A 115,343-nucleotide genomic window follows, 5' to 3' on the forward strand; every position below is an offset into this window, starting at 1 on the left:
GTCTTAATCTCGTCCTGTCCCTTAATGAGGTGCGTATTATAGACGCTTTAATTTGGAAGTCAAGAATTAATTTAAAAGATTTTAAAATAATTGGTTAGGCTTCGGTTCTTAGAATAATAAATCATTCCTTAACCTGCCTTCCCTTTCGACTGGGTGGCATTATACGCGCTTTGAGATGGGGGTCAAGGGGGATTAGATATTGTTTTTAATAATATTTGGCATGAAAACCAATATCTCATTCTAATCAATAAGTTAGCCATTAAAATAATTTTATTCTACGCCAAATAATACGCTATCAATGAATAATGCGCTTTTATACATATTATTTTTTCCTACAACCTCTCTCAGAGCACTTTATAACTTACCCATTTTTTCAAAAAATGCTCTATAAGCAGCAACCTTTTTGTCTAATGCCAACGGATAAGCGCGCGAAGTAGAAGGTAACCTATATAAGGTTAAGTCATTTGTTGAAGTCGCTGCTAGACTAGAATCATTGCCTTGCCATATATAAGGGTAAGCCATACTTTGATTGGTCTTTGGGTGTTTAGACTTAGGTAATGAGCTGCCTAATAAATCAATTAAAACTTCTGTGGCCTTCCCACCTGTTGTGAACAGCGCTTGCATTTTGGGAACTTGTGGCAAAATGTCATCTAAATTAACAGGCGTGACGACGGTTAAATTTTTATCAGAAGCATTACCTGTCTCTCGAATTGCTTGCTTGACCGTTGGGCATAACGCAATACCACGCTCAAATAAAAAATTGCGAATACGCTCAGGATCAAAGCGCTTTTCGTCCCCGACTCTAAAATAGTTTACGTCGTCAAAGAACACGCCTCCATAGATGCGCCACATGTCATTATAGAAATTGGGATAATGAAAGCGCATTGCCCATTTATCAGAGGTCGGTGGAAACGTTCCCATCATCATGACGGTAGCATTAGTTGGTAATACAGGCTTAAAAGGGTGGGTTTCTATTGGCATTGCTACTGTTTTTGTCGATACTGAGCTGGCATTTGCTTGATTGGGGTTGTTAGATGGTTGTTTGGTCATAAGATTCTTCATCGGAAAAGTGGTTTTTTTGGTATCATAACAGGCCTAAACACGACTTCACTTGCCATAGCGCTATATAGCCGAATAGGTTTGGCTTAAAACTGGTTATTTAAGCCTCAATCTTACTATTTCTATGCTTGGTATAGCGTTAAGTGCGGTAAGTGTTTGTATCTTTTATACTAATAGCGATCGCAGTATCTGCGTGAGCATCAGCCCAAAACCAAGAGAGTATTTATGAGTGACTTAAAAATTACTGTAATTGATCATCCGTTAGTCCGTCATAAACTCAGCCTAATGCGTGAAAAAGACTGTAGTACTTATAAATTTCGTACGCTAACCAAAGAGCTTGCCCGTTTGATGGCTTATGAAGCAAGTCGCGATTTTGAGATTGAAACCTTTCCTATGCAAGGTTGGTGCGGTGAGATAGAAGGTGAGCAAATCACTGGCAAAACTGCCACAATCGTTCCTATATTACGTGCTGGTATTGGCATGTTGGATGGAGTGCTTGACTTAATCCCTACTGCAAAAATATCTGTCGTAGGTTTGCAGCGCGATGAAGAAACCTTGCAACCAGTACCGTTTTTTGAAAAATTCGTCAGCCACATGGATAAACGCCCAGCACTTATCGTTGATCCCATGCTTGCCACTGGCGGTTCGATGGTTGCCACTATTGATATGCTAAAAAGAAATGGCTGTAAAAGTATCAAAGCACTGGTGTTGGTTGCGGCGCCTGAAGGTGTGCGCTTAGTGAATGAAGCACATCCTGACGTGACCATTTATACGGCTGCATTAGATAGTCATTTGGATGAACACGGTTATATTATTCCAGGTCTTGGTGATGCAGGCGATAAAATCTTTGGTAAGCAATTATTTAACAAATAATTCAAAGAAAGTAGTCGCTACAAGAATCATGACCAAAGCTTACGACATCAATGATAAGGATATGAAATGAACGTATTGATTACAGGCGCAAGTGCTGGTTTTGGTAAAGCGCTGGCGGAACGTTTGGTTGCCAAAGGACATCGCGTGGTTGGTTGTGCCAGACGACTTGATAAGCTAAACACAATGGCTGAAACGTTAGGCGATTTATTTTTACCCGTCGTCATGGATGTCAATGATACTGCCTCCATTCCAAAAATTATTGCAGATTTGCCCGATGGCTTTGAGCAAATAGATGTCTTGGTCAATAATGCTGGCCTAGCACTTGGTACAGACCCTGCACAAACTGCCAATCTTGATGATTGGATGAGAATGGTCGATACCAATGTTAAAGGATTAATGGCTCTAACCCATGCTGTGTTGCCAGCGATGGTTGCACGCGATAGCGGTTATATTATTAATGTCGGCTCCATCGCTGGTAGCTGGCCTTACTTTGGTGGGAATGTTTACGGCGCGACCAAAGCCTTCGTCAAACAGTTTAGCCTCAATTTGCGCGCTGACCTACTTGGTACGCAAGTGCGAGTGACCAATCTTGAACCAGGTAATGTCGCGGGTACAGAGTTTTCAAACGTCCGTTATCATGGCGATGATGAGAAAGCGGCCAAGGTCTATGACGGTTTTAAAACCATGACAGGCGAAGATGTTGGCGATATCTTACTGTGGCTTATTGAGTCGCCGGCGCATATCAATGTTAACCGTTTAGAAGTCATGCCAGTTGCACAAACATACAATGGTTTAACGATTGCCAAGCAAGACTCTTAGCCTATAAAGTTTTATGTATAAACCATCAACGTAATTCATAATAACGTAGCACTACGGCGGTGTCATTTGGCATCGCCGTATTAGTTGGCGTCTCACTATTTAAAATCTGCTCATTTACCAACCGCAAATCGTTAAAGTCCAAAATAAGTACTTCATTACGAGTACGCTCGCTGGTACGCTTATTATGACGTATCGGAAACCCAATCACTTGCTTACCAACGACTTTTATCTGATTCACAATCAAGGCTTGACTGTTTTCTCGTCCTAGTCTTAGCGCCTCCTGCCTAAGTTTTTGAGCACTTAAGACGGCAGTAGCAGGGTTAACCGTGGTGGTAAATAACTTATCAAGTCGCGCGCTTTTGGGCATAGTACCTGCGACAAATAAAACTTGCTCTAACGGTAGGTACTGAGCATGACGCAGCAGCTCAGCGCGAAACAGCGCTGGCATATCCATATTAAAGCTGTCTTCAGTTTGTCGATAAAATGCTGAAAAACTACGCTGGATATATCGTCCAAATACAGTGGCGTTGATCCAATCTTGATACGTATCGTTTGCCAGTAGTCGTTTGGTGAAGTCTTTGGGTTCTAACGCCAGATCACCCATTAAAAGCGCCATTAATAAACCATGCGAATCTGCAAAAGTCAGCTGGCCCCAAGCTTGAGGATAAAGGCTACTATCAAGACTTGTTAATGTCGCTCTACTCATGAATTCTTATTTCCCTTTTTTGTTGAATTATTACATTGGCGACGTGGCTCTGATAGATATTTTTATACTTATATCATTGTTAAATTGGCTTTTTTTACTATAACACGCCTCAATAATATTAAAATGTTTTGTGCTTAGCATTTTCATATTAAAATTATTTGATAACCCCCTAAAAATAATAAAATCAAAACGAGATGATGCTGCCCATGATCAAAGACTGGTTAAAACTACCAACACCATACCAATTACAGACTTTAAGCATCATCAAGACTGACGGTACAATCATTCCTGTCTCTGTGATTGGCAAAGGCAGGCCTGTAATCTTGCTACACGCGTATGGCATGGATGCACGTGAGTTTTTGCCTTTTATACTGCCACTTATTGGCGAATATCGGTTTTATCTCCCGCACTTTAGAGGTTTTGGGGAAGCGAAATCGTCCAATTTGACGCAATTTGATTTTGTGCGCCAGTATGCTGACGATATCAACGCTGTGATTGAGCAAATCTGCCATGACCTTAAAATAGAATCTTTACCGGTTGCTGCTATTTCAATGGGCGCGCAAGTGATGTGGGCTTATTTTGAGCGTTTTGATATGTCACGGGTTAGCCGTTATATGAATATCGACCAAAGCCCTGCGATTCATAATCAGTCTGATTGGCAAGGTGGCCTATTTGGAGCACGGCAGCAAGAAGTCTTTGATATATTTCATGAAGTAGTGAATATAACACTGCCTTATGCCAATGTTGATAGCTTCACTCACTTGCCATTTACGATTAAACGTCGAGTCACAGATGTTGAACGATTGTTTTCCTTATTATCGGTAAATCGTTCACGCTCAAAAGCTATCGTACAATTCTTGACTTATCAAAATGATCATAAGTTGGTGTTCTATAATCATAGTACCTGGCAACATAAAATGCGCTGCTTGCAAACATATTTAAAACTGGAGTACGATTTTCGAGCTGTCATAGAAAAAGTCACTATTCCAGTCGTGAACTTAATCGGTGGTCGCTCAAATCTCTATGATCCTAAGTGGCAGCAGGAAGTAACTCGTATGCTACCTAATGCGACTGACATCGTATTGCCACGTGCAGGCCATGCGGTACCGATGGATGAGCCAATTGGGTTTTATAAAGTGTTAAAGAGATTTTTGGGAAATGAGCTATAGATGATATGATGGTAAAAAGCTGGATCAAAAACTCAGCCTACGACAGCGACCCTTAAGTTTCTATTCAGGCTTTCTATTTCAAACTAATCAGCTAACGCTTTAATCAGTTCAAATCTAGGCACTTCTTTGCCGTCACGCGTGACTGTCTCACTAAACATCGACAGCGGTCGTACCCAAACCCCATATTCGCCATACAGACAGCGATAAACGACTAGCATTTCCTCGGTCTCAGAATGCTGCGCGGTATGCAAGACTTGGTAGAGATTGCCTTTATAATGACGGTAGATGCCTTGTGGAATAGATTGGTTCATAAGTAATTCCTAGCCTTCCTTATAAATGTATGAGCTAAATGCTGTCTCGTTATGTTCAAATAATAGAAATAGATAAGGCCGACAATCAATGTCGACCTTATTTATGCTCTTGATATTAAAAGCCCTATTATCCTACCGTTACTTTTGCATAGGCCTTTTTGCCCGCTTGAATAACGACGCTTTGACCTGACGTTAAGCTAAAGCTGCTATCAACCACTTCGCCATCTACTTTGACCGCGCCACGTTTGACCATGTCTTTGGCTGCTGAGTTGTTTTTAGCAAGTGCTGCTTGGTTCAAGATTTGGGTGATAAATAGCGCGTCCGTACCTTCTAGATCTAATGTTACCTCTGGCAGATCAACTGGTAATTCACCATCAGCCAACACGTTGCCTGCAGATTTATGCGCATTAGCTGCCGCATCAGCATCGTGGAAACGCTCGATTAATTCTTCGGCAAGGATACGCTTGATTTCTTGTGGATTGCGACCGTTTTCCATCTCTGTCATCAACACTTCGACTTCTTCCATCGGCTTAAAGCTTAAAAACTCAAAGTAGCGACGAATTAAGGTGTCGGGCATGGATAGCAGTTTTTGGTACATGGTGCCTGGCGCGTCATAGATACCGACATAGTTGCCAAGTGACTTTGACATTTTATTGACGCCATCTAGTCCTTCTAAGATTGGCACGGTAATACAAACTTGCGGCTCTTGGCCATAACGACCTTGCAAAGTGCGACCCATCAAGATATTAAAGGTTTGGTCGGTACCGCCCAGCTCGACGTCGGCTTTTAGCGCGATAGAGTCGTAGCCTTGCACCAACGGGTATAAAAACTCATGAATGGCAATCGGGGTTTGTGCGGCATAGCGCTTGGCAAAGTCATCACGCTCAAGCATCCGTGACACAGTAAGCTGGCTACCCAACTGAATCATATCGCCCGCTGACATATCATTAAACCATTCGGAGTTAAAAACAATCTTAGTTTTTTCTTTATCCAAAATTTTAAAAACTTGCTCGGCATAGGTCTGTGCGTTGATCTTGATTTGCTCGTCACTGAGTGGTGGACGCGTGCTATTTTTGCCAGAAGGGTCGCCAATCTTGGCCGTATAATCACCGATAAGAAAATAAATCTCATGACCCAAGTCTTGGAAGTGCTTAAGCTTATTGATCAGTACCGTATGTCCCAAATGCAGGTCAGGCGCGGTAGGATCAAAGCCTGCTTTGATACGCAGCGGACGGCCTAATTTTAGCTTGGCAACCAAATCCTCTTCAGATAAGATTTCTTGCGTGCCGCGCTGGATCAAGGCCAGTTGTTCTTCGATGGTTGAGGATTGCTCAGTCATGTCAGTCATGATGTTCTCTTTATAGTCTTTTTGAGGAGAGATGCCTTTACAGGTTTAGAACCTGATAGGCGTATAAAAATGATAGAATTTGGCAGATATACTAGCGTTTTTTAAGGTAAATTGCCATGACCAACCCTGCCCAGCCTACGAATGAGCTTGAAAACACCGAATTTTTGGTTGACTCACCTGATTCAGTAAATAATGACGACGATACAAACTATGCTTCACTAACTGAAGCACTAGAGCAAACGGTGTTTGAAAGCTTTGATGATGGTCTATATATCGGCGTAATGTCAGGCACTAGCTTGGACGGTATGGATGCGGTACTTTGTCAGTTTGATCATGAAGATAGCACCCAACAACCGATGCAGCTATTAGCCACTTATAGCCAAGATTTCCCGCCGCGCCTGCGTGAGGTGCTCTTGGCCTTGTGTCAGCCAAATGGTGTTCAAGAATTAACGCCAACCGCTGACGAGACAAACCATCAGCTAAACAGCGAATTAGACTGGTTTGGCTGGGCGAGTAAAGCTTATGGCGAGTTTACGAGCGAAGTGGTCAATAATTTATTACAGCAGTCAAATACCGATAGTGAGTCGATACTGGCGATTGGCTGTCATGGGCAGACGGTACGTCATCGTCCGCAAATGAGCTTTAGCTTACAACTACTCGATGCTAATGTCATCGCTGAGCAAACGGGCATTAGCGTCGTCAGTGACTTTCGTCGCCGTGATATGGCGGTTGGCGGACAAGGGGCGCCTTTGGTTCCTGCTTTTCATAAGGCTTTATTTTCCGCACCTAATAACACGCGGGTGTTATTAAATTTGGGCGGTATTGCTAATATAACCGTCTTGCCAGCTGTTGATAGTCCTGTTGTTGGTTATGATACAGGCCCTGCTAACTTATTACTTGATGCATGGACCGCGCTACATACCGACAATGACTATGACGCAGGCGGTGCATGGGCGCAGTCTGGCCAAGTCATTGAGCCGCTACTTAATCAATTATTAGAGCATCCGTTTTTTGTGAAACCTTATCCTAAAAGCACAGGACGTGAGGACTTCAACCTAGAATGGCTACAAAGCGAGCTACAAAAATTTGATCAGATTTCTGCCTCTACTCGCTACTCAGCAGCAGATGTACAAGCGACATTGACAGAGCTTACTGCCATTAGTGCCAGTGCACAAATCAATGTGTTTATTAATGCAAAAGTTAATAGCTCGGTGTATGTCTGCGGCGGCGGCGCATTAAATGATTACTTAATGGAGCGCTTGCAAGCGCATCTACCCCATTGCACAGTAGAGACTACGGCAAGTCTAGGACTTGATCCAACTTGGGTAGAGTCTGTGGCCTTTGCTTGGCTGGCACGCCAAACTTTGATGGGTGAAACAGGTAACTTGCCAGCCGTAACAGGTGCAAGTAAAAGCGTGGTATTAGGACAAGTATGTTTTGCTTAATCAGTAAATAGATTATTAGATTTATAGAGTATTTATACACGTAATGACTAGTAATATAGCAGCATCACGCTAACTTTTATTTTATCTTACTCTAGCGTCATCATTCTATGAATTATTAAGTTTACAGACGTGCACTTATGTGCTTTATAATGGTTGCTAAAATAGTAAGATAACGCTATAAATAACATTGAGTAATGCCAAGATAGCTACAATAAAATAAATAGTCCCATTCCTTTAGGATTGCAAGTACAGGATATATCACATGAGCCAAAACAGCAGTACATCGACACCGCAACATACCAACGCTGAATCAAAACTGCGTCGTAAGCCTCCTCATCATGAGCGTCCTGATGAGATGCGTGTCGTCGTTACTGGTATGGGCGCTGTTACCCCTCTAGGTGTGGATGTTGAGAGTACATGGACACGATTACTCAATGGGGAAAGTGGTATTACCACAATTTCGCATTTTGATGCGACTGATTACCGTGCTCAAATCGCAGGCGTGATTAAAGATTTTGATACTAAGCAATATATGAGTGTCAAAGACTCGCGTCGCTACGATGCATTTATGCACTATGGTGTCGCTGCTACTGCAATGGCATTAAAAGAAGCAGGCTTTATTGAGGAAATTGGTCCAGAAGATACGCCAGTACAAAACGTCGATCAAGAGCGTTTTGGCGTCGTCCTAGGTTCAGGTATTGGCGGTATCCAAACGATCGAAGACAGCTGCGCTATGCTAACTGAAAAAGGCGCTAAAAAAGTATCGCCATTTATCGTGCCGGGCTCCATTGCTAATATGGCTGCTGGTCTGGTAGCTATCAAACACAAACTCAAAGGCCCCAATCTAGCTACTGCGACCGCATGTACGACGGGGACACATGCTATCGGATTGGCTGCACGCCTAATCGCTTATGGTGATGCTGATGTTATGATCGCAGGTGGTAGTGAGAGAGGTTCGAGCCCACTAGGTATGGCAGGTTTTGCAGCCATGCATGCGCTCTCTACTCGTAATGATGAGCCAACCAAAGCATCCCGCCCATTTGATAAAGACCGTGATGGCTTTGTGCTGGGCGATGGTGCAGGCGTGTTGGTACTTGAAAGCCTTGCCCATGCTAAAGAGCGCGGTGCAACCATACTTGCTGAAGTCGTCGGCTTTGGTATGAGTGACGATGCCAGCCATATTACTGCGCCCCCTGAAGACGGTAGCGGGGCAGCACGAGCGATGAAAAACGCGCTCAATGATGCTGGTATCGAGCCTTCCGCAGTTGGCTATGTCAATGCTCATGGTACCAGTACGCCTGCTGGCGATGTCGCTGAATCGATCGCGATTGAAACCGTCTTTGCCCCTGTCAAAGACAGCATCTTGGTCAGCTCAACCAAATCAATGACTGGACACTTACTGGGCGCGGCTGGTGGTATCGAAGCTATCTTTACCATATTGGCTTTGCAAAATCAGCACGTACCGCCAACGATTAATCTAGATAATGTCGAGGATAACTGTAATCTAGATTATGTAGCCAATCAATCACGTAAAGTTGAGAACCTCAACTATGCTGTCTCTAATAGCTTTGGCTTTGGTGGTACCAACGGCTCAGTCATTTTTGCACGTTGGTCATAATTAACGTAGTCGTTACAGTTATTGGGTCTTAGATGCATCCTATATGAGCCGTAAGAGCGAATAATATTATCAATGTAACGCTGGTAGCAGTTTTGCTACGTTTGTCCCCTTGCAGCCCCTTATCATAGTTGCGTATGATAAGGGGTAATTTTTAGGAAATTTATGGAAGAGTCTATGTCAAGCTATTCGTTTTCGCATCAATTTTATCAGCGTTGGACTCGTGCGCCAGAGCAGATACGTGCTGCCATCGTTCAAGAGTTAACGGATATCACGACTCTGCTGCAAACAGACACTCCCTATGAGAGCTTTACGTTTAGTTTGCCAGACTTAGATGCACACCTCGATGAGCTATATAGCGCGCACAAAGCTGAGCAAGCGGCTGCAAAAGAGCTTGCTGATAAGCAGGCCGAACAACGTGCCGCTGCTGAACAACAACGCTTGGCAGAAGAAAAAAAGCTTGAAGAAGAAAAAGCACATGCTGCAAAAATTGAACAAGAAGAAGCCTTACGTCAAAAAGAAAAACAACAAGCAGAACAAGCTCAAAAAAACGCAGATGAACAAAGCCGTGCTGAGCAAGAGAAGAGCGATATTGAAAGCGCTACGAACGACAAGCAAACATTGGCTGAAGCAGACGGTCCTAGCATTGATGAGAAAAACAACGTCAATGGTCACTCTCATACGATTAATCAGACTGAAAACACTATCGTCAAACCTCAAAAAGGCGCAGCAATTGACTTGTCTTTTAAAAATCCAGAATTAAGCGCTGCCCATGAAAGCTTAATTCAAGAGCTTGAGATGCATGTAGACGACTATCTGAGTGAGCAAATGATGCAAATATCTGAGGATCTAAAGTCGTGGTTACGAGCTGAGGTGAGTCAGCAACTCGCTGGAATCACAGACAAAAACCAAGCTGTCGAAGACATTGTTCAAGAAAATATGACCAAAAAACATTAGTCTGTTTAGCTAATTTATCGAACACTTTTAGATATCCGTTAAAGAGCTCCATTAAAAAAGCCTCGTAAATATTTTTACGAGGCTTTTTGTATTTCGATTAAGCATTTAGCAATTTTTATTTTAAATAGCTTGTGTACGCTCAGTCAGCCAATCAAGCGCTGTGCCATCAACGCGATCTTTTAGCTCAGCATAGACTTGGCTATGATAGTCGTTGAGCCAATCAATCTCTACTTGATCGAGCAATGATTTATCGATCAAACGGGTATCAATTGGGCAATAAGTGATGGTTTCAAAGTTTAAAAATTTACCAAACTCGGTCTCAGTAGGGCTCGCTACCGGCATATTGACCACCAAGTTTTCGATACGAATACCCCACTTACCTTCGCGGTACAAGCCTGGCTCATTACTTGAGATCATCCCCTCTTTCATCGCGCGCTCTTTTGGTGTACTGGCACTATAAGCAATGACTTGCGGACCTTCATGGACATTTAAGAAGTAACCAACGCCATGACCAGTACCATGACCATAGTCCATTTGTGCCTGCCACAATGGCGCACGGCAAATCGCGTCGATCAGTGGCGAGGCAATACCATCAGGGAGGCTGGCACGTGCTAGCGCAATATGAGCTTTGAGTACCGTGGTAAAGTCACGTTTGTGCTCATTGGTGACTGTGCCAATACCGACCACACGAGTGATATCAGTGGTGCCGTTTTGGTACTGCGCACCTGAGTCAATCAGTAGTAAGCCGCCCTCGCCCTCAGCGACATCAAGGTAGCTAAACTTCTCTGGCGTTGCGCGATAATGCGGCAATGCGCCGTTTTCATTAAACCCTGCAATCGTTGGAAAGCTTGGTGAGACATAATGTGGCTGCTGACTACGTACCTCAATCAGCATACTATCAACATCCAGCTCACTCAAACGCTCACCGTCTGCTAAACGCTGCTCAAATGCAGCAAAGAACTCACTCAATGCCGCCCCATCTTGACGCATGGCCTCACGTACATGCTCGATATCAGTGTCAGACTTAACAGATTTGAGCAGGGTACTAGGCGCCATTTGCTCAATAAAGCCCACGTCATCTGCCATTTTTGATAGCGTACCCACAGCAACTTTACTTGGATCTAACAGTAACAAGTCTTCTGGCGTCAGATCGCTTAGCGCATCTTGTATGGCATCATAATCAGCAAGGGTGATACCGCTATCTTGTAGATCTTTTGCAATATCAGAGCTGACTTTATTATTATCAACGAACAGCGTTGCCTTATCTTTACTGATGAGCATGTGTGATAAAAATACAGGATTATAATCGACATCAGCGCCGCGCAGATTGGTGAGCCAAGCAATATCATCTAAGCTTGATAGCAGATGGTGCGTCGCGCCTGCCTCAGCCATACCTTCACGTACCGCAGCAAGTTTTGAGCTAGCAGACTGTGCGACAAACTGCGCATCATGCTGATACAACTTAGCTGATGGGAGCGCTGGTCGATCTGACCATATGTCTGTCAATACATCACGCTCGGTAATTAAGGTGATGTCGTTAGCATCAAATGCGTTTAGTAGCTTATCTTGCTCAGCGATAGACAGTACATTACCATCGACGGCCACGCTATCACCCTCCGCCAAGTGCTCAGCTAACCAGTCAATATGGTTTGGCTGACCAGGAGCAAGCTTTTCTAAGCTGATACCTGTATCTTTTAGCTGATCGGCTGCGTGTACCCAATAGCGACTATCAGTCCACAGACCTGCAAAATCAGCCGTAACGACCAGCGTGCCGACTGAGCCTGTAAACCCTGATAACCACAAACGCGCTTGCCAATACTCTGGTAAATACTCAGATAAATGCGGATCAGCTGACGGCACAATAATCGCGGTAATATCTTGTTCGACTAGAGTTTTACGTAAGTTATCGATACGATCATGAATGGCTTGTTTATTCATTAAAGGTTTCCTTATTAATATTGATTATGGAGCGTTGATATTGTGAAGCGACTATGCATAGTCGTCTTATTCGAGTGGATAAATTTTTGAGTATTGATTAACGTTTAGTATTTGAATATGCATCAGCCACATTCGAAATACTGCGTATTAAAATGTCGTAAGTAACCAGACGACACATAAATGAAGCCAACTATTATTTTTAGAAAATAGTATTACAGCAGAGCATCTTAGATGTCTGGGCACAAAGTAGGCTTTCAATAGCGCAAGATAAATAACTTAACAAGTGAAATAATAAAACGTGCTACCAGTAATGGTAACACGTCTAAAGACTTGTCTTTTATTGTCGTGATAGCCCGCTTAAAAGTATTGTCAAAGTGCTATTTAATGGACTGCCTTATCAGCATGCTCGCTCTTTTTGAGCATACTATTGATAGGCTTTGCTAATACCAATAGGACGGCAGCAGTCACTACCAAAAAGACTGTCATTGTGGTAAATAACGTTGGCAAACCTTCAATCTTATCGGCTGAGACATTTCCACCGAAAAATGCCGCGACTAAGTTACCCATCGCTAAAGACGCAAAGAAAAGCCCCATCATCTGTCCTTGCATGCCCTTTGGCGCAAGTTTCGTCATTGACGATAGACCTACAGGACTAAGCGCCAACTCGCCAAGTGTCAATAGCAGCAAACTACCGACCAGCCATAAAGGTGATGCTAGGCCCGTATCATTGGACAAAATATTTTTTGAGGCGATAATCATCAAACCAAAGCCTGCGGCAGCAAGTAACATCCCAAGTGCAAACTTCACCATACTACTTGGTTCAAGACCTCGATTACCAAGCTTGACCCAAATAATACTAACTATGGGCGCTAAGAGAAGAATAAATAAAGGGTTTAACGACTGGAACCAAATGCTTGGAATCTCAAAACCTAAAACGTTTAGATCAGTATAGCGATCAGCAAATAGATTAAATGACGTCGGCTGCTGCTCAAAGCTTGACCAAAACAGTGTCGAGCCAATAATTAAAATAAAGCAAATCAGCAAACGCAATTTATCGGTTTTATCTAGCCTTGGTGAAATAAACATAACCACAAAATATAGTATCACCACACTTGCAATGATATAGGTCATATACTCTGCTACCATTTGTGGCTCGAATGGCATCATACCAGTCGCGACCAACAAAACGATTGCAACCAATACAGCCACAAAGCCTGCGACCCAGCGACCGATGTTGTTAAAACGGTCATTTGAGCGCTCCCACTCAGCAGTAATGCCCTTTGCGCGTGCATAGTGTATCAACGTTTTTTGGGCAGAAAAGCGGTAGATGAGTAGTGAGGCTAACATACCAAGTCCACCAACCCCAAAGCCGACATGCCACATGCCTTGCTCTTTAAACACCCCAACGATAAGTGCAGCTAGTAATGCGCCGATGTTGATACCCATATAAAATAAAGTAAAGCCACTATCGCGGCGCACATCACCCTTAGAATATAATGCCCCAACCATCACTGAAATACAGGTTTTAAATAATCCCGACCCCAACACAATACATATGAGACCGACAAAAAACAATGTCATACCAAACATAGCAGAGAGCGCAATACATAGATGGCCAAGCGCGATAATAATACTACCCCACCATAATGCACGCTCTTGTCCAAGCCAGTTGTCGGCTAGCCAGCCGCCAGGTACCGCTGCCAAGTACAAAGAACCTGCAAAGATACCATAGATAGCAGAAGCGGTGACCTCATCAAAACCAAAGCCACCGCTTCCTACTGTCGCTACCATAAACAATACTAATAGCGGACGAATACTGTAATAAGAAAATCGCTCCCACATTTCAGTAAAGAATAAAGGGCGCAGTGGTTTTGGGTGACCCATAAACCCATTGTCTAGTGCTTCTAGCTCAGCAGCACTAACTTCTGATTTTGTTTCCGTGCTCATAAGTTGTCTATTCCTTTGCTGCACTATGATAAAGATAGACCAAGCCCGACATTTCTAAGACGGACGGTCGCAAATGCGCGTTATTGTTTCATTAGATTATAAATATGTAAAGTAAAAGAGTGTTCATGAATTGAACAGTCATTCACAAAGTCCTAATACAAAAAAGCACCAAGCTATTATTAATAGCTCGGTGCTCTTTATAAACGCTACTACTTAACTATTCATCATAAAATGCTAATGATATGATTTAATTCTCTCATCAAACAATCTCATTAGATTATTGAGCAGCAGTCGTATCTTCAGCCGTACCAGCATCCAAATCACCATCAGCTTGCTCTGCGGTAAGTTCGGTATCTTCAACTGCAGCTTGACTCACTGTGCCAGAAGCAGTGGCTGTACCAGCTTCAGCGCTAACCACTGCCCCACTTGTGTCTTCAGTAGGCGTGACGGTAGCGTCAGCGGCAGTTTCGGTCGCACTCTCGCCCGCACCTACTGTCGCAGTTTCATCGGTATCAGTATCTGCTGACGCGGCTTCTGCGGTATCAGTTGCCGCTGTATCTTCAGCAGCGATCGCTTCTGCTTCATCAGCTGCCGCCGAGGCTTCAGTCGTCTCAGCTGTGATGTGCTCACCTGCTGGACGCAAGAATGCTGAGACACCAATAATTAAGACAATACCCAAAAACAAGGCAATGCCGCCCAAAGCATACATAAACTCTTTTTTTGGATTGTTGTTGACGATATCTTCTGACATACCTTATCCACCTTGCACAAAATATTTGAAATTTTAGCCTATTATATCGCAATTTGTACCAATGTGTTAAAACCCTTAACTATTTGAAGGAATTATTATTTAGTACCTGCTCATAAGCCATTGATGATGCCCCTTTTATCTACCAATACGAGCGCGATCGGTGGCGCGTTTGCCAAGATAGCCCAGCAATAATAATAGCGCAGTGATAAATAAAACTGGGTAATTACCAAAACGCATAAATGGTGTATTACCAACCCGCGCTTGTACATTACCTCGTAATACTGTGCGCTCAAACTGCGGTGCGCGCTCAACGATACGGCCTTTATGGTCGATGATAGCTGTCACACCCGTATTAGTAGCTCGCATAAACCAGCGGCCATTCTCTAACGCGCGCATTTGTACCATTTGTAGATGTTGCAGTGGACCTGCCGAAGTTCCAAACCAAGCATCGTTTGAGATGGTCAATAAAAAGTCAGTACTGATGGCGTTTTTACGAGTGGTATCAGGGTAAGCAACTTCGTAGCAAACCGCTGCGCCTAGATTGTGTCCGCGCACCTGTAATGGTAACTGCTCATCACTACCGCGACTATAACTCATGATGTCTTGGCTACCTGCCAAATTAGGTAATATATCTAATAAGCCCTCAAATGGAATATACTCACCAAATGGCACTAAACGCTGTTTTTTATACAAGCCTTCTGCATCAGCTCCTAGCGCAACGACACTATTATAAAATGGAGGATACTTATCCTGAGTTTCATCAAACGCCGCCTCATCCTTGTAAGGAATCCCTGTCACCCACGTAGTGTCAGTGGCTTTGGCCATTTTTACCATTTCATTGATAAAACCAACCGCTTCTGTCTGAAACATTGGAATCGATGATTCAGGCCAAAGGATAAGATCGCGCCCCCATTCTGTGCTCGTTAGTTTGGCATAAATATTGAGCGTCTCTACCTGATATTCAGTAAGCCATTTTAGATCTTGCGGTATATTGCCTTGAATCAAAGATACGGACAAATCAGGTGTACCCTTTGGCTTGGTCCACTGTGGATTGATCAACCACAATGACGTACTGATGATTAGCAATGCGATTGCAACCACCATGTAACCACCGCGGCGACGCAATAGCTCGACGATACTTGCTGCCAATAGGATGGCGACAAAAGAGATGGCAAACACTCCAGCGACTGGCGCAAGTGATGACAACCAATACTGCTCAGTAAATGCATAGCCGACGAACAACCATGGAAACCCTGTAAACAGCCACGTTTTCATCCATTCCTGTAGCACCCAAAGCGCGGCAAACGATAAAGGCTGCTTACCGACCACACGATTAAACAACAACGCTAAAAAGCCATGGAACAATCCCATTCCTAGACCCATAAGCGCAATCATAATAAGCGCAAGCCATACAGGCGTAGCCCCATAAACGTGAATGGAGGTATATAGCCAAAATGCGCCGACGCACCAAAGCCCCGTACCGTATGCTTGACCGATGATAAACGCACGTTTGCCAGTCATAGCTGGCAGTAATAAACCATATAAAATAGCAGGCGACAATAGCGCTAATGGCCAGATATCATAAGGTGCGAGCGCAAATATGAATATTGCACCTGCAAGCCAAGCAATCAAAATAGTCAACCCAAGCGATAAGCGCTTAGGCTTATTAGGGTTTAAACGCTTTTGTAAATCAACAGTAGACAGGCGCATAGCTATTATCCGAAATCTTATTATTCAAAACGTTAAATCTGAGATTACTTATTTGACAGTGGCTGTTTTTGACAGTAATTGGCTGTAAATTCTCAAAATTAAGAGTGCTTAAAATTAAATGCGCCCATGATACCAGCCTATATTCATTAATGGGTAAATTTGCGTAGCAAAAAGAACATATACTAAAAAGCAAAAAACACGACCGCAGTCGTGTTTTTATCAACCAAGCTTAATATGAATGCGCATGGCGCTTATCGAAGGTTATATCGACTATCTAATAATTGACTGTCTTAATAGACCCTCATCTAATAACTAGATTAACATCAATAAACTAATGGCTACCTATTAATAGACGCTGATCGTCAGTGGTTTTAGTCAGCTCTAGATTTTGAATAAAGCGACCTTCTGCGTTGATTACTTTGATTTTCCAATCATCTATTTGCACGCTTTCACCTTCTAGATCACCCACATAGCCAAGCGTTTGCATGACAAGGCCACCCATCGTATCGACATCGGTATCATCAAAATGACTACCTAGCTCATCATTACAGTCTTCAATTACCGTAGACGCTTGTACTCGCCAAGTATTCGGTTTTTCGGGATCGGCGATAATATTGTTAATATCACTGTCTTCATCAAAATCATCGTGTTCATCGACGATATCCCCGACGATTTCTTCTAACAGGTCCTCCATCGTGACCACACCAGCGAAGTTACCAAACTCATCAACCACAATCGCCATATGTACTTGAGTACGCTGTAATGAGCGCAATAAGGTATCAGAACGTGCGGTCTCACTAATATATAGGGGTTGACGTACCAAGTCTTTTAGACGTTTGCTGTCGATTTTTTCTTCTTGGTCGCGCACCATATGGACAAGAATAGGAATCAAATCTTTTGCGAGTAAAATACCGATAACGGCATCATCATCTTGACTGTCAAAGACAGGGTAGCGCGAATGGGTCGTATCAAGAATGATATCCATCACTTCAGCAAGGCTATTGCTTTCGTGCAAACCAATCACCTGCGGACGCGGTGTCATGATTTCGCGTACTTGCGTCGCTGGTAAGTCCAGTACGCCTTCGAGCATGTCAACTGTATCTGGCTCTAAGAACTGGCGAGAGTCTTGTACCAAACGACTCAATTCATCACGGGTTTCAGGGGCGGTCGATAGCCAGCGTTTTAAGCCGCGCATCGACCAACTACTCGGGCTTGGAGCGTCGTCAGACATGGCGATATGAGTTAACCTCTTTAGTTTAGAATAATTAATGTGTCTATAGAACGGATCATGGAGATTAAATAATAAAATAGATAAGCCTAGGTATCATTAATCAGAAGTATCGTTAATCATTAAGGATAGATAGACCAGTCTAAATTAGCTTCACTTTATCGCAAGCCAATCAGACATTCAACGACAAATTTATCCAAATTGTATTGTCAGTGTGTTATAAACTTTGCTATCGTCAACGACTTTACTTACCTAGCCCACACTTATGTCGCTTCGCTCTCTTTTTTCTCGGCTTCAATCATCACAAAAAGCTACTCTTGGTGCTTTTAAAGACAAGCGCCGCCCTGCGCGCCAGACAAACAGTTGGCGATACTATATTGTCTCTTTTTTGGTCGTTCTTAGTCTATTGCTATCAGCATTTTGGCTACTGATGTTAATTGGATATCAGCTCGGCGCATACAATCCCATAACTTGGCTTGCGTGTGCGTTAGTTATCGGTTTGCTTACATCGCTATTGCTCGTAAAAATTAAGCCAAAGCTTGCAAGTAAAGTTATTAATAATACGTTTCATCGACCCTTTTCACAAAGCACCATTATTACTTGGCTAGCAGGTCTGTATGCTGCTGTTTGGTTGCTGGGGTTTGGATGGTTTTTCTCTATTGAAGCCAAGCAAAGCCGCGACTGGATGCCTGAGGTTAGCCACAGAGTCACCTATGAGCGTGATGAGACTAACCCTGATTTGATCACTTTTACCAATGTGCGTAATTTTGATTGGCATACTAGCGAGGATGCGACTGAACGCTGGGAGACGCGTACAGTTGATATGTCTAAATTGTCCGGTGTCGATGTCACGAACTCTTATTGGATGGGACCGCTGATTGCTCATACCTTAGTCAGTTTTCGCTTCGAAGATGATAGGCCGCTTGCCTTCTCTTTTGAGATTCGTAAAGAAAATGGCGAATCATTTTCAGCGTTTGCAGGCTTTTTTAGACGTTACGAGCTCAGCCTCATCGCCTCAGAGGAGCGCGATATTATTTATACTCGTAGCAATGCGCGCGGTGAGCAAGTGTATTTATTGCCTGTTAGTCATTTGCAGCAGTCGGAAGTCAAGTCATTGTTTGAGTCGTACTTGACCGCGGCTGACGAGCTCAATGCTAAGCCTGCTTGGTATAATACGTTAACCAGTAACTGCACCAATATTATTTTTTATATGGCGCGAATTGTCAGCGGCGAACGTTTGCCATGGGATTATCGAATTTGGGTATCTGGCTGGTTACCAAACTATCTGTATGATGTCGGTATGCTCGATGCCAACCCAAAGGATAGTGGTCAGCCTTGGTCGATGGCTACCTGGTATGAGCGCGCCCATGTTAACCCAAAGGTTAGAGGTTTTGACAATCAGGCCGATTTAGACAATCAGGCCAATAGTAGTAAATTTTCAGCTCAGATTCGCCAAGGTATTCCCATACCACCGCTGGCAGATTCGCAAGCCAAAGCTGACGCAAAAGCTAAGTCTGCTGCCAAGGCTTCTAATGAATAGTGTTTTTAATAGCTAAAGATTTTGACAAACAAGGCGTCAAGACAACTAAGGCGTAACCCAGTTAACCACTCGCGTCTCCATCTCTTCATCAGAGATACCAATCTCAGAGACGCAGCGCCCTGCTACTCCGACATTGGCCGCGCGCATTTGCTGCTGCGTTACGACGGCATCTTGAGTTAATAACAGATGCCAGTCTGGTAGCGATTGACCTTTATGCAAGCGCTTGTACGCGCAGTGCGCTGGCAGCCACATCATATTGGGCAAATTCTCAATCGTCAATTGAATACAATCAGGCACGTATTCTTGGCGCGTATCATAATGTCTGCAGTAGCCTGTCGCGCAGTCCATCAGCTGGCAGGTCACATCCGTATACTCGACCAGCTCTTCCTCATCATCGTCCATATACTTAACTAAACAACAACTGCCACAACCATCACACAATGCTTCCCATTCACTGTGGTTTAATTCATGCAGCTTATATCTGGTCCAAAACTGTGGACGTAGCGTTGCACTATCGGCCTCGTCGGGCTTTGTACTGGTTGTTTTATCAGATACTTTTTTTGAAAATGAACTTGATGGATCTAACAAGTTTGGCCTCATGGAGTCATAATAGGGTTTTATAAAGTCACAGTATCATTTTGATAAAGAGCGTTACAGTATTATAGCTGTTTTTGTTGGACGTGGGCGTTAAGGTAGGACGAGTCAGACGATTGAATACGCACAAACACCTCTAAATAAACTTACAATATAAAAAAGGATAATAATATGTCCATTCAAACTTATGAATTAGTCAGCACGACAGACAATGGCGTTGAGCTCATTAGCTATGTTGCAATACCAGAAGATGCTTCTGATACCAACCCAGCGCCTGGCATTATGGTTGCACCAGAGTGGTGGGGCGTGGTTGACCATCCTAAGACCATCACCGAAAATTTGGCCAAAGCTGGTTATGCTGCCGTGGCAATGGATGTCTACGGTGAAGGCAAACTGACTGCAGATGCTGCCATGGCCAATATGTGGATGGAACAAGTGCTTGCAGACCAAGACATGCTGATGGCACGCTGCCGCCTAATCCTCAATGACTTTAGTAGCCAATTGGCAGTTAATGGCGATAATCTAGGCGCGATTGGTTACTGCTTCGGTGGTAAAGTTGTCCTCGATATGGCGCGCGAGGGTATGCCGTTGAAGGCTGTTGCTAGCTTCCACGGTAACTTAGCGCCAAAGCAGCCTGCAGATAATAACTTTAGCGCAAAAGTGCTCATCGCTCACGGCGCTGATGATTCTATGGTCTCTATGGACGCAGTAGCAGACTTCAAAAAAGAGATGGACAACGCAGGCGCTGACTACACTGTCGACGTTTATGATAACGCCAAACATGGCTTTACCAATCCAAATGCAGATGAGCGCGCTGCTAAGAACGATATTGATTTGGGCTACAACGAAAACGCAGCTAAGCAAAGCTGGGAAAATATGCTTGAGCTTATGAAAGCAAATTTAGGGTAATTATTTAACAGTCTCAACTGATTACAGTGATCATAAAATTCAAAGCGAAGCATGATATTCATGCTTCGCTTTTTTTGTATAAGAAACCCTTTATTAAGCGTGTAAATTCTTACCTAACCTAGACCTTTTTTAAGACGCACCTTTTGCAATAGTGCGTTTGGACAAATTAAAATAAAACAAGCAAACGACTTTAGACGCATTCAACCCTTCATTGTGTAGTAAACTTGACCTTATCATAAAAGTAAAAATATATCGTTCTACTTTTGGCACTCCATTTAAAGAAGGTTGTTATATCAATGAGTAACGCTAGTATCCAGTGGTTCCCCGGGCACATGAACAAAGCCCGTAACGAAATCAAAGAGATTATGCCAGAGATGGATGTCGTCATCGAAGTCATCGATGCACGCATTCCATACAGTAGCGAAAACCCTATGGTCGCAGCGCTACGTGGACAAAAACCCGTCATCAAAATACTCAATAAAGCAGACCTCGCCGACCCTGACCAAACGCAAGCGTGGATTGAGTATTTAGAAAGTCATGATCAAGTAAAAGCCATCGCTTTTGATGATAACAAATCCAACAACGTACATAAAATTGTCGAGCTGTGTAAGCGGCTAATCCCCAATAAAGTCGGTACGGGACGTCAGATCAAAGTGCTGATCATGGGCATACCAAACGTTGGTAAATCGACTTTGATTAACAGTTTAGCGGGACGTAGTATCGCTAAAACAGGCGATGAACCTGCCGTGACTAAATCTCAGCAGCTGATCAAAATCGATAACGACATCATGCTTTATGATACACCTGGTATGCTCTGGCCAAAAATAGAAAACCCAAATTCAGGCTACCGCTTGGCGGCTACGGGTGGTATTAAAGATACGGCTTTTGACTTTGCTGATGTGGCAGGTTACACCGCTGAATATTTAATTGAAGCTTATCCTGAGCTGCTTAAAGAACGCTACAAAATTGAAGATCTACCACAGACTGATTGGGAGTTTTTCGAAGTTGCTGGCCGTAACCGAGGCCTGTTAAAAAAAGGTGGCATCGTTGATACCTACCGTATGTCGGAGATACTCATCAATGAGCTGCGCAGCGGCATATTGGGGCGCATTACTTTAGAGACGCCAAAAATGCGTGAAGCAGAGCTGTTATTGGTAGAAGAGATACGCGCACAGGCTGAAGCGAAAAAAGAAGCTAAGTTAGAGGAAAAGCGTTTACGTAAAAAGCGTGCGCGGAAGAATCGGAAGTAGTGCTTAAGATTATTTAACAGCGCGCTGGGTTCATCCTACAAAAATTTGAGTTTATATATGAATTACGAGCTTAAGTGGTGGTTCCATGAAAATAGATTTTCATTCATTTATTATGGACTTAGTTTGGGTTTATTTCTAATTTTAAGAAGTGTTTTTTATAATACTGCATTGTATACAACTCTGTTCTTAACCTTTATCCCACCATTTATTATGTATTTCGTCGCAAAAAATGAGTCAGATGTTGGGAAAACAGTTTTTTATACTTGGCTGCTCACTTTACTATTTTTTATAACTATTCTTGTTTTAGTAGTCAAATTTCTTTACATGATGTTTGTTATAGCGTTGATAGTTGCTCAGGACATTGCATACAAAATAGTGCATTATCTCAAGTTTAGGGAGTTATTCAAAGTTTATGAGTCACACCCTATTAGCGATTATATTTTATACTCGATTCCCTTTTTAAGTATCGTAGCAATGGCTGCATTCAATTACCCAAGTGATATTATCGAACAAATAAATATAACTTCATTAAGTGAAATTGTTATTAATAATTTTGAAATTGAAGCATTATCTGATTTAGCCAATGTTGTTCATAAGTATGGTATAGATAACCTTAAATCCTTACGAGAGAATATCCTTAAAATTTCTGGTTACGCAGCATTAATAAGCGTTTTGACGTATGGCTTCAAATTCATCAATCCTTTTGAAAACTTTAGTATGTAAGCTGCATAGAGAGCATGGTGCTTTGCTAATAACAGTACAGTATCTAATCATTAATTCTCATAGTAAATCATACAAACCCAACTCATAGAATATGTAGTGGTAAAATAGAATTAATAACCTCAAGTGATAATTAAAAAATCCTATGACTCAAACAACCGTTAACTCAGAACCCTATTTCAACTATGCATCCAAATCACTAAACACCTTTGCCCCACGCCTTCTCGATTGGTTTGCCGAAAATGGTCGCCACGATTTACCTTGGCAACAGCATCAAACCGATACGCCCAATCCTTATGTCGTTTGGTTATCGGAAGTCATGCTCCAGCAAACACAAGTGACTACTGTACTACCCTATTTTGCGCGTTTTATGGCGTCATTCCCAACGGTGCAAGATTTGGCAGCAGCGGATTGGGATACAGTCGCGGAGCATTGGGCGGGTCTAGGCTACTATGCGCGCGCGCGCAATCTGCATAAAGGTGCTAAACAGTTAGTCGACGTAATCGATGAAACTGGCGAATTGCCGCAAACCTTGGCAGGTTGGGAAGCGATATCCGGCGTTGGGCCATCGACCGCTGGGGCAATTATGGCGATGGGACTACATCGTTATGGCGTCATCTGTGATGGTAACGTTAAACGCGTGCTGACACGCTGGGCAGCGATCGATGGCGATATTACCAAATCAGCGACGACTAAAGAGCTGTGGGCATTGGCTGAGCGTTTAACGCCAAAAGAGAGTTCAGGTTTATTTGCGCAAGCTATGATGGATATGGGCGCAACCTTATGTACGCGTAGCAAACCTGCTTGCTTATTGTGTCCACTACAAGATGATTGCTTGGCACATGCACAAGGTCGTGAGACTGAGTATCCTGTTAAGGCGAAAAAACAGCCCAAACCAAGCAAGTTTAGCAATGCGCTATTAATTAAAGATGCAGGTGGTAACATCTTATGGCTACAGCGCCCCGATAACGGTATTTGGGGCGGACTGTGGAGTTTGCCTTTGCAGTTTGTAGAAAAAATTGAAGGCAAAGTGAATAGCAAGACGATTGATAAAAAACAAGTTGCGAACGATGATAAGTTATCAAACGTAGCAAATGATGTCTGTAGTAATGAAAGAGTATACGAAGCGGAATTTACCACCGCTGAGCAAATCATTAATGAATGGCTGATGAAAAATGAGCTGGTAGCAAAATCAGTTAGTAATACTTTACTGACTGACGCACCGATTAAGCATTCACTGACTCATTTTCATTGGTATTTGACACCGCATCAGCTAACAATTGATTCTACAAAAGTAGTAGCGTTAAATGCCAAGCTAAATGCTGCCGAAATAGAGTTTAAATGGCTCACAGCGCAGCAAGCTAAGGACAGCTTAGGACTACCGCGCGCAATGGGGAAAATCATAGAAGGTTAAAATTTAGGATGGTGCTGCGCTTAAGACTTTTTAAGACTTAGGCACGCGCAGACGCATCAAGCCCTCTTGTTGCACAGTAGCAACGAGTTTGCCATCTTGCCAAAACTGACCATGGTTAAGACCCATCGCATTGGATGTTGTATCGCTCCACATATCATATAACAGCCAATCATTTATATCAAAACTGCGATGAAAGTGCATTGAATGATCAATGCTAGCCGCTTGTAGGCCACTGGTCATAAAGCTGATGCCATGGGACATAAGCCCCGTTCCCACTAGATAAAAATCAGAAGAAAATGCCAATAGCGCTTGTTGAATCGCAACTGGTTGCGAGCCTAATTCACGTATGCGTAACCAGCTGGCTTGTTTGGGTTTGGTTGGCACAGGATTTATAGGGTCACGCGGTTTGACAGGCTTAATCTCCACATGACGACGACGCATAAAACGAGCTTTGAGCGCATCTGGTACTTTGCCCACATAACTCTCTTTTAGATCTTGCTCAGTCTGTAAATCTTCAGGTGGTGGATAAACAGGCATGTTTTCTTGATACTCTAAACCCTCTTCCATTGGTGCAAATGAGGCAATCATCGAAAATATGACCTGTTCAACAGGCGGCTTACCACGGACTTGTTTATACTGAATCGCCGTCACTTCGCGTGCTGACAAGCTACGGCCGTCACGTAAGCGCCTTACTTGATAAATCACTGGTTGATTGATATCACCACCGCGCAAAAAATAACCATGTAGCGAGTGACAAGGCTTATCTGTATTCAATGTATGAGCTGCGGCCATCATAGCTTGAGCAAGTACTTGCCCGCCAAATATACGCGTACCAACGTAATCATGGCTTTTGCCTTCAAACACATCTGGACTGACTTCGATAAGTGCCACTGTAGCGAGCAACTCATCAATCAGTTGTGAATAATAGGACATGGCAGTAATTTTCCTTGTTTTTGAGCGACCATTACTGGAGAGCAGTGTTAATACGTGAGCGCGTAAGGGAGCTTGTTTGTCACTTAGAAACAGTGTTTGACTGTAAAATAGAAAACATCTTAACCAATATTGTAGGCTTTGACCAGTTGCCACACGCTTACTCACTCGCATTAACTTGACTACTTAGGTTAGAGTTTATTTATATGAATATATAAATAAACTCTACGTCATTGTAATATAAATTATTGAATGAATAATGATGTAAAAAAAGAGACGCTACTCAATACCTCTTTCGACCATGCTTACGATAGTTATGGCTTCACGGTAACTAGTACACGAATAGAATCCGGTACTAGTGATAAATTTGCTAGCGCTTGCTCACCTTGCGCTTGTAACTGCTCTAGACGCTCAACTTCTTCAGGACGCACATTAGGGTTAATAGTTTGCAGGTGCTTGAGACGTTTGATCTCACGTGACCATTGCTGGTTAAAGCGTGCACTTGCTTGCTCACCAATGTCCGCTAACTGTGCTCGTGCGATCTCCTCAGCTTCATAATAACGACTCTCAATCACATCACTGCGTACTTTGACGACTTGGCGCGCGCGGGTTTTATCCAAACGGTCAATATGTGGCATAATCATCTCGCTACTGATACGCGCAGACAAGTCACTTCCTTGCTCACTGATAAAGACACGAATGTTCTGAGTAGGTAGAGTAGCTGGTAGGTTAAGTAACTTTGGCGCAATCGCTTCAACCCTAAAATGAACCTCAAGCATAATCATACCTTGAGGAATGGCATTGCTCTTGAGCATCGCTACCGTCGTATTGCCAAAGGTACTCGTGCTGGCAAGCTCGTAAATCGATTGCATCAATGGATGCTCATGGGTGACAAAATCGATGTCTTCACGCTGCAGCGCAAGCTTACGATCAAAGGTCAACGTCATACCTTCTTCATCACCCAGTGGCAACCCTTCAATATACTCACTAACTTCGGTGCTATCAAGCGGTGCAAGCACCCAAGAACCATCGCGCTGGATGCTGTAATCGACATTGGCTGATGCCAAAAAGCGCTCAATAAAGGGTGGTAGTACATTGTGTGCATCAAAATCATGCATCGCATCTGCAATACGCCCAGCGACGCGTGGACGGCATGAGTTGTACTCAAGTAGACGATCACGCCCTGCTTGCAGCTGCGCTTCTAGCGCCAAACGCATTTGTAGTGCTTCAGCAATGAGGTCTTGTAAAGCAGCACGGTTTTCAGCGCTATCAGGGCCTTCAAGTAGCGGTTTGAGCGTTTGAATATACTGTTCTTGCACGCTTTGAGCAGTCGGAGATATCTGACTGAACATATTTAGTGCGCTGTTATACCACTGATATAGACGCTCTTGCGCTGTCCCTTGTACATAAGGTACGTGCAGCGTGATTTGCTGCGTTTGTCCAATACGATCTAGGCGACCGATACGCTGCTCTAAAGTATCTGGATTAGCAGGCAGGTCCCATAGTATCAGCTGACTTGCAAATTGAAAATTACGACCTTCAGAGCCGATTTCTGAACACAACAATATCTGCGCGCCTTCTCTATCGGCGAAGAACGCTGCCGCTTGATCGCGCTCAAGTAGTGTCATCTGCTCAGTAAAGATGGCAGTCTTAATACCAGCATGTAAACGCAATACTGCCTCTAAGCTTTCTACGGTTGCACCACTACGAGCAATCAGCAATACTTTTTCGTGTTTAAGCTCACCTTTTAATATATCAATCAACCATGGCACACGTGGATCATCCTCTAGCCAGCCGCCATCGGGCTGATTTTCTTCACCCCACAGCTGCTCACGCAGCTTGCCATTGGTTTGATAGCTGTTCTGCCACGCCTCAGGTAACGGTAAAGGATATGGCTGACTGCTACGTCCATAGAACCCTTTGACACTCTCACGAGTATTACGGAACAACACCCGCCCTGTGCCATGACGATCTAATAGCTCATTAAGGGCATAAGTACGTAATTTGTCATCTTCATTAATCGTTGCCAACTCGTCGGCACTCAAATCCAACAGGGCAGTTAATGCAGCGATTTGTCCGTCATTTAACGGCTTATCGTCAATCAAAACCCTAGCTACTGCTGCAGTTTCAGCAAAGGCTTCTTGACCGGCAATAAACTCATCCAAATCATCAAAGCGATCGGAGTCGAGCAAACGCAAGCGCGCAAAATGACTTTGTACACCCAGCTGTTCAGGCGTGGCCGTTAGTAACATCACACCAGGCGTTTCTTCAGCGAAGTCAGCTACTAAGTCATATTTCTCATTGCCGCCCGTTGCTTCATCCCAGTGCAAATGATGCGCCTCATCGATGACTAACAAATCAAATCCGGCCTCTATCGCTTGATCATATAAGTCAGGATGGTCAAGCAGCAGATCCATGCCAGCGATGATACATTGCTCAGTGGCAAACACATTTTGCTCAGGATCATGCTCTTTAATCGCTGCAGTACGGACCAAATCAAACAAAGCAAAGTTTAGGTTAAAGCGGCGACGTAATTCAACCATCCATTGATATTGCAAACTATCAGGAACCAATACTAAAACGCGCTCAGCTTTACCGGTTAAAAGCTGCTGATGAATAATAAGACCCGCCTCGATAGTTTTACCAAGGCCTACCTCATCGGCAAGTAACACACGCGGTGCAATACGCTTACCGACTTCGTGGGCGATATACAGCTGATGTTCAATAATATCGACACGCGCTCCCATCAAACCCTTTAACGGATGTCCTGCCAGCGCTGATTGCATACGCAATATATCTTGACGCAGCTCATACCAGTCTCCGCGCTCAATACGACCAGCCAACAGTCTTTCGAGCGGCTTTGCTAAAGTGATATTTGCCGCAAGACGAGTTTCCATGATGCCTTTTTCGTGCTCATCGACACTATATTTGAGCACGCCCATCACTTCATCAACCGCAGTGACCGTATAGCTATTTCCTTGCTGATCACTGATACTATCACCAACCTTAAACACGACACGTGACAACGGTGCAGAGTTTTTTGCATACACTCGCGTCTCTTCGCTTTGCGGGAATAAGATATGTACACAGCGGTCGTCTACATCAATAACCACGCCCAAGCCAAGCTCGGACTCAGTGTCAGATAAATGGCGTTGACCAACGGCGAATTCGGTACTATGCAATGAGGCGGTGGAGATAGTCATAAGGCGATGTCTTTTGTACTCAGATGATAAGAAAATGGGCGACAACAACATCGTACTAATCTTAAAAAGCACAATGAAGTTGTTACGATAGTCAGCACTATCGTTTGAAGATGCATATATTAACTTAGTTACGCGACGTTTTAGCGAAACCAGTCAAGTGCACCATTATATAACGTTACCGGCTAAATGCGTGCAATAAGTTGGTTTTTCAAGAGCAGATCAATGAGGAATATAGATAATAAAATGAGTGGCGTTTTACGAAACTTATGGCGAGGATGACACCTATAGCAAGAAGTTGCCATAAATTGGTAGTATTTGTAACCATTATGGCAACTAACATCCATACGCTTACTGACGTATTTTTCAATTTTTGCTCAAAGCATGCTACATTGAGTCGGTACTGATAAAAGCAGCACATAATAACTTGTTACCCAAGATAGTATGTTTTGTTTTATGAAAAATGTCCAAACACCACCTATTCTATTCATCGTCATAAAAACACTACAAGAGACTTTATAAATTAAAAAACTTTAAAAATAAGGATTAATTATGCGAGCGGTTTTTTTAGATAAAGGAACATTTTCTGATGACGTAAACTTGCCAGCACCTGCAGGCGTGACTGACTACATCACTTATGATGACACTTCTGCAGATGCCAACCTCATTATTGAGCGCTGCCAAGATGCTGACATTATCTTTACCAATAAAGTTCAGATTACTGCTGATGTAATTGCTAAGCTCCCTAAACTTAAGCTCATTCAGCTGACTGCCACTGGTATGAACAACGTCGACCAAGAGGCTTGCAAGGCGCACAACGTTACTTTATACAATGTCGCTGGTTACGCGGTCAAAAGCGTTCCTGAACATACCTTTATGCTTATGCTAAACGCAATGCGAGCTGGCATTTATTATCACCAAAAGGTGGCTGATGGCACATGGCGAGAGAACGGTAATTTTTGCCTGCTTGATGTGTCTCTTGTAGATTTAGAAGATAAGACTCTAGGGATTATTGGTGTGGGTACTATTGGTAAGCGTGTGACCGAAATAGCTCGGGCGTTTGGTATGACGGTACTGTGGGCCGAGCATCAAGGACGCACACCGCGTAATGATGACTATACCGCCTTTGAAGAGGTACTCGGCCAATCTGATGTGATAAGTCTGCATTGTCCATTAAATGAGCAGACTAAGCACCTTATCAATCAAGACACCTTAGCCAAAATGAGCAAACAACCTTTGCTGGTAAACGTCGCTCGCGGCGGCATCGTCGATAGTCAAGCCCTAGCAGATGCTGTTCATAATGAACAAATCCTTGGCTACGCAACGGATGTCTTTGAACAAGAACCTATTACCGCAGATGACCCCCTATTGAGTATGAGCGATCATCCACGCGTGATATTTAGCCCGCATAATGCTTGGGGTAGTAAGAGCGCACAAGAGACTCTCTGGCAAATATTAAGCAAACAAGTAGCAGATTTCGTCGCCGATTATCAATAAATACCTAGCGGGTAAAGTGTAGCCAGTTGTCTTCGATTTTACGGTATTTAAGCATAATGCGGTCACTTAAGTAGTTGTTCGTCACTCGCCATGGATAGCGATCGCCCTGCTTGGGTAGCTCATCTTTTGCACGGCGTACATAGCCTGCTGATAGCGCTCCAAGTACTGTATCTGGTTGCACTTGCACCTGCTCTTTATCGGTTATAGCTTGCGGGCAGACGACATGATAATGGTGCTTTTTCATATGTTTGAGTACTCTGACCACATATTGACACGCTAGATCTATTTTTAGCGTCCATGATGCATTGGTGTAGCCAAACATCATCGCGATATTGGGCACGCCCTCCAGCATCACAGCCTTATAAGTCATGCGCGCACCAACATCGATAAGCTCACCATCGACATATAGCGCAGCTCCGCCTAGTATCTGCAGTTTAAGCCCTGTTGCAGTCACAATAATATCTGCTTCTATATGCTTGCCAGAGGTTAAGGCGATACCTGTCTTGGTAAAATGACTGATTTGATCGGTCACGACCTCTGCTCTGTTGCCATGCAGTGCAGTAAATAAGTCGCTATCAGGTACCGCACACAGACGCTCATCCCACGGATTATAAGTAGGCATAAAGTGAGCAATATCGACGCCGCTGCCTTTTAGCTCTTTTTTGACGCCATGTTTTAATACTGCTTTTAAGACGTTAGGCGCATAAGTAGCAAATTGATAGAGCCCTTGTTGCATTAGGACGTTGCGTGTACGCAGTAAGTTATAAGCCTGATGCTTTGATAAAGGTGAAAACTTACCCGATAGCCAGTCAAGCGCGTAATCATCACCAGGTACACTGGCTACATATGTTGGTGAGCGCTGTAGCATCGTCACATGACGCGCGCATTGCCCATCATCTGGTTCGACTAACGCTGGCACCAAAGTCATCGCCGTCGCACCACTACCAATCACCACAATATTTTTATCGTTATAATCCACATCTTGCCAATACTGTGGATGCACGATATCACCTTGGAATTGCTCTTCACCTTCAAAATGCGGTCGATATCCTGTATCGTAGTCATAGTAACCAGTCGCACCAACGATGAAGTTCGCTGTCACCGTATACACTTCACCGCTGGCATGGTTTTTGACCATGGCGGTCCACTGTTCAGCGTTACTTGACCAAGATAGTTGCTGCACGTCATGTTGATAGCGTATATGTTTTTCGACCCCAAACTCGCGCGCCGTATCTGCTATATAGCTTTTGATGTCATCACCTTTAGCTAACATCTTATGATCTAACCATGGACGAAAACTATAACCAAAAGTCAAAGCATCAGAGTCCGAACGAATACCAGGATAAGTAAACAAGTCCCATGTACCGCCCAAGTCTGCGCGTTTTTCTAATATAATAAATGACTTGGTAGCTTTGCCTTTATCACGATTTTTTGCCTTATTGAATAGCTTTTGTTTATTTTGCTGCAAACGGCAAGCCATACCGATTCCAGAGATACCAGCACCAATGATTAAGACCTCATAATCCACCGTCACGTCCGGTTGAGATTTTGATCGCGTCAGGGCGCGCGTCAGGCGAGCTTTTGTCATATTTTTTATAGAATCAACACCGATCATCATCTCATCCTATGTTAGCAACTGATTATCCTCAATTCATAATATATAGCTGTTACTACTCTCTACGCTACTAAATCAAGGCACTAAGCTTGGTTTGTTATTTTCAAAATGCGCCACGTTTAAAACGGTATCGCGCTTTCCCAATCCATCCAAGCGCCAAGTACAGGATGCTTTAGACGTAGCTGCTGGGCGTGCAAATTTAGACGCGGTGCAATTTGTAGTGCCAGTCCTTCTGCATAAATGGGATCACCGATAATGACGTGTCCTGCATGCACCATATGCACGCGCAATTGATGGCTACGTCCTGTCACCGGTTTTAGCGCGACACGAGTGACTGCTTGACCATTACATTGTTCATAAGCGAGCACCTCATATAAGGTCAAGGCATTTTTACTCCAGTCATGATCAACGATATGTCGCGGCTTGGTTGTCGGCTCATATCTTACCGGTACAGATATTTTTCCCGTTACCCCTATTGTCTCCCAAGTACCAAAAACCCGCGCTTGATAGGTCTTTTGCGGCAACCTATCGATGAATTGTTTACTAATATTAGTCTGAGCCGCCGCATTTTTTGCAAATATAAGCAGGCCTGAGGTATCCATATCCAATCGATGAATGAGCTTTACATCAGGATTGGCACGTTCAAGTCGAGCCAATAAACTGACCTTTAAGGTCTTACCATCAACACTTAATAGCCCTGCAGGCTTGTCTACTACCCAAATATCATCATCTTCATAAACGGTAATTTCTTGCGCAAATTTTTGAAAAAACGCCAATGGATACTGAGTTTCTTGTAAATTCATGGCAGCGATGTCATCATCGGTAAAAGGCATAAAAAATGGCTACTTATATAAATAGGTTTAAATGAGGTAAAAAGGCATAATCGATCGTCTAGGCGTTTTTACTGGCTGAATCGTAAGGACAATCTGCTACAAAGATGTAGCGTCTGTTAATTTGTGTTTCGATTTATTGTACTAATACTAGTTGTTAAGCATTTTAACCGCCGTTTGTCTGTCAAGAGGCGGCAAACATGCTAATATAATGGCACATTTTCACTTCCATTCAATACTTCTTAAGCCGTAAGTAGATAATTAATTGGATAAATATAAGTCACTTATCTTGTACAGCAATAAGATATTTATACTTATTTTATCAAACTACTTTTATCTATTCCTGGCAAAAGATGATAAAACAAGAGAGAATAATTATGTCAGACCTTATTGTTAATACCACCGATACAGATTTTGACCAAGACGTATTACAATCTGATATCCCCGTTTTAGTAGACTTTTGGGCAACGTGGTGCGGTCCTTGTAAGTCAATAGCGCCTATCTTAGAAGATTTGGCCAACGACTATCAAAGTAAAGTAAAAATCGTCAAAGTCGACGTGGACAATAACCCACAAGCAGCAAGCCGCTTTGGAATCCGTAATATCCCAACTTTATTCGTCTTTAAAGACGGCGAAAAGGTAGATTCAGTGATGGGTCTACAGCCAAAGTCTGAACTTGCTAAAGTACTTGATAAGCATTTATAAATTGCGTATCGACACTACCGATTATTTGAATAAATAATCGAAATTGGCCATTATCTGTACAAGATGATGGCTTTTTTGCATCTTTGTTAGCAAATAAGCGAATTATGCAAATTTTTTAACAAAAATAATTGACAAGCCTAACTTTAAAACCGTATAGTCTGCTGTCAAGAGAAACATAAAGTTTTTCTGATGCGTCTTAACGCTATTCTCCTCGTGTTTATCAACACAAAACACAGTTGTATACTGAACGAAATTACTAACTATAATTATTGATATGGAGCTTTCATTGCAAGCTTTTATATCCCAAACTCTTATATAGTCCTCTTTATATTCACATTTGTCATCCTGACACAGTTTTGCGCAGCTGATGATAATCTGACACATAAAAATCAATGCTATATGAAGTTCAACTCTGTGCACACATCCTATCGCTACACTATCGTTGTTTTAATCAATGTCGTGGGTTGTGCTGCTAATGGCAGTTCTCACCCGATAAATCGTTAATGACCTACCTATGAATTTAACTGAATTAAAGAAAAAATCAATCACTGAGCTATTGGCTATTGCCAAAGAAATGGGTCTTGATAATATGGCCCGTAGCCGTAAACAAGACATTATCTTTGCGATACTAAAAACGCACGCTCGTAACGGTGAAGCTATTTATGGTGATGGCGTACTTGAAGTCCTACCAGATGGTTTCGGCTTTTTGCGCTCATCAGAAGGCTCTTATTTGGCAGGCCCTGACGACATTTATGTCAGCCCAAGCCAAATCAGACGTTTTAGCCTAAAGACAGGCGACAGTATCGCTGGCACCATTCGTCCACCAAAAGATTCTGAGCGTTACTTTGCATTACTAAAAGTAGGCGAAGTCAACTTTGATACGCCAGATCGCTCACGTCATAAGCTCATTTTTGAGAATCTAACACCGCTATTTCCCACCGAACATCTTAAGCTTGAGCTTGGTAACGGTACGACCGAAGACTTGACTGGACGTATCATTGATCTGATTGCGCCGATTGGTAAAGGTCAACGCTCTATTATCGTGGCTCCACCAAAGGCAGGTAAAACCGTACTCTTACAGTCGATTGCCCAATCCATCACGCGTAACAATCCTGAATGCTATCTTATTGTTCTACTGATTGATGAGCGTCCAGAAGAAGTCACAGAAATGGTACGTACAGTACGCGGTGAAGTGGTCGCCTCAACGTTTGATGAGCCGCCGCAGCGTCATGTACAAGTCGCTGAGATGGTCATCGAAAAAGCCAAGCGTCTGGTTGAGCACAAACAAGACGTTGTCGTTCTACTAGACTCTATCACACGTCTTGCTCGTGCTTATAACACAGTTATCCCTTCATCTGGTAAAGTATTGACTGGTGGACTTGATGCCACTGCGCTTGAGCGACCAAAACGCTTTTTTGGTGCGGCACGTAATGTTGAAGAAGGTGGCAGCTTGACCATTATTGCCAGCGCCCTTATCGACACCGGTAGCAAAATGGACAGTGTCATCTTTGAAGAGTTTAAAGGTACTGGTAACCAAGAGATCACTCTTGAGCGTGATTTGGCTGAAAAACGCGTCTTTCCAGCGATCAACATCAAAAAGTCAGGTACTCGCCGTGAAGAGCGTATCCTTGATGAAGATAAACTGCGCAAAGTTTGGATACTACGTAAGTTGTTACAACCGATGGATGGTGTTCAAGCAACTGAGTTTTTACTAGATCGTCTCAAAGAAGCTAAGACAAATGATGAATTCTTTGAACAAATGAAACGTAAATCTCAAAACTAAATAAATTAGTGTTTATTTATATTGCACTTATTTTCAAATAATTTTAAACAAGATAGCGCTAAGTAAACTAGATAATTAAAACTCAATAAGCTCTGTTATCTTTAATCTTTATAACAACGTTTAAAAGTGTTAGCTTATTAATTGAATAAATACAAGAATTATCAGTAAAAGCACTACCAATGACACAGTGAAGCAACATAAATTACAGGGTGTTTGCAAAGCTTAGCCAATCTACTACGACTATACTGAGTTTATAAGTATAGTATTATCTACAGTATAAATAAGCTTTACGTAATATACTTTGTTTATTTCAATTTTGATTATTTAATAGGTGATAACATGAAATTTGCTAAATCTATCGCGATGACTGCTATTGCAAGTTCAGCTTTAATTATGACTGGTTGTAATTCAACCGGTGGATATGGCGGATATAACAGCGGTATAAGTAATACTGCTAAAGGTGCAGCTGCAGGTGCTGCAGCGGGTGCTTTAATCAGAAGTGGCGGCGACAGTAAAGACATCGCTCGCGGCGCACTTGGTGGTGCTGCAGTTGGCGGTGCTGGTGCTTATATTCTCGAAAATAGCAGATAGTAAATAAGCCATTATTGATTATAGCTATATTCATTTTATATTTTGAACGTTTTTTATTTTAAATATATTTAATTATATAGTATGAATCAAAGCAACAAAAAGCCTGCAATTGATCTTGCAGGCTTTTTATTTTCTATTGTTAATTATAAATATTCTTTATGACTTTATAGTTTATAAAGCGCCGCTAAATGTATCACATGATTGTACGTTACCACTCTCTAGACCTCGAGTGAACCATTGTACACGTTGTTGACTGGTCCCATGGGTAAAGCTATCTGGTGTCACTGCACGACCACTTGCACGCGCAAGACGATCATCACCGATTTGGCTTGCCGCGTTGATTGCTTCATCTATATCACCTGGCTCCAAAAATTGTACACGCTGTTGATTGCGCTGCGCCCAAACCCCTGCAAAGCAATCAGCTTGTAGCTCTTGTAATACAGACAACTTATTAGCCTGCGTACGAGTTACTTGACGGCTGGCTTCATTGACTTGCTGAGTTATACCGAGCAACGTTTGTACATGATGCCCAACCTCATGAGAAATGACATAAGCTTGTGCAAAATCACCAGCTCTGCCTTGATTTTCGATATCTCCTGAGCCCTGCTGATCCCTAGAGATACCGAGATTTTGACGCATTTCTGCAAAAAACGATGTATCTAAATAAATAGTCTGGTCGCCTGGGCAGTAAAAAGGACCTGTAGCAGCAGTAGCACTACCACAAGCTGAGCTTACTTGACCATTAAAAAGAATCAGTGAAGGCTCTTGGTAAGTTTGTCCACCTTCATTAAATATCTGATGCCATACCTCTTCTGTATCAGCCAATACTACTTTGACAAACTGTGTATCGCGATCATCACCTGTAGCTGGCTCAGTTGAAGTACTAGTACCACCGCCTGTTATCACTTGTCCAGTTTGCAACGCTGTCATTGGATTTACGCCAAAGACCAGCCATAAGATACCAGCTATAATGATACCGCCAATGCCCCCACCGATCATTTTTCCGCCGCCGCTGCTGGTACGAACGTTAGAACTGCCTCGCCTGCCTCGCCATTTCATAATATATCCTCTAAATTTATAATATATATTGTTGTAATCATAACTATCACTATTGTTAAGTCATAAAATATATTGCTATCAAACATAATCTTCTAAACAACTCACAACAAGCTAGTTTTAATTCATGATTTGGATGTTATTGAAGATTTTTTCCTTTAATACGATTATTTTACTATTTCATTGGCTATTATTTGAACAATTGCTTAATCAATACTTGTTATAACGATGATTCATTAAGTTTTTTGCACTTACTAAAACTCTTTACGGTTTCTTAACCTTAGTTACAAAAGCTATCTATTAGTTATAGATTATTCTGTGTTCCAATTGATTATACGGAAAACATTTTCGTAAGTTGTATTAAAAATTATATCGAAATGCCATTAACAAAGTTTCTTCACTATTTTATTGTTACTTAATTGTACATTCTCTTCTCATTTGAAAAGAAAACATATAGAATGCGTGAAAGCTGAGTAGCTGTACTTAGGACTGGTTGACTTTCGAAATACTTCGAACGTTCAACCCTTTGTTGTGGCTACTGCTCATTTTATTTTATGGAGATTATCTTATGAAACTTAAATTACTTGCTCTTGCTGGTATCATGACTGCTTCTATGGGCCTAACTGCTTGCGATAGCAGCACAGAAAACGCTGCTGAAGATTTATCTGACGCACAAGAAGAAGTGCAAGACGCACAAGAAGAGCTTAACGAAGCTGATGCTGAAGGCGAAGTTGTTCCTGCTGATGCTGAAGCTGCCGCTGCTGATGCTGAAGCTGACATCGCTGAAGCACAAGCTGCAACTGCTACTGATGAGATGGACGCTGAAGTTCCTGTAGACGGTACTAGCACTAGCATGGACGTAGCTAGCGAAACTGATACTGCTGCTGTTGATGCTGCTGATGAAGTTGTAGTTGTTGAAGAGCCAGCTCAGTAATTTTTGCTACTCATGTAATAGAATATATTAATAAAAAAAGAGAGCCTATGCTCTCTTTTTTTGTGCGTAATATTTAAATTTATTAGTAACCACTTACCATATTTAAAATTATTTTTTAAGAATATAAATATTTAACCTCTGATAAGGCCACCTAAGAGTGACCATCAACTCTTCTTAGTTATTATTCCTAAATCTAATCTTCAAACTGGTTATTACTGATCAAATAATTGCTCTTCAACTCTTTGGCGGAATTTTTGCCCAGTTTTGAACGTTACCACACGGCGAGCAGATACCGCAACCGGCTCTCCTGTTTTAGGGTTACGTCCTGGACGACTATTTTTGTCTTTAAGCTCAAAATTGCCAAAGCCTGAAAGCTTGACTTCTTTGCCTTCAATCAAACTATCTGATAACTCATCAAAAAAATTCTCAACCAAACAGCGCCCTTCTTGCCGCGTCAAGTTAAGATGATTCATCAAATGCTCGATCATGTCAGATTTAGTTAAGGTACTCACAAGTACAACTCCTATGCTATGTCGAGATATCGGGTATCATGGTTTAGCGGTATGACTACTATATAAAGATAAGTGACTTACTGATTACAGCTGTAAAATAACCGAATCTTTAAATCAAGTTTAAGCATTATAAAGTATTTTTACTCAATTTTTAATAAATCTCGAAATAAATCTCTTTATTAATAGTCACTTAGCTAAATATAGTTAACTGTCGCGTAATTGCGCCCCATGCTGTTGAACCAATGATTCAATAACTTTATCTGTGTTCGTTTTTACTACTTCGTCAGATAAAGTTTGATTATCATCTTGCCATACTAGGGCAAAGGCCAATGAGCGTTGTCCCATCGGTACTTTGTCACCTTGATAAACATCAAATAACCATAGATCTGCCAGTAGCGTACCTGCGTTGGTACGTATCGTTGACTCTAGCGTTTGTACGCTGATGTCACTGTCTACCAAGATGGCAATATCGCGGCGCACTTGCGGAAACTTACTTGGCGTGGTGATGGTGTGCTGCTCACGAGCCAAGTCTAACAATGGCGCAAGCGATAACTGCGCCACCCAAGTTGTCGGCATATCTAACTGTTTGGCAGTGCTCGGATGCAGCTGACCCAACCAACCGACATAGATGTCGTCGATATAAAGCTTTGCGCTTTGACCTGGGTGCAAGAAGGCCAGCGCACTACGCTCGTAGCACACGCGCGCACGATCGATTTGGGCTGGAAGTAGCTGCTCGATATCATGCTTAAGATCATAAAAGTCTAAAGCACGGTTTTGATAGGCTTGCTCATCCCAAACATCACCAACTGCTACCAAAGCGATACTTGGGGTCTGTACCAAGTCGCTGATGCTTTGGCCGACAAAGCTAAGCCCCGTCTCAAAAAAACGTACGCGCGGCTGCTGACGGTTTAAGTTATATTGCACGCACGGCAACAAGCTTGAGAGCAAAGTACGGCGCATCACTGCCAGATCACTAGAGATAGGATTGGCCAAAGCCAACACCTCACCCAGCGCCTCATCATCAAGTAGTGTCTCAAGTTTGGCATCACTAAAGCTAAAACTGATCGCTTCCATATAGCCATTATCGACCAGTGCAAGCTTCATCTCATGCGTCAAATCAGCCGTATCGTCATAATCCATACTGACTTGCAAATGCGGTAGGACGCTTGGAATATTATCGTAACCATAGATACGAGCGATCTCTTCGATTAAGTCCTCGAGGATGCTCATATCAAAACGATACGATGGCGGTGTACAGATCAGACTTTCCGCTTGCTGCTCTACCTCAAACCCTAACTGAGTTAGGATACGTACCATCACCGCCGGCTCAATATCGATACCGATGACCTCACGGAATTTAGCGACAGGTAATGTAATAGGCGCACGAGTGGGCAGATGATCGCTGCTTTCTGCTTTTACTATTTGCCCTGCTTGAGAGCCCGTGACACTGGTAATCAAATCAGTAGCACGCGCCAGTGCTAGCTCTGGTAATTCAAAGTCTACCCCACGCTCAAAACGTTGTGAGGCGTCGGTATGCAGGCCAAAACGGCGCGCACGCGCCGCGATGGCGAGTGGATTAAAAAACGCACTCTCTAGCACGATATTGGTCGTGCTGTCGGTCACACTACTGCGCTTACCGCCCATGATTCCGGCAAGCGCCAGCGCGCCTTCATCATCAGCAATGACCAACTCATCACCCGTTAGAGTAATGGTTTGATCATTGAGCAAAGTTAGGGTTTCTTTAGGCTGAGCCAAGCGCACCACGATATCACCCTTGATGGTATCGGCATCAAACGCATGTAGCGGCTGACCCAGCTCCATCAATACATAGTTGGTCACGTCCACCAAAAAGTTATGCGAGCGTAGTCCTGACTGCACCAAGGCATCAGCCATCCATTTTGGCGTATCGATACTGCGATCGATATTGCTAATCGACTGCAACAAATAACGCGGGCAAGCCTCCACCGCTTCTACGTTTACAGCAAAGCTTGCGCCGCTATCAGTTGCTAAGTCGTTGGTCGCAATTTTTGGTTGCTGCATCGGCAAGTCATTGATGACCGATATCTCGCGAGCGATACCGCGCACACTAAAGCAATCGCCGCGGTTTGGCGTGATAGAGATATCGAGTATTTGGTTGTCTAAACCTAAATAGTCACGGATATCTGTGCCAATCGGTGCATCCGCTGGCAGCTCAAGCAAGCCATCAATACTATCGACCAAATCAATCTCGGATGCGCCGCAAAGCATACCGTTTGAGGCGACGCCGCGTAGTTTGCTTTTTTTGATTTTAAAGCCCGCTTTACCATTACGGGCGTCATCACTGGGTAGTACCGCACCAACAGTTGCCACAGGTGCTTTCATACCCACGCGGACATTTGGCGCACCGCAGACGATTTGTAGCGGCTCAGCATCACCGATATTGACCTGCGTGACGCGTAGTTTATCTGCATCAGGATGCGGCTCAACACTGACGACTTCACCGATGACTACACCGTGAAAGGCACGCGCAACTGCAAAACGATCATCAATCTCAAGCCCTGCCATGGTCAGCTGTTCGGCCAATTGCTCACTAGTATTATTGGGGTTTACCCATTGACGTAGCCACTGTTCGCTAATTTTCATAAATATCTCGGGTCAGAATTTTATAATAAAGATTTTAGAATAAAGGTTGGCATCTCAATAACGACATGCTAGCCAAACTGTTTTAAGAAGCGTACGTCGTTTTGGAAAAACAAACGCAAATCATCGATACCGTAATACAGCATCGCAAAGCGCTCAATACCCATACCAAAAGCAAAGCCAGTATATTTTTCACTATCGATACCACAATTGGTCAGCACCTGCGGATGCACCATGCCGCAGCCCATAACTTCTAGCCATTTGCCATTGTCATCTAAAATATCTACTTCGGCAGACGGCTCGGTAAACGGGAAAAATGATGGACGAAAACGCACGGTCAGCTCTTTGGCAAAGAAGGCTTCTAAAAACTCGCTAATCAACCCTTTTAACTCGGCAAAGGTGCTCGACTCTGTGACCATCAAGCCTTCTAGCTGATGAAACATCGGTGAGTGGGTTTGGTCCGAATCGTTACGATAGACGCGACCTGGGCAGATAATACGAATCGGCGGCTCATTCTTTTCCATCGTGCGAATTTGCACTGGGCTGGTATGCGTGCGTAGTAAGTAATGCGCATCAAAATAAAAAGTGTCGTGCATGGCGCGGGCTGGATGATGCGATGGGATATTGAGCGCTTCAAAGTTATAGTAGTCGCTCTCAACTTCAGGACCTGTCGCCACATTAAAACCCGCTTGCACAAAATACTGCTGCATGCGCTGGGTAATCATTGTCACTGGATGTAGATGGCCTTTTTTACCACCGCGCGCCGGCAAGGTAATATCAATACTCTCCTTGGCGAGCTTGGCATTGAGCGCTGCCATTTCTAGTTGCTGCTGCTGCTCGGTGAGCGCTTGCCCGATACGGCTGCGCACGCTGTGCAACCAACCGCCATAGACTTTTTTGTCATCAGGACCAAGCTTACCCATCTGCTTTGACCAACCTGTCAGCGCGCTTTTTTTGCCCGTCAACTGGACACGTAAGTCTTGTAAGGTACGCGCATCGGTTACTTGTAGGATTAAAGCTTCAGCAGCACTAGCAAAATCATTGAGCTGAGTTTCATTAAGCTCGCTAAGCTCTGAGGACAAGGTCGGTAACGCCGACAAATCGTTGGTGGCAGCAGGGGTAGTCATAAGACGCATTATTCCTGATTTAAACGGATTATTAACGGTATGTAATTGTAGGGGTTTGACCAAATATTGCAAACCATTTACCCAGTCATTTCAATATAAGGGCTTGTGATATAAATGGCTTGAATATGTAGACAGCAGAAATATTTTAATATAAAAAAAGCCACCGACCAGCGGTAGCTTTTATTAATATCGTACTATTAATCAATATTAGTCCTATCCCTTTAGATCACTGCTTAAAAGCTGAGTACCTAAAGGACAGTTAATATTTAGGCCAATTCCGCTTTTGCTTTTTCGACCAATGCTGTAAAAGTCGCTGCATCATGCATAGCGATGTCAGCTAAGACGCGACGATCGATTGCGATGTTTGCTTTTTTCAAGCCATTGATAAAGCGGCTATAGCTTAAGCCATTGATGCGAGCACCAGCATTGATACGTGCGATCCAAAGACGACGGAAAGTACGTTTTTTGTTGCGACGGTCACGATAAGCATACTGACCAGCTTTGGTGACTGCTTGTACCGCTACGCGGTAAACACGTGAACGAGCACCGTAGTAGCCTTTTGCACGCTTTAAGATTTTTTTGTGACGGCGATTTGCCTGTACACCACGTTTTACACGGGCCATAAATTACTCCAAGATTTTAATCATTATTAAACGAATCACGATGTCTTTAAATGGCAGACATCGTTATCAAATTGCAAAGTCAAATATTTAAGAAAACAGATGACAATAGGCGATTAGATGTATGGGCACATACGACGAACTGCTGCTTCGTCAGACTTGTCTACCATCTTTAGACCGCGCAGTTGGCGGATACGTTTAGCTGATTTCTTGGTCAAGATATGGCTCTTGAAGGCTTGCTTACGCTTAAAGCCATTCGCTGTTCTTTTGAAGCGTTTTGCAGCGCCGCTTCTGGTTTTCATCTTAACTTTCATGATGAGTTGCCTCTTTGTCTTTGATAGAACCTGGTCGTCAAACAGTCGATAATAAATAGTGGCTTTAAAAACAACCACTAAACAACTATTTGCCTCGAGGTGGGAGGGGCTATTTTAGCAGATGGTAGGCTGTTTTGCCAAGTAAAGTTTTCAGATGGCCAAGTAACCTCTTTTTTGTAAAGATTGTACTTTTTGGTACACACCAACCTTACGACGATAAGTGATCAGAACATCATAAAATGTCAGGCAGCGCTCTAAAAAATGGTCTTGAAATACCTAATTTTGTTCATAATTACAGCAGTTAGTAAAATAATACTACCGCTTATTCCTAATTTGATTGAATGTCCGTCTAAGCTATGTTTTATTGATGACAATAGCGTCTCAGACGTTGTGAAAACTTATGTAGGAGATAACGTTGATAGACCGTGAGTTAGAGTTTGATGATAGAGTATTTGTCTTTGAGACAGTTATGCGTGTCCGTAACACAGAGATTGATGTTGGGCAGCTTCTGACGTTAGAATCTCTCATTGCATTATTGGCGGAAGCAAGGGCGAGGTTTCTGTATTCTAAAGGTATCAAAGAGATCAACGCAGAATATCAAGGTTTGATTGTGAGCAATTTACAGCTGAACATTATTAGCCGCGTACGCGCTCGTGAAGAGCTATTATTTGAAGTCGGTATAGAGCACATATCTGATAAGGATGGCGAGATGGCTATCAAGGTGACACGTATGTATGATGGTTCACTAGTAGCAAAAGCCCGCAAATCTTTTGTTCAATATGATTATCGCTCCAATAGAAGTATATCATTTAATAATGATGTTAAAGAGGCGCTAAATCAATCACCATTTGAGCTATAATGACGTCGATTACGTGGGATTTGTAACCCTTATGCTTGCCACTTCTCTATCAACCTAAACGTCTATAAGAAGATAGATTATGACCACACCTAATTGGCTCACCTCTATAAAATTTAATACTGATGGCCTGATTCCTGCAATCGCTCAAGATTACGATACAGGACGCATTTTAATGATGGCATGGATGAACGCTGAGTCCTTACAGCTCACGGCAAAAACGCAAACTGCAGTCTATTTTTCGCGCTCACGTAATCAGCTTTGGCACAAGGGTGAAACGTCAGGACATACTCAGCAGGTCCATGATATTCGTTTGGATTGTGATGCTGACGTCATCGTGCTAAGTGTTACTCAAATTGGTGGTATCGCTTGTCATACTGGACGTGAGTCTTGTTTTTATCAGCGCTTAGACATGACAGGAGCAGAGCCCGTCTGGCAAACAGTCGATGCTGTACTAAAAGATCCTGCTGATATCTATCAATCGAAAGAAAACACTAGTAATAATATAAACAATACTGTTCATAGAAATACTATTTCTGATGCTAACAGTTTATCAAGCCAAGCGGCTCAAAATGCAATATTGCCTCAGCTTGACCGTGTGTTGGCTGAACGTAAACAGGCGTCAGCAGACAGCTCTTATGTAGCGAGTTTATATGCTCGCGGACTTAATAAAATACTTGAAAAAGTGGGTGAAGAGACGACTGAGAGTATTATTGCTGCCAAAGACTTCGCTAATTGTGACAAGCTGACAGATGAAGCACAGTACAACGCTGCGCGGCATGAGCTCATTTATGAAGTGGCCGATGTGTGGTTTCATACGTTAGTAGGGTTGGCATGGTTTGATATTGAATCTGATGCTGTATTGAATGAGTTGGGACGTCGTTTTGGACTCTCAGGCATTGATGAGAAAGCGGCAAGATAGCTGTAGATAAAATAAGCTTGTGTAATTATTGTTGTTTTCAACTTTTTATCGTCAGTGCGCGTTATAATGTATCTTTAATGACTTGCATTTTATTTGGCAAAAACATTTTATTGTGCGGCTGATAGATGCAACGTAATACGATATATATTGGTCTCATCAAGACATAAGGATACCGTTATGGGCAGTTTTTCCATTACCCATTGGCTAATTTTGTTGGTTGTAGTGGTTGTCGTATTTGGCACCTCTAAGCTTAGAAACGCTGGTAAAGATTTGGGCGGCGCAGTAAAAGGGTTTAAAGAAGCCGTCAAAGATGAAGAGACAGAACAGGCGCGTAAACGCCGTGTACTCGATCATGACGCCAGCTCAGATACACAGTCGACTACTTCAGTGAATTCTCAGACTGGTACTAAGGTTGATGATGTAGAAATCAGTCCTACTACTTCTAATGATAAACATAAAGTATGATGCACGTTATTTATAAGTTATTTATAAATAGTGTCGTTGCATCGTATGTTCATGACTATATTTGACAATTATGTTTGATATTGGATTTTCCGAACTACTCTTGTTTGGTGTCATTGCCTTAATCGTGTTGGGCCCTGAAAAGCTACCTCAGGCTGCGCGTACTGCTGGACAATGGTACGCTAAGCTGCGCCGTACCGTCTCGACCCTGCAGTCTGAAATCGAAGCTGAGCTTGACTTGGCTGAGACACGCAAACAAATGCAGGACGAGCTTGCCAAAATCCGTCAAACTGAAGCGGATATGAAACGCGAAATGGCAGAGTTGCGCGGTAGTATGCAAGAGTTTGAGTATTCGCAGCACCAGAGTATGGATGCTATAAAGAATCCAAACAATTATAATTCAAACGATGATTCGTTTGAAGACGACTATGACGAAGCGATGATGAGTGAGTTAGAGGAAAAAGCATCTGGCTTGTCCTCAGATATGCCAGCTGACTTTGCTTATGATTATGAGCAAGATCGACTGGCAAAAGACCCATCTGCTGTCTTTGTACCTGATGCATATGATGACATTGACTCTGTTGATACAAACTTCGATCAGACTGCCAAAAATGCTAAAGAGCCCTTAGACGCTTCTAGTAGTATCCCGCAGCGCTTTATCACCAGACCATGGGAAAACATGTGGTTTCGTCTTAGTGATTATGATAAAGCCCGTCGTTTGCCTGCCCCGCCCTATCTGCCCAACTATGAAGCAGACAACCTGTTGCATGACGACTTTTCGCATTCGAGTTTTTCACATCATGATTTAGATGAAAAAATGGCACCTATTGATGAATACTGGGAGTCTGAATTTGATGAAGATGAGTTTGAGCAATCAGAAAAGTATTCATTACAAAACTCTTCTGCTCATAATACAGATCATGACGATTCCACTACTCTCCCCTCGTTTACAAAACACGGGGCACCCAAATGAGTTTGTTTAAACGACAAAAGAGTCGCAAAGAAAAAATAGCGGCAATCGAAGACAGCTCATTGGATCAAACAGACGTTGCATCCGATGATAGTTCTGATGATATGTTGAACAAGCTTGTCGATATGCCCATCACTGAGCATTTGATAGAGCTACGTAGCCATTTAATCAAAATATGCGCGGCGATATTAGTAATATTTTTGGCATTGGTTGGGTTTTCACGCGAGCTATATAACTTTTTATCTGACCCATTGGTCGCGCAGCTGCCAGTCAATTCGACCATGATTGCGACAGATATTACTTCCAATTTTATGGCACCGATACGCCTAACTGTATTCGTTGCCGCCTTCGTAGCGATGCCTTACATTCTCTATCAAATTTGGTCGTTTGTCGCTCCAGGCTTATATAAAAAAGAGAAAAGAATCGCTATACCAGTACTGACATCATCTATCTTTTTATTTTATGCTGGTGTCGCCTTCTCTTATTTTATTGTGCTTAAAGGTGTTTTAAGGTTCTTTATCGTATTTGCGCCACAAAACGTATTACCAATGACTGATATCGACAGTTATTTGAGTTTTGCGCTAAAACTATTCATGGTATTTGGCTTGACGTTTGAGATCCCTGTAGTCACCTTACTATTGATATTGGTTGGTATCGTCTCCATTCAGGGTTTAGAAGACAAGCGGCGCTATATCATCGTTGGTTGCTTCGCTATTGCAGCGGTTGTAACGCCACCAGATGGTGTGTCTATGTTGATGTTAGCAATTCCCATGTGGTTGCTGTTTGAGCTTGGGCTATTATTGGCTAAAATATTAATTAAAGAAGATAAAAGCGCGACCTTAACATCTGATAATGACTAAGTTGGTAGTATTGAGTTTACTGAGTATCAATAGCCAACTGAGTAAAATCGACAGCGTATTTAACTTAAATTTAACTGACGTTACGTCAATTATCTACCCACCTTTCATACATCGCTCTCTTCATTTGTTATCATGACCGAACTGCCAGCCAGCCATTGTTGATCTGACTCAGTGGCTTTTTTTGGCCCAGTTGTTTTTAATCACTTTTTGTACTTTAGGTAGCTTTTTATGTCCGCATCTATGCCAGCTTATATGAGCGATCCCACTGATGAGCAGCTCAGCGCGCTTAATATGGCCATGGATCATAAGTCATTTAAAGTAGTCGCTTATGCAGGTGCTGGTAAAACCACAACGTTGAAACTTATCGGTGAGCGCTTGCGTGGACGCGGCTTATATCTAGCGTTTAACAAAGCCATCGCCAATGATGCAAGGCAAAAATTTCCAAGTCACGTAGACTGCCGTACCTTTCATTCGCTTGCTTATCGCCATGTCGCTCGTGACATTACGGCCAAACTATCTTTGCCACGCTTTTCACCCAAACGCCTTGGCGATGATTTGGGCTTGCAGCCTGTACAAGTACGGCGCCAGATGGATGGTATTAATAAATATATTACGCTAACACCCGCTAGATTAGCGCGTTTTGTCAGTGACGCAGTTAGTAACTTTTGTAGTACTCATGCCAGCTACCCTGCACCAAGGCATATTTTATTTCCAAGCTGGCTCGATGAGTCTGATGCCGAGCAGCTACGTGAGATGCTCTACCCTGCTGTTGAACAGCGCTGGTTACAGTCTATTGATGCCCGCCATCCTGCTGGTATCGGTCATGATATCTATCTAAAATTATGGGCGCTATCTAAGCCCAGCATTCCTGCAGACTTCATTTTGTTTGATGAAGCGCAAGATGCTGACCCGCTCATGATGGGTATTTTGACTCAGCAATCAAAGCAAGTGATCTATGTTGGCGACGCTCATCAGCAGATTTATGAGTGGCGCGGTGCAGTCAATGCGATGAAAAAGCTACCACTGCCGCAAACACTATTAACCCAATCTTTTCGCTTCGGTGAGCCAATTGCTGAAGTGGCCAATACTTTATTAAAGGCACTACAAGAAGATGTGCCTCTCAAAGGCAATCCAGACAAACACTCATCTACTGAAAAAGGTATGGTACACAGTAAAAAAGATGCCATCCTTTGCCGTACCAATGCGGCTGCCATGGCGCAGCTATTAACTGGACTTAAACTTGGTCATCGCGTGGCGCTGCAAGCCGATACCGATCGTATGCTCAAATTCTGTCAAGCCGCCGAAAACCTAAAAAACGGCAAATCTGCTTATGGTGTGCCTGAATTGGCCTATTTTTATAATTGGGGCGATGTACAAGAATACTCTGAAACCAATGAAGGTAGCGATCTTAAAACTTTGGTCAAACTGGTCGATGATCACGGCACCAATGTCCTAAGCCAAGCGGTCAATAGTTTGACCAGCATCGACAATGCCGATTATGTAATTTCAACCGCGCATAAAGCGAAGGGGCTTGAATGGTCGCGCGTTCAGCTCGACGATGATTTTTATTATGATGTCACAACGAATGGCGTGAAGATTAATCCTGAGGAATTACGCTTACTTTATGTCGCTTGTACACGTGCGCAGGCCAATTTAGATGTGCATAATATTCAAGACTTGATATCAGGATTACAGACTGGCAAAAAAGTGATTTATGGAAATTAAGCAGCAATTTTTTAAACAACCCGTCCGCCTCCTTGCGCCTATGGAGGGGTTAACTGACCCCCTGATGCGCCAAATCTTGACTCAAATTGCGTCAGATTTGGGCCGTCCTTATGATTGGTCAGTTAGTGAGTTTATTCGCGTAACTCAAACTGTCTTGCCCGTGCATGTATTTTATAAATATGTACCTGAGCTGCACCATGACGCAAAAACCGCATCTGGTACCCCCATTCATATTCAGCTGCTTGGTAGCGAAGCGCAGTTGATGGCTGAGAATGCTGCCTACGCATGTGAGCTGGGTGCGCCTGCTATCGATATCAACTTTGGTTGTCCTGCCAAGACGGTCAACAATCACCGAGGCGGCTCTGTACTATTGGATGAGCCAGAAGTCATGTATGAGATTATCAGTGCGGTACGGCGGGCAGTGCCTACTCACATTCCAGTCTCTGCCAAGATTCGCTTGGGCTATACTGATACCAGTCGTATGGATGATATTCGCGGGGCGATTAGCGATAGCGGTGCAGACTGGCTTACTATTCACGCGCGTACCAAAACTCAAGGTTATAAGCCACCTGCTTATTGGGACAAGATTAAAGCATTTAACAAACTTAGTATTCCAGTCATTGCCAACGGCGAGATTTGGAATGCAGAACAATCAAAACACTGTATGGTGCAGTCAGGGACAACACATCTTATGTTAGGGCGCGGCGCTGTTACTCGTCCAGATCTGATTGCACAGATTGACCATAACAATCAGCAGAATCTAGGTAGTAACGCAACCTTATTATGGCAAGATTTGATTACGCATCAGATTAAGTTTTTGGAAGGTCAAGCCAAAAACGATGTGGTCTTGGTTGGTCGCTATAAACAGTGGCTTGGCATGCTTACTAAAGGCTATAGTGAAGCGCAAATACTGTGGGAAAATGTCAAACGAGAAAAAAATAAAGCGACTATTATAGCTGCGCTACAGTCGAGTACGCAGTCATAATTAGCCGCTTTTATGTTCAATACCTGTATAACCTTTTATAAAGGTTATACGGCTTAGATAATTACGTAGCTAATAGCTATTAGTAGTTGTTTTTAACTTTCAGCTACAAACTAAGTGCTAATTCTAATCGCCAGATAAAACAACATCAAACAGCATATGATTGACAATACCCAAAGCACTGAACGAAACATTGATAAGTTGGCAATATAAGCCATGCCATAACCAATACGAATCAGCACATATAACCATGCCAAAGTATTGATAATCGTTTGCGGAACAAAGAATAACATCGCAACCAATACCGCTGCCAAAAAGACAGGTAGGGTCTCATAACTATTTTGCTGAGCGGCATTAGCACGTGCTGCCACTCCTGTCGTGCGTTGCAAGAAATCACGTGGATGTGCATTGTCAGCCAATCTAAAGCCACCGACAGCTTTTGCTAACAGCGCCATGGCCAGTGGAAGCAAACTTGCAACCACCATCGCCCAAATTGCGGCTGCAGCGGTGTCAGGAATTAACCTAAATAATGCACTCATAATTATCTCTACCCTTACCCTGCAATAACTTCAAAATCATGAGTAACATTCACTCCGCCCTGCACCAACATCCGACTGGCTGAGCAGTACTTTTCTGCTGACAACTGAATAGCTTTCTCGACTTGCTTATCTTTGATATCTTGACCGGTTACCACAAAGTGCATATGAATATCAGTATATACCGCTGGTACGGTCTCAGCACGCTGCGCCGTCAGCTCACAGCGTACGTCCGTCACGTCTTGGCGAGACTTTTGCAAAATTGCTACTACGTCATAACTGGCACAACCTCCAAGCCCCAATAGTATCAGCTCCATCGGGCTTGCGCCTTTTTCTTTATCCGCATCGATTTGTACGTTATGTCCTGATGGTGACACACCCATAAATGCTTTGTTGTCTTGCCAAGTAACGCTCGCTTTTGACTCTGCCATAATCCGCTGTCCTTTCATAAATTTTGATTAAAACCATTAGATATTCTTGTATTTAATAATATTAACAGTACAAGGTTAGTTTAGCATAGGATAAAACGGGGTTTTATAGACGATCTGTCATATAGCACAAGTCATTTTTATCGCATTAACCACATTACTATATACCACTGTACTTTTTCTATCGGCTGATAAGCTTAATTAAATTATCAAACCTACAAAACCTTTTATTCAAGCCATTGATTTTAAACGTTTAAATTTGTGAAACATTTTATAGCAAAATACTGTTACACATTTGGTCTATTTCTTGTTTTAATGATGGTAATAAAGCTTGTTTTACTAGTATGAATATACCATTCACCTAACAATAATTATGATTGTTATATTTTTATACTGTTGAGATAAGCTGTTTTTAAATAACTTTAAGGGTTTGTTCATGATAGATGCAGACGGCTTTCGCGCCAATGTCGGCATCATCTTAGCAAATACACAGGGGCAAGTTCTGTGGGCGAAACGTATTGGTCACAACGCTTGGCAGTTCCCGCAAGGCGGTATCGATCGCGGAGAGACGCCGATGGATGCGATGTACCGGGAGCTCTGGGAAGAGGTCGGATTATATCCTCGTCATGTAGACTTATTGGCAGTTACGCAAGATTGGTTGCGTTATCGTCTGCCAAAGCGCTACATGCGCCATGGACAACATCCGCTGTGTATTGGGCAAAAACAAAAATGGTTTTTGCTGCGCTTAGATGAGCCGAACGCGCAACATATCCGCTTTGATGCGGGTAAACCTGAGTTTGATCACTGGCAGTGGGTCAGTTACTGGTATCCACTAGGACAAGTGATTCACTTTAAACGCGGGGTATACCGCCGTGCTTTGCAAGAATTGGCACGCGAGTTACCCCTTAGACAAGAGCTAATTATTCCTGAACAGGACAATCATTTGTTGATGGAATAATTAGACAACCCGATGCAGAATGCATTACGGATGCTCACATTGATATCTAGAAACTTTAGATATCAATGTGAGCATTTTCTATGGCGTATTTGAATAATCAAATTCTCGGCTTGCAATATTAGCTTTAACTGTTGCTTCTTTGGCATCATTACGCAGCGTTAAAATACTTTGTGTGCGGGTTCCATAGTTTGGTATTACTCCATCCTCAGGCCCTGTCAAATCTACAGGCTCAATATATACAGATGATAGTCTTTGTTCAATCGCAATAGCCATGCCAGTATTCGGTAGCTTATTTGCTGGAGCTGGCATGTTATCCGATAACACATTAAATGCCGCATCTTGCCAATATTCAAGCGAGTTGTTTTCCGCAATTAGCGGCAGGACTTCTTGGCGTAGTCGTCCACGCAGGCGCTCAGTCTTAAACCAGCTATCTTCTGGCTGACCGTTAGAGAGGACATGCAAGCCTGCATACAAGGGTGTTGGTGCATGGCCGCGATTATTAACGATGACAGCCTGCGCTGCATCGCCAATAATGAGGTTAAAGCCTGCGTAGTCTTGCAAGCTGATTTTCCGTGCAAAGTCCATCGGACTTATACTGCTGGACAAAAAATCCGTAACAAGCGCGCCACGTGAGCGTTCATCCAAACGTGCCTGCACACCATCGCGAAAGTTCAGTACGGCGGCCCAGCGTCCATTTTGCTCATACAAATCTGTATGTTGTTCTTGATGAATACCCAACCAAGTGCCACCACTTTGACTATCACGCCCAGCATAGATAGGTTTGTCAGACCACTGATGTAGCGGCTTAGTTGGGCGCTGCAAAAACTCATCGCGATTAGACAATAGTACTAATGGCAACTCATCAAATAGTTGCCAAGCAATGGCGACGATGCACATAAAATTCCTTTTTATTTTAAAGTTTACAGTTGTCATAACACAGCTTTACATCTTAGCGGTTTTCTACTTTTCTTTCTAGACGTTACTAGGGTCAGATAAGTTGGTACGAAGAAACTGTTTACTCCTGTACTAACAGTTATTTGGTATGCCTAAGTAGCTATTTTTGCTATTATGTCCCTCATTCTATTATCAATAATTATGACACTCTTATGATGATTCATCCTCAGTATGACCCCGTGGCGCTATCCTTGGGTCCAGTAGAAGTACACTGGTATGGCCTTATGTATTTATTAGCGTTTGGCGCCGCTTACGGTTTGGCTTGGTATCGCAGTACTAAGCGTGATAACTGGTCGACCGATATGGTCTCTGACTTGGTATTTTTTGGTGCGCTCGGGGTTATATTAGGTGGTCGTATTGGCTACGTTTTGTTCTATCAGTTCGGTGAATTACTACAAAACCCAGCCTATCTCTTTAAAGTTTGGGAAGGCGGCATGTCGTTTCATGGCGGCTTGATCGGTGTCGGGCTTGGTATGCTGTATTTCGCCCGTAAATATAAAAAGTCACCTTTTCAAGTGCTCGACTTCATTGTACCTTGTGTGCCAACAGGGCTGTTATTCGGACGTATCGGCAACTACATTAACGGCGAGCTTTGGGGACGCATATCTGATGGCGGCTACAATTGGCTGACTTATTTTCCACAAGCGGCTGCCTTTGATATGCAGCAATTGCAAGCCAATCCTCAATTACAAGAGTTGATGATGGAAGTAAATGGGCAATATCTACTACCGCGTCATCCTTCACAGCTTTATCAAGCGCTTACTGAAGGTCTGCTATTGTTTTTGTTATTGTGGTGGTATTCGTCCAAGCCGCGTCCGCGTATGGCGGTCACTGGCGTCTTTATGCTCGGTTATGGGTTTAGTCGCTTCATCGTTGAATTCTTTCGTCAGCCAGATGCCGATCAAGGCTTTATCTTATTAGGCTGGGTTACTAAGGGACAGATACTAAGCGCTCCGATGATTCTTATCGGTATTTTACTAATTATTTATGCTTACAAGCGCGATATCTATGACTGGGGTCGTCAGTCTGCCTATTAAGACGTTTTAAAATTAAGACGCATGAAAATTGAGATACATCAAAACCAAAGATTATGGAATCTAAAAAGTCATGATTACTACTAAGAACGAAGCAGCTTATCTTGATTTATTGAAGCTAGTATTGACTGACGGTACTGAAAAAGGGGATCGTACGGGCACAGGTACGCTAAGCCATTTTGGCGCGCAGCTGCGTTTTGACTTAGCGGATGGTTTTCCACTGTTAACCACTAAAAAAGTTCACTTCAAATCTATCGTCTATGAGCTATTATGGTTTTTAAGCGGTAGTACTCACGTTGATTATTTGCAAGAGAATGGCGTACGCATTTGGAATGAATGGGCAACAGCGGAGCAGACAGCGCGCTTCAATCGTCCTGCTGGCGATTTAGGGCCAGTATACGGTCACCAGTGGCGCAACTATGGCGCGACTAAAAATGAGGGAGGTCGCTATAATAATGACGGCGTCGATCAAATCGCTCAAGTGGTTGAGCAAATCAAGACCAACCCTAACTCCAGACGTTTAATCGTCTCAGGCTGGAATCCAGGTGAAGCCGAGCAAGTTGCCCTACCGCCTTGCCACACGCTGTTTCAGTTCTTTGTTGCAGACAACAAGCTGTCCTGCCAGCTTTACCAGCGTTCAGCAGATTTATTCTTAGGTGTACCGTTTAATATCGCCAGCTATGCCCTACTGACTCACATGATTGCGCAGGTTTGCGGACTGGGCGTGGGCGAATTTATCTGGACGGGCGGTGATTGTCATATTTATCAAAACCACCGTGAGCAAGTCGAGCTGCAACTGACGCGCGAGCTTTATACGCTACCAACATTGACGCTTAACCCTGACGTCGATGATATTTTTGCGTTTAACTATGAAGATATCAGCGTTGATGGTTATGAGTCGCATCCCGCTATCAAAGCAAAAGTTGCGGTATAAAGACTGTTTTTTACTTCATATTACTGATGAGAATAATAAGGATATATTATGAGTTATGCCCATACTGAAGTTGCCCAAATCGTCGCTATCGGTAGCAATCGCTGTATTGGTAAAGATAACGAGCTGCCGTGGCATATCTCAGCAGACTTGCAGCACTTTAAAAAAATGACCACCAAACAAACTGATGGCGAGATTCAAGGTATCGTCATTATGGGGCGTAAGACTTTTGAATCGATGAACAGTAAGCCATTGCCAAAGCGCGTTAGCTTTATCATTACGACACAGCTAGATTATGCTGAGCAAAAAGGTCTCAAAGACCGTGATGATGTATATGTGGTCCATAATTTAGATGATGCTTTAACGCAAGCGGCAAGCCTTGCGCATGGTGCCCATCTTGATACGATTTGGGTTATCGGCGGTGAGCGGGTATTTAGTGATGCCTTTATGTACACTGATCGTATTGAGCTGACGTATGTAGACACCGAAATATTCGATTGCGATGCTTTTTATCCAGAGCTGCCAAGCGAGTTTGAAGTCGCAGAAGAGTCTGAGCAAATGAGTGATGAGAAAAGTGGATTGGATTTTAAGTTTGTGACTTATAGAAAAAAATTCACTGAGTAATAGAAGCTATTTTACGAAAAATATTAAAAAATTGGGGCTGCCTTAGAATCATCTAAGGCAGCCCCGTTTTTTATTGCCATAAGTCCGAATTGAGCAAATATCAATCGGCCTACTCATGCAATACCTTATAAATGGTCTTGGCTAATACAGGCCCAATCCCCTGCACACCTGCCAACTCTTTTTGAGAGGCGCCAAGCAGCTGCTGTATACCGCCAAAGTGATTGAGCAAGTCACGGCGGCGCTTCTCCCCTAGTCCTGGTATCACCTCTAGCACGGACGACGAACGGCGCTTATCGCGCTTCTTACGGTGCGCCGTGATAGCAAAACGATGGGCCTCATCGCGAATATGCATCAATAAATGCAGCGCCTTGCTATCCATAGGCAAATCGAGCGGCTCATGATCGATAAAGTGCAATACTTCCAGACCAGCTTTGCGCCCTTCTCCTTTTGCCACACTAACGAGCAGCGTGTCATTTAAAATACCAAGCTCGGTCAAGACGTCTTTGGCGATGCCAAGCTGTCCTTTCCCGCCATCAATCAGCAACAGATCAGGCAGTGGCTGCTTTTTATAGCGCCGTGTCAGTACTTGCTTCATCGCTGCATAGTCGTCGCCGCCTTGGATATCATGAATCGCATACTGACGATAATCACGGCGACGCGAGCCACCTTGATCAAAGACCACGCAGCTGCCAATAGTCGCCTCGCCCATGGTGTGAGAAATATCAAAGCACTCAATACGGTCTATGGTGCGATCAGTGACGTCAGCCAACACGTCTTTAAGTGCGCCAAAGCGTGCATGCAGCTCTAGATAGTCGCCCAGTTTAGTTTTGAGCGCATTATTGGTGTTTAGTTTAGCCAAGTCCAGCCACTCTGAGCGATGTTCACGTACATTAGTCTTAATAACGACTTTGCTCTCAAAGTGTGTAGTCAGTGCTTCGCTGATTGCTTGTTGATCAGGCAACTCATGACTTAGAATAATCTCACTTGGCAAGTCATCGGTTACCTGAAAATAAAACGAGGTAATAAAGGCGGACAAATTATCTGCGAGCGACTCACTGCTATCGACATCAGGGAAGTAGTTTTTGCCACCAAGTACGCGGCCGCCGCGCACCGTCAACACATTGACACAGGTCATACCAGCTTGACTGGCAATCGCAATAACATCAGCCTCGCCCTGCACAGTATAAACCGCTTGCCGTGCTTGTACTTCGCGTAGCATAGACAGCTGATCTCGATAAAATACCGCTTTTTCAAAATCCAACGCTTCGGCAGCGCCTTCCATTTTTTCTATAAGCGCACTGTGAATATCGCTCGAGTCACCTTTAAGGAAGCGAATGGTATTATTCACATCTTCTGCATACTCTTCTGGCGACACCAAGCCCACGCAGGGTGCACGGCAACGCTTGATTTGATATTCAAGGCACGGGCGCTTACGCTGCTTAAAAAAAGTATTGGTACATTGGCGCATCTGAAACATTTTTTGCATCAATACCAAGGTTTCTTTGGCCGCATGAGCAGAGGGAAAAGGACCGAAGAAACGACCTTTTTGGTGATTACCTTTGCCGCGTCCATAAGCCAATCTCGGATAAGGTTTATCCGCTGAGATAAACACATACAGATAAGACTTATCATCACGTAGTAGCACGTTATAAGGGGGGCGATACTCTTTAATCAGGTTTTGCTCAAGCAGCAATGCTTCAGTCTCACTACGGGTAATGATGGTTTCAATATCGTGAATGCGTGCCACCAGTGCGCGTGTCTTTGGATGATCAATGGTCTTGGCAAAGTAGCTATTTACTCGGCTTTTAAGCGACTTGGCTTTACCCACATATAAGATATCGCCGTTTTTTCCCAGCATCTTATAGACCCCAGGCAGATTTGGCAGGCGTTTGATAAGGTGCTTAAGACGGGCTTTTTTATTATCTGTGGTATTTATTTCTGAGACATCAACCATAAAATTCATTGCTCTTAAGATACTGATATACAGCTAATTATGGGGCGGTAGCCTGTGTTTTACAAGTTATCGACTCCTATAGGTTTATGCACAAAAAAACCAGCATGAAGCTGGCTTTTCTTTTTTATGGTAGGCAAAATCTCTAATGACGGAAGTTCGGTAATAGTGCAGGAATACCTGGCAACATACCAACGACCGCCATGACACCAGTCAATATCACAAAGGTAATCACAGGAATAATCCAGCGACTCATCTTTGATAGGCTCGCACTACGTTCTTTAGAGCCAATCAGCCCTAGGTTATCAAGTACCAAGGTAATCGACCAGCCAAACGCAGGGTTGACCAAGGCTGAGGCAAAGACCACGATAGCAGCTGACTGCGTGGTTTTACCTTCGCGCGTCATCTCCATCCCCGCCTCAAGCAGTGGGATAAAGACCCCGACGATCAGCGCCACACACATCACCGGCTCCCAAATAGCCAAATCCATCGGGTAGCCCCAGATACCTGCGATCAAACAAAATAGTCCCGTGAGTACCGCACCCGCTGGAATCGGACGCTTGGCGATCGCCGCCGGCACAATATAAGTACCCCATGATGACGCAAAGTTTGCCCCGCCAAGGACAGAGCCTGCAACCTGACGAATAGAGGCGCTGGTCATGGTGTCATCGATATCCATCAACACGCGCTCGGTACGCTTTGGGTAGCTGATCTTTTGAAAGACCTGATGACCCAAAAAGTCAGGCGACCACATGGCGACGGCCAATACCGCAAACGGCAATACCACCACGAAGCTCTCAACCGTTGGCAAACCTAACATCCAACCAGTATTGTCTCCCCACCAGTACATCGGATTCATGTTGGGCAGACCTGGCGCTGTCTCAAAAGCAAAGGGCGCACCCATAGCAAAGGCTACGCCACCACCTAATAAGCAGCTTAGTGGTACAGCCAGCCAACGCTTTTGGAAGTTTTCTAATACCGCGTACAGGATGATGGTCAGCAAAATCACCACAAAGGCAATATGCGCCATGCCGATACCTTCGGCCCATGCAAATAGATTTTTGACCTGCGAGAGGGTGCCAATAAAACCCAAATAAAGCAGCAGACCACCACACACACCTTTACTGGTCAAGTTTGCCAGCAGACTGCCTCCTTTACTAATGGCTAGTAATAGACCAAAAGCACCGATGAGCAGACCAAAGGCCATCGGGTGACCACCAGCGGCAACGACAATAGGAATCAGTGGAATCAGCGGACCGTGCGTACCGGCAAGGTTGGCCGTCGGTAGCAAAAACCCTGAGAATAAAATCACAAAGAAAGCGACGATTAACAGCTCATAGCGCACGTTTTCTAAAACAAAGGCATCGCTTAGCCCAAGCGGCCCTGCAAACGTAGCGGCAATAGCCCCCACCATAACGACTTTACCGATCGTCGCGGCCATCGCTGGAATGGTGTCTTCATATTCAAAACGATAATCACGAAACGGCAAGTTCATGCGCCAGCGCTTGGGCTGCATAATCTGTAGTTCATGATTTAGATAAGCATCACGACTATCAAAGCTTGAGCTTGACTGATGCAAATCAGTATAGCTACCTTGCAATTCATCATCGTAGTGAGCTGTATTTGACTGCTGCGGATTGGTTCTTGAAGCGGGGATCTCGTTACTACTCATCACATCTCCTTATGCCAACTGAGGATTCGTTTCTATTAGTGACGACTTATTTGCCCAAAATCGTACAAAAAATAAGCTGCCCAACACAAATTGGTAGCCATTGTATGCTATCAAGGCTAGGATTGCGAGTTCTGCCGCCAAAACACTCATTCTTTTATTCGCAGTTTGATGGGTGACTAACACCGCTCTTAGCGACCATCTAACCCTAATAAACAAATCTCTTTTATATTGATAACAAGCCAAACGTTTACTATAGTATTGATATTATTGAATAATTAACATTCGTTACGCTTTAAGGCTGGTGACAGTTTTTATTTTTGACTATGATAGATGTTTTTTGTTCAGTTTATAATTAGCTCAGTCCATAATTAATAGAAATGATGATTATCAATATATGAGCATCTTTACGTACCGTAAAAGATAAAGAAAGATAAAGAAAGATAAAGGAATAACAGTATGAGCTTCCTACCCAAGAATCTAGAAAATTTAAAACGCAAAACTAAAAAGAACGTCATGCCACTTTTAACGCCGCACTTACTTAAGCTGCGGATCAATACCTACGCTCCCTATGTCGGCGCTGGTATCAAGGTCGAGCATATTGATTTAGATCAGGGTTTGTGTGTAGTCAGTATGGGTCTTAATAGTCTGAACAAAAACATCGTCGGCACACAATTTGGTGGTAGCTTATATTCGATGGTTGATCCTTTTTATATGCTGATGCTCATGCATCAATTAGGCAGTACCTATGTGGTGTGGGATAAGAGCTCGCATATTGAGTTCGTTGCTCCCGGCAATAGCAAAGTGACAACACGCATGAAAATCCCTAGTACAGAAATTGCCACTATTCAAGAGCTGGCAAAAGACGGCGAACCTGTATTCCGCGAATATCAAACAGATATCGTGGATAGTCAGCAAAAAGTCATCGCTACGGTTACTAAGACCATCTATATACGCTTGCGTAAGTACAGTAAATCCAAAGACCAGAGCAACCGTATAGACAACGTTGATAGCTAATTAATAACGTTGACAACTAGGTTTAAAGTAAGCTTCTTACATACAAAAACCCCAATCTGGCTGACGCTCAGATTGGGGTTTTGTCTTTTTTGGTATGGCCCGCTTATTTATAAATAAACCTATGAATAAGGGCTTGTATCTACTTTTGCTTCACTCCTAAGCGCTATATTAAAAAACTTAAGAGCGTTGGCAGGTTTTAGCGCAATGCTTAAACTTAGATACCAGGTGCAGTTTCAACTGCATCAGGAACGCCAGCATCAGTTTTTTTCTGAGCAGCTGGACGACTACCAAGCTTTTCGCGAATACGTGCTGATTTACCAGAACGCTCACGTAAGTAGTACAGTTTCGCACGGCGAACAGCACCGCGGCGTTTCACTTCAATGCTATCAATGAGTGGTGAATGCAATTGAAATGCACGCTCAACACCAACGCCACTTGAAATTTTACGGACAGTAAACGCTGAGTTCAGACCGCGGTTGCGCTTAGCGATGACCACACCTTCAAAGGCCTGCAAACGCTCACGCTCACCTTCACGTACTTTTACTTGAACCACGATAGTATCACCTGGTGCAAAGTTTGGGCGTTCAAGTAGTTGTTCATTTTCGATGACCTGAACCAATGGATGCTTGTTGCTCATGAGAGTTATCTCCTCACATTAGATAATAGAGGCTTTACGCATATCACCTGTTTGTAATAATTGATCGTATCACGTACTTACGAGATACAACATAAATGGGGTCTAAAAAACGGCCACTGTCGTATGACCTGTTTTATTATTGATCAAAATCTTCATTGTTAACTGTCTTCACGCTATCTTGTTTTGCCAGTGATTTTAGCCAAGCAACTTGCTGCGCATTTGGAGTAAATGCTTGCCACAAATCTGGACGCCGTACTTTAGTACGCTCGACCTGTTGACTAAAACGCCATTTAGCGATATTGGCATGATGTCCAGATAGCAACACTTCAGGGACGCTCATACCAGCAAACTCATGCGGCTTGGTATAATGTGGACAATCAAGCAAACCATCAACGAACGAATCTTGCTCAGCTGACTTATCATCACCCATTATATTAGGTAGACGACGTATCACACTATCCATAAGTACCATTGCCGGTAACTCACCGCCAGTCAGTACATAATCACCAAGTGACACTTCCATATCGACATACTGCGATAATAAACGTTCATCAATCCCTTCATAACGACCGCACAATATAATCATGCCATCATACTCAGTCATGCTGATCACACTATTTTCGCTAAGCACTTGTCCTTGTGGTGACATATAAACCACCGGACAATGTGCTTTATCAATACGGCAACCATATTGACTAGCACGCAGACGTGCATCCTCAATGGCTTTTGATAATGGCTCGGCCATCATCACCATTCCAGGACCACCACCATAAGGACGTTCATCAATTCGGCGGTAATTATCCGTGGTATAGTCACGTGGGTTAATGCATTCAATTGTGATTTGTTCTTGAGTCACTGCTCGTCCCGTGATACCAAAATCACGAATCGTGGCAAACATCTCAGGGAAAATACTAATCACAGCAAAATACATCTGACCTCTGTTTAAATAATGCTCGCTAAATGTTACCTACATAAGCACATTATTACTTCAATCTTAAAGATCAAATTAATAATCGCTTGGCCATGCGACATGGACTGTTTTATTGGGCATGTCGACCTCAATTACAGTTTGTGCATGCCATGGTATCAAGCGCTCTTCATTATCCAAGCTATTTGAATTTGCTGCGACACGCATAATGTCATGAGCGCCAGTTTCAAACATCTCAGCAATATCACCAAGATACTCATCCTGCTCGTTCAAAACTCTTAACCCAACCAGCTCCGACCAATAAAACTCGTCTTCTTCAGGTTCGGGCAATGAGTCTTTTGCGACCCAAATAGTTACACCATTCATGGTTTCAGCAATATTGCGATCCGGAACTTGCTCAAATTGAGCCACAAGCCCTGTACCTTGCTGACGCCATTTACTGACTGTTAATGGTCTTATGCCAGTGGCCGTCTTTATCCACCACGGCTGCATATCAAAGATATCCGAACGTTCATCTGTATCGCTAAACACCCAAAGCCAGCCCTTAATACCATAAGGTTTCTTAAGCTGACCAATCTTTATAAGTGTACTGGCGTCTGGCACAGATGACATAATGTCTAACCTAACAATAAGAAAAACAGTAATCGCCAATAAAAAAGCAATTAAATGATAAAAACAGTTAACGGCGTATACTGGTCAAACCAGCTACGCTATCTATTTTAAAACATACTAAATAGTCTAAGAATTGACTATAAGTACTCAACGACTATCACTTAAGCAGTTGCTTCAGTGCTTGCTGTCGCTGATTTGTTGTAAGCCTTTGCTAATGAAGCAACGCGATCTGAAGGCTGTGCGCCTTTTGCGATCCATGCATTGTACGCTTCCATGTTCAGGCGTACTGCTTCTTCAGACTCTTTGGCGAGTGGATTAAAAAAGCCAATGTTTTCAATATAGCGACCGTCACGCGCGCGGCGTTGATCAGCAACAACTACTTGATAAAATGGGCGTTTCTTGGCACCGCCCCGTGCTAAACGAATAACAACCATGTGAATTCTCTCTTTCGCAGGTATACCAAAAAGGGCATAATTATACCACAGTCTTGATTTGTTGAAAACATAAACTGTGTTTATTTAATGACTATTATAACAATGGCTTAAAGGCAATTAAAGGTCTGAAATATCACACCCTATTTATGACGCAAAGGTTAGATATCTAATGATAACTTTTAGTCAGCTCATAGCGCCTAATGCAGTATTGCACTATACTTTATTGCAATACTGCAAGAGCGTTAAATTCTTATGATTACCCCAACTTCTCGTCATCGCCGCACAGCTTGGTTACCAAGTTCGTACTCTAGCACTTGGCTTACCACTCTAATGGTAGCTTTCATTGTCATAATCAGCGTTGGTCTATCTATTTGGTTTTTTTGGCGCAGTTTATATTTACCAGAACTTAAAAACCATGCGCGTTATTTGACAAGCGAGCTGCGTTTGATGAATAGCGCCAGAAAAGACTGGCAAGACAACCCAAGGATGCAGCAATGGCTATATCGCAACTCACACGTGGTAGTCGTTGACAATCCTAGTGACTTTCCTCAAGTTGAAGACAAGATTTTTGTAGGGGTATTTACAGATGTTTTACAACGCGAAATCGGAGCGCAATTAGGCCGACCTGTTGAAGTATATTTTAAATTTAAGCCCACACCTCAGCTGTGGGTACAAGACAGTCGTGACCAAAGTTTTTGGATTCGTGAGCCAGTTGTCTATTACTCACAATACAGCCCAACATTATTAGCGTTATTCTTGTTAGGCTTGCCAATCCTGACTTTATTGACAATTATTTTGCTAGCACGTCAGCTAAACCGTCCTCTTCGTCATTTACAGCGTGCGGCTACCAATTACATTCGTCTTGGTCATGCGACGACTTTGCCAACACATACAGGACCTACCGAGATTCGCCAAGTCAATACGGCATTTAATCGACTGTTTACAACACTTAGTCAAGCGCAAAAAGAACGCACCATTATGCTTGCTGGTATTTCACACGATTTGCGTACTCCGCTGACACGCATGCGTTTAACCGCTGAGATGTTACCAGATGACTTTTTTCGTGAGGGGTTGATTTATGATATCGAAGACATGGATGCAATTTTAGAGCAGTTTATATCTTTTATGAAAGATGGTTCTGATGAGCCTGTACGCCTCACCAATTTAGACACTATATTTAATGAAATTATGGTGCAGTTTGCACCTATGCCGTTTGTTTATAAATCAGAGCTCCAAAGAGCGGTGCCAATACGCCCCTTATCGATAAAACGCCTAGTTATCAATCTTGTAAATAATGCAAATCGTTATGGTAAGCCGCCGATTTATTTGTCTGCCAATATCGTACCGACCTTCATTGAGACAGTGGTTACAGAAAATACTGATATTGTGACTGAAAGCGAGGTAAACCAAGAAGCGCAGGAGCAATTGATGATATGTGTACGTGACTGCGGTGAGGGGGTAGCAGAAGACCAATTAGAGCGAATTATGCAACCTTTTGAACGTGGAGAAACAGCACGTACCACTCAAGGCAGCGGGCTTGGATTGGCTATTGTCAGTCGTATTGCAGGTTTGCATCATGGTACTGTAGAAGCTATCAATCATCCTGAGGGTGGACTACAAGTTTGTATTCGCCTACCTCTTCTATCTAAGGTCGCAGATGAAGCGGCCATTGACAATGAATTGACTACCCCAGATAATGCCATCGATGGCGAGGGCTAACAAAAGAACGAATATGAGACAATTCATCGAAAACCATCACAAAGAGATGGTTAACAGATGGGTTATTCTTTAGTCCCAATTAATGGTGGTACATGCTTGGCACTATTAGTAAATGTTATTGGATGCGTAAGCTCCGCTTGTGCAGTCTGTAAACTCTCAGTAGGAGTTGGTTTTTGTATAAACAAGTAGTAGCCAAGCATTAAGGCATTTAGTAATACTAAACCGCCGAATAAATAAGGCATTTTACTCTCCTGTACAGCCTTAAACTCAAAACAACGGTAAGCTCAAGATTACCGTAGATAGGGTTATTACTTACCAAAACGTGATTTGTTGAACTTATTCATAAATCACGTAGTCGACTCCATTAACAACTCTAAATGATTTTAGTTGATAAAGCTTTCTCATACAAATCAATTATTAGCTAATAAGACGTTTGGATTACTCCCCGCTAAAATCACGGTCACTTTTTTCTTGGGTTAACTCATCAGCAGCAAGCACTTGCGTTAAAGGTTTAATGGGCCATGTCATGACAAATCTTGCCCCGCCAAGGCTATCGCTCTCATCCACCTTCATACTGCCGTTAAACCAAAATGCAATGCGTGAAACAATAGATAGTCCCAGCCCATATCCACCTGATGCTCGTGTACGGCTATCATCTAAACGAGAAAATGGAATAAATACTTTTTCTCGATCTTCCTCAGGTATACCGTGACCATCATCTTCAACACTAACAAAAGCATTGCCTTTTTTGACCCCAGCACTAATAACTATGGTTGTTTCTGCATAACGTAGCGCATTACCAGCAAGGTTTTGAATAACGCGATGTAGATAGCGGCGATCGGCTATTGCTGTGACTTTTGCACTTGGGAGTTTTCCAACGACCTTGATAGACTTCCCTAAGGCATTGGTCTCGCGTACCACTTGCTCAACCAGTTCTCTAAGGTTTACTGACTCTAATTCTAACTTAGGAGAGCCTTCTTCAAGTTTTGCGTAGGTCAAAATCTCATCAATTAATCCATTTAGTGCTTCGATATCTTCGTCGATATAGTCACGCTGCGTAAAGCGTGAGTCCTCATCATCAGTATCTGCAAGCATATCGACCGCAAAGCGAATACGTGCTACAGGTGTGCGTAACTCATGAGAAACTGCTCGAGTCAGCTCACGTTGTGACTCAATCAGACGTTTAATATGCTCTGTCATCGCATTGAATGTAGCGGACAAACGCGCGATCTCATCTTGTCCAATGACTTGTACTTGTATATCAAGATTGCCTTGGCTAACTTCGTTCACCCCTACTTGAATCAGCTGTAGTTTTCGCTCAAGTGGGAAGATTAGTGCATACACACCTAAGCTAATTAAGAACATACTTATCAGAACCATACTGATAATTAGATTTAACGGGAACCAATTAAACAAAGAAACGGGACCCATCACAATAGCCATATCATTGATCTCAGAGGGCACAATTATTCTAATAGCGGAATTGCCTCGGCTGGTGCTAGTATCTTGAAACAATATAACCACTTCATCACGGCGTAGGCGTGCCATCTGATCAGTATCCAAGCCCAGGGCATTGACGCTCTTAAGCTCTAACGGAAAAGAGAATTTCTCTTCTAACTCTTTTAGACGCGTACGTTTTGCAGACAACGTCGTATAGTAAGACAGATCATCCAACAAAAATACTGCCATTGCTCGTACTTGTTGCTCTGTGACTTGCGATATTCTAACAGTTAATACGCTTTCACCATCTGGTAGACGATGATAAACGTCAGCATAAGTAGGCTGACTGTTATAACGCACGACAGTATTGCCGTTATCAAAACGGCGCAGCTCACTTGAACTAAAGTCTATTTCGTTAGCAGGTACAATACGAAAGGTTGAACCAAATAGACTACTGGCATCCGATAACCAATATTCGCGTTGAGTGTCGCTTATCTGTCGACCCACACCTTCGCTGACTAAGTAAAAGGCGCCTGTCGCCATATTCTCACGATAGGTTTGTACACGCTCCTTATTAATAGTATCCATTAATAACTGGGCAAATAAGGCCACACATAGACAGACTATCAATAGACCGGCATAAATTCGAACAAAAATACTGTGCTTTAAAGAAGAAACTAATGACATACGTGTCGTGACCAAACTGTTGAGTAATAACTGCTACTACCGTTTTGTATTGAAATATCGACATCACAAAAGGCAACAAGCACTGTTAAATAAGAATAAAACTTGGAGATGATATTTTATCATTATATTGAAATATCATAACCATAATACGATGACTGTTTTAAAGCCATATCTATACAGTGTATATTGAGCTGGCATCCATAATTGCCGCTCAATTAAACCACATAACGCTTGTCTTAAGTTCAAAAAATTAAAATTTAGTCACAAAAAAACCAGCACTTTGCTGGTTTCTTGTCAACTAAATAACGATTATCAGTTATGGCTATCGTCGAAATAAGCTTAATTGCCTTCTTTGACGAAAAGATAACCTTTACTACGAACCGTCTTAATACGTTTTGGGTTCTCTGGATCATCACCAATCTTAGGACGAATACGTGAGATGCGCACATCGATAGAGCGATCTTGACCATCATATTCGATACCGCGTAGACGCTCAAAAATATCTTCACGCGACAAAATACGACCAGCATTAGAAGCCAACAACCATAATAAATCGTATTCAGCGCTGGTAAAATCAACCAACTCGTCACTTAATGTCACAGATCGACCACCATTATCGATGACCAACTCACCAAACTCTAAACGCTGTGGCACATCTTCTGATGGCGCGTTTTCTGAGCGGCGCAATAACGCACGAATACGTGCTAACAATACGCGCGGTTGAGCTGGCTTAGCGACGTAATCGTCAGCACCCATCTCAAGACCCAGTACTTGATCCATATCTTCTGTACGTGCGGTCAGCATCAAAATTGGATTTTGATAGTGTGGACGTACTTCACGGCACACGGTTAGGCCATCACTACCAGGAAGCATGACATCAAGTACTACTAAATCTGGTTGTTCGTTAACGATACGACGAATGGCTCGATTACCATCAGTCTCGATCGCTACTTCTAAGCCATTTTTAACCAAGTAATCTTGAGTTAACATAGCTAAACGCTCATCATCTTCAACAATCAAAATTCGGAGTGTGTTGTCTTCTTCAGTCGTTGTCATTGGTGTGTCCTATAATATATAAAAATTAATAGCAGATAATTTAGTAGCACAATGAAATGGAACAGTTGATGTTCTTATGAATGGTGCAATTGTGGTAACACAGTATACTATCAAATAGTCAGCTTTCTATACTATAGCTTATTGTCGTTAACAAAACCTATAAAGAACATATCTGATAAGTTTAGTCAACGTCCAATAATCTTAAGTTTTTAGGAGTTTACCTAATGAAGAGTAGCATTAAACAGCTAATAATCAAACAGCATAAAAAAAGCGCATTTATTATAAAAGAAACTTTTTAATCGCGTTCTCATTAATAATATTCATTACTATTAATTATGCAGCTATTATCGATCTAATATAGGTATAAACTACCTATTTCTTCTAACAAAATACCCATATTGAATCAAAAGAATTTATTGGTTAATCAACTAGATTTATTAGCATTCCATACGCAATAAAAAAACAGCCCATAATGGACTGTTTTTTTATAATTACTAATAATACTAAATAAGAACTGCTACTTAGTGTTATAGAAAATACATTAAGCGCGGTTTTTATACTTGCGAATCGTTTGTAGCTGTCCCACGGACTCTGCCAAAGAAGCCAAAGCGGCATTGGTCTGAACCGTATCAGACTGGTTGACCAGCATTTGCTCCGCTTTTTTACGAGCTTCAACGATTTTACTTTCATCGAGATTGTGTGCACGCATAGCGGTATCAGCAAGTACGGTAACCATCTTTGGTTGTACTTCTAAAACGCCGCCTGATACATAAATCACTTCTTCTTCACCGTTCGGTGTTTGCACGCGCATCGCACCCGGTTTTAGCAATGTAATAAGCGGTGTGTGACCTGGCAATACACCAATCTCGCCTTCGGTACCCGTAGCTATTAGCATGCTGATTTCGCCCGAATACAACTCTTCACGAGCACTTACGACGCGACATTGTAACGTTGCCATATTTAACTCCTTACGATCAAAACTGCGATGCGTTATCTACTGGCAAGCAGATTGATAACAGCCCACTTGCCTTTTAGCAATTGCCAACGCAACTTAAGCTGCAGTAGATTTCATTTTTTCTGCTTTGGCCACTACTTCTTCAATGCTACCAGCCATATAGAACGCTTGCTCTGGTAGGTCATCGTATTCACCAGCGATGATTGCTTTAAAGCTAGCAATGGTATCGCGTAGTGGTACGTATTTACCAGGCGCACCAGTAAAGACTTCGGCAACGTGGAATGGCTGAGATAAGAAGCGCTGAATCTTACGAGCGCGATAAACAACCAGTTTGTCTTCTTCTGACAACTCGTCCATACCTAGGATGGCGATGATGTCTTTTAGCTCTTTATAGCGTTGCAACACTTCCTGCACACCGCGAGCAACGTTGTAGTGCTCTTCACCGATGACTTGTGGATCTAGCTGACGTGAGGTTGAATCCAGTGGATCAACCGCAGGATAGATACCTTGTGAAGCGATGTCACGGCTTAGTACGACTGTCGCATCCAAGTGAGCAAACGTCGTTGCTGGTGATGGATCTGTCAAGTCATCCGCTGGTACATATACGGCTTGCACTGACGTAATAGAGCCTGACTGCGTTGAGGTAATACGCTCTTGCAGCATACCCATCTCTTCAGCGAGTGTTGGCTGATAACCAACCGCTGATGGCATACGGCCAAGAAGTGCTGATACTTCAGTACCTGCTAGTGTATAACGATAGATGTTATCAACGAACAATAGTACGTCACGACCTTTACCAGTAGCAGGGTCTTTGGTATCACGGAAGTACTCAGCCATGGTCAAACCAGACAGTGCAACACGTAGACGGTTACCTGGTGGCTCATTCATCTGGCCATATACCATCGCAACTTTAGATTTGCTAAAGTCTTCAGTGTTTACAACGCCAGCTTCTTGCATTTCGTGATAGAAATCGTTACCTTCACGAGTACGCTCACCAACACCAGCAAATACTGATAGACCTTCGTGTTTTAGGGCGATGTTGTTAATCAGCTCCATCATGTTGACAGTTTTACCGACACCCGCACCACCAAACAGACCAACTTTACCACCTTTAGCAAATGGGCAAAGTAGATCGATAACTTTAATACCTGTCTCTAGCAGCTCAGTACTATTTGACTGTTCTGCATAGCTTGGCGCATCACGGTGAATCGACCATTTTTCTTCCGCTACAACAGGACCTTCTTCATCGATAGGACGACCAAGAACATCCATAATGCGACCTAGCGTACCTGTACCGACTGGCACAGAAATAGCAGCGCCAGTGTTAGTCACAGGTAGGTTACGCTTTAGGCCTTCGGTTGAACCCATCGCAATAGTACGTACGATACCATCACCTAGCTGTTGCTGTACTTCTAGGGTGGTTTCGGTACCATCTACTTGCAAGGCATCAAAAATTTGAGGAACTTCGTTACGGTCAAACTCAACGTCAAGAACCGCGCCAATAATCTGTACAATACGACCGCTACTCATTGCGTTCTCCTTGAACTTCTATATATAGGTGTAGTCAATTATGAAACAGCAGCAGCACCGCCAACGATTTCCGATATTTCTCGGGTAATCGCCGCTTGACGCAGCTTGTTATAAACCAACTGTAAATCGTTAATAAGGTCACCAGCATTATCTGTTGCCGCTTTCATCGCTACCATACGTGAGGACTGCTCAGAAGCAATGTTTTCCATTACCGCTTGATAAACAATCGACTCAATATAGCGACCAAGCAATTCATCAATCAACGTCTTGATGTCAGGCTCATAGATATAATCCCAGCTAAGCTCTGTCTGTATGCCACTTTCTTCCTCATCAAATGAGCGCTCCGGTAGAGGAACCAATTGATTGACGGTTGGCTTTTGAGTCATGGCATTAACAAACTGGTTATATACCACATAGATACGGTCGATATTGCCGTTACTATAATCCTCAAGCATGGCCTGAACGGGAGAATTTATTTGCTCAAACGTTGGTTTATCGCCATAGTCAGTCACCGCTGACGTCACTTTACCACCAAAGTTTTTGAAAAAACTCACACCTTTAGCGCCAATGACTGCAAACTCAGTTTGTACAGACTGGTCTTGATAATCTTGAATACTTTTAGATAGAGCCTTGAATAAATTAATATTCAAACCACCCGCCAAACCACGATCAGAGGTAATGACGATATAGCCAACCTTGTTGACTGGACGCGACACCATGTATGGGTGTTTGTAGTCTGATGAAGCATGCACCAAATGTGAAATAACCCGGCGCATACTATCAGCATACGGGCGACCCACTTCCATGCGCTCTTGAGCACGGCGCATCTTACTTGCCGCTACCATTTGCATAGCACGAGTAATTTTTTGGGTGCTTTTAATACTGGTGACTTTGGCACGTATCTCTTTTAAGCTTGCCATAATGATTCCAATATAAGAGGGTTAAAAAGCATTTGCGCATGCAACATACAGTTAATATATAGTATCACTCTATCAGAGTACTCATTACATGTTTTGCATAACGCGACTAATACCGTCAATGGTTAGAGTAATGGCGCAAATATCTGTTTAGACAACGCGCCAGTTTTATCAATTTAATTATAACCAATCCGGTTTAACCCATTAAATTAATAACTGTGATTCTGTTTAAACGTCTGTACTGCCGACTTTAAACGTCCTGCGATATCATCGTTATAATTCGCAGTATCATCAATCTCGCGCATCAATTCACTTTGCTCATCATGCATATAGCGTAAGTAAGCTTCTTCGAAAGCACCAATCTTTTCAACTGGTACATCTGCTAAGAACCCTTCGTTTGACGCATAAATAACCGCTGCTTGTTCAGCAATTGACATTGGCTGATACTGTTTTTGCTTCATCAGCTCGGTAACGCGTTCACCATGATCAAGCTGTTCGCGAGTCGCATCATCAAGATCAGAGGCAAACTGAGCAAATGCTGCCAATTCACGGTACTGTGCTAGCGCGGTACGAATACCACCAGATAGCTTTTTGATGATCTTAGTCTGCGCAGAGCCACCAACACGAGATACTGAGATACCAGCGTTAACCGCAGGACGGATACCTGAGTTAAATAAGCTAGACTCTAAGAAAATCTGACCATCAGTGATCGAGATCACGTTAGTCGGTACGAATGCTGATACGTCACCTGCTTGGGTTTCGATGATAGGTAGTGCCGTTAAAGAACCAGTTTTACCTTTCACTTCACCGTTGGTGAATTTCTCTACATAATCCGCGTTGACGCGTGATGCACGCTCAAGTAGGCGTGAGTGTAAATAGAATACATCACCAGGATAAGCTTCACGACCTGGTGGACGACGTAGCAATAGTGAAATCTGACGATATGCTACCGCTTGTTTTGATAAGTCATCAAATACAATCAGTGCATCTTCGCCGCGGTCACGGAAGTACTCACCCATCGTACAGCCTGAGTATGGTGCAAGGTACTGTAGCGCCGCTGGCTCTGATGCTGAAGCTACTACAACGGTGGTATATTCTAAAGCACCGGTTTGCTCAAGCTTACGCACGACGTTTGCAATAGTAGAGCGTTTCTGACCGACTGCTACGTATACACACTTAATACCAGATGATTTCTGGGCGATGATCGCATCGATAGCCATCGCGGTTTTACCCGTTTGACGGTCACCAATGATAAGCTCACGCTGACCACGACCGATTGGAATCATGGTATCAACAGCTTTATAACCAGTCATAACTGGCTGATCAACTGATTGACGATCGATAACGCCTGGGGCGATTTTTTCGACTTTATCTGTCAATTTGGCATCGATAGGACCTTTGCCATCAATAGGATTACCCAAGGCATCTACAACACGGCCTAGCATCTCAGGACCTACTGGTACTTCAAGAATACGACCAGTACAATAGGCTTTTTGACCTTCTTGCAGCTGTAGGTAATCACCAAGTACTACCGCGCCAACAGAATCACGCTCTAGGTTAAGCGCCATTCCATAGATTTCGCCTTCAAACTCAATCATTTCGCCGTACATGGCATCTTCAAGACCATGAATCTGCACGATACCGTCAGATACTTTGACAATCGTGCCTTCATTCTTTGCAGTTGCACCCGCATCAAGGTCTTGAATACGCTGCTTAATCAGGTTACTGATTTCCGCTGGATTCAATTGTTGCATTGCCTTGTTTCCTTTAATTTATGATAACCCGCCCACTGACTTAAATGCTCTTACGTTCACGCAGATTTTATATGACTGCGTCACTGAATGGCATTAGGCAGTTAGCTGTGTTTTTAACTGTTGTAACTTGCCGCGCATTGAATCATCAATGACTTTGTCACCGACTTTGATTGTAGCGCCTGCCAATAGACTTGGATCAACTGACTCATGAATCACCACACTAGCATTGAGCGATGCGGCAAGACGCGTTTGAATCGTTTTGCGCTGGGCATCAGTCAATGGATAGGCAGAAGTTACATATGCGTCAAGCTGTTTTAAGCTTATTGCCTTGTGACGGCGATAATGCTCATAAACTTCAGGAAGCAGTGCCAGACGCTCTTGTTCTGATAACTGTTTAATGAAGTTACTAAGTGCTACTGATACTTTTGCATAGCTGGTGTCACTACTTGGTAGAACACCTTGGTTCTCATTTAACAGCTGCTTAAAAGCAGAGTCATTAGGACCAGCTACTTGCGTATCATAAAGATCGACCAAAGCAGCTGACTTATGCTCAGCAGAAACAGCTGGATTCTCCAGCCAAGTACTGAACGACTTGTCATTGACAACGTGACTGGCAATAAATAAGAAGTTTTCCCACTCATTTACTACCCCATTTTCGTTGGCATAGTCAAACGCGGCTTTAGCGTACGGTCGTGCTAAGGTTGATAAGTCAGCCATGATATCCTCACAATTACAGCTTCGCCGCCAGTTGGTCTAACATACTGGCATGTTTTTGCTCATCGACTTTGTCTTGCAAAATCTTTTCTGCACCAAGTACAGCCAGTTCAGCAACTTGCGCACGTAATGATTCACGCGCTTGGTTAATTTCTTGTTCGATAGATGCTTGCGCTTGTTGGCGAATACGCTCACCTTCTGCTTGCGCTTGCGTTTTTGCATCTTCGACCAGCTGGTTGGCACTTTTGTTAGCTTGCTCGATTAAAGCAGCAGCTTTAGTCTTGGCAGCATCAAGTTCCTGCTGGACATCTTGTTCCGCGGTTGCCAGGTCTGCTTTTGCTTTTTCTGCGGCATTTAAGCCTTCAGCGATTTTACGCTGACGTTCGTTGATAGCCCCGATAAGTGGTGGCCACACGAATTTCATGCAAAAAATCACAAATATTGCAAAAGCAATGGCTTGACCGACGAGGGTAAAATTGATATTCACGTGATCACCTCTTTGTTAATGAAAAATCAGTTTCATTGGTCATGTTTGGCAGTCAAATTTTGACTATATTTAATAGTAAATTCTTGAGTACCAAACACTTACAACTGAGCTTTCGGATTAACCTGCTAGAGGGTTAGCGAACAACAATAGCATAGCAATACCAACACCGATCATCGGAATAGCATCAAGAAGACCTGCTACGATGAACATACGAGTTTGCAATTGTGAGCCAAGCTCTGGTTGACGTGCAACCCCTTCTAAGAACTTACCACCTAGAATAGCAAAACCAATACCCGTGCCAAGTGCACCAAGACCGATAAGTAACGCTACTGCGATAACTGTGTAACCACCTAATACTGGATCCATTGATGTATCCTCATTTACCTATTGAATGTCTAATTAATGTTCAGTTGATGATGCAAGCGACAAGTAAACTATCGTCAACATCATAAATACGAACGCTTGAAGTGTAATAATCAAAATGTGGAAGATAGCCCACGGTACCGATAACGCCCATTGAATCCAAAATGGCATTAGAGCAATCAGTATGAAAATCAATTCCCCAGCATACATGTTACCGAATAAACGCAAACCTAATGAAACAGGCTTAGCAATTAAGGTAACAGCTTCTAAGATGAAGTTGATGGGGATTAAAATAATTTGCAAGATAGGATTCTTGGCACTAAACGGATGTAGTGTTAACTCACCAACAAAACCGCCCACGCCTTTCTCTTTGATGCTATAAAAAAGAATTAACAAAAAGACAGAGAATGACATGCCAAGCGTGATATTGGGATCAGTTGTTGGAACAATCTTAAAGAACACGTGATGTGGATCATGGCCCATCGCGGCACCAATTTGGCCCGCTAGACTTGGAATAAAGTCGATAGGCAATAAATCCATTAAGTTCATCAAGAAGATCCATACAAAAATGGTCAATGCCAAAGGTGCAATCAACTTTGAGGTACCACTGTAAGAATCACGAACGTTGTTATCAACAAACTCAACGATTAATTCAACTGCCGCCTGAGTTTTGCTTGGCACGCCTGAAGTCACTTTTTTGGCAACCATCCAAAAGATGGCACAAAATAAAATACCCAGACCAATTGACCATAGCATAGAGTCAAGGTGGATAGCATTAAAGCCCATTTGTCCCGCTTCTTCAGCAGTATAGGCAACTTTCCAACCTTCGCCTGGCAGATAGCCATACGTCCAGTTCGTTAAGTGGTGAGAGATATATTCTGATGATGTTTGTTGCTCGGCTGCCATAATATAAGCTTCTTATTAATCAACGATTGAATCAACTACCAAAGAATACGGTTGTCATCTGATAAGTATACTAATAACAATATTTGCCTAAATCTAACTGAACTTTTAAGAAGGTTAATAACATCTTATAGGTTCGTACTATCTGCAAATAAATCGTGTTCGCACTCTCATGTAATCAACAACATCCAACCCATACTTCTGGTGCAGTTACTGGTTTTTGACAGACTTCAATAAAATTTAGTTATCAAAAAAGGGCTTATGAGTATTCATTACTAGCCCTTAGCATCTGCACATAAACGTACTTAAAGTTATCATATTAGTGTTTGCCGATACCTTGATTTGCAAGATATGTGCTTAATACAGCACGTTTAAGCAAAATAATTAGCTGCCTATCTTAATGCAGCGTAGTATTCGTGTAAAGGCAATTATGTGTTTTTTATCTGATATGTAACTACTATAGTAGCTTGTAACGTCTAACAATATAGGTTTGCGCCTTTAATTAAATTGTAAAACATTATTTTTAAGCAATTATGTTTATAGTAATTATTAGTCTTATAAAACTTCAAAAACACATCATTTATTAATTTTCGACTTAGTCGTAGAGAAGTTGGACGGCAGGATGACATTTTTATGCTATTAACAGCATTATATTTATAGAATAAATATGGCGTTATATCGGATAAATACAAAAGCTCAGAAAATCATCATAAGCGACTGTCATTTATCATTAACGTATATGCCACAACATCCAACTGTGACTAATCTGCATTACCATAAAACCGATGAATAGCGCGGGCGCTGACAGGGGTCGTATGGTAATAAAAATTAGTGCGAAACCAAACACAGTCAACAACCATTTGGCCATTTGACCTCGATATAGCTGGCTAACAATATGTTGGCGCGCGCGATATCCTGTGTACCAAAAGATAAATCCAGCAAATACAGCTTGAGTAACAAAACTTAATAGCGCACCAATCGCAGTACTTTTTGCTACGACAAGATCACTGCTAAGCCAACTGACATCTATAATCCAAGCGACAATAATAAGGATAAATAGTATCCACGCTTGACGTTTAATATAGACGCCGATTTGATCTCTTTGCGTACGTTTGGCAGGTTTGGTCATCAGCTTACCTATAGCGTTGGAATAATAACCGTAGCATTCAAGTCATAGTAGCGTGTAAATGGCATACTTCTCTATGAACGGTTCACTATACAGATATAACCTTTTAACCAAAATAAAACGCCACTTATTATAAGGAGCAACTGAGTAATTAGCAAGTAATATATGGCAAATATCAAGCCTTTAATTCGTTATCGTTAATTAATGGTTCATAAAAATACTAAATAATCCTTAAATGCCAAATTGGCCCACTCATTACTCAAAACATTGTGTTGTTTGTTGATTATTAAGATATACAGTTACGTAATTTTTGCACCATGTTACTCCAGCCGCTAACGAAGTCTTTGCTACCGCTCATGTCTTCAGGCTGTACAATCATATCTACTGGCTGAAGCTTAGCAAGCAAACCTTTACCCGGAGCGCTTGGACTAACCAAACACATTTTTTTAACGGGACGCTGCTCATTAAGCCAACGAATCTGACTGGCTTTAGGTGCCAAATGATGGTCCGTACTCAAACTACCAGCAAGCTGTAATTGCAGCGCTTTTTCAATATATTGGTAAGCATCATGATAAGCCCAATAAGGATAGGTTTTTCGATTATCTAGTTGCGTCAACTCTACTGCTCTATCCAGTCGTTGGGCAAACTTCTTTGCGTTGGCTTGATACAAATTTTTATGCTGAGGGTTTGCATGACTGTGAATCACTGCCAGTGCACGGGTGATGGCTTTGGCATTTTCAGGATCGAGCCAAATGTGCGGGTCTAAAGTATCTGCAATAGGTTGGCCTTTGACATCACGTAATGGGTGACGGTTAAAAGCATCAAAGCCAAATAAAGCAATCGCATTTGGTGCTGTGTTCAAGCTCGATGCAAGGTTGTTCTCTAATGGCTCACCAAACCACACAACAAACTTACTGTCTTGAATGGCTTTAATATCACCAGGGCTGATACTGCCATGATGTCCGACCTCCCCTGCTTGCAGTAGTCGATTGGCTGATGGCGCGCCTTTAGTGACGGCCTCACTTAATAAAAACAAAGGATAGTTACTAACGCTAACGGTCGCTGCTTGTACAGTCATCATAAATGAGCTTAACAGCATCAACATTAGCGTCAATGTGTATTTGGGTTGACACAAAAACTGTCCTATTCTGTAAAAGGAGAAGCTATTCATTCTATATTGGAAGTACTTATTTTTATTGTATAGATTGCTAAGGTTTTGGAGAGTAGCATTCATCGGATAACTGCCCTATAAGTATGGTCTAAAAAGATCAAGTCTGGAGAAACCACTTGATAAATAACAACGCTGATTTTACAATTTTTATTATGTTATACTATAACAATAAAAATGGCTAATAAAATTTCTTGTTGACAGTTTTTAAATATTTTGGCTTATACTGCTGGGCGTTATATCATCGTTTTTTGGAGTCTATACAATGTCTTCTGCTTCTTCTGTTTGCGAACATTTACATGATGTTCAACACTTTACGTCATATGATGTGACTGAGCGTTTAGAGACCGCCAAAGCTCAATGTCGGTTGCGCGGTGTACGCTTTACCCCGCTGCGTCAGCAGATATATGCACTAATATTGCAAGCCAATAAGCCAATAGGTGCGTATGACTTGATCACAGAGCTGCAACAAATGCGGACGACTACGAGGGCTGACAATGCAAAAGCACCAGCTCGAAAAAACGTAGCCCCGCCAACTGTCTATCGCAGCTTAGAGTTTTTGTTGGGTGAGGGATTGATTCACCAATTGACTTCGATCAATGCTTATGTCCCTTGTTGCCATCCACGTGATGAACATACTGCTGCGTTTTTAATCTGTGAAGTGTGTCAGCGTGTACAAGAGTGTAGTAGCCTGCCAGTACAAGAAATGATGAGCTTTGCAGAGCAAGATGCCGGTTTTATGGTTTCTCGTAGCGTCATTGAGATTAGCGGACGCTGTCAAAGTTGCCAATAAAATATCTATGTTCTATCTACCCCTTCTTCTTACGTCTATTTAATTTTCGGCTGTTATCTTATGAGCCTTTTAGAGCAATCGTCCAATAATAAAAACATCTCTTATGGGTTACCGTTACTTAGCTTGAATGGTATCAATTACCATATTGGTCAACAGCGTTTGGTCAAAGACATCAATATCGATATTGCTGTCAATGAAACTGTCAGTCTGATCGGTCCAAACGGTGCAGGCAAGTCGACGTTGGTCAAACTTATCTTAGGTCTCATCACGCCCACAGCAGGTAAGATTATTAATCATCAACCATTGCAACTTGGTTATGTGCCGCAGCGTTTTACGGTGCCGCCTATCTTACCATTACGAGTAAAAGACCTTTTGACTCAGGCAGACAGACGTCGTTTAACATCAGAACAACGCCAGTTTATTTTTGATAATTTATCCTTAAATCATCTGTTATCACGGCAAATGCTACATCTTTCTGGCGGTGAAACGCAGCGCGTACTACTGGCACGGGCCTTACTAGATAAGCCCAATTTATTGATTTTAGATGAGCCAATGCAAGGGCTTGATCCTGATACTGAGGTTTGGCTCTATCAATTTATCGATGAGCTGCCAGATTTTTTGCGTTGTGCGATGTTGGTGGTGTCACATGATTTACATTGGGTCATGAAAGGCAGCCGGCGGGTTATTTGCTTAAATAAGCATATTTGCTGCGAAGGTCAACCGAGCGAGCTTGCCATCACCGCTGAATTTCAAAAATTATTTGGTCATCATTATGAGCAGCCTTATGTGCATAAGCCCCATGCTTGTGAGCATCAGGCACCAAGCGAGTTATTATAAGTACTATTGTGAGCGACCTTTTTTGGCTCTACAAATCTACTGACGTACTTTTCTTTATATAACCTTTTAATCCCTATTACGAAACGTTCTGTGCTTAGGGCATGTTCTCAATTTAATCGATAGTCATCTAAATGAGGACACACCTTAGTATTAAGCAATGTTCTTTTATTTTAACGGAAGACAGCTTTTATGACCGCTTGGTTAGCTATCATTGCCCCTGCCTGGATTGCCGGCAGTATATTAGGTCTACTATCAGCCCCACTTGGCTGCTTAGTATTATGGCGACGGATGGCGTTTTTTGCCGATGCCTTGTCTCATGGGACACTATTAGGAGTCGCGATTGCAGTTTGGTGGCAGTTGCCAATGGGTATTGGTATTGCCATCGTCAGCGTTCTAGTAGTGTTAGCCCTGTTATTAATTGAAGATGAGCGCCTACCTACTGACGCAGTACTGGCAGTGGTGGCAGTGTCTTTATTATGTCTGGGGCTATTGACCTTAACTCAGCTCACTGATCAGCAAGCAAATGTTTTAGGGTTTTTATTTGGCAATTTACTTGAGCTTGATTGGGCTGACTTGCCATTGCTCGCTGGTAGTGTGCTAGTAGGGTTAGTGTTTTTGGCCTATATATGGCCCGCTCAAATAAAACTTGCTACTCACGAGGCTCTTGCCCGCATTCAAAGGGTTAATCCGACAAGACAACGCCTGTTTTTTATGGGTGTGTTGGCAGGTTTTTGTGCCATTGCTTTGCAAGCCGTTGGCAGCTTATTAATCAGTGGCCTACTAGTATTGCCCGCATTAACGGCACGTTTGTGGTCAACAGCTCCTAAACAGATGGTCGTCTTTTCACTCATAATAGCGCAAGTAGGCGTAACGCTAGGCATTTGGGGTAGTATTTGGCTTGATATACAGACTGGACTTGCTATAGTTTTAGTATTAGCGGTCTTATTTTTTAGCGCCCTTTTAATAACCAAAACAGTGACCAAGATACGTGTTTAGCTTTACTAGGTATTTTTAATGCTTAAAGTCGTTTTAACCAATGGAATACTTTAGCATTATCAATAAGTAATTTATAAACCTTGTTTGGCATTTAGTGCTAGAGATTACATAACTTTTGTGCTATAAGTTTGCACTATTATTTTTTATAGTGGTTTTCTTAGGCTTTAATTGTCTTGATGTAGTAAGGGATCGACCTTATGCCAAGTTATCCTGCTCGTGAAATCAGCAGCCCAGATGGTCAGGTAAATGTATTACAGATTACAGATATGCATTTATCTACCGTACAAGCAGTACAAGAGGTAGCTTATAAACAACCAACCTCTGAATACTGTTGTACATATAGTTTTGAGGCAGTATTAGCACAAGCATTGAGCGAAGATATTCGCTGTGATTTGATTTTAGTCACAGGCGATTTGGTTAATGTGGTCAAGCCTGCTATTTATGATCATATTTTTAAGGTACTTCATGATACCGGCATCCCTTTCGCTTGTATTGCTGGCAATCATGATGTAACAGATGAGCTTGGTGGCAAACTACCATATTCTCAGCGCCAGCTCATCCCTCAGCCTGCAGACGAACGTCTACTCAGTCGCCACGTAATACATACAGACTACTGGCAACTATTGCTACTAAATTCTGCAATTCCTGGTAAGGTCGCAGGTGAAGTGACCAATACAGATATTGACTGGTTATGCGCGCGTTTAAGTGCCTGCGACAAACCTGCGCTTATTGCCTTACATCATCATGTGATGCTCATGCACTCAGAGTGGATAGATGCTCACATTGCAGATAATGTATCTACTTGTTGGCAACGTATGGCGGCATTTCCACATTTACGCGTGATTATTAGCGGTCATACGCATCAAGACCAAGTTCGCTATCAAAATGGGGTTACCGTATATACCACTCCATCAACCTGCTATCAATTTAAGCCTTACGAAGACGACTTCGCTTATGATACAAGTGCATTACCTGGTTACCGTTGGTTGCAATTAGCCAACACTGGGCAGGTTGCAAGCTGGGTCAAAAGGTTAGATACTTAGCGGCCAGTTTTATCGGTTTAATGCATATTGTCATTTATATGGCTTTATTATCTGCTAATCCTTATTATTTATAGCGCTTAAGTTTTTAGTATAGTGTGTGAGGTATTTTATTAAATAGTACTAGGCAATGATAATAGAATAGACGATACTGCAAATATTGATATAAGCTACATAGACTTTAGATAGATATTAAAAATAAGATGGAATAGGAGCGCCTAGCGTCAAGTGTTAGGCAAATTATAATGGCTAGGATAGCTGAGACGACAACCAGTTAAGTGTTTACAATCAGCCGTGTACTCATGAACATTATTATTTATATCTAGATGATAATGTTCATTATAGCAACGACAAGATGCGTACTTATTTATGAATAATGTCCATCATTATTGTTATGTCGGTATGAGCGTACCTTTAAAGCAGCTGTGTTACTTGCGTTACCCTGTGATAAAACGGTATATAAAAGATAAGTAATAATCTGTGTTGACACTTATCCAAGTTTTATCCTCTAAAACGTCGTTTCATTGAATTAATTTGAAAAAGTAGGATACCCATATGAGCACCCTGACCAATAATCCGAGTGATGTCAAATTCACCCCTTACGAGCCTGCCAAAGACGAAGAGTATATGTCTGATGCGCAGTTAGAGCATTTTAAAGCCATTTTATTGGACTGGAAAAATCAACTGATCGGTGAAGCTGACCGTACAAAGACCTATATTCAAGATGAATCTAGTGCTATGCCAGATATCAATGATCGGGCCACTCAAGAAGAAGAGTTTGCACTAGCATTACGCACGCGCGACCGTGAACGCAAATTGATTCGCAAAATTGACAAATCGATGTTAGAGATTGAAAACGATGATTATGGATTTTGTGAAACTTGCGGTGTGGAAATTGGTTTACGTCGCTTAGAAGCTCGACCAACAGCAACGCAATGTATTGACTGCAAAACTTTGTCTGAGATGAAAGAGCGTCAAAACCAAGGGCATACTTAATATATTATTCCTACTATATAGGTCTAATATCATTGATTAATTCAATTGATTAATCTAATAGTATTTAATGCAATAAGCGACCATCCAATTGGTCGCTTATTGCATTTTACGTCCTACCCTAAAGCTTAAAATTAGTTAACAAAACCTCTTAATTTAATAAATATCTTTTCTCCTGTCGCTCTTTTACGCTATTCTTATTCTTTTATTATTATAGCGGCTTATTTTGACACGCATTCATACTACTGATACCCCTACAATGACACTATTTAAACCAACGTCTAAACTGACGTCACTGTCGGCGTATCCTATTGGGCGTTTTGCTCCTTCACCCACCGGCGAGCTGCATCTTGGTTCCTTGACCACGGCGCTGGCAAGTTACTGTCATATCAAATCACTAGGCGGCGACTGGCTTCTACGTATTGAAGATACCGATACTGAGCGCTGTGACCGACAATTTAGTGAGCAAATACTGATAGACTTAGAGACCTTAAACTTGCATTGGGATGGCGATGTCGTTTATCAGTCCGAGCGCATTGATATTTATAATGAATATCTATCTTCCATACTGGCCCCTCTAACTTACGGTTGCCTATGCTCACGTAAAAGCCTTGAACGTTATTGGGAGCAAAAAGCCATAATAGAAAGCGCAAACTTGCAAAACGCCACTCAAAAACTTCTTAATAGACAGCGCTACCCACGCTGCTGTATAGAGGCACATCTTGATAAAGCTCAATATAAACTACGCCTGCAGCTACCAGATTATCTCATAGGTTTTAAAGATGGTATTCAAGGATTACAATGGGATAATCCGCAGCAAACCTTGGGCGATATGGTCGTTCGTCGCCAAGATGGCATGATCAATTATATTTTGGCAGCAAGCCTTGATGATGGGCTACAAGGAGTCACTCACATCATGCGCGGTTTAGATATCTTACCTATGACGACTGCACAAATCAGCATCATGCAAGCTGCACGCTTACCAGCTATAGATCAGTGGTATCATTTGCCACTAATATGCAATCCTGATGGACAAAAGCTCTCCAAACAAAACCTTGCCCAACCTATAGATACTCGCCAGCCCAGTCAGCTAATTGCGATGGCTTTGCAGTTGTTACAGCAGCCTGCTGTGGATATAGATACTCCAGCACGCATGCTCGAGCAAGCCATTACACAATGGGACAACACGCCCTTGCAAGGTAAGAATGCACTAAATATCATCGCTCCTTAACTAATCACTTCAGAGCAAAAAGCGCCACCCAACGGCGACGCTTTTATTATCTTTAGGGTAATAACTGACATAGATTAATGACTAATATTAACGAATATACGTCATTCTGTTTGTCTGTCCTAGCACTTTCTTTAGAAATAACGGCACTGGCTTTTTTCTATCTCAGGACTCTCGTTATAAATCTTGAGTAGCAGCGCCACCATCACCAAACTAATCAGCATTGATGACCCACCATAACTAAAGAACGGCATCGTTAATCCTTTAGTCGGCATCGCTCCCATATTCATAGCAGCATTAATAATCGTTTGTGCAATAAAAATAATGCCGATACCAAAAGCGGTATAGCTCATACGCATTTGCCGACGTTTTAGCGCATTATAACTAATACGCATAGCACTACCGATGATAAGTGCTTCTAATATCAAAATCATCGTCACGCCAACGAAGCCTAGCTCTTCACCAGTAATGGCCAACAAAAAATCTGTATGTGCCTCAGGTAAATGTGATAGTTTTTGGACGCTTTCACCATAACCTACACCTGTAAACTGTCCACGACCAAATGCAATCAAGCTGCGTGCCAATTGATAGTCAGTATCTTGAATATCATCAAAGGGATCTAAAAACGATAACACCCTTGTCAGACGATACTGAACCATAGTGACTGCCAGTACGCCAAGCACACCTACGACCGCCCCTAGCGCGACAAATTGCTTATAAGGTGCCCCAGCGATATAAAATATAGCAAACACTGTGCCGACGATGACCACCAATGAGCCAAAATCAGGCTGCAATAATAATAAAAAAGTCAGCAGACCGATCACTAAAGAGATGCGTAAAAACCCATCCCAACCGTTACGGACTTCAAACGAGCGTCGCACTACAAAGTCAGCAACGAAGACAATGACCACAAGCTTCGCTAGCTCTGCGACCTGAAAGTTAATCACGCCCAAGTTTAGCCAGCGTTTTGAACCATTAATAGGCGTACCAAATAGCGTCGCTATCAAAAGCGCACCAGTGACACCTAGCAATATAAACTGTGTCTCAGTCTGGTAGAGGGTTTTTAGTGGTACAAAGTAATACGGTATCGCTGCAGCGATTAGCCCGATGCCCATGTATAGCAGCTGATGTTCAAAAAAATACAGCTCGCTCATGCCGCGACTTAGTGCAAAAGGAATAGAGGCTGAAGCCACCATAAGTAAGCTAAGTACCATCATACAACCAACGCTAGATATCAAAATTGCGCGTGCTGAAGGTAAAGAGAGAACACCATCTGCGCCAGAAGTTGGCTGAGACTTTTGAGAAGAACGAGAAAAAAAAGAGAGCGCCATAATATTCAAGTATATTAACAAACAAAAAAACACGACATCTATCCGACGCCACCGTTTAAACCAAATCAAATAGAAAACAGGCTTAATAGCTATCACAACTAGTAAACGTACCATCGCTTTTAGTAGACGTTAGTTGGCGACTACTAAAAAGAGGTTCTTCATAAACCAGAACTGGCTAACTGTGTTTGACAGTAGCAGTAATTTATAAGCAAAACAATCATTTATCATCTAAATAGATGAATTAACTAAGCGTATTGACAGCATCAGTATCTTTAACCAATTGCGTTACTAACTCACGAAAGTAATCGCCGCGAGCAGCATAACCACTGAACTGATCAAAGCTTGCACATGCAGGTGATAATAACACTGCTTGTACTTGCGACAAGCTGCTACTAGTCACTTGCTGAATAGTAGCAAAAGCATTTTCTAACGTCTGACACTGCTTGAGTAGCACATCATCATTTGGCTTGGCTGCACGTAAATGCTGCTCAATCTGCTGGCTATCTTCCCCAATCAATAAAACCTGACTGACATATTGATTAATAAAAGGGGCCAGCTCACCGAACTGTTGGCCTTTGCCTTGACCCCCTAAGATTAGAAGTAGTTTACCGTCTTTGGCCGCATACACTGCACCTAAACCCTCAATAGCAGCAATGGTCGAGCCAATATTGGTACCTTTAGAATCATTGAAATAATCAATCCCTGCTACAGTTTCGACATACTGACAACGATGATCAAGCCCTGTAAAGCGTTGTAAGGTTGCAAGCATACTATCGATAGGTAGACCTGCAAGCTCGCCTAGTGCCAGAGCCGCTTGAGCATTGAGTAAATTGTGGCGACCTTTAATAATCAGCTTGTCTGCTGATAGTAGCCGCTCTGTACCACGAGCTAAATAAATCTGTCCATCAACATCAGTTATCAAACCATACTGACCTCTATCTGGCGCATGAATACCAATGCTTAAACGCGGTAAATCATCAGCGACCAATGGCCGAGTAAGTGCATCCTCACGGTTAATTACTACTGACTTAGCACCTTGAAAAATACGGTGCTTGGCCTGATGATAACCAAGCATATCGCCATGGCGATCTAAATGATCAGGAGACATATTGAGCACTGTTGCTACTTGGGCGCCCAGATTGGTCACTGTTTCTAATTGAAAGCTAGACAGCTCAAGGACGGCTAAAGCCATAGCGCTGTTGGATAAAAGGTCTAAAGCTGGAACGCCAATATTACCACCGACACCGACATTGATACCGGCATCCGCAGCCATTTCACCAACCAGTGTCGTCACGGTGCTTTTGGCATTAGAGCCCGTAATCGCGATGATGGGAACATCACAAGCCTCACAAAATAACTGAATATCGCTGACTACCGGAATATTGGCTTGCCGCGCTGCTGCGACCGCTTGAGTTTCAAGAGAGATACCAGGACTAATAATAATACGTGCGGCTTGTTGCAATAACTCTGCATCAATAGCACCAAACTGACGAACTTCGATAGCAGCAGGAAGCTTATCTGCTAATACTGGTGCTGATTGACCATCTGTGACTGCTACCTGATAGCCTTGTTCAGTCAGATAACGTGCTGCCGATAGTCCTGATTGACCCAATCCGACAACCACCTGCAGGCCACCGCCTTTATGGATTAGAGTTTCTGTTGCAGCAAGGGTCGTCATATATCTTTCCTTTTTGAGTCTAGGGTTTGGCTATCAAATATGAGGGTTGTCGATAAGACATCGGCTAGATAGGCGATACGATATTTCTAACTATTATAATGGTAAGCATGATAACGGTATCGTGCATGTTTCGGTACTGCTTTTTCATCACTTTGTGCTATTATGCGCATGTTTTTATATTAAGTTACTGAGGCCTTAACTGATAATTTAGTTTTGTATGCCGATTGAGTATGTTATGACCTATATTATGGCATTTATCACATGGCTATTAGACCTTGGTAGCGAATCATACTGTCACTAGGTTGCAGCAGACGCTTATTTATAGTTATTTTTTATAGCTACTCTGCCTATCTTACCTGACAATCTATCTGCTGTGATACATCATCATAGCCATTTGTGTACTATCTTAGGTTTTTATCATATTTTACTATTGGCAATACTGCAAACGACTCGGTAGCCAAATGTTGTGAGATATTCATAAACTTTAAGATAGTGAAAGTGCAAGACCGTTTGACAGTTTTAGTCTGTTAAGCGACGCGGTAGCTTCTTTAGCGGCCAATATTATCTATAAATGGTTATTGTTGATAGATACTGTTGTTGATAAATAATATGACCACTAGCGGATGATTACTTTTTTTGCCTCCAAATCTATGCAGTTTACTTATGACATCTTTTTTTGATAGCTTACGTGATGAGTGGTTTTCTAATGTGCGCGGCGATGTGCTGTCTGGTATCGTTGTTGCATTGGCGCTGATTCCAGAAGCCATTGCTTTTTCTATTATTGCAGGCGTCGATCCAAAGGTTGGTTTGTACGCCTCATTTTGTATTGCCGTAGTGATTAGCTTCGTTGGCGGTCGCCCAGGCATGATCTCAGCTGCGACAGGTGCGATGGCACTTGTCATGGTTGACCTAGTCGCTGAGCATGGGCTGCAATACTTGCTTGCAGCAACACTGCTATGCGGTGGTATCCAGATTATCATGGGTATCCTAAAGCTTGGTAATCTGATGCGCTTTGTCTCTCGCTCAGTAGTGATAGGCTTTGTCAATGCGCTGGCGATTTTGATATTTGCCGCTCAGCTGCCAGAGCTTAATCCAGCGACTGAACGTGTTGGCTTGACCGTCTATATGATGACGGCAGCTGGTCTAGCAATTATCTATCTGTTTCCGCTTATTCCCAAGATCGGCCGTATTGTGCCATCACCGCTTGTGTGTATCGTTGGTCTGACAGCTGTCGCATTATATATGAATTTAGACATTCGTAATGTAGGCAGTATGGGCGACCTACCCGATTCGTTGCCTGTGTTTTTGCTACCTGATATTCCACTCAATCTAAACACGTTACTGATTATTGCTCCTTACTCTATTGCGTTAGCCATTGTTGGTTTGCTCGAATCGATGATGACCGCTACGATTGTAGATGAGTTGACCGATACGCCAAGTAATAAAAACCGTGAATGCCGTGGTCAGGGTATTGCCAACGTCGTTTCAGGTTTTTTTGGGGGTATGGCAGGGTGCGCGATGATTGGTCAATCCATGATCAACGTAAAATCTGGCGGACGTACGCGCTTATCGACATTAATGGCTGGTGTAGTCTTATTAATTATGGTGGTCTTTTTAAGTGATTGGGTCAGTCAAATCCCGATGGCTGCTCTCGTTGCCGTTATGATTATGGTATCAATCGGTACATTTAACTGGCAGTCGATTCGAGAATTTAAAACGCACCCTATGTCGTTTAACATTGTCATGCTAGCGACCGTCTTGACCACTGTCTTTACTCACAACTTAGCGTATGGGGTTGGGGTTGGCGTCCTGCTATCAGCCTTGGCTTTTGCTAACAAAATTGGTCAATTCTTGACTATATTTAGTGAGTATGATGACAGTAGCAATACTCGTTATTACTATGTCCAAGGACAGGTTTTCTTTGCATCGACAACGCAATTTTTGCAAAGCTTCGACACTAAAGAGGCAGTAGATAATATTGAGATCGATGTCAGTCACGCACATTTTTGGGATATCAGTGCGGTCGATACTTTAGATAAATTGGTCATGCGCTTGCAACGCGAGGGTATTGATGTCAAAGTAGTTGGTTTAAATAACGCCAGTCGCACGTTGATCGATCGTTTCTCTATTCACGATCGCCGCGATATCGGCCTATTGGATTAGCAAATAGGCTCAAACGTCTAGTTTTGCTCTCAGAGTTTGCTGAACAGTGGCTATCAATCATAGCTACTGTGCTGCTCTGTTTCGCTTAACTGTACTTTTTTTTGAGATGATGTGGTTGCCCTTATGAGTAACTTAAAACCAGATAGTGTTATTGCTTGTTTAGATTGTCCTGACCATGTACAAGCTGTATTGGATGCTAGTATGTGGGCCTCCAAGCGTATGCAAACGCCCGTCGGTCTACTACATGCAGTACCAAGCGTACAGCAAAAGGCGGCTATCAACTATTCAGGCTGCTTAAATATTGACGATGAAAATCATTTACTTGATCAATTTACAAGTCATGAGCATCTGAGTAACTCAGAGCTCAAAGCTCAAGGCAAACTTTTGCTGCATCAAGCAGCGGCTTATTGTGAGCAAAATTTGCATAAGCGTAAAGTCTATACGCTGCATCGTCATGAAACGCTCGGTGATAGTATCGATTATGTCGATGAAAAATCACAATTGATAGTCATCGGTCATCATGTTACCTGTAAATCTACCCTAAGTCAGCTGATACGTTTGAGTCATTGCCCCATTTTGGTGACTCATGCACCATTTTCGCCCCCTACTACCGCTTTATTTGCATTTGATAATCGCGCCACTTCACATAAAATGCTTAATTGGTTATGTAAAACACCGCTGATTAGAGCCTTAACCATCCATATTGTGATGGTTGGTAAAGATACCTCTGAAAACTGTGATGCACTACGCGAAGCTTATGCACGTCTCAAGCAAGCAGGTATCAATTGTAAAAAAACTTTATTGAACTGCCGCGATGTTTGTGCTGCTTTGAACTATTATCAAAGCGAGCATAATATTGGCCTGCTGATGACTGGTGCTTTTGGACAATCGCGGTTACGTGAGCTACTCAAAGGGAGCGAAACTGAGAAGTTATTGGGCACTACTAAGACGCCTTATTTACTTTTTCCTAAAGCCTAAATTCCTTTATCTTTGCTATTACAGCGTATAAGTTATTACTAATATCGAAGCTACCTGTACTGCTCTTAGCGTAGGCAGCTTCTTATTTACAGCCCAATCTACTGTCTGGCTATCAGACGATTATGTTGTAAACCCGCCCTACTTTTATCTTCGTATGCCATCATTCACTGACCTCTATAACGCCTTATTATCTACACTGTTATGATAGATACCTGTATCCGGATTTTGTTTTGACATCTAAGTTCCCCTCTTTGTAAGATTTTCGCAAATCATCACAGGATACCCTCCCCGTAGGGTATGAAAGTTGGTTATAATAAAGTTCTTGTTGCACCTAACGTCACAGGCAATACTGCTGTATTTATCCTAAAATTACTATGTAATTATCAGGACTATCTCGTTTTTATTGCACCATATACGATGAGAATTTAAAGCTTTTGTCCGTTATAGTGGTGGTCATTTTTAAGGTAGATAAGTCCAAACGTTCCTCCCCCTTGAGTACGTCTGGCACATTTTTTGAATGACTTATCACAAGCATGGCAAAGCTATGATGCATTAAAAGTATGCAATGGCCTGCGACATCATTCATATAAGGAAATTTTTTATGAAGTTAATCACTGCGATTTTAAAACCATTTAAGCTTGATGATGTGCGTGAAGCACTGTCTGATATTGGCGTCAAAGGCGTCACTGTCACCGAAGTTAAAGGGTTTGGTCGTCAAAAAGGACATACTGAACTGTATCGCGGTGCAGAGTACGTAGTGGACTTTTTACCAAAAGTAAAAGTTGAGGTCGCGGTTATCGATGAGATGGTTGAGCCAGCTATTGAGGCTATCACACGTATCGCCAGCACTGGCAAAATCGGTGATGGCAAGATATTTGTGACAGCACTCGAACAAGTCATTCGAATTCGTACCAGCGAAACAGGTCCAGATGCTATTTAGAACCTATAGTTAAACCATAAATAAGCAGTTTTGCACACGATTGGTGCAAGTATCGTTTTAACAAACATCATGTCATAAGGACAGCTACTTTGTAATGTACGTCTAAAAGCAAACCAATCTACCGCATTGTCAATTCAAGGGGGAATTAAGATGCAAAGTCAGATTTTTGAGCTGCAATACGCACTCGACACGTTTTATTTTTTGGTATGTGGCGCACTGGTCATGTGGATGGCCGCAGGCTTTACCATGTTAGAGGCTGGACTGGTTCGATCAAAAAATACTGTCGAAATTTTAACCAAGAATATCACTCTTTTTGCAACCGCTTGCACTATGTATATGATATGTGGCTACGCTATTATGTATGGTGGCGACTGGTTTTTAAGCGGTATTGCAGGTGGTGAGACTTTAGTAAAAGACGCTTTAGCAACCTCAGTCGAAAACGGCTTCGAAGGTGATTCTGTCTACTCTGCGGCATCTGACTTTTTCTTCCAAGTTGTCTTTGTGGCCACTTGTATGTCAATTGTCTCAGGCGCTGTCGCTGAGCGCATGAAGCTTTGGGCTTTTTTAATATTTGCGGTAGTAATGACTGGCTTTATCTACCCACTAGAAGGTAGTTGGACATGGGGTGGCAACGATGTCTTTGGACTATTTAGCTTAACTGCTATGGGTTTTTCTGACTTTGCAGGCTCTGGTATCGTTCATATGGCAGGGGCAGCAGCGGCATTATCCGGTGTGTTGTTTTTGGGTGCGCGTAAGGGCAAATATGGACCCAATGGTGAGATACGAGCGATTCCTGGTGCTAATTTGCCATTAGCAGCCCTTGGTACATTGATACTGTGGATGGGCTGGTTTGGCTTTAACGGTGGTTCAGTATTGAAACTGGGCGATATCGCTAGTGCTAACGCAGTCGCAATGGTGTTTTTGAATACCAACGCTGCTGCAGCAGGTGGCGCAATTGGTGCTTTATTACTAGCACGTCTTATCTTTGGCAAAGCAGATTTGACCATGCTCTTAAATGGTGCATTGGCAGGCCTAGTAGCCATTACTGCAGAACCTTCTACCCCATCTGCACTGCAAGCGACGCTCTTTGGTCTTATTGCAGGGGCAATTGTCGTATTATCTATTCTTGCTTTAGACAAAATAAAGATTGATGACCCTGTCGGTGCCATCTCAGTCCATGGCATCGTCGGCCTATTTGGTCTGTTAATAGTCCCTATTACCAATCCTGCTGCTAGCTTAGTCGGTCAGGTGGTAGGCGCTGCGACTATTTTTGTCTGGGTGTTCGTTGCCAGCTCCATTGTATGGGCGATTATTAGAGCCACTATTGGTTTGCGCATCTCTGAAGAAGATGAGTACGAAGGCGCTGATATCGCAGAATGCGGTATGGAAGCTTACCCTGAGTTCACTAACTAATCTTACTCCAAAAGTCAGCTTATTTTGGTAATATCAAAATTTAATAAAAATAAACCCGCATGACCAATTGGCGATGCGGGTTTTATTATTTTGTGTTCAATACAATTATTTAGTAGATATCAAACAGTGGTATAAATAAAAATATTATTTATTTCTTTTTCCAAGTCTGACTACGTGAAAATGGTCCTAGGTAGCCTTTTAAATTAAGCGTATTACCTTCTAAGCTAGCAGTCATACGGTAGGTTTTGTTCTTTTCAGGATCTGTGATAGTACCACCACTATACTTACCGCCGCCATCAGCTTTTAGATCAGAGATAATAGTCATACCGACGTGTTTCTTACCTTTTTCTGATACGGTACTGATAAGCTTACCAGTTAAGACACCGTTTGACTCAGTGATTTTGACCACACCTTTCGGCTTGCCATCGTCAAAAGTTTGCCAAGTGGTGTTGGCTAATGGGTCAGCTGCCATTGCCATAGTGGCCATGCTAATACCAGCAACTGCTAACACAGATTTTGTAAATAATTTCATAGATCGACTCCATTCGTATGATGATTCAAAAACAACGTTTTTTGTGCTTATCCTATGTCATCAGTCGTTTGCTGCCGCCTTCTATTAACATCTTAAGCGCTACAATCAACTTAAATGACACCTTCTGCACTCATTATAGACAAAATCCGAACTTTGCCTAGTAGTTTTTTATAGATAATTGTTTCTATAAAATCAAAACTATATCAAATAGTTACATGAAAGGATTGTCTATATCTTTGTCTGGTCGGTCACTGTTTTCTTTTGACGAGAGCGTTTTTTTATTATTTTGATTAGAATTTTTGAAAGCTTGTAATACCTTAGTCGTCAACTCATGCAACTGCTTTGCTTGCTCGTAGCCTGACTCATCAAGCAATAAATCAAGATCTCCATAAATGATAATTTTGTCTTCTTGATTTTCTATGATTAGCTCACCAACTTGCATACTTTGATGATTATTCGCGAATGGTTCAATCATTTTACTCTCCATGTCTGAGTAACATTGGATATTATTCACAGGTAAATAATGGACATTATTCAAGCTGGCTATAATTTATGCTTGCAGCTGTGCAACCAACCATTCAAGAATTGCCCATACAAACAGCATCCAAGCAGGCCCTTCAGTTGGCGCATCGCTCGGTGTATCTGTACTTTCTCCAGCCTTTAATGGCAACTCTAATGCTTGCGTTTTGGTTTGAATATCAAGCACTGGTAAAACATCAATGCCAGTCTCAGCTGTCAATTCATTAATACTAATGATTTCTATACGCTCGGATTCGTCGTTGGGGGCATAATATACACCCGCCTGATTGGTCGCTGGAATATAAACGGCCTTGAAAAAATGACTGGGCACCAGCACTCGTCCAGCAAGCTGTTTGGTTTTCTTATTAGTAAATGCGACACCTGTGACCGTATAAACTTCACCATACTGCTGTGTTAGGTAACGCGTAGCAGACTCAATATTACGCCAAATATAGCGGTTATTGCGTGGCGACTGCGGCGCTATATTGGCCAAACTAAAGCTGTCGTATTGCTGGCTGCGGGTGGCCATATCGGCATTGGGTGCCAGATGCCCGCGATCGTAACCAGAACCTGAATAATCTGACAGTGAAGCACGTGCTGACTTCGGAACTCGGCTTTCTTCATGAAAGCTATCTTCCCGATCGATGTCTTTGGCTTGCTGCAAACGCTTGCGGGTTAGATGTTCTGCTGACCATAACGGTGTACGTGATATCCCAGAATACATGACAGCAAAACCATCCATACATAAGGGTTGTGTCTTATTATTTAGCTTATTATTAATAAATTCAGGGTAGATACCACCATAAAAAGACTGGCTACATTGGGTAAAGTCATCCGCCTGCGCCGATGATAGTCCTACTGTGACAGTAAATACTGTTATTATAATGCTATTTTTAAAAACGTCTTTATACCTGCCAAAACTTATCATGCAACTTTCAACCGTCTATGCTCGCTATTACGTATACGCTATCCTAGCAGGGGACTACTAATAAAGAAAGATAAGGCGTAAGTCGTGACATTTTAAATCTTATCCGCTATACTTAGGCGTTCAAAAATCGGTGAAGTGGGTGAGTGGCTGAAACCGCACGCCTGGAAAGTGTGTATACGTTCATAGCGTATCGAGGGTTCGAATCCCTCCTTCACCGCCAATCTTATCAAATGCTAGTTTTCCTATCTTGTCCTAAACACTCCTATACATCTCTGCAACCCTTTATAAATAACGCTTATAGCGTTTTTTTTATGTCTAACGTTTTCCTAATCTATCCGAACATGACCTACCTATCCCATAGCTTGTGTTGGTCTATCTGTTGGTCTATGATTTCATTAGACCTCAAAAAGACCAACATTTAAGCTTTATTATTCAGTATTAGACCAACGTATTTGTTGTATTACTTGAATTATATAGCTTATAGCCATAGGGAATAGACCAACATGTTAAGCGATAGTAAGATCCGTAAGCTTAAACCTAGTGAGAAATGCACGCCTGCGCGTCCTGACAAATACAGTGATCAGCAAGGTTTACAGCTATTAGTACGCAATACTGGCACAAAGACATGGATAAGCGCCTATCGCTTTGATGGTAGGCAAACACGAATGACACTTGGCACTTATCCTCTTATGTCGTTGTCTGAAGCAAGGCAGGCTAATACTGAGATCAAGGCACTACTCACCGATGGTATCGATCCAAAAAATAAAAAGCGTCAAGACAAGCTTGCCAATATCCAAGCGCAGAAGTTTAATGACTACGCATTAGATTGGCTTAATGAGCGTCAGCGTAACGTCAAACCGCGTACCTATCAGCAAGACTATAATCGTATGCATAAAGACGTGTTGCCACACTTTAAAGGTATTGCTTTAAAGGACGTGAGCTTTGAAGATTGCCGTTCAATGGCAGATGAGATCGAAAAGCGTGTGAACAAAGACGGTGAGCCACCGCGTGAAGTCACCAGACGTACTATCGATTTGGTTGCTAATGTCCTAAGGCGTGCCAAACGTGAACGTATTATCGAGCAAAACCCAATCGATGATCTAAAAGCGCTCTACCCTAAAGCCAAAAGTCAGCACATGAAGCACGTGGATATTAATGAGCTGCCTGCGCTACTACAAGCTATCGAAGGCTATCATGGTCATGATCAGACTCGTTTAGGTATGAAGTTTTTAGCCTATTCATTTTGTCGTACTATCGAGCTACGTATGATGAAATGGTCACACATCGATTTTGCGAACCGCTTATGGCGTGTTGATATCGATAATCTTAAAATTGCACGTAAGCACGTTGTACCATTGTCAGATCAGATGCTCGCAGTGCTAGAAGAGATGAAAGACATCACAGGGCAGTATGAGTACGTGTTCTACCATACAGGCATGCATCAGCCCTATAGTGAAGAGTTTATTAATAACGCGCTCGATATCTTAGGCTACGCAGGCAAACAGACAGGTCACGGCTTTCGCCATATCGCCTCAACCAACTTAAACGAGCTTGGCTATATGGGCGATGCTATCGAAAAGCAAATGGCCCATGATAAAAAAAGCAGTATTAGAGCGGTATATAATCATGCACAGCATTTGGAAGAGCGTCGTAAAATTATGCAGGTTTGGGCGGATTTTTTAGACCTGCTCAGAGATACAGGTGAAGTTGTAGACTTTCAAACTGCTCGTAAGCAGATTGAAAATACCTTGAAAAATCAACAACCTGAGACGTTACAGAGTGCAAACAAACAAGTGCTTGTTGAAGCCTTACTCAGTAAAGGAGTTACTATTGATGACCTACTATCACTTATTAAGAATGATAAGCTTAATAATAAATAAAGTTATTAGACTAATAGTCTGAACTTCAATCGCTATCCAGATGTTCTTTAATTAAAGAATATTCGTCTTCAATTAATTTATTAACCATCTTATTAAGCGATAGCTTTTGATGTAAACTAAGTTTAATTAATATTTTATAATTTTTTTGAGTGATAGTAACTACTCTTTTAGACTTATCTTCAGCTTTTTTTCGCGTACTCAGAATACTATCCCATGCTCTACGCATTTTATAAATTAAATAACCTCTTGCAGTAAAGAGCAATTCCTTATCTCCATTAGGTACTTTATATTCGAAATCATTATCATCTGCAATATCAATACTAGCTAAAATTAAATTATACTTATCCTTGATCGTCTTAGGAAAAAAAATACTACTTAATACGAGATTTTTACGATCATCTAAATAATTGTATCCCCATTGAATTTGCTCAACATCTTCTAAATTAATCCAATCTATCTTTTTTGAAGGTGTCCTCCGATTCAAATACCTTCTTTTCATCATGTTTAAGTTTCCAATATTTATTTCTTTTAGACTCTGGTCAGTATTAAGGTTCGGTCTAATAGTAATATGTTTTTCCACCTCTAAATTTGATATTTTTATAATTGACTTTATCCAGTATAAAAACTCTATACCTCCATAAAAACAATCTTGAACAAACTCAGTATCCACATAAGCTGAAAAATACAAACCTGCCCTTAAATCACTAGCAAACCAATTTAAAAAAGAGTTCGGGATAGAACTATATGTTTTCAACGATACTAAATAATCAAGTTTTTGGAATGGGCTAGAGTTTGTAAGTAAATGATCAGTTAAAAGGTTATAAGCGTCATCATCATCGAAATCATAGAAGAGTTTTACTCTTCCTATTGATAGATAATCATAAAATAAAAACTGTTTAACAGCTTCTATATCTATCTTTTTAACCTTTTTATAAATATCCTCTCTTGTAATAATTACATGTGGCTGGCTATTCTGATTTATATATTGATGTTGAACATTTTGAAATGGACCAAGCGTTTGCGCCTGTTGTTCTAAAATATGGTGATTGTTACTCATATAGAAAATCCTGATGCTTAGTAAATATGTATATTTTAGTAGTAAATCTATTGCATACTTAGTAATTTTATAGCTGTATATAGTGAAATCATCGCTTCTAGTAGTAAATTTATAGCCATTACCAGTACGAAAACTCTTATATTATGGCACAGATAATGTTGTTTAAAGGTTTTTATATTCGGTTTTTCGATCGTCAACGAGTTTGTAATTTAGTTATTATTAGGATTATTTTTACGATAGAATATAAAAAACCATAGTTTGATGTCGCAAGTATTTTATATGACTTGATATCTAAATCTAATGCTCATGCCTCTCAATGCCTACGTAACTCCCCATCCATAAATCCCCACCTGTATAGGCTTTTTTAAAAATCAAAGTCACACTGTATCGATATATTCATCAGCTTTAAAATCCGGTTATATTAATATTATATGTAACAATCCTAATACTATGTAACTAGCTACCTTCATCAATAGTAATAATAATTTACATACTTACCTAACATTATGAACCAATAATCTTAGGTAAAGTAAAATGATCATTTCAACTTTGAGCCATGAAGTCGTAGTTACTAAAGTAGATAAACTCGTGACCGATATACTTAATTCTAAAACTAGAATTAATATTCAAAAAATAAGTGAACAGTTGAGCTTTTATTGTCAGTCAATGATATTACTTTATGATCACGAATTAGAATATACTAGTTCGATAAAATGGTTTATAGGTAGTGCTTATCTTGTTTGTGACAATTACTATCCCGATGAAATTATTTGGGATGAAGAAAGGACGCAGAGATTCTTGCATACTCTAAATTCTTATCAATATGAATTTGACACTCCTATTAATAACTTTGCTTTGCAAGAACAACGTAATAGCAAATCAATTCATCAATATATGAACTATTTTCTGAGCGAGTATTCGCGTGTACTTATCGTAAGAATAGACCTCAAAATAAAACCTGATTTTACACATCTTGTCGACATTGAAACTTTTCACAGTTTTATAAATGATCTGAGAAAGAAACTAGGACGTAAAAGAGGCTGCTTTAAAAATTTAAGAGGTAACGCTTGGGCTTTAGAGCAAGGAGAAATTAATGGTGGTCTACATTGTCACCTGTTATTAATCTACAACGGTGATAAGCATAGACAGGACTGGTTTCTAGGCGATGCCGTTGGTAATGAATGGGTTGAAATTACAGAGGCCTTAGGTACCTACTACAACTGTAATAACTTTAAGCACAAACAAGCTTACGATCACCAAGGCACTCTTGGCATAGGCATGATCCACAAAGACAATCCTTTAGAGGTCAAGAATGCTATGAACACGGCGTTGTATTTAACTCGACCTAATAAGTATATGCAGCGTCTCAAAGTGTCGCTACCTAATATGCGTAGCTTTGGACATGGAAGTTACTCTTAGGTGTGGAGGATTTTTAGCAATAGCAAACTAATTTCAAATACATACTACCTTTATGAGATCGGGTATAGATCGTTTACTGCTCATCCAATTAATTTAGGTCTGCCTCGTGCAGGCCTTTTTTATGCCCAAAATAAAAGGAGTGTTTATGAAAACCATCTGTCCATGTTGTCAGTCAACTGCGGTCTATGAGATGACTGATGGCATCAGTAACAATTTGATCGACCAGCTGTTGTCTCCTACGGTTCTAGTCAGCCTTGGCGTTAGTCTGTGTAAGACGCTTAGGGTTCATCCTGCTATAGGCGTGGTTGTAGGTACGACAGTCGCAGCACTGATTGAGATGACTCAGTCTCATCAAGCGCCACCGATGCTAGTCAATCAGCAATATCGCTGTGATGAGTGCTTCCATGTGTTCACCTCACTTCATTAACTCTCAACTCAACCCTCTAACTTATTCAGTTATAAACTATCAATAAAAAGGAAATATTATCATGGCACATTTAGTCGAAAGTATGGCGTACGTAGGCGAAACCCCTTGGCATGGTCTTGGCAATAAGCTCTCACCTAAGCAGCCACTTGAGATTTGGGCACGTGAGGCAGGTCTTGATTGGCGTATTGAGTCCTCCGATGTCAGCTACATGGCAAACAATGATAAAGGACAAAGCCTGATCATGCCCTTTGATAGCAATAAGGTGTTATACCGCTCAGATACGCTTGAGCCGTTATCAGTGGTCAGTCAACGCTATCAAGAAGTACAACCGCGTGAAATTCTAGAGTTCTATCGTGACTTAACCGAGCTCTCACACTTTGAGCTTGAGACCGCTGGCATTTTAAAGGGTGGTCGTAAGATGTGGGCTCTTGCTCGTACAGGTCAGTCTATGACCCTTAAAGGCGGTGATGTCAGTAATGGCTACCTTTTACTGGCAACCGCTTGTGATGGGACGCTAGCAACCACAGCGCAGTTCACCAATATCCGTGTGGTGTGTAATAACACCTTAGCGGTAAGCCTTGCTGATGGTAGTGGCGGTGTGGTGAAAGTACCGCATAGTACCTCCTTTGATGCTGATCGCGTCAAGCAGCAGCTAGGCGTATCGGTTAAGCAGTGGAATGAGCACATGTATGAGATGAAGCAATTAACCCAACGCCGCGTTACTCAGGCAGAAGCGGCGAACTATCTCAACCGCGTGTTCAACGATCAAGATAACGACATCATCTTGTTTAACAGCGCTAAAAAGGAAAAGGACGCCGTGCCTAATGCTCGCGCCATGAATCAGGTAATGAGTATGTTTAACGGTCAAGGTCGCGGTGCGGATCTCGATTCAGCACGTGATACCGCTTATGGCCTGCTATCTGCTATGACAGAGTATGTGGATCATGAACGCCGTGCTATGTCTACCGATCACAGACTAGACTCTGCTTGGTTTGGCGCAGGCGCTAAGCTTAAAGACAAAAGCTTAGAGGAAGCCTTTAGTCTTATTGCCTAAATTCTATCGGTACACTTAATAATTAGACCATGCCTAAGCGCGTGGTTTTTTTATGCCTGTTATTTCATTTCAATCAATTTATCGAAGGAGTTCATTATGAACACGATCGCGTTAAATACCAGCACACCAGTAAGACGGTCTAAGCGTTTAAGCGCTAAGGTTAAAGCGCCTATGGCTACTAAAGCTAAGGTAGATGATAAGCGAGTAGATACCATCATCAGTACACCGATGACCTCTAAGCGCCTGATCAGTACTAAAGACTTAAGCCGTGACAAGTGGCTTGAGGTTCGCCGTCAAGGAGTAGGCAGTAGTGATGCCGCCGCTGCTTGCGGTATTCATCCTTATTTGTCCATGTTAGAGCTTTGGCTGATTAAGACGGGACGTACAACCTCAGACTTAGATGAGAGCATCGACGGCTACTCGCCACTGTATTGGGGCAATACGCTAGAACCGATGGTCGCTAAGTACTACCAAGAAAAGACAGGCAATAAGGTACGGCGCGTAAACGCTATCTTGCAACACCCTGAGACCGACAAATCTTTTATGCTCGCCAATCTTGACTATACAGTGACAGGTAGCGATGACGTGCAAGTACTTGAGTGTAAAACCGCTGGAGAGCATGGCGCAAAGCTATGGCGCGATGGCGTACCGCTATACGTCACGTGCCAAGTACAGCATCAGCTAGCGGTTACTGGTAAACAAGCCGCTCATATCTGTGTATTGCTATGCGGACACGAGGCCAAGATCTATAAGGTTGAGCGTGATGAGCGCTTAATTAAATCAATTATCGAGCAAGAGCGTCTGTTCTGGCAATACGTGGAGACGGACACACCGCCAACCCCTGATCATTCTGAGTCGGCAGCCAAAGCACTAAAACTACTTTATCCTGAGCCTAAGCCGTCAAGCAAGATTGATCTGCGAGACGACGACGGAGCGAATAAGTTGTTTGAGCAATTGCTGAGCTACCATGACTATATGCAGGAACTACAAGAGCGTCACGATAAGATTAAGCATCAATTGCAAAGCTTAATTAAAGACAAAGAAGTAGCGGTCTTTGATAAAGGTGCAATATCTTGGAAGCGCTCGAAAGACAGCGTCAGCCTAGATAGCAAGGCGGTGATCAAAGCTCATCCTGCGCTGATGGATAGATTTAGTCAAACCCGCCGTGGCAGTCGCCGCTTTGTGGTCTTAACCGATTAAGCCGCTATCTATTCAATCAACACATAAACAAACCAAATCTAGCACATAGCTGCCCACCTATCACAGGTGGGCTTTTTTATGTCTTATTAATTTATTAAACAAACAAGGAATACCACTATGATTAAGGGTCTAACGATAACCCCACCAGTTTTAGGTCGTATCAGTATCGGTCGTGTCATTCAAAAAGACGGCCAGCGTCTGCCTGCTAAAGACGATCAATTCACCATAACCAGCCAAGTACAAAATAAGGATGGCTGGGTCAATCATCCACTAGACGCCAAGCTGCGTAAAAACAATGACGGTAAGCTCAGACAAATACCCGTGCGACTGCTGTTTAATGATCCTGAGCTGAATCTGCGTGCCGAGTACACACTGTTCGATCGTCAAACAGGCAGACCGCTGTGTGTCGGTGACGGTGAGCTGTGCCAACGTCGAACCGATAACGGTGTAGAGCAAATGCCTTGTCCGTCGCCTGATCGTTGTCCATTAGCGCAAGGTGGTGCGTGTAAACCATACGGTCGTCTCTACGTTAATCTAAGTGAAGACGATGAGCTTGGCACCTTTGTCTTTCGCACCACTGGCTTTAATAGTATTCGTACGCTTGCGGCAAGGTTGCGCTACTTTGCCGCCGTGTCTAGTAACAAGCTGTCTTGCTTGCCGCTGCAATTAACCTTGCGAGGTAAAAGCACGACACAAAGCTATCGGACGCCAATTTACTTCGTCGATCTAACCTTGCGTGAGGGCGTCACACTTAAGGATGCGGTACACACGGCGAAAATGATCGATAAGGAACTGAGCGAACACGGCTTCGATCAAAAGGCACTAGAAGAAGCGGCTAAGGGTGGTTATAGCAACTCGTGCTTTGAGGTTGATAGTGAGGAGGCCTACGAGGTAGATGCGTTTGATAGTAGCGACGATGATGATCAAAACGTCGAGGATCAAAAAGATAACTCACCAAAGCCGTTGCCTATGCATGATGTGACAAGCATAAAGCAAGGGCTACAGCAAAGCGTGACAGCGGTGAGCTAAGTTAAAGCCATGGCATAAAAAGGAGCTGATTCGTTCAGCTCCTTTTTATACGTTCAGTTCATGCAGGACACTGTAGGATGCCGTAAAAAAATATAGGACTCGGTAAGTATATGAGAGGACACGCTCTCATTTACTTATAAGGAGATGATTATGAAACAGTTAAACGCAAGCACTCAACAGAATACTTCAATACCAAGCATGCCACTGATACCTCGCATGCTACCGCTTAAACAAGTCGTATACTATACAGGCCTTAGTAGCACAACAATTTACGACATGCTCGATAAAAGATCAGATCGTTATGATTCGACCTTTCCTGTTCAGGTCAAGCTATCAAAAGGTAGAGTGGCATGGGTTGAGAGCGAAGTCTCTCAGTGGATTGAGAATAAAATAATAGCCAGAACACAGTCACTATAAGCAATAAACCCCAGTTTGATAAATGAACTGGGGTTATATTTTGATATTAGTCATTATAACTGAACCAGTTATTCTAAATAAATTATACCTTACATGCTACGCTGGCTGCTTTAGCTTCCTCATAAACACCATAAGCATCTAGCCCTAAAGCACTAACGTCATCAAGATATTTTTTTGTACCTTTTTCAAGTGGACCTTTCCAATCCGGATCATTGAGTGGGTCTGGAATATTAACTACTTCATCCCCTCTCTCAATCGCTGCTTGTATTTGTGTCGAGTAAGTTTCATCCCACATTGCCCCTACTTTTTTACTAAGCGCCATACCTGAATTGTCATCAACGACTTTTTTCAAGTCTTCTGGCAAACCTTCGTATTTATCTTTATTCATAGTTACCATTAAAGCAGAGCTATAAAATGGCATGTTAGTATGATACTTCGTCAGTTCATTAAGCTTAAAAGTTTCCATGGCTTCCCATGGAAAGCTTAAACCATCAACAACACCTCGCTGTAAGGAGGTATATATATCAGTAGCAGGTAACCCCACAGGTGAAGCGCCCATACTTTCAATGATATCCCCTGCCACTGCCGAAGGTCTACGTATGCGCATACCTTTCATATCTTCAGGAGTTTTTATTATTTTATCTGTACTATGTAAAGTCCCAGGCCCCGTAGCGAACATAAAAAGCAAATGTGAATCTTCGTACTCACTAGAGATAGTCCCATTTTCATAAAGGGTTTGTAACATACAGCCTGTTTGTGTCGACGAGTTAGACAATCCTGGAAGTTCTGCAATCTGGGATAGTGGGAATCGACCACTCGTATAACCTTGCACTTGAGAGCCAATATCAATCGTTCCTTTTACGGCAGACTCATAAGCTGTATCTGCTTTACTAATCGTTGCTGAAGGATATACTTCAACTTTAAGACGACCATTGGAGTCTGCTTCAATTTGCTTGGCCCATGGTTCAAAAATCTGTTCATTAATGTCAGATGTCGCTGGGTAAAAATGTGAAAAACGTAGAACAGTGGTATCTTGTGATGAGGCAACCTCACTACTCTTAACGGTTTCGCCAGAACATCCGATTAAGCTGATAGCTGCAAATGCAGTAATAGAAAATAAAGAGAAAAGTTTCACTATTAATTCCTTTTGATAGTGATTGCAAGTAGGAGATCATTTGACATAACGTATGGTATGAATCGTTTAAAAATAACAGTTATAGTGATACCAGTCAAATCATTTTACGTATGCCTGAATGTGTGTATAATCCGTAGATACTCAAGTTTTATTTTTAAAGGTCGCTAACACTTTCTGCTATTAAACTTAACGTTATCTAGTACGTTAAATGACAAAAATTGATATAAGATAAATTTCTGTTACTAGCACTTCGAACTTAGCGTTATTTTATATAAAATACATCTACACAAGGAAGAACAAAATGACAGGGATTGAGTTTTATACCAATAGTCATATTATCAGTGAAGTTGACAGCATGCGTCAGAAGCTCGGTACATTAGCTAAACAGTATCGTGCGACGTCAGCTATTATTGTTACGGATACTGGAATCTCTAATCTAGGCTATGTCGATATTGCTCAGCAATCTTTAGAAGAAGCTGGTATTAATGTTGTTGTATTCGATAGTGTCATTGCTGATCCACCTATTGAGATCGTCAATGATGCTATTAAAACTGCCAGAGACAGCAATTGTGATCTGGTTATCGGTTTAGGTGGCGGCAGTTCTATCGATACTGCAAAAATCGTCGCCTTACATCCTAACAATTTTGAGTCTATAAATGATATTTTGGATCAAGATGTTAGTGAATTTGATAGACTGCCTTTATTTGCCATTCCCACTACTGCTGGTACTGGAGCAGAATCTACCTTTGTCTCTGTTATCACAGCGCAAGATGGTAGTAAAAAAGCCATTTACACTCCAAACATCTTGCCTGATGTTGCCATTTTAGATGCCACTCTGACACTTAAACTCCCACGTCATATTACCGCGGCAACCGCTTTGGATGCTATGGTTCACTGTGTTGAAGCATATACAAGTCGCACTAAGAAAAACCCTATTTCAGATGCATTAGCTGTTAAAGGACTACAGATGCTCTGGAGTAATTTTGAACAGGTTATGAATCAAGGCGATGATATCGAAGCTCGTTCTAATATGTTATTGGGCTCAACCTTGGCTGGTATTGCTTTCGTCAACTCATCAGTAGCAGCTGTTCATGGACTCTCCTACCCACTTAGTATTAACTTTCATGTACCGCATGGACATGCTAATGCACTTGTCATGTGTGGCGTCTTTTCATTTAATTTATCAACAGCCGCACCACTCTATGCAGAACTGGCTCATGCCGTTATGCCTAGTCAAACCGCTGACCTAACAGACTTAGATGCAGCAGGCTTATTCATTGCTGAACTAAGAAAATTTTTGGAAACAAGCGGTCTCAAGTATCGCTTAAGTGAATTAAATATTACAAAACAGGATATTCCGGTGCTAGCTGATATCGTTACCAATACTTACGCTCGTCTTATTGCGACTAACCCAAAGGATATGTCATTAGAAGAGGTAACAAACATATATAAGGAAATACTTTAATAAAAGCTGTCATTATTTAAAACAGTTGTATTTATTTATCAAGGAAGATAACCACTACTCAAGGGAAATAATCATGTCAGAATATAAATTAGACGTTGTTGTTGATGGCTTTCATTATTTAGAAGGACCGCGCTGGTATAACGATGCTTTATGGTTTGTTGATTTTTATACACGAGGAGTTTATTGCGTTGATGAACAAGGTGTGGCAGAAAAGATCGTCCATATTGAACAGCAACCCTCTGGTTTAGGTTGGCTACCTGACGGGCGTATGCTGGTTGTGTCGATGAAAGACCGTAAAGTCTTACGCTTAGAAGACGATGGTGAATTAGTCGTTCATGCTGATATTTGGGAGCACTGCGATGGTCATGCCAACGATATGGTAGTTGCTCCCAATGGCAATGCTTATGTTGGTAATTTTGGTTTTGACTTGATGGGCGGTGCTGACCATAGCCATGCCGGTCTAGTATTGGTCAAACCAGATGGAAGCTCGCAAGTTGTTGCAGAAGGTCTATCCTTCCCTAATGGTATGGTGATATCGGCCGACGAAAAAACATTAATCGTCAACGAGTTGTTTGGCAATAAAATCACGCAATTTGATATCAAAGAAGATGGTAGCCTCGGAGAAAAGCGTGACTTTGCAAACTTTGGTGAATTGGGTGATGAGCCAAACCTCGGTGTGCGCATAGAAGGCGCAAGTATTTTACCAGATGGCCTTACCTTAGACGCTGAAGGTGCGGTTTGGATTGCAGACACGCTGAATCAACGCGCCGTCCGTATTGCGGAAGGTGGCGAAGTTCTAGAAATTGTCGATACTGCCCCTGATGGTATTTTTGCTGTTGCCCTAGGTGGACAAGAGGGGAAAACACTCTTTATGTGTGCTGCACCTGACTGGGATGAAGCGTCTCGCAAGGTTGAAACCAAAGGTCGGATGTTATCTACACAAGTTAAAGTAGGTCATGCTGGTACGCCATAATTATTTTTTAGCCTGCTAAATCTAGTTGCCTTCAACTAGATCTAGCTACACTTAGCTGCTTTTAGCTGCATCTAGCTACGTTTAGCTGCCTTTAGCTATCTTTAAGATACCATGTTTGGTTTTTGGAAGTCACTAGACCATCACGGCGCATTTTCTGCAATAAATTACGTACTTTGTTCTTACGCTGTTTATCATCTAGCACTTGCGGTAACTTATTAGCCAGCATTTTATCAAAGTCAGCTAGTCTGCCTCGCTCAAACGTCTTAAGATATTCTATAATCAAGCTTTGATAATGCATGTCATCTAAGCCGCGCATTTGCATATACTCTGCTTGCTGCTCAGTATGCTTAGCAACATTAGCGGCAATAATATAGCTGTTTTTACGTCCTTCTATTAATGACTTTTTGCGTAGCGCGTCGACTTCCTCTTCAGTGATCGCCTGCCCTTTTTGGACTTTATCAAGCGCTATGATGTCATGCAGTGTGAGATTATCCACGGTTGCTAACTGCTTGGCGTACTCTTGATCAAGTACCTTGCCTGTAAACTTCACGCCTACCCTTTCACGGGTTAAGTCATAATCTGGTAGAGGAAAAAAGCGCTTAGACTGAATCTGATACATTTTTTTGATACCGCTACCAATGGTGTCCATCATATTTAGACTAACCATGGCATTGACCAAAAACGGATTGCGATAACTCGCTTCAGGCGCATCTTGTAGCAAGACATTCTCAATGGTCTTAGGAATAAACGAGCCACTATTTTGAAACAATAGCGTTGAGTCTTCTTTTTCAACTACTATGATACGTCCACCTAAGCGATAGTCTTGATGACCAATGGCATTGCTTAACGCTTCACGAATGATATAAGGGTCGTACTGCTGTACCTCTTCAGGAAACAGCGTACCTGATGCCATGTAGCGATAGTTTAGGTTACGGATTTTGTTATATACCTCGTCCAAGGCTAACAAAAATGGCGGTTCAAAATGTTCATAGTCTTTTTCAATACCATCAACGCCCTTTAAAATCCATGTGATATGGGCTTGCGCTGGACTCAAAAAACTCGTGGATTCATAACGTCCCAATAAAATAATCGCTGTATTGGTGATCTGACCACGAATGGTAATTTTGGCTTTATTTAAAAAAGTGATGTCATCCCATTCTTTGACATCTTCAGCCAAACGCTTGTTTTTATCAGCAAAGACTTGTCTGGCAACAGCAATGGCTTTGGGGTCAAGATCTTCAAGCGCTGCCTCGTGGCAAATCTCAGCACTCCAGTCATCGGCTTGATTTTGCCAGAGCTTACGGCTTTGATCGGGATAGTGCTTTAGAGGTTTTGTGACGCTACCAATGCGAATATAAGGCTCATGCAAAAAGCTAATAGGCGTATCAGTGGCTGCTGGAATCTCAAACAGTACTACCGCTTTATCATCAATCTGTAGCTCATGAATGGTAAAATAAATCTTAGGGCTTAGACGGCTTACCAGCCAATGCTCTAAGTCTTCGTTACCTTTGGCTTTTTTTGTCTTAGGGCTAAAGCTTGTACCAACGATGTTGTGCGTGCCGTCCTCTATGCCAAACACTAAATAACCGAATTTCTTGCCAGCCAAACATGCGCCATTAGCAAGCGCAGATATCCGCTTGCCTATTTCTTCTGGACTATGAAAGTTATGCTTAAACTCAAGCCATTCTTGCTCGGTAGGCTGCTGAGTTAGGCTTAGGACAAGGCTTTTATAGTGATTGGGCATAACAATATGAGCTTCTTTATTGATTGATAGTCAGCCTTAGTATAAGAGAAAAGAGGAATTGTTGGCAAAAAAAACAGACCCCCCGTTTAGATGATCTGCTCTTTATTTTATCGCTTTTATAATGCATATTTATACAAATTATAGCTAAGTTACAAAAGCAGCTACTTTTTCGTAAACCTCTTCTTCACTGTACAAAACATCCATTTCAATGTTATAGCCTTCTTTCTGCTTTAGGTGCTTTAGAGTGTATAACGATTTTTCTATATGGCTATCGATGTCATCTATGACATCTTGCGTAATACGCTCATTGAGCGCTGGACGATATATAAATAACCCAGCTTTAGCCTCTTGGCCTGTTAACAGACATGCTTTTTGTATATTACTACAACCCAAATAATCTAAATTAAAACTTAGGGCATTTTTTTCTAGATAATCCGCTGACACTACAGTTGCAAATAGACAATCGTTTTCAAAAAGACTGTTTTCTTGCTGTGGTCGCCAAATTGGTAGATCTAAAGCAATCTCACTATTATCAATGTTACTTTCTAGTAGGATATCTTCTTCCTGATAATATTCAGTTTTATTAATATTATTTAAGCTTTGCTTTAATCCCTTACGTAGCTCTATTGTGTTAAGAACAGGCACTGTTGGTTTTTTCTTTTCTTGAAAGTGATCCATATGCACATAATCACGATACAAAGAATTTAAGATCGAGTCTACAGATACTCCCTTGATAGGCATTAGTGGCGTATAGGTTAGCTGTGAAGAAGGTGGATAAGAATATCCTACTGTGTTTAGTGCTGTTGAGATAGACTGTAATAGCAGTCTTAGACCTTGAACAGCATTTTTTCCGTAGATACAAGCAAAGCCTTTCAAGCTTGAATGAGCCAGCTTAAACCGAATTTTTTCATCACCGTCTTCTATGAAACCAACACCTAAGTTAAATACTTCTTTAGCTACAATATCAGGTGTGAATTTGACGACGAAAAAGTGACCTTTGATAAAAGAAGCTACTGCATCTTTAGGTTGTAGTAAGCTTGTCCAATTCATAATGACAGCATCCCATAGCGTTCACTTAAAATACAAGTGATATTATGATCTCTACTTTGCAAAAATGCTAAGAATTTCTGCCATATTTCACGATCTTGATTACTTGATAAAGCATCCACCCAAAACTCACATTCAGCTATAATCTGCTTAATGGCTTTAAACTTCTTTAATGCTGTTTGTATAATGAGATTGCCTTTTTTGCTATCAGCCTGTATATCTTTAATCACTAGATCAGCCAAATAATTACTATAATTATTATTCTCAATGAGATCTGTTGACTTCCAGTTAGTGCCGCCCTCTATAGCAAGTTTGCCGTTGTCGATTAACCAAAAATCTTTTGCATTGGCGGTTAAAATGTTACGAGGTAGCCGATCTGTATTTGCCATGATCTCATCACAAATTAGCGCTTCTTTAAAGTGTGTCCATTTAATAAGCTCACGCTCTACCGCTTGTCTGCTATGACTGTACCTAGACGATAATGCTTTGGCATACATTCGCTGCGTAGCAAACATAGGAATAACGTCATTAGTCTCATAGCTTCTTTTAAGGCGATCGCTAAGACTACTCCATAAATGAGTAAGACTCTCTTTGGGCATTAATACTAAAAACGCTTGCTCAGGTTGCGGTACTTTGTATAATTCGCAAATCAAGTAGCCAATAATTTCATTAAGCAGACCTCGATCACCTGTAGCGGCATATGGATGATCATAAGCATACGCTTTAAAATAAACGGGTATGTCTTTATCCTCATGAAATACATTACCAGTGAATACATCACTTACAATGTCGTTTTTTTCAGCGGTGTCCACTCTTAGTATATCGAACGGTTGAATCGTTTTAATAACAATGTTATTCATGTTAGGTTATACCTATTAAGCATTATGCTAAAGTTTCATTTTGCTTATTCGTAGTCTGAAATACACTTACCGTCACCTTACACAATCAATATCTAGTCGCTAAGCCCAACTAAATACTTGCACCCCAACTAACCCGCTTTCACATGCGGGATCAGCTCGCCACTAGGTAGCTCTATTAAGTAAGTCGTCACAAGGTACGGCTCTGCTGGAAATTTTAAAGCTTCAGGAATTAGTGGGCCATCTATACCTATGCCATAGTTATTCATATTAGCAAAGGATTGTTCAGCAGCTGCAAGTGCACCCTCTACAATACTGTGCATATACTGATTAAAGGTGGCGACTTCGACAGCACCAGACATTGTGCCATGCTCAGAGTTAAGCTGATAGTTATCAGGGATCTGTACGACCTGCGCGGTTCGATAGTCGGAACGCGCAAGTATTGTCAACACCGTGCTTATTTCTTGATCCTTGGCATCTAACGCATAGGCTCTAAATAGAAAACGCTGAATGACGCCCGTCATCTGATCTACGATCGGCCAAATATTTGCTACCAGTTCCATAACGCTTTTCCTGATTATAGTTTTATCGTGATTACTTTACTGTCACCTGACCATTCAATAGCATAGGTAGTAGCCAGTCTCTTAAGGATGAGAGCTGCTGATTTTCTACGGAGTTATTCAAAATCGACTCAAAAATACTGGCTACTCTACTATTAAAATTTAATATAGTACCTTCAGAAGGGAGCGCTTGGTAGAGATTGACAGTATCAATTGGGCTAAGATTTTTCTGTGAACTCCCAGTAGCTATATTCTCTAGTCTCATGCGCGACTCAGGCCTCAGAAACAATAGATAAAAGTAGACTTTCAAAGTATCTTTACATAAAAATTTACCTACTCGCTGATTTAAAAGTAAGTTATCTTCATTTACGATGCATAATCGACCCACATTACCAGTCAAAGATATTAAAATATCACCCTTTTCTAACTTGCAATAATCTGGTATTTTATCTGGTATTCTATCAACAAAGTCAGTATTATCCGTTGTTAGTCCATAGTCTTGTACATTTTTAATCGTGATAATTTTATAAGTTCCAGAAGTAGTATATTCTCTTGAGTTAAATGAGTATCCCGATCCAATTGACAAGTTTTCTGAAAGCTTCTCTGCTGCCCACCCCTCAGGTATCTCACGCTTTAACACTTCGTTATAAACCATCTTACCGCCAGACGACTTATAAGGCTGACCGTCTGCATCGGGAAAATCAAACTGCACAAACCAGTAGTCATACAGTGTTTTTGCCATGGCTTCTAACTCTGTGTTGATTTGATTGTTGAGTTCGATTTTTTTATCTAGAAGCCTCAAAATTGAAGCTATTGATGTCTGGGTTTTCAAGTTTGGGAATTCAAACTCTACTTGTCTTAATGAGACTCCAGTTAAATGCTTAATAGTTGACCCGATAAAATAATTACTAAGCTCACCAGTTCTATGTGCTAATAACATTCGATAGAATAAAAAGTTGTAATCAAACCCTTTTTTTACTCTCAATCTATGAAGTGCTTTCTGAATTTTCATGTCTGACAATTCATCACGCCAAACTGCACAACGTCCTGGCTCCCCTCCCTCGCATATCACTAAATCTCCATATTCAAGTCCATATCGTTCATGCTCGTGATCTTCAAACCTCATTTCCTTAAGATGATTTAAATCAAACTCTCCCCATCTAACATTGTAATTAGCAAGATATAAATACAAATCACCTTTGTTCTTTTTTTTATCTAGCATTTTACCAAGGCAAGAATCAGAGATATCGCCGAGCGTTCTTTTAGTCCACTTGCTCATAACTCAACCCCTCCAACTGCTTCCTAATATCACTTTCTATCTTGCGAGACTTACTAAACAGTCGATCTAAATTATCGGTATAGCCTTGCATCTTCTCTTTAAACTGCTCAGTGGTAATATCGACATACTCAATTTTTACCTCAAAATACTGTCCTGCGCTAAAGCTATAGTTTTTTGCCTTTATATCAGCATAACTGACGGTCACAGAAAGATCATCGATTTGCTTTTTATTATTAAACACATTAACAATCTGCTGCTCTTCCTCAGCGCTTAGCACCGTCTTTTGGGTTTTACCTTCTTTGACTTTTTGACCTAGATTCGACGCATCGACCAGTACCACATCGCCATCATTGCTATCATCGATAAATACGATCGATACGTTTGTTCCAGTGGTCGCAAAGATATTAGATGGCATGGAGACCACACCAGCGAGCATCTTGTCATCGATTAGCTTTTGCCGGATCTTTTTATCAATACCAGACTGCGCGGTGATAAAGCCAGTGGGTACGACTACCGCTGCCTTACCGCCTTTCTTGAGTGACGCGATAATGTGCTGTAAAAACAGCTGATAGATCTCCATCTTATCTTTGCTTTTGGCCTTTATCTTTGGAATACCTGCAAAGAAGCGCTCTTTGTTCTCTTTACTGTCTAGCGCATCTCGATAGTCGCTAAAGTCGAGTTTAAACGGTGGATTGGATACGATATAGTCAAACTGCTTAAGCGCTTCGTCTTCTTTGTGATAAGGATGATAGATAGTATTGCCCTGAATCACATTGGGGATCGAGTGAACTAAATTGTTTAAAATTAAATTTAAACGCAATAGATTCGATGACTTTTGTGAGATATCTTGAGTGTAGATAGTACAGCGGTCTTCACCGATGGCATGGGCGACGTTCATCAGTAGCGTACCCGATCCTGCTGAAGGATCGTAGCACGTGACATTTCTTACTACGCCACGCTCTGCCTGTGGTACTAATATTTCAGCCATAATACGAGCAACGGCATGGGGCGTGAAGTACTCGGCATACTTCCCCCCTGAGTTGCTGTTATAGTCTTTGATTAAGTACTCAAAAATATCGGCATAAAAATCAAACTTTTGATCAAAGATACGCTCAAAGCTAAACTCAATCAGCTTATTGATCACCGCACGGCAAAAATCATCACGCTTAGACTCATCAGCGATAAACGTACTAAGACGATCAAACAATACAACTTTTGCACCGCCATCTGTTTTTACTGCAAAAATGTCGTTGTTCTTGGTAGCGATGTCTATCAAAGTATCATCAAACAGCTTAGCAAAGTCAGGCGCATTACTTTGGCTAAATAGATAGCTAATGAAATGATGTGGCTCCAAATGCGCGGTATCTGCACTCATCTGTAACTGTAGCATCTCATAATCTTCTGCACTCATTTCACTAAGCGCTTTTTCCCAATTGTCAGCTTGAGCGACATCTTCATCTATCTTCTTCGCTTCATAAGCGAACTTATCATTTAGAAACTTATATAAGAATATCTGAGTGATAATTTTAAACTCGTTACCATCATTACCTAATCCGTAATTGGCGCAAATGCTCTTTAAACTATCAATTAACTCTTGGGTTTTAGCTTTAAACTCAAGCTCTACCATGGTCTTGCTCCAACGTTGTATTCATCGATATATTCTGAGACAACCAGCTTATTAATATAGCGTGAGCTGTCAGGTTTCAGTTTTATTTCATGGTCTTTCATAAACCTTTTTATGACGATAGGCATCATTTGCCCTTCAAAGTAGCTTTCGTTTTCAACGATTTGACTACTGTTGAGCACCTTTTCATCGGCATCGTTTTTTACCGCCATGAGCGCTTCGTGAATAGTACGCTCAGAGCTGTTAATATCTATTTGTTGACGCTCTGTTATGCGCTTATGAATGCGAGCGTACTTGGCATCGCCTTTGTACTTACGTCGCATCTGCTCATTGGTACGGTTAAGCTCTTTTATGCGTTTATGAATCTTAGTCAGCTCATCGATATTCTCGCTCATCTGCTCTTGCGTCACTTCGCTTAGCTTTCTTTTTTTGAATATACGCTCAAGCTCTTCTTTTAAGCTGACAAATTCAGGATCTTTTTGATCAAAATTGCTTGCCATCGCTTCACGGGTTTTGCGTAGGGTGCTTTTTAGCTCATCGGCCAGTACCAGCTCTTCCTCGCCTATCTTCGTGAACTTAAATATCACATCTTCTAAAGCTTGGTTAAGTAGATTACTGGTAGCTGTCCCCTGCTCTAAGCTTTGCTTAGTATTAAGTAGATCAAGATGCTGACTGGTTTCACGATACAGTTTGTTGAGCGTATTAAAATCAAGCGCTTCTAAGAACTTATAGTCACCTTGCAGGCGCACCAAATTATACAGACTTCTCGCATCGCCAAGTACTTTTTTAAGACTTAGTATCGTATCTCTGTCCTGTATCTGACTGATCTGATCGCTGAAGACCTCCATGTTGTCGGTCTCATAAAGGAACAGTACCTCCTTGATATGCTCAATCTCCTGCTCTATCTCTTCATGTGATTTAAACAGATGAGAGTAGCTTTCTATCTCATCGCCTAGCTCAGACTGTAGCTCTTCAAAATAGGCTTTGTTAGTCTTATCAAACTCTTTGCTGATATCTGCAAAATCAACCACGTAACCGTATCTAAAGTCTTCGTAGGTACGGTTTACTCGTGTCAAAGCTTGTAGCAAATTATGCGCTCGTATAATGCGTCCAAGGTATAGTTTCTTTAGACGCTTAGCATCAAAGCCTGTCAGCAGCATGTTATACACAAATAAGAAATCTATCTTCCCAGCCTTAAAATCCTCTACCCACTGTTTGCGCTCTTCTTTAGTACCAACGTCATGCAAAATCAGCTGAGCAGATTTTACCTTTACTTCTTCATGACGAATCTCAGCTAGGGTTTTTATACCTGAATCAGGCGCTTGGCTATTGGCGACTGCGTTATCTTGTGCATATTGTGTGTTAAACAGCTCATACATCTGCTTAGCTTGCTTTGAGCTATCGCAAATAACCATACCGCCTATGCTCGCATCGTTCAGTGCTCCACGGCTGTCTTCAAAATCTGAGATAATGTATTCAAGCATTGGCTCGACAAAGCAAGAATGAGCGTATATGTCCTCACGCTTAACATCACCTACCAGTACCTCCGCTTTGGCAAGGGCTTCTTGTAAGATCAGTTTATACTTGGTAGATATCTCTTCTCTTATTAGGCGCAGGGTATAGCCATCAGCAATCGAGGCATTGTAGTAATACTTGTGAATATAATCGCCAAATAACGCTCTGGAATTGTAGTCATCACCCAATAATGGCGTTCCTGTTAGGCCGATCTTAATTGCGTTTGGATCAGATTCTTTTAGATTGGCTAAAAAGCTGCCTTTGGGATTATAGCTACGGTGTACTTCATCCAAAAAATAGATCCGCTGAATATCCACGTTATAATCCTTGGTAGATGTAACATTCGGATCATCTTCAAATTTTTGAATATTGACTACAGTAATCTCAGGTACACCTGAGTCATTGTGGATGGCCTTGGTTGCTTTGATATCACGAGCAAAGTCAGCTTTGGAATCAACGGTTCGCACCCTTAGGCCACGGGCTGTAAACTCGCGCTGAGCTTGCTGTAGCAAATCTAACCGATCAACAATAAAATAAAACTTAGGGGTAGTTTGCCGCTTTTGGAAATAGTCAGTTAAAAAATGCACGTTATAAAAAGCCAAAGCCGTTTTACCGCTACCTTGTGTATGCCAAATAATACCTTTCTTGATTCCTTCATCGAGCTTACTACCAATAGCTTTGGTCGCAAACATCTGTGGATAGCGCATGATATGCTTTTCAAGCCCTTTAGTTTCATTCACATAGACCAGCGCATATCGCAAAATAAATGCCAACCGCTCTCGGCTAAGTAAAGAGGTACATATGCTATTAGTAGGACGTTCAGGCTGCTTATTAGTTTTAAACTCCTCACTATTTCGAATAACTTCTAAGTTGTTATCCTTTAAAACTCTAAGCTCATCAGCAGCATCAACTGGCTGTAATAGTGCAGTATAGTTAAACGTTTCTTCTTCACGAAAGTAGTTGAATATTGGCTTATGATAAGAAGAGCTGGCATAAAAAGCTCCTCGTAGTGGCTCAGGATCACCATCTACGTATTCCATGTTGTTCGAAAAAATCATAAACTGAGTTATATTTATAAAGCGTTTGAACTTAGGGTTCTGAAATCGTGTATTGATACGGTTTCTCTCAGCAATAATGCCTTCTCGATTATGCGGCTTTTTGACTTCTATAAAGACAAGGGGCATACCGTTAATCAGCAAAGTGATATCAGGGCGGAACTCTTCATCACCATTTTTATAAGTCAGCTCTGTAACCACATGAAAGCTATTATTATTGAAATCTTCAAAATCAATGAGCTTCGTACCTGAGCGCTCCGATAGCTTGTCAAAGAATGCTTTGCCTAAATCCT

104 protein-coding genes and 1 tRNA gene (1 of these 105 running past the window's edge) are annotated in these 115,343 nt (G+C 42.2%); 49 read left to right on the forward strand and 56 right to left on the reverse strand.

The window, feature by feature from the left end:
- Nucleotides 1-354: 354 nt before the first annotated feature.
- Entirely contained in the window at nt 355-1,050 is a 696-nt protein-coding gene (locus Q0895_RS08515) for a DNA glycosylase (protein ID WP_366139930.1), read from the reverse strand.
- Between the two features lie 234 nt (nt 1,051-1,284).
- Here Q0895_RS08515 and upp point away from each other — a divergent pair, with 234 nt between their 5' ends.
- Together upp and Q0895_RS08525 are read left to right on the forward strand one after the other, a co-directional pair.
- On the forward strand, nt 1,285-1,932 hold the full coding sequence (gene upp / locus Q0895_RS08520; RefSeq protein ID WP_075103473.1) for a uracil phosphoribosyltransferase: 648 nt from the start codon (nt 1,285-1,287) through the stop codon (nt 1,930-1,932).
- Nucleotides 1,933-1,998: 66 nt separating this feature from the next.
- Nucleotides 1,999-2,751, forward strand: a complete 753-nt coding sequence (locus Q0895_RS08525) for an SDR family NAD(P)-dependent oxidoreductase (protein ID WP_299187729.1) — start codon at nt 1,999-2,001, stop codon at nt 2,749-2,751.
- Between the two features lie 25 nt (nt 2,752-2,776).
- Here Q0895_RS08525 and Q0895_RS08530 read toward each other — a convergent pair whose 3' ends face one another.
- On the reverse strand, nt 2,777-3,457 hold the full coding sequence (locus Q0895_RS08530; RefSeq protein WP_299187732.1) for a hypothetical protein: 681 nt from the start codon (nt 3,455-3,457) through the stop codon (nt 2,777-2,779).
- A 206-nt stretch (nt 3,458-3,663) separates the two neighbouring features.
- On the opposite strand from Q0895_RS08530, the gene Q0895_RS08535 reads away from it, so the two are divergent.
- Nucleotides 3,664-4,626 (forward strand): alpha/beta hydrolase, encoded by a 963-nt coding sequence (locus tag Q0895_RS08535; RefSeq protein ID WP_299187735.1) that lies wholly within the window; start codon nt 3,664-3,666, stop codon nt 4,624-4,626.
- 83 nt (nt 4,627-4,709) lie between these two features.
- Here Q0895_RS08535 and Q0895_RS08540 read toward each other — a convergent pair whose 3' ends face one another.
- Both Q0895_RS08540 and tyrS read right to left on the reverse strand, forming a co-directional pair.
- The gene (locus Q0895_RS08540; protein ID WP_299187737.1) at nt 4,710-4,937 is read right to left on the reverse strand and encodes a DUF1653 domain-containing protein; all 228 of its coding nucleotides are present in this window, start codon (nt 4,935-4,937) and stop codon (nt 4,710-4,712) included.
- A 127-nt stretch (nt 4,938-5,064) separates the two neighbouring features.
- Nucleotides 5,065-6,276 (reverse strand): tyrosine--tRNA ligase, encoded by a 1,212-nt coding sequence (gene tyrS / locus Q0895_RS08545; protein ID WP_299188140.1) that lies wholly within the window; start codon nt 6,274-6,276, stop codon nt 5,065-5,067.
- A 125-nt stretch (nt 6,277-6,401) separates the two neighbouring features.
- Here tyrS and Q0895_RS08550 point away from each other — a divergent pair, with 125 nt between their 5' ends.
- The 3 genes from Q0895_RS08550 (at nt 6,402) to Q0895_RS08560 (ending at nt 10,302) form a co-directional block, all read left to right on the forward strand.
- Nucleotides 6,402-7,730: an anhydro-N-acetylmuramic acid kinase gene (locus tag Q0895_RS08550; RefSeq protein WP_299187739.1), complete on the forward strand. Its 1,329-nt coding sequence runs from the start codon at nt 6,402-6,404 to the stop codon at nt 7,728-7,730.
- 355 nt (nt 7,731-8,085) lie between these two features.
- Nucleotides 8,086-9,348 (forward strand): beta-ketoacyl-ACP synthase II, encoded by a 1,263-nt coding sequence (gene fabF / locus Q0895_RS08555; protein WP_299188141.1) that lies wholly within the window; start codon nt 8,086-8,088, stop codon nt 9,346-9,348.
- A 162-nt stretch (nt 9,349-9,510) separates the two neighbouring features.
- Nucleotides 9,511-10,302 carry a hypothetical protein gene (locus Q0895_RS08560; RefSeq protein ID WP_299187742.1) on the forward strand — a complete coding sequence of 264 codons (792 nt, stop codon included), beginning with the start codon at nt 9,511-9,513 and terminating at the stop codon, nt 10,300-10,302.
- A 120-nt stretch (nt 10,303-10,422) separates the two neighbouring features.
- On the opposite strand, the gene Q0895_RS08565 is transcribed toward Q0895_RS08560, so the two are convergent.
- From Q0895_RS08565 to Q0895_RS08585, 5 genes are all read right to left on the reverse strand, one after another.
- Nucleotides 10,423-12,240, reverse strand: coding sequence for an aminopeptidase P family protein (locus Q0895_RS08565; RefSeq protein ID WP_299187745.1), 1,818 nt, complete (start codon nt 12,238-12,240; stop codon nt 10,423-10,425).
- 381 nt (nt 12,241-12,621) lie between these two features.
- Nucleotides 12,622-14,187: a peptide MFS transporter gene (locus tag Q0895_RS08570; protein WP_299187748.1), complete on the reverse strand. Its 1,566-nt coding sequence runs from the start codon at nt 14,185-14,187 to the stop codon at nt 12,622-12,624.
- A 277-nt stretch (nt 14,188-14,464) separates the two neighbouring features.
- A complete protein-coding gene (locus Q0895_RS08575; RefSeq protein ID WP_299187751.1) occupies nt 14,465-14,938 on the reverse strand; it encodes a hypothetical protein in 474 nt (157 codons plus the stop codon).
- Between the two features lie 135 nt (nt 14,939-15,073).
- Nucleotides 15,074-16,648 carry an apolipoprotein N-acyltransferase gene (lnt, locus tag Q0895_RS08580; protein WP_299187753.1) on the reverse strand — a complete coding sequence of 525 codons (1,575 nt, stop codon included), beginning with the start codon at nt 16,646-16,648 and terminating at the stop codon, nt 15,074-15,076.
- Between the two features lie 331 nt (nt 16,649-16,979).
- Nucleotides 16,980-17,879 (reverse strand): CBS domain-containing protein, encoded by a 900-nt coding sequence (locus Q0895_RS08585; RefSeq protein ID WP_299187755.1) that lies wholly within the window; start codon nt 17,877-17,879, stop codon nt 16,980-16,982.
- Between the two features lie 262 nt (nt 17,880-18,141).
- Between Q0895_RS08585 and Q0895_RS08590 the strand changes: the two genes are divergently transcribed.
- On the forward strand, nt 18,142-19,416 hold the full coding sequence (locus Q0895_RS08590) for a DUF4105 domain-containing protein (RefSeq protein WP_299187757.1): 1,275 nt from the start codon (nt 18,142-18,144) through the stop codon (nt 19,414-19,416).
- Nucleotides 19,417-19,461: 45 nt separating this feature from the next.
- Here the strand turns inward: Q0895_RS08590 and Q0895_RS08595 are convergent, their stop codons facing one another.
- Nucleotides 19,462-20,016, reverse strand: coding sequence for a YcgN family cysteine cluster protein (locus Q0895_RS08595; protein ID WP_299187760.1), 555 nt, complete (start codon nt 20,014-20,016; stop codon nt 19,462-19,464).
- Between the two features lie 165 nt (nt 20,017-20,181).
- Here Q0895_RS08595 and Q0895_RS08600 point away from each other — a divergent pair, with 165 nt between their 5' ends.
- The 4 genes from Q0895_RS08600 to mutY all read left to right on the forward strand — a co-directional run bounded on the left by Q0895_RS08600 (nt 20,182) and on the right by mutY (nt 24,303).
- Nucleotides 20,182-20,919: a dienelactone hydrolase family protein gene (locus tag Q0895_RS08600; protein WP_299187763.1), complete on the forward strand. Its 738-nt coding sequence runs from the start codon at nt 20,182-20,184 to the stop codon at nt 20,917-20,919.
- A gap of 296 nt (nt 20,920-21,215) precedes the next feature.
- The gene (gene ylqF / locus Q0895_RS08605) at nt 21,216-22,169 is read left to right on the forward strand and encodes a ribosome biogenesis GTPase YlqF (protein ID WP_058369580.1); all 954 of its coding nucleotides are present in this window, start codon (nt 21,216-21,218) and stop codon (nt 22,167-22,169) included.
- Between the two features lie 57 nt (nt 22,170-22,226).
- A complete protein-coding gene (locus tag Q0895_RS08610) occupies nt 22,227-22,892 on the forward strand; it encodes a hypothetical protein (protein ID WP_058369581.1) in 666 nt (221 codons plus the stop codon).
- A gap of 142 nt (nt 22,893-23,034) precedes the next feature.
- Nucleotides 23,035-24,303 (forward strand): A/G-specific adenine glycosylase, encoded by a 1,269-nt coding sequence (mutY, locus tag Q0895_RS08615; RefSeq protein WP_299187774.1) that lies wholly within the window; start codon nt 23,035-23,037, stop codon nt 24,301-24,303.
- A gap of 30 nt (nt 24,304-24,333) precedes the next feature.
- On the opposite strand, the gene Q0895_RS08620 is transcribed toward mutY, so the two are convergent.
- Both Q0895_RS08620 and rapA read right to left on the reverse strand, forming a co-directional pair.
- Nucleotides 24,334-25,236 (reverse strand): acyl-CoA thioesterase II, encoded by a 903-nt coding sequence (locus tag Q0895_RS08620; RefSeq protein ID WP_075103488.1) that lies wholly within the window; start codon nt 25,234-25,236, stop codon nt 24,334-24,336.
- Nucleotides 25,237-25,547: 311 nt separating this feature from the next.
- Nucleotides 25,548-28,436 (reverse strand): RNA polymerase-associated protein RapA, encoded by a 2,889-nt coding sequence (rapA, locus tag Q0895_RS08625; RefSeq protein ID WP_299187778.1) that lies wholly within the window; start codon nt 28,434-28,436, stop codon nt 25,548-25,550.
- 549 nt (nt 28,437-28,985) lie between these two features.
- Between rapA and Q0895_RS08630 the strand changes: the two genes are divergently transcribed.
- Nucleotides 28,986-29,930, forward strand: coding sequence for a D-2-hydroxyacid dehydrogenase (locus Q0895_RS08630; RefSeq protein WP_299187781.1), 945 nt, complete (start codon nt 28,986-28,988; stop codon nt 29,928-29,930).
- A 4-nt stretch (nt 29,931-29,934) separates the two neighbouring features.
- On the opposite strand, the gene Q0895_RS08635 is transcribed toward Q0895_RS08630, so the two are convergent.
- Both Q0895_RS08635 and Q0895_RS08640 read right to left on the reverse strand, forming a co-directional pair.
- Nucleotides 29,935-31,548, reverse strand: coding sequence for an NAD(P)/FAD-dependent oxidoreductase (locus Q0895_RS08635; RefSeq protein WP_299187784.1), 1,614 nt, complete (start codon nt 31,546-31,548; stop codon nt 29,935-29,937).
- 116 nt (nt 31,549-31,664) lie between these two features.
- Nucleotides 31,665-32,378, reverse strand: a complete 714-nt coding sequence (locus tag Q0895_RS08640; protein WP_299187786.1) for an RluA family pseudouridine synthase — start codon at nt 32,376-32,378, stop codon at nt 31,665-31,667.
- A 374-nt stretch (nt 32,379-32,752) separates the two neighbouring features.
- On the opposite strand from Q0895_RS08640, the gene trxA reads away from it, so the two are divergent.
- From trxA to Q0895_RS08655, 3 genes are all read left to right on the forward strand, one after another.
- Nucleotides 32,753-33,079: a thioredoxin gene (gene trxA / locus Q0895_RS08645; RefSeq protein ID WP_299187788.1), complete on the forward strand. Its 327-nt coding sequence runs from the start codon at nt 32,753-32,755 to the stop codon at nt 33,077-33,079.
- 514 nt (nt 33,080-33,593) lie between these two features.
- Nucleotides 33,594-34,862 (forward strand): transcription termination factor Rho, encoded by a 1,269-nt coding sequence (rho, locus tag Q0895_RS08650; protein ID WP_299187790.1) that lies wholly within the window; start codon nt 33,594-33,596, stop codon nt 34,860-34,862.
- Between the two features lie 339 nt (nt 34,863-35,201).
- Nucleotides 35,202-35,453, forward strand: a complete 252-nt coding sequence (locus Q0895_RS08655; RefSeq protein ID WP_299187792.1) for a hypothetical protein — start codon at nt 35,202-35,204, stop codon at nt 35,451-35,453.
- Nucleotides 35,454-35,624: 171 nt separating this feature from the next.
- On the opposite strand, the gene Q0895_RS08660 is transcribed toward Q0895_RS08655, so the two are convergent.
- Nucleotides 35,625-36,512, reverse strand: a complete 888-nt coding sequence (locus tag Q0895_RS08660) for a neutral zinc metallopeptidase (protein ID WP_299187794.1) — start codon at nt 36,510-36,512, stop codon at nt 35,625-35,627.
- A gap of 565 nt (nt 36,513-37,077) precedes the next feature.
- Between Q0895_RS08660 and Q0895_RS08665 the strand changes: the two genes are divergently transcribed.
- Nucleotides 37,078-37,443, forward strand: a complete 366-nt coding sequence (locus Q0895_RS08665; RefSeq protein WP_075103497.1) for a hypothetical protein — start codon at nt 37,078-37,080, stop codon at nt 37,441-37,443.
- 212 nt (nt 37,444-37,655) lie between these two features.
- On the opposite strand, the gene Q0895_RS08670 is transcribed toward Q0895_RS08665, so the two are convergent.
- From Q0895_RS08670 to rpmI, 5 genes are all read right to left on the reverse strand, one after another.
- Nucleotides 37,656-37,955 (reverse strand): integration host factor subunit alpha, encoded by a 300-nt coding sequence (locus Q0895_RS08670; protein WP_299187797.1) that lies wholly within the window; start codon nt 37,953-37,955, stop codon nt 37,656-37,658.
- 204 nt (nt 37,956-38,159) lie between these two features.
- Nucleotides 38,160-40,577 (reverse strand): phenylalanine--tRNA ligase subunit beta, encoded by a 2,418-nt coding sequence (gene pheT, locus Q0895_RS08675; RefSeq protein WP_299187800.1) that lies wholly within the window; start codon nt 40,575-40,577, stop codon nt 38,160-38,162.
- 68 nt (nt 40,578-40,645) lie between these two features.
- A complete protein-coding gene (pheS, locus tag Q0895_RS08680; protein ID WP_299187803.1) occupies nt 40,646-41,701 on the reverse strand; it encodes a phenylalanine--tRNA ligase subunit alpha in 1,056 nt (351 codons plus the stop codon).
- 266 nt (nt 41,702-41,967) lie between these two features.
- Nucleotides 41,968-42,324, reverse strand: a complete 357-nt coding sequence (gene rplT / locus Q0895_RS08685; RefSeq protein WP_075101938.1) for a 50S ribosomal protein L20 — start codon at nt 42,322-42,324, stop codon at nt 41,968-41,970.
- Nucleotides 42,325-42,437: 113 nt separating this feature from the next.
- Nucleotides 42,438-42,635: a 50S ribosomal protein L35 gene (gene rpmI, locus Q0895_RS08690; RefSeq protein WP_058369592.1), complete on the reverse strand. Its 198-nt coding sequence runs from the start codon at nt 42,633-42,635 to the stop codon at nt 42,438-42,440.
- Nucleotides 42,636-43,050: 415 nt separating this feature from the next.
- Between rpmI and Q0895_RS08695 the strand changes: the two genes are divergently transcribed.
- The 7 genes from Q0895_RS08695 to Q0895_RS08725 all read left to right on the forward strand — a co-directional run bounded on the left by Q0895_RS08695 (nt 43,051) and on the right by Q0895_RS08725 (nt 49,415).
- Nucleotides 43,051-43,494, forward strand: coding sequence for a thioesterase family protein (locus tag Q0895_RS08695; RefSeq protein WP_299187810.1), 444 nt, complete (start codon nt 43,051-43,053; stop codon nt 43,492-43,494).
- A 79-nt stretch (nt 43,495-43,573) separates the two neighbouring features.
- Nucleotides 43,574-44,413, forward strand: a complete 840-nt coding sequence (gene hisIE, locus Q0895_RS08700) for a bifunctional phosphoribosyl-AMP cyclohydrolase/phosphoribosyl-ATP diphosphatase HisIE (RefSeq protein ID WP_299187813.1) — start codon at nt 43,574-43,576, stop codon at nt 44,411-44,413.
- A 177-nt stretch (nt 44,414-44,590) separates the two neighbouring features.
- Complete coding sequence (tatA, locus tag Q0895_RS08705) at nt 44,591-44,878, forward strand: Sec-independent protein translocase subunit TatA (protein ID WP_299187816.1); 288 nt, start codon at nt 44,591-44,593, stop codon at nt 44,876-44,878.
- 70 nt (nt 44,879-44,948) lie between these two features.
- Nucleotides 44,949-45,848 carry a Sec-independent protein translocase protein TatB gene (gene tatB / locus Q0895_RS08710; protein ID WP_299187819.1) on the forward strand — a complete coding sequence of 300 codons (900 nt, stop codon included), beginning with the start codon at nt 44,949-44,951 and terminating at the stop codon, nt 45,846-45,848.
- On the forward strand, nt 45,845-46,705 hold the full coding sequence (gene tatC / locus Q0895_RS08715) for a twin-arginine translocase subunit TatC (protein WP_299187822.1): 861 nt from the start codon (nt 45,845-45,847) through the stop codon (nt 46,703-46,705). The genes tatB and tatC overlap by 4 nt, the downstream gene beginning before the upstream one ends.
- Before the next feature lie 228 nt (nt 46,706-46,933).
- Nucleotides 46,934-48,430: a UvrD-helicase domain-containing protein gene (locus Q0895_RS08720; protein WP_299187824.1), complete on the forward strand. Its 1,497-nt coding sequence runs from the start codon at nt 46,934-46,936 to the stop codon at nt 48,428-48,430.
- A complete protein-coding gene (locus Q0895_RS08725; RefSeq protein WP_299187827.1) occupies nt 48,420-49,415 on the forward strand; it encodes a tRNA-dihydrouridine synthase in 996 nt (331 codons plus the stop codon). The genes Q0895_RS08720 and Q0895_RS08725 overlap by 11 nt, the downstream gene beginning before the upstream one ends.
- A 110-nt stretch (nt 49,416-49,525) precedes the next feature.
- On the opposite strand, the gene Q0895_RS08730 is transcribed toward Q0895_RS08725, so the two are convergent.
- Both Q0895_RS08730 and Q0895_RS08735 read right to left on the reverse strand, forming a co-directional pair.
- Nucleotides 49,526-49,951 carry an MAPEG family protein gene (locus Q0895_RS08730; protein ID WP_299187830.1) on the reverse strand — a complete coding sequence of 142 codons (426 nt, stop codon included), beginning with the start codon at nt 49,949-49,951 and terminating at the stop codon, nt 49,526-49,528.
- A 14-nt stretch (nt 49,952-49,965) separates the two neighbouring features.
- Nucleotides 49,966-50,379: an OsmC family protein gene (locus Q0895_RS08735; RefSeq protein ID WP_299187833.1), complete on the reverse strand. Its 414-nt coding sequence runs from the start codon at nt 50,377-50,379 to the stop codon at nt 49,966-49,968.
- Between the two features lie 433 nt (nt 50,380-50,812).
- Between Q0895_RS08735 and Q0895_RS08740 the strand changes: the two genes are divergently transcribed.
- Nucleotides 50,813-51,334: an RNA pyrophosphohydrolase gene (locus tag Q0895_RS08740; protein WP_299187836.1), complete on the forward strand. Its 522-nt coding sequence runs from the start codon at nt 50,813-50,815 to the stop codon at nt 51,332-51,334.
- A 78-nt stretch (nt 51,335-51,412) separates the two neighbouring features.
- Here Q0895_RS08740 and Q0895_RS08745 read toward each other — a convergent pair whose 3' ends face one another.
- Nucleotides 51,413-52,231 carry an NRDE family protein gene (locus Q0895_RS08745; protein ID WP_058369602.1) on the reverse strand — a complete coding sequence of 273 codons (819 nt, stop codon included), beginning with the start codon at nt 52,229-52,231 and terminating at the stop codon, nt 51,413-51,415.
- Between the two features lie 209 nt (nt 52,232-52,440).
- On the opposite strand from Q0895_RS08745, the gene lgt reads away from it, so the two are divergent.
- The 3 genes from lgt (at nt 52,441) to Q0895_RS08760 (ending at nt 54,877) form a co-directional block, all read left to right on the forward strand.
- Nucleotides 52,441-53,325: a prolipoprotein diacylglyceryl transferase gene (gene lgt, locus Q0895_RS08750; protein WP_299187839.1), complete on the forward strand. Its 885-nt coding sequence runs from the start codon at nt 52,441-52,443 to the stop codon at nt 53,323-53,325.
- 70 nt (nt 53,326-53,395) lie between these two features.
- Nucleotides 53,396-54,256, forward strand: a complete 861-nt coding sequence (locus tag Q0895_RS08755) for a thymidylate synthase (RefSeq protein ID WP_299187841.1) — start codon at nt 53,396-53,398, stop codon at nt 54,254-54,256.
- Between the two features lie 48 nt (nt 54,257-54,304).
- Nucleotides 54,305-54,877: a dihydrofolate reductase gene (locus Q0895_RS08760; RefSeq protein WP_299187844.1), complete on the forward strand. Its 573-nt coding sequence runs from the start codon at nt 54,305-54,307 to the stop codon at nt 54,875-54,877.
- Nucleotides 54,878-54,986: 109 nt separating this feature from the next.
- Here Q0895_RS08760 and uvrC read toward each other — a convergent pair whose 3' ends face one another.
- Both uvrC and Q0895_RS08770 read right to left on the reverse strand, forming a co-directional pair.
- The gene (gene uvrC / locus Q0895_RS08765; protein ID WP_299187847.1) at nt 54,987-56,831 is read right to left on the reverse strand and encodes an excinuclease ABC subunit UvrC; all 1,845 of its coding nucleotides are present in this window, start codon (nt 56,829-56,831) and stop codon (nt 54,987-54,989) included.
- A 142-nt stretch (nt 56,832-56,973) separates the two neighbouring features.
- The gene (locus Q0895_RS08770) at nt 56,974-58,500 is read right to left on the reverse strand and encodes a DUF3360 family protein (RefSeq protein ID WP_299187850.1); all 1,527 of its coding nucleotides are present in this window, start codon (nt 58,498-58,500) and stop codon (nt 56,974-56,976) included.
- Nucleotides 58,501-58,956: 456 nt separating this feature from the next.
- On the opposite strand from Q0895_RS08770, the gene Q0895_RS08775 reads away from it, so the two are divergent.
- Entirely contained in the window at nt 58,957-59,514 is a 558-nt protein-coding gene (locus tag Q0895_RS08775) for a DUF4442 domain-containing protein (protein ID WP_299187853.1), read from the forward strand.
- A 214-nt stretch (nt 59,515-59,728) separates the two neighbouring features.
- On the opposite strand, the gene rplS is transcribed toward Q0895_RS08775, so the two are convergent.
- From rplS to rpsP, 4 genes are all read right to left on the reverse strand, one after another.
- A complete protein-coding gene (gene rplS / locus Q0895_RS08780; RefSeq protein ID WP_299187855.1) occupies nt 59,729-60,151 on the reverse strand; it encodes a 50S ribosomal protein L19 in 423 nt (140 codons plus the stop codon).
- A 136-nt stretch (nt 60,152-60,287) separates the two neighbouring features.
- Complete coding sequence (gene trmD, locus Q0895_RS08785) at nt 60,288-61,082, reverse strand: tRNA (guanosine(37)-N1)-methyltransferase TrmD (RefSeq protein WP_299187858.1); 795 nt, start codon at nt 61,080-61,082, stop codon at nt 60,288-60,290.
- Between the two features lie 75 nt (nt 61,083-61,157).
- Nucleotides 61,158-61,691: a ribosome maturation factor RimM gene (gene rimM / locus Q0895_RS08790; RefSeq protein ID WP_299187860.1), complete on the reverse strand. Its 534-nt coding sequence runs from the start codon at nt 61,689-61,691 to the stop codon at nt 61,158-61,160.
- A 161-nt stretch (nt 61,692-61,852) separates the two neighbouring features.
- The gene (gene rpsP / locus Q0895_RS08795) at nt 61,853-62,125 is read right to left on the reverse strand and encodes a 30S ribosomal protein S16 (protein ID WP_299187864.1); all 273 of its coding nucleotides are present in this window, start codon (nt 62,123-62,125) and stop codon (nt 61,853-61,855) included.
- 252 nt (nt 62,126-62,377) lie between these two features.
- Here rpsP and Q0895_RS08800 point away from each other — a divergent pair, with 252 nt between their 5' ends.
- The gene (locus tag Q0895_RS08800) at nt 62,378-63,844 is read left to right on the forward strand and encodes an ATP-binding protein (RefSeq protein WP_299187867.1); all 1,467 of its coding nucleotides are present in this window, start codon (nt 62,378-62,380) and stop codon (nt 63,842-63,844) included.
- 62 nt (nt 63,845-63,906) lie between these two features.
- Here the strand turns inward: Q0895_RS08800 and Q0895_RS08805 are convergent, their stop codons facing one another.
- From Q0895_RS08805 to Q0895_RS08865, 13 genes are all read right to left on the reverse strand, one after another.
- Nucleotides 63,907-64,086: a hypothetical protein gene (locus tag Q0895_RS08805; protein WP_299187870.1), complete on the reverse strand. Its 180-nt coding sequence runs from the start codon at nt 64,084-64,086 to the stop codon at nt 63,907-63,909.
- A gap of 196 nt (nt 64,087-64,282) precedes the next feature.
- Complete coding sequence (locus Q0895_RS08810) at nt 64,283-65,971, reverse strand: ATP-binding protein (RefSeq protein WP_299187873.1); 1,689 nt, start codon at nt 65,969-65,971, stop codon at nt 64,283-64,285.
- 339 nt (nt 65,972-66,310) lie between these two features.
- Nucleotides 66,311-67,027: a response regulator gene (locus Q0895_RS08815; protein ID WP_075103509.1), complete on the reverse strand. Its 717-nt coding sequence runs from the start codon at nt 67,025-67,027 to the stop codon at nt 66,311-66,313.
- Nucleotides 67,028-67,568: 541 nt separating this feature from the next.
- Nucleotides 67,569-67,985, reverse strand: coding sequence for a F0F1 ATP synthase subunit epsilon (locus tag Q0895_RS08820; protein ID WP_179799110.1), 417 nt, complete (start codon nt 67,983-67,985; stop codon nt 67,569-67,571).
- A 93-nt stretch (nt 67,986-68,078) separates the two neighbouring features.
- The gene (gene atpD, locus Q0895_RS08825; RefSeq protein ID WP_299187880.1) at nt 68,079-69,512 is read right to left on the reverse strand and encodes a F0F1 ATP synthase subunit beta; all 1,434 of its coding nucleotides are present in this window, start codon (nt 69,510-69,512) and stop codon (nt 68,079-68,081) included.
- Nucleotides 69,513-69,550: 38 nt separating this feature from the next.
- Complete coding sequence (gene atpG, locus Q0895_RS08830) at nt 69,551-70,432, reverse strand: F0F1 ATP synthase subunit gamma (protein WP_299187883.1); 882 nt, start codon at nt 70,430-70,432, stop codon at nt 69,551-69,553.
- Nucleotides 70,433-70,638: 206 nt separating this feature from the next.
- A complete protein-coding gene (gene atpA / locus Q0895_RS08835) occupies nt 70,639-72,183 on the reverse strand; it encodes a F0F1 ATP synthase subunit alpha (RefSeq protein ID WP_299187886.1) in 1,545 nt (514 codons plus the stop codon).
- Nucleotides 72,184-72,276: 93 nt separating this feature from the next.
- The gene (locus Q0895_RS08840) at nt 72,277-72,900 is read right to left on the reverse strand and encodes a F0F1 ATP synthase subunit delta (RefSeq protein ID WP_299187889.1); all 624 of its coding nucleotides are present in this window, start codon (nt 72,898-72,900) and stop codon (nt 72,277-72,279) included.
- Between the two features lie 13 nt (nt 72,901-72,913).
- The gene (locus Q0895_RS08845; RefSeq protein ID WP_058369620.1) at nt 72,914-73,384 is read right to left on the reverse strand and encodes a F0F1 ATP synthase subunit B; all 471 of its coding nucleotides are present in this window, start codon (nt 73,382-73,384) and stop codon (nt 72,914-72,916) included.
- A gap of 117 nt (nt 73,385-73,501) precedes the next feature.
- A complete protein-coding gene (atpE, locus tag Q0895_RS08850; protein WP_010197960.1) occupies nt 73,502-73,750 on the reverse strand; it encodes a F0F1 ATP synthase subunit C in 249 nt (82 codons plus the stop codon).
- Between the two features lie 33 nt (nt 73,751-73,783).
- A complete protein-coding gene (atpB, locus tag Q0895_RS08855; protein ID WP_058369621.1) occupies nt 73,784-74,653 on the reverse strand; it encodes a F0F1 ATP synthase subunit A in 870 nt (289 codons plus the stop codon).
- 727 nt (nt 74,654-75,380) lie between these two features.
- On the reverse strand, nt 75,381-75,779 hold the full coding sequence (locus Q0895_RS08860) for an ATP synthase subunit I (RefSeq protein ID WP_058369622.1): 399 nt from the start codon (nt 75,777-75,779) through the stop codon (nt 75,381-75,383).
- Between the two features lie 283 nt (nt 75,780-76,062).
- Nucleotides 76,063-76,857, reverse strand: coding sequence for a zinc ABC transporter substrate-binding protein (locus Q0895_RS08865; protein WP_227511796.1), 795 nt, complete (start codon nt 76,855-76,857; stop codon nt 76,063-76,065).
- A 352-nt stretch (nt 76,858-77,209) separates the two neighbouring features.
- On the opposite strand from Q0895_RS08865, the gene Q0895_RS08870 reads away from it, so the two are divergent.
- The 6 genes from Q0895_RS08870 to gluQRS all read left to right on the forward strand — a co-directional run bounded on the left by Q0895_RS08870 (nt 77,210) and on the right by gluQRS (nt 82,834).
- The gene (locus Q0895_RS08870; RefSeq protein ID WP_058369624.1) at nt 77,210-77,737 is read left to right on the forward strand and encodes a transcriptional repressor; all 528 of its coding nucleotides are present in this window, start codon (nt 77,210-77,212) and stop codon (nt 77,735-77,737) included.
- A gap of 60 nt (nt 77,738-77,797) precedes the next feature.
- Complete coding sequence (locus tag Q0895_RS08875; RefSeq protein ID WP_058369625.1) at nt 77,798-78,574, forward strand: metal ABC transporter ATP-binding protein; 777 nt, start codon at nt 77,798-77,800, stop codon at nt 78,572-78,574.
- Between the two features lie 189 nt (nt 78,575-78,763).
- The gene (locus Q0895_RS08880) at nt 78,764-79,570 is read left to right on the forward strand and encodes a metal ABC transporter permease (protein WP_058369626.1); all 807 of its coding nucleotides are present in this window, start codon (nt 78,764-78,766) and stop codon (nt 79,568-79,570) included.
- A 197-nt stretch (nt 79,571-79,767) separates the two neighbouring features.
- Entirely contained in the window at nt 79,768-80,613 is an 846-nt protein-coding gene (locus Q0895_RS08885) for a metallophosphoesterase (RefSeq protein ID WP_299187906.1), read from the forward strand.
- Nucleotides 80,614-81,165: 552 nt separating this feature from the next.
- On the forward strand, nt 81,166-81,606 hold the full coding sequence (gene dksA, locus Q0895_RS08890) for an RNA polymerase-binding protein DksA (protein ID WP_299187909.1): 441 nt from the start codon (nt 81,166-81,168) through the stop codon (nt 81,604-81,606).
- A gap of 256 nt (nt 81,607-81,862) precedes the next feature.
- Complete coding sequence (gluQRS, locus tag Q0895_RS08895) at nt 81,863-82,834, forward strand: tRNA glutamyl-Q(34) synthetase GluQRS (protein ID WP_299187912.1); 972 nt, start codon at nt 81,863-81,865, stop codon at nt 82,832-82,834.
- Nucleotides 82,835-82,965: 131 nt separating this feature from the next.
- On the opposite strand, the gene ftsW is transcribed toward gluQRS, so the two are convergent.
- Both ftsW and murD read right to left on the reverse strand, forming a co-directional pair.
- Nucleotides 82,966-84,162 carry a putative lipid II flippase FtsW gene (gene ftsW / locus Q0895_RS08900; protein ID WP_058369629.1) on the reverse strand — a complete coding sequence of 399 codons (1,197 nt, stop codon included), beginning with the start codon at nt 84,160-84,162 and terminating at the stop codon, nt 82,966-82,968.
- A 241-nt stretch (nt 84,163-84,403) separates the two neighbouring features.
- Complete coding sequence (murD, locus tag Q0895_RS08905) at nt 84,404-85,840, reverse strand: UDP-N-acetylmuramoyl-L-alanine--D-glutamate ligase (RefSeq protein ID WP_299187919.1); 1,437 nt, start codon at nt 85,838-85,840, stop codon at nt 84,404-84,406.
- 663 nt (nt 85,841-86,503) lie between these two features.
- Between murD and Q0895_RS08910 the strand changes: the two genes are divergently transcribed.
- The 4 genes from Q0895_RS08910 to Q0895_RS08925 all read left to right on the forward strand — a co-directional run bounded on the left by Q0895_RS08910 (nt 86,504) and on the right by Q0895_RS08925 (nt 91,334).
- Nucleotides 86,504-88,003: a SulP family inorganic anion transporter gene (locus Q0895_RS08910; RefSeq protein ID WP_299187922.1), complete on the forward strand. Its 1,500-nt coding sequence runs from the start codon at nt 86,504-86,506 to the stop codon at nt 88,001-88,003.
- A 123-nt stretch (nt 88,004-88,126) separates the two neighbouring features.
- A complete protein-coding gene (locus Q0895_RS08915; protein ID WP_058369632.1) occupies nt 88,127-88,981 on the forward strand; it encodes a universal stress protein in 855 nt (284 codons plus the stop codon).
- A gap of 601 nt (nt 88,982-89,582) precedes the next feature.
- Nucleotides 89,583-89,921, forward strand: coding sequence for a P-II family nitrogen regulator (locus Q0895_RS08920; RefSeq protein WP_058369633.1), 339 nt, complete (start codon nt 89,583-89,585; stop codon nt 89,919-89,921).
- Nucleotides 89,922-90,071: 150 nt separating this feature from the next.
- Nucleotides 90,072-91,334 (forward strand): ammonium transporter, encoded by a 1,263-nt coding sequence (locus Q0895_RS08925; RefSeq protein ID WP_299187930.1) that lies wholly within the window; start codon nt 90,072-90,074, stop codon nt 91,332-91,334.
- Between the two features lie 148 nt (nt 91,335-91,482).
- Here the strand turns inward: Q0895_RS08925 and Q0895_RS08930 are convergent, their stop codons facing one another.
- The 3 genes from Q0895_RS08930 to Q0895_RS08940 form a co-directional block, all read right to left on the reverse strand.
- Complete coding sequence (locus tag Q0895_RS08930; RefSeq protein ID WP_058369635.1) at nt 91,483-91,866, reverse strand: DUF2147 domain-containing protein; 384 nt, start codon at nt 91,864-91,866, stop codon at nt 91,483-91,485.
- A 211-nt stretch (nt 91,867-92,077) separates the two neighbouring features.
- Entirely contained in the window at nt 92,078-92,341 is a 264-nt protein-coding gene (locus tag Q0895_RS08935) for a hypothetical protein (RefSeq protein WP_058369636.1), read from the reverse strand.
- 75 nt (nt 92,342-92,416) lie between these two features.
- The gene (locus tag Q0895_RS08940; protein WP_058369637.1) at nt 92,417-93,313 is read right to left on the reverse strand and encodes a DNA/RNA non-specific endonuclease; all 897 of its coding nucleotides are present in this window, start codon (nt 93,311-93,313) and stop codon (nt 92,417-92,419) included.
- Nucleotides 93,314-93,442: 129 nt separating this feature from the next.
- On the opposite strand from Q0895_RS08940, the gene Q0895_RS08945 reads away from it, so the two are divergent.
- Both Q0895_RS08945 and Q0895_RS08950 read left to right on the forward strand, forming a co-directional pair.
- Nucleotides 93,443-93,533, forward strand: a tRNA-Ser gene (locus tag Q0895_RS08945).
- A 283-nt stretch (nt 93,534-93,816) separates the two neighbouring features.
- Nucleotides 93,817-95,193 carry an integrase arm-type DNA-binding domain-containing protein gene (locus Q0895_RS08950; protein ID WP_299187937.1) on the forward strand — a complete coding sequence of 459 codons (1,377 nt, stop codon included), beginning with the start codon at nt 93,817-93,819 and terminating at the stop codon, nt 95,191-95,193.
- Nucleotides 95,194-95,218: 25 nt separating this feature from the next.
- Here the strand turns inward: Q0895_RS08950 and Q0895_RS08955 are convergent, their stop codons facing one another.
- Complete coding sequence (locus Q0895_RS08955; RefSeq protein WP_299187939.1) at nt 95,219-96,250, reverse strand: hypothetical protein; 1,032 nt, start codon at nt 96,248-96,250, stop codon at nt 95,219-95,221.
- 534 nt (nt 96,251-96,784) lie between these two features.
- On the opposite strand from Q0895_RS08955, the gene Q0895_RS08960 reads away from it, so the two are divergent.
- The 6 genes from Q0895_RS08960 to Q0895_RS08985 all read left to right on the forward strand — a co-directional run bounded on the left by Q0895_RS08960 (nt 96,785) and on the right by Q0895_RS08985 (nt 101,796).
- Nucleotides 96,785-97,669, forward strand: coding sequence for an inovirus-type Gp2 protein (locus tag Q0895_RS08960; protein ID WP_299187941.1), 885 nt, complete (start codon nt 96,785-96,787; stop codon nt 97,667-97,669).
- 145 nt (nt 97,670-97,814) lie between these two features.
- Nucleotides 97,815-98,096, forward strand: a complete 282-nt coding sequence (locus tag Q0895_RS08965; RefSeq protein WP_299187944.1) for a hypothetical protein — start codon at nt 97,815-97,817, stop codon at nt 98,094-98,096.
- Nucleotides 98,097-98,157: 61 nt separating this feature from the next.
- Complete coding sequence (locus Q0895_RS08970) at nt 98,158-99,150, forward strand: DUF932 domain-containing protein (protein ID WP_299187947.1); 993 nt, start codon at nt 98,158-98,160, stop codon at nt 99,148-99,150.
- A 171-nt stretch (nt 99,151-99,321) separates the two neighbouring features.
- A complete protein-coding gene (locus Q0895_RS08975) occupies nt 99,322-100,350 on the forward strand; it encodes a lambda-exonuclease family protein (protein WP_299188142.1) in 1,029 nt (342 codons plus the stop codon).
- A gap of 117 nt (nt 100,351-100,467) precedes the next feature.
- Nucleotides 100,468-101,379: a hydrolase or metal-binding protein gene (locus Q0895_RS08980; protein WP_299187950.1), complete on the forward strand. Its 912-nt coding sequence runs from the start codon at nt 100,468-100,470 to the stop codon at nt 101,377-101,379.
- 150 nt (nt 101,380-101,529) lie between these two features.
- Nucleotides 101,530-101,796 (forward strand): AlpA family phage regulatory protein, encoded by a 267-nt coding sequence (locus Q0895_RS08985; RefSeq protein WP_299187952.1) that lies wholly within the window; start codon nt 101,530-101,532, stop codon nt 101,794-101,796.
- 82 nt (nt 101,797-101,878) lie between these two features.
- Here the strand turns inward: Q0895_RS08985 and Q0895_RS08990 are convergent, their stop codons facing one another.
- A complete protein-coding gene (locus Q0895_RS08990; RefSeq protein ID WP_299187953.1) occupies nt 101,879-102,931 on the reverse strand; it encodes a TRAP transporter substrate-binding protein in 1,053 nt (350 codons plus the stop codon).
- 301 nt (nt 102,932-103,232) lie between these two features.
- Here Q0895_RS08990 and Q0895_RS08995 point away from each other — a divergent pair, with 301 nt between their 5' ends.
- Nucleotides 103,233-104,396 carry an iron-containing alcohol dehydrogenase gene (locus Q0895_RS08995; protein ID WP_075103518.1) on the forward strand — a complete coding sequence of 388 codons (1,164 nt, stop codon included), beginning with the start codon at nt 103,233-103,235 and terminating at the stop codon, nt 104,394-104,396.
- 73 nt (nt 104,397-104,469) lie between these two features.
- Nucleotides 104,470-105,369 (forward strand): SMP-30/gluconolactonase/LRE family protein, encoded by a 900-nt coding sequence (locus tag Q0895_RS09000; RefSeq protein WP_299187959.1) that lies wholly within the window; start codon nt 104,470-104,472, stop codon nt 105,367-105,369.
- A gap of 91 nt (nt 105,370-105,460) precedes the next feature.
- Here Q0895_RS09000 and Q0895_RS09005 read toward each other — a convergent pair whose 3' ends face one another.
- From Q0895_RS09005 to Q0895_RS09035, 7 genes are all read right to left on the reverse strand, one after another.
- The gene (locus Q0895_RS09005; RefSeq protein ID WP_299187961.1) at nt 105,461-107,113 is read right to left on the reverse strand and encodes an RNA-binding domain-containing protein; all 1,653 of its coding nucleotides are present in this window, start codon (nt 107,111-107,113) and stop codon (nt 105,461-105,463) included.
- 144 nt (nt 107,114-107,257) lie between these two features.
- Nucleotides 107,258-108,163 (reverse strand): hypothetical protein, encoded by a 906-nt coding sequence (locus Q0895_RS09010; protein ID WP_299187963.1) that lies wholly within the window; start codon nt 108,161-108,163, stop codon nt 107,258-107,260.
- The gene (locus Q0895_RS09015; protein ID WP_299187965.1) at nt 108,160-109,020 is read right to left on the reverse strand and encodes a hypothetical protein; all 861 of its coding nucleotides are present in this window, start codon (nt 109,018-109,020) and stop codon (nt 108,160-108,162) included. Before Q0895_RS09015 ends, Q0895_RS09010 begins: the two co-directional genes overlap by 4 nt.
- A gap of 128 nt (nt 109,021-109,148) precedes the next feature.
- Nucleotides 109,149-109,580 (reverse strand): hypothetical protein, encoded by a 432-nt coding sequence (locus tag Q0895_RS09020; RefSeq protein WP_299187967.1) that lies wholly within the window; start codon nt 109,578-109,580, stop codon nt 109,149-109,151.
- Nucleotides 109,581-109,611: 31 nt separating this feature from the next.
- Complete coding sequence (locus Q0895_RS09025) at nt 109,612-110,856, reverse strand: restriction endonuclease subunit S (protein ID WP_299187970.1); 1,245 nt, start codon at nt 110,854-110,856, stop codon at nt 109,612-109,614.
- On the reverse strand, nt 110,840-112,483 hold the full coding sequence (locus tag Q0895_RS09030; RefSeq protein WP_299187972.1) for a class I SAM-dependent DNA methyltransferase: 1,644 nt from the start codon (nt 112,481-112,483) through the stop codon (nt 110,840-110,842). The genes Q0895_RS09025 and Q0895_RS09030 overlap by 17 nt, the downstream gene beginning before the upstream one ends.
- Nucleotides 112,477-115,343, reverse strand: the 3' portion of a protein-coding gene (locus tag Q0895_RS09035; RefSeq protein WP_299187975.1) for a type I restriction endonuclease. 217 nt of this gene lie beyond the right edge of the window; only the last 2,867 of its 3,084 coding nucleotides appear in the window; its start codon lies beyond the right edge, outside the window; it ends in the stop codon at nt 112,477-112,479. Before Q0895_RS09035 ends, Q0895_RS09030 begins: the two co-directional genes overlap by 7 nt.

It is taken from the genome of uncultured Psychrobacter sp. (genome assembly GCF_947495825.1).
GTDB lineage: Bacteria > Pseudomonadota > Gammaproteobacteria > Pseudomonadales > Moraxellaceae > Psychrobacter.

What these genes read in the sequence shown, in the direction of transcription:
- Q0895_RS08515 (WP_366139930.1), bottom strand. Translation starts at nt 1,050, where the DNA reads ATGACCAAACAACCATCTAACAACCCCAATCAAGCAAATGCCAGCTCA.
- upp (WP_075103473.1), top strand. Translation starts at nt 1,285, where the DNA reads ATGAGTGACTTAAAAATTACTGTAATTGATCATCCGTTAGTCCGTCAT.
- Q0895_RS08525 (WP_299187729.1), top strand. Translation starts at nt 1,999, where the DNA reads ATGAACGTATTGATTACAGGCGCAAGTGCTGGTTTTGGTAAAGCGCTG.
- Q0895_RS08530 (WP_299187732.1), bottom strand. Translation starts at nt 3,457, where the DNA reads ATGAGTAGAGCGACATTAACAAGTCTTGATAGTAGCCTTTATCCTCAA.
- Q0895_RS08535 (WP_299187735.1), top strand. Translation starts at nt 3,664, where the DNA reads ATGATCAAAGACTGGTTAAAACTACCAACACCATACCAATTACAGACT.
- Q0895_RS08540 (WP_299187737.1), bottom strand. Translation starts at nt 4,937, where the DNA reads ATGAACCAATCTATTCCACAAGGCATCTACCGTCATTATAAAGGCAAT.
- tyrS (WP_299188140.1), bottom strand. Translation starts at nt 6,276, where the DNA reads ATGACTGAGCAATCCTCAACCATCGAAGAACAACTGGCCTTGATCCAG.
- Q0895_RS08550 (WP_299187739.1), top strand. Translation starts at nt 6,402, where the DNA reads ATGACCAACCCTGCCCAGCCTACGAATGAGCTTGAAAACACCGAATTT.
- fabF (WP_299188141.1), top strand. Translation starts at nt 8,086, where the DNA reads ATGCGTGTCGTCGTTACTGGTATGGGCGCTGTTACCCCTCTAGGTGTG.
- Q0895_RS08560 (WP_299187742.1), top strand. Translation starts at nt 9,511, where the DNA reads ATGGAAGAGTCTATGTCAAGCTATTCGTTTTCGCATCAATTTTATCAG.
- Q0895_RS08565 (WP_299187745.1), bottom strand. Translation starts at nt 12,240, where the DNA reads ATGAATAAACAAGCCATTCATGATCGTATCGATAACTTACGTAAAACT.
- Q0895_RS08570 (WP_299187748.1), bottom strand. Translation starts at nt 14,187, where the DNA reads ATGAGCACGGAAACAAAATCAGAAGTTAGTGCTGCTGAGCTAGAAGCA.
- Q0895_RS08575 (WP_299187751.1), bottom strand. Translation starts at nt 14,938, where the DNA reads ATGTCAGAAGATATCGTCAACAACAATCCAAAAAAAGAGTTTATGTAT.
- lnt (WP_299187753.1), bottom strand. Translation starts at nt 16,648, where the DNA reads ATGCGCCTGTCTACTGTTGATTTACAAAAGCGTTTAAACCCTAATAAG.
- Q0895_RS08585 (WP_299187755.1), bottom strand. Translation starts at nt 17,879, where the DNA reads ATGTCTGACGACGCTCCAAGCCCGAGTAGTTGGTCGATGCGCGGCTTA.
- Q0895_RS08590 (WP_299187757.1), top strand. Translation starts at nt 18,142, where the DNA reads ATGTCGCTTCGCTCTCTTTTTTCTCGGCTTCAATCATCACAAAAAGCT.
- Q0895_RS08595 (WP_299187760.1), bottom strand. Translation starts at nt 20,016, where the DNA reads ATGAGGCCAAACTTGTTAGATCCATCAAGTTCATTTTCAAAAAAAGTA.
- Q0895_RS08600 (WP_299187763.1), top strand. Translation starts at nt 20,182, where the DNA reads ATGTCCATTCAAACTTATGAATTAGTCAGCACGACAGACAATGGCGTT.
- ylqF (WP_058369580.1), top strand. Translation starts at nt 21,216, where the DNA reads ATGAGTAACGCTAGTATCCAGTGGTTCCCCGGGCACATGAACAAAGCC.
- Q0895_RS08610 (WP_058369581.1), top strand. Translation starts at nt 22,227, where the DNA reads ATGAATTACGAGCTTAAGTGGTGGTTCCATGAAAATAGATTTTCATTC.
- mutY (WP_299187774.1), top strand. Translation starts at nt 23,035, where the DNA reads ATGACTCAAACAACCGTTAACTCAGAACCCTATTTCAACTATGCATCC.
- Q0895_RS08620 (WP_075103488.1), bottom strand. Translation starts at nt 25,236, where the DNA reads ATGTCCTATTATTCACAACTGATTGATGAGTTGCTCGCTACAGTGGCA.
- rapA (WP_299187778.1), bottom strand. Translation starts at nt 28,436, where the DNA reads ATGACTATCTCCACCGCCTCATTGCATAGTACCGAATTCGCCGTTGGT.
- Q0895_RS08630 (WP_299187781.1), top strand. Translation starts at nt 28,986, where the DNA reads ATGCGAGCGGTTTTTTTAGATAAAGGAACATTTTCTGATGACGTAAAC.
- Q0895_RS08635 (WP_299187784.1), bottom strand. Translation starts at nt 31,548, where the DNA reads ATGATGATCGGTGTTGATTCTATAAAAAATATGACAAAAGCTCGCCTG.
- Q0895_RS08640 (WP_299187786.1), bottom strand. Translation starts at nt 32,378, where the DNA reads ATGCCTTTTACCGATGATGACATCGCTGCCATGAATTTACAAGAAACT.
- trxA (WP_299187788.1), top strand. Translation starts at nt 32,753, where the DNA reads ATGTCAGACCTTATTGTTAATACCACCGATACAGATTTTGACCAAGAC.
- rho (WP_299187790.1), top strand. Translation starts at nt 33,594, where the DNA reads ATGAATTTAACTGAATTAAAGAAAAAATCAATCACTGAGCTATTGGCT.
- Q0895_RS08655 (WP_299187792.1), top strand. Translation starts at nt 35,202, where the DNA reads ATGAAATTTGCTAAATCTATCGCGATGACTGCTATTGCAAGTTCAGCT.
- Q0895_RS08660 (WP_299187794.1), bottom strand. Translation starts at nt 36,512, where the DNA reads ATGAAATGGCGAGGCAGGCGAGGCAGTTCTAACGTTCGTACCAGCAGC.
- Q0895_RS08665 (WP_075103497.1), top strand. Translation starts at nt 37,078, where the DNA reads ATGAAACTTAAATTACTTGCTCTTGCTGGTATCATGACTGCTTCTATG.
- pheT (WP_299187800.1), bottom strand. Translation starts at nt 40,577, where the DNA reads ATGAAAATTAGCGAACAGTGGCTACGTCAATGGGTAAACCCCAATAAT.
- pheS (WP_299187803.1), bottom strand. Translation starts at nt 41,701, where the DNA reads ATGACTACCCCTGCTGCCACCAACGATTTGTCGGCGTTACCGACCTTG.
- rplT (WP_075101938.1), bottom strand. Translation starts at nt 42,324, where the DNA reads ATGGCCCGTGTAAAACGTGGTGTACAGGCAAATCGCCGTCACAAAAAA.
- rpmI (WP_058369592.1), bottom strand. Translation starts at nt 42,635, where the DNA reads ATGAAAGTTAAGATGAAAACCAGAAGCGGCGCTGCAAAACGCTTCAAA.
- hisIE (WP_299187813.1), top strand. Translation starts at nt 43,574, where the DNA reads ATGACCACACCTAATTGGCTCACCTCTATAAAATTTAATACTGATGGC.
- tatA (WP_299187816.1), top strand. Translation starts at nt 44,591, where the DNA reads ATGGGCAGTTTTTCCATTACCCATTGGCTAATTTTGTTGGTTGTAGTG.
- tatB (WP_299187819.1), top strand. Translation starts at nt 44,949, where the DNA reads ATGTTTGATATTGGATTTTCCGAACTACTCTTGTTTGGTGTCATTGCC.
- tatC (WP_299187822.1), top strand. Translation starts at nt 45,845, where the DNA reads ATGAGTTTGTTTAAACGACAAAAGAGTCGCAAAGAAAAAATAGCGGCA.
- Q0895_RS08720 (WP_299187824.1), top strand. Translation starts at nt 46,934, where the DNA reads ATGTCCGCATCTATGCCAGCTTATATGAGCGATCCCACTGATGAGCAG.
- Q0895_RS08725 (WP_299187827.1), top strand. Translation starts at nt 48,420, where the DNA reads ATGGAAATTAAGCAGCAATTTTTTAAACAACCCGTCCGCCTCCTTGCG.
- Q0895_RS08730 (WP_299187830.1), bottom strand. Translation starts at nt 49,951, where the DNA reads ATGAGTGCATTATTTAGGTTAATTCCTGACACCGCTGCAGCCGCAATT.
- Q0895_RS08735 (WP_299187833.1), bottom strand. Translation starts at nt 50,379, where the DNA reads ATGGCAGAGTCAAAAGCGAGCGTTACTTGGCAAGACAACAAAGCATTT.
- Q0895_RS08740 (WP_299187836.1), top strand. Translation starts at nt 50,813, where the DNA reads ATGATAGATGCAGACGGCTTTCGCGCCAATGTCGGCATCATCTTAGCA.
- Q0895_RS08745 (WP_058369602.1), bottom strand. Translation starts at nt 52,231, where the DNA reads ATGTGCATCGTCGCCATTGCTTGGCAACTATTTGATGAGTTGCCATTA.
- lgt (WP_299187839.1), top strand. Translation starts at nt 52,441, where the DNA reads ATGATGATTCATCCTCAGTATGACCCCGTGGCGCTATCCTTGGGTCCA.
- Q0895_RS08755 (WP_299187841.1), top strand. Translation starts at nt 53,396, where the DNA reads ATGATTACTACTAAGAACGAAGCAGCTTATCTTGATTTATTGAAGCTA.
- Q0895_RS08760 (WP_299187844.1), top strand. Translation starts at nt 54,305, where the DNA reads ATGAGTTATGCCCATACTGAAGTTGCCCAAATCGTCGCTATCGGTAGC.
- uvrC (WP_299187847.1), bottom strand. Translation starts at nt 56,831, where the DNA reads ATGGTTGATGTCTCAGAAATAAATACCACAGATAATAAAAAAGCCCGT.
- Q0895_RS08770 (WP_299187850.1), bottom strand. Translation starts at nt 58,500, where the DNA reads ATGAGTAGTAACGAGATCCCCGCTTCAAGAACCAATCCGCAGCAGTCA.
- Q0895_RS08775 (WP_299187853.1), top strand. Translation starts at nt 58,957, where the DNA reads ATGAGCTTCCTACCCAAGAATCTAGAAAATTTAAAACGCAAAACTAAA.
- rplS (WP_299187855.1), bottom strand. Translation starts at nt 60,151, where the DNA reads ATGAGCAACAAGCATCCATTGGTTCAGGTCATCGAAAATGAACAACTA.
- trmD (WP_299187858.1), bottom strand. Translation starts at nt 61,082, where the DNA reads ATGTATTTTGCTGTGATTAGTATTTTCCCTGAGATGTTTGCCACGATT.
- rimM (WP_299187860.1), bottom strand. Translation starts at nt 61,691, where the DNA reads ATGTCATCTGTGCCAGACGCCAGTACACTTATAAAGATTGGTCAGCTT.
- rpsP (WP_299187864.1), bottom strand. Translation starts at nt 62,125, where the DNA reads ATGGTTGTTATTCGTTTAGCACGGGGCGGTGCCAAGAAACGCCCATTT.
- Q0895_RS08800 (WP_299187867.1), top strand. Translation starts at nt 62,378, where the DNA reads ATGATTACCCCAACTTCTCGTCATCGCCGCACAGCTTGGTTACCAAGT.
- Q0895_RS08805 (WP_299187870.1), bottom strand. Translation starts at nt 64,086, where the DNA reads ATGCCTTATTTATTCGGCGGTTTAGTATTACTAAATGCCTTAATGCTT.
- Q0895_RS08810 (WP_299187873.1), bottom strand. Translation starts at nt 65,971, where the DNA reads ATGTCATTAGTTTCTTCTTTAAAGCACAGTATTTTTGTTCGAATTTAT.
- Q0895_RS08815 (WP_075103509.1), bottom strand. Translation starts at nt 67,027, where the DNA reads ATGACAACGACTGAAGAAGACAACACACTCCGAATTTTGATTGTTGAA.
- Q0895_RS08820 (WP_179799110.1), bottom strand. Translation starts at nt 67,985, where the DNA reads ATGGCAACGTTACAATGTCGCGTCGTAAGTGCTCGTGAAGAGTTGTAT.
- atpD (WP_299187880.1), bottom strand. Translation starts at nt 69,512, where the DNA reads ATGAGTAGCGGTCGTATTGTACAGATTATTGGCGCGGTTCTTGACGTT.
- atpG (WP_299187883.1), bottom strand. Translation starts at nt 70,432, where the DNA reads ATGGCAAGCTTAAAAGAGATACGTGCCAAAGTCACCAGTATTAAAAGC.
- atpA (WP_299187886.1), bottom strand. Translation starts at nt 72,183, where the DNA reads ATGCAACAATTGAATCCAGCGGAAATCAGTAACCTGATTAAGCAGCGT.
- Q0895_RS08840 (WP_299187889.1), bottom strand. Translation starts at nt 72,900, where the DNA reads ATGGCTGACTTATCAACCTTAGCACGACCGTACGCTAAAGCCGCGTTT.
- atpE (WP_010197960.1), bottom strand. Translation starts at nt 73,750, where the DNA reads ATGGATCCAGTATTAGGTGGTTACACAGTTATCGCAGTAGCGTTACTT.
- atpB (WP_058369621.1), bottom strand. Translation starts at nt 74,653, where the DNA reads ATGGCAGCCGAGCAACAAACATCATCAGAATATATCTCTCACCACTTA.
- Q0895_RS08860 (WP_058369622.1), bottom strand. Translation starts at nt 75,779, where the DNA reads ATGACCAAACCTGCCAAACGTACGCAAAGAGATCAAATCGGCGTCTAT.
- Q0895_RS08865 (WP_227511796.1), bottom strand. Translation starts at nt 76,857, where the DNA reads ATGATGACTGTACAAGCAGCGACCGTTAGCGTTAGTAACTATCCTTTG.
- Q0895_RS08870 (WP_058369624.1), top strand. Translation starts at nt 77,210, where the DNA reads ATGTCTTCTGCTTCTTCTGTTTGCGAACATTTACATGATGTTCAACAC.
- Q0895_RS08875 (WP_058369625.1), top strand. Translation starts at nt 77,798, where the DNA reads ATGAGCCTTTTAGAGCAATCGTCCAATAATAAAAACATCTCTTATGGG.
- Q0895_RS08880 (WP_058369626.1), top strand. Translation starts at nt 78,764, where the DNA reads ATGACCGCTTGGTTAGCTATCATTGCCCCTGCCTGGATTGCCGGCAGT.
- Q0895_RS08885 (WP_299187906.1), top strand. Translation starts at nt 79,768, where the DNA reads ATGCCAAGTTATCCTGCTCGTGAAATCAGCAGCCCAGATGGTCAGGTA.
- dksA (WP_299187909.1), top strand. Translation starts at nt 81,166, where the DNA reads ATGAGCACCCTGACCAATAATCCGAGTGATGTCAAATTCACCCCTTAC.
- gluQRS (WP_299187912.1), top strand. Translation starts at nt 81,863, where the DNA reads ATGACACTATTTAAACCAACGTCTAAACTGACGTCACTGTCGGCGTAT.
- ftsW (WP_058369629.1), bottom strand. Translation starts at nt 84,162, where the DNA reads ATGGCGCTCTCTTTTTTTTCTCGTTCTTCTCAAAAGTCTCAGCCAACT.
- murD (WP_299187919.1), bottom strand. Translation starts at nt 85,840, where the DNA reads ATGACGACCCTTGCTGCAACAGAAACTCTAATCCATAAAGGCGGTGGC.
- Q0895_RS08910 (WP_299187922.1), top strand. Translation starts at nt 86,504, where the DNA reads ATGACATCTTTTTTTGATAGCTTACGTGATGAGTGGTTTTCTAATGTG.
- Q0895_RS08915 (WP_058369632.1), top strand. Translation starts at nt 88,127, where the DNA reads ATGAGTAACTTAAAACCAGATAGTGTTATTGCTTGTTTAGATTGTCCT.
- Q0895_RS08920 (WP_058369633.1), top strand. Translation starts at nt 89,583, where the DNA reads ATGAAGTTAATCACTGCGATTTTAAAACCATTTAAGCTTGATGATGTG.
- Q0895_RS08925 (WP_299187930.1), top strand. Translation starts at nt 90,072, where the DNA reads ATGCAAAGTCAGATTTTTGAGCTGCAATACGCACTCGACACGTTTTAT.
- Q0895_RS08930 (WP_058369635.1), bottom strand. Translation starts at nt 91,866, where the DNA reads ATGAAATTATTTACAAAATCTGTGTTAGCAGTTGCTGGTATTAGCATG.
- Q0895_RS08935 (WP_058369636.1), bottom strand. Translation starts at nt 92,341, where the DNA reads ATGATTGAACCATTCGCGAATAATCATCAAAGTATGCAAGTTGGTGAG.
- Q0895_RS08940 (WP_058369637.1), bottom strand. Translation starts at nt 93,313, where the DNA reads ATGATAAGTTTTGGCAGGTATAAAGACGTTTTTAAAAATAGCATTATA.
- Q0895_RS08950 (WP_299187937.1), top strand. Translation starts at nt 93,817, where the DNA reads ATGTTAAGCGATAGTAAGATCCGTAAGCTTAAACCTAGTGAGAAATGC.
- Q0895_RS08955 (WP_299187939.1), bottom strand. Translation starts at nt 96,250, where the DNA reads ATGAGTAACAATCACCATATTTTAGAACAACAGGCGCAAACGCTTGGT.
- Q0895_RS08960 (WP_299187941.1), top strand. Translation starts at nt 96,785, where the DNA reads ATGATCATTTCAACTTTGAGCCATGAAGTCGTAGTTACTAAAGTAGAT.
- Q0895_RS08965 (WP_299187944.1), top strand. Translation starts at nt 97,815, where the DNA reads ATGAAAACCATCTGTCCATGTTGTCAGTCAACTGCGGTCTATGAGATG.
- Q0895_RS08970 (WP_299187947.1), top strand. Translation starts at nt 98,158, where the DNA reads ATGGCACATTTAGTCGAAAGTATGGCGTACGTAGGCGAAACCCCTTGG.
- Q0895_RS08975 (WP_299188142.1), top strand. Translation starts at nt 99,322, where the DNA reads ATGGCTACTAAAGCTAAGGTAGATGATAAGCGAGTAGATACCATCATC.
- Q0895_RS08980 (WP_299187950.1), top strand. Translation starts at nt 100,468, where the DNA reads ATGATTAAGGGTCTAACGATAACCCCACCAGTTTTAGGTCGTATCAGT.
- Q0895_RS08985 (WP_299187952.1), top strand. Translation starts at nt 101,530, where the DNA reads ATGAAACAGTTAAACGCAAGCACTCAACAGAATACTTCAATACCAAGC.
- Q0895_RS08995 (WP_075103518.1), top strand. Translation starts at nt 103,233, where the DNA reads ATGACAGGGATTGAGTTTTATACCAATAGTCATATTATCAGTGAAGTT.
- Q0895_RS09000 (WP_299187959.1), top strand. Translation starts at nt 104,470, where the DNA reads ATGTCAGAATATAAATTAGACGTTGTTGTTGATGGCTTTCATTATTTA.
- Q0895_RS09005 (WP_299187961.1), bottom strand. Translation starts at nt 107,113, where the DNA reads ATGCCCAATCACTATAAAAGCCTTGTCCTAAGCCTAACTCAGCAGCCT.
- Q0895_RS09010 (WP_299187963.1), bottom strand. Translation starts at nt 108,163, where the DNA reads ATGAATTGGACAAGCTTACTACAACCTAAAGATGCAGTAGCTTCTTTT.
- Q0895_RS09015 (WP_299187965.1), bottom strand. Translation starts at nt 109,020, where the DNA reads ATGAATAACATTGTTATTAAAACGATTCAACCGTTCGATATACTAAGA.
- Q0895_RS09020 (WP_299187967.1), bottom strand. Translation starts at nt 109,580, where the DNA reads ATGGAACTGGTAGCAAATATTTGGCCGATCGTAGATCAGATGACGGGC.
- Q0895_RS09025 (WP_299187970.1), bottom strand. Translation starts at nt 110,856, where the DNA reads ATGAGCAAGTGGACTAAAAGAACGCTCGGCGATATCTCTGATTCTTGC.
- Q0895_RS09030 (WP_299187972.1), bottom strand. Translation starts at nt 112,483, where the DNA reads ATGGTAGAGCTTGAGTTTAAAGCTAAAACCCAAGAGTTAATTGATAGT.